The organism is Amycolatopsis antarctica (assembly GCF_002262875.1).
Lineage (GTDB): Bacteria > Actinomycetota > Actinomycetes > Mycobacteriales > Pseudonocardiaceae > Amycolatopsis > Amycolatopsis antarctica.
Map to the genome: position 1 here is coordinate 114900 of NZ_NKYE01000012.1, position 92075 is coordinate 206974.

Consider the following 92075-nt stretch of genomic DNA (forward strand, 5'->3'; position numbering starts at 1 on the left):
CGGACCCTGCCGTGTTCGAGCACGACGATCTGGTCCGCCTCGATCACCGTGGAGAGCCGGTGTGCGATGAGGATGACCGTGCAGTAGCGAGCGGTCCGGGCGACCACCTCGCTCAGCGCCTGCTCGTTGCGCGCGTCGAGCTGGGCCGTCGCCTCGTCCAGCAACAGCACCCGGGGCTTGCGCAACAATGCCCGCGCGATGGCCAGCCGCTGCCGCTCCCCACCGGACAGCGTCACCCCGCGCGCCCCGACCGGCGTGTCCAGGCCCTTCTCCAGGCGGGTCAGCAGGCTGTCCAGCCGGGTGACCCGCAGGACCTCGACGATGTCGCGTTCGGACGCCTCCGGCGCCGAGTAGAGCAGGTTGTCCCGGATCGTCCCGGCCATCGCGGGCGCGTCCTGTTCGACGTAGGCGATCCGGCGGCGCACCTCCGCCCTCGGCATGGTCGCGATGTCCTGCCCGCCGATCCGGATGACGCCGGACGAGGGGTCGTAGAACCTTTGCAGCAACGAGAAGAGCGTCGTCTTGCCGGCTCCGGACAGGCCGACCAGCGCGGTCTGCGTCCCACCCGGGATGCGGAACGACATGCCGCTCAGGGCCGGGGCCCTGCCGGGGTAGGAGAACTCGACCCGGTCGAGTTCGATGGCGGGTGCCGGGCCGCCAACGGCGCCGGGGACGGCGACCTCGATGTCCTCCTCGATCGGCATCTGCGACACCTCGTCGATGCGGCCGACCGCGCCGAGACCCTGCTGCAGCATGCTCGCGCCGGTGACCAGCGAGGCGATCGGGCTCGCCAGGAAGAAGACGTACAACAGGAACGCGATCAGCGCGGCCACCGGCATCGAGCCGTTGGCGACGAACACGCCGCCGACACCGAGCACCACCAGGAACGCGGTCTGGATGGACGCGCCGCCGACCATGCTGACGATGGCGCCGTAGCGGGCACCGACGAGTCCCGCGCCGTACGCGTCCTCCACCGCGCCCTGGGCCAGATCGGTCTCGCGGCCCTCGGCGCCGTTGGCCTTGACGGTGCGCGTCGCCCCGAGGGTCCGGTCGAGCATGGCACCGACGACGCCGACGGACTCCTGCGCCCGTGCCACGGCGAGCTTGATCCGCGGCAGCACGATGGTCATCACCACGGCGACCAGGACGAGAACGATCATCGTCACGCCGAGCAGTCCCCAGTGCAGGGTGCCCATCATGACGATCGCGCCGATGAAGGTCAGCACCCCGTTGACGCACATGATCAGGCCCTCGGTGGCGGCGCTCTTGAGCAGCGTGCTGTCCGAGGTGACACGGGCGATCAGGTCACCTGGTGCGCGGCGATCCAGTTCGGGCACGCGCAACCGGATCAGCCGGAACACGAGGTCGCGGCGCACCTGCCGGACGACCCGTTCCGAGGTGCGCTGTTGCAGCCAGGCGTTGAACCCGGTCAGCAGGGCGCCGGCGACGAGCAGCACCGACAGCACCAGGATCGGCTGGCCCACACTCTGACCGGTGCCGAGCCTGCCGAGGATCTCCTGCGCGAACTTGGGCTGGACCAGACCGGAGGCGCTGGCCAGCAGGGTGATCACCAGGGACATGGCGAGCACGCGCTTGTGCGGCCTGGCGTAGGCGATCAGTGCCGCCAGGGAACCCTTCTGCTCGGCGGGCTGCGGGTCCGGTTCGGCCGCTGGTGGCTTCCCCTCGGTTTCCTTCCGTGGCCGCCGTGCCGGCGCGGACTGCTGTCGCGTCCGCTCCGGGCGGTCCTCGGGAACCCGCCGCGGCGGCGCGGCCCGCGGCACGGCCTGCGATGGCCGTTGCGGACGGCGCTCCGGGTGTCGCTCCGCAGGCCGCCGAGGTGGCTGCCGCGGCGGTGACTGACGGGGTGCCGACGGTGGTTCCCGCTGCGGCCACTCCGGAGGCGGCCTGCGTGGCGGACCGGGTTGTGGTGGCTGCTGATGGCCGGGCCACTGCGGGGGTGGCCCCGGCGGGCGGCCCTGCGGTCGCGGTCCCGGCGGGGCTCCCGGTGGTGGCGGTCCGGGTGCCTGCGGTCCCGGTCGCGTCCCGGGTGGCGGACCCTGGCGGTACGGCGGGGGGTGAGGTGCGCGCCCGGGCCCGGGGCCGGGCGCCTGGTGCGTCGTCATCCGCGTGCCGCCCCGGCGTCGGCGGGCTGCCGTTCCAGCAGGCCTTCGAGATGACCGGCGGCCGCGGTGCCGCCGCCCGCGGCGCGGAACGACTCACCGATCCGGCAGGCGGCCTCCCGGTGGCCGCCGGCCGGGTCGAGCACGGCGTCGATCGCCGCGGCGATCCGCGCGGGGCCGGATCGGCCGAACCGCAGCCGCACACCGGCACCCGCGTCCACGACCTGCCCGGCGACGATGGGCTGGTCGTCGCGGATCGGCGCCACGACGAGCGGAACGCCGTGCCAGAGGGATTCGCAGACGGTGTTGTGGCCCGAGTGGCAGACGACCGCGTCGAGACGTTCGAGCAGCAGGAGTTGCGGTGCGTGAGCACGGACGAGGACGTTGTCGCCGACCTCGCCCAGCACTCCGGCGGGATCGAGGATCACGGCGCGCACTCGTCCGTCCATCGTGGACAGCGCTTCGGCCGCGGCGTTGAGAAAGGCCGCGCCGGCGTCGAGGTTGGTGGTGCCGAGCGTGACGAGCACGGTCGGCAGCGGGGAGTCCAGCCACTCCCACGGGAAGTCCGATGTGGACGGACGATCGGTGATGGAGGGGCCGACCAGCCAGGTCCGCTCACCCAGTTCCACCTGGCCGAGCAGTTCCCGGGTGGTGAAGCCGAGCACACCGTGCGGCGACATGCGCGGGTCGGCGGTGCCCGCGCCGTCCGCGATCCGGCCGCGCAGGTCCTCGATCAGCCCGTCCAGCCAGGCGGCGACCTTGGGCAGCCCGTCCAGCGGATCGATCAGCTCGGCGGGGGTGGTGGCCGAGGTCACCCAGGTCAGGCCCAGGGATTCGGCGATCAGCCCGCCCGCGACCGCCTGCTGGTCCGCGACCACGACGTCCGGTGCGAACGTCTCGATGGCCGAACGGACGCCGGGGGCCATGGCGTCGGCGAGCGGGATCAGGAACTCCTCCCAGAGGAACTGCAGGGCAGCCGGCCCCTTGAGGTCCGCCGTGCGGGCTAGTCCACCCTCCGGGACGACGCAGTCGAAGACTTTCGCGTCCGCGCCCGCGAGGTGGCGCACGAGTTCCTCGTGCCCGGCCCAGGCGACCTCGTGTCCGCGCGCCGCCAGCGCCCCGGCCGTGCCCACGGCGGGGTTGACGTGGCCGACGAGCGGCGGCACGACGAACAGGAAGCGACCCACCCCTACTCCGCCTCCACCAGTGCGTCGGAGGTGTCCCGGACCCACTGCCGGATCAGCCGCGAGGTGTCCTCGGTGCGTTCCACCAGCACGGAGTGCCCCTGTTCCGGCAACACCACGGTGCGGCAGCGGGCCAGCTTCGACTCCAGTTCGTCGACCTGTCCCGCGAGTCCCGACTCGTCGCCGAAGAGCGCGAACACCGGGCAGTGGACCTCGTGCAGGTCGTCCTCGATGGTCCGGCTGAGCGGGATGTCCTCGGCGATCGTGGTGGCCTGCATGATCTTCAGCGCCGATTTGGACAGCCGCGCGGTGTGCGCGCCGAAGTTGTCCGAGATCCAGTCGATGGCCTCGGCAAGGGCGAGCTGGGTCTTGGCGTCGTGCAGACCGTCGGCCATGTGACCGATCCAGGCGCGGACGGGCGGCTCGGCCTCGATCGCGGTGACGCTGGCGACGCGGTCCGGGCGCTCGGCGGCCAGGCCGTACGCGATCGACCCGCCGAAGGAGTTGCCGACCAGGTGCACGGGGCGGTTCACGTCCAGTGCGCTCAGCAGCGCGTCCAGGTCGGCGACGAAGTTCTCCAGCCGGTAACCGGTGGCCGGTTTGCTCGTACGGCCGTGCCCGCGCAGGTCGTACATGATCACGTCCATGCCGTGCTGCGCGAACTCCGGCCCGAGCGTGAAGTAGTAGCTGGCGAGACTGTCGGTGAGCAGGCCGTGGATGAACACCACGACGGGGGCTTCCTCACCGTCACGCGGTGGGACCACCGGGGTGAGCCGCTGGACGTGCACATCCAGTTCGCCGGCACGGATCTTCGCCATCTGTCAGTTCTCCTCGGCTGCGCGCAGGGACGTCACGACATGACGGACGAGCTCGCCGACGGTGAGCGCGATGATCTCGTCCAGTTCGCGTTCGGCGATGAACGCCGCGAAATTGACCTTCTCGCCGTACAGCTCACGGAGCTGTCCGGACAGTCCGACGAGGTCGATGCTCTCGAGTTCGAGATCGTCGTGGAACGTGGTGTCCATAGTGATCTCGGCGTCGTCGAGCCCGTACTCCTCGAGCACCACCTGCAGCATCGCGGTGATCTCGGCAAGGACCACGGTCTCGTCGGCGACCGCTGTCGTCTCGGTGTTCATTTATCGCTCCCTTGACTGTTCGGAGTCCGTCCACGCAACGACGTACTGCTTCGCGGGCCCGCCCGGCTGGTTCGCCACGGTCCGGCACCGCACCGGGTACTCCCGGCCGTCGACGCGCACGATCGACGTCTCCCGGTCGGCTTCGACGACCTCGAACTTCCTCGGCTCGCCCTGCAATCCGGTGCCCAGCAACTTCGACACGGCCTCCTTGGCGGTCCAGAACCGGGCGAACCACAGTTGTTCCGGCTCACCCTCGGCGGCACGGGCGGTCAGCAACTCCCGTTCGCCCTCGCCCAGCGCGGCCGCGACGGTCGTCTCCGGCCGCGGCACGACCTCCTCGACGTCGATGCCGCACGGACCGTCCCGCACGATCGACACACCGACCTCGCCGCTGTGCGCGATCGACACGGTCAGCTCCGGCACCGTCCGGCCGTAGGCGCCGCTGACGTAGGGCCTGCCCGCGGGATCGTTGCCCACCCGCAGTTCGGCGGGAAAGATCCCGCCCTCCCCCTCGTCCCAGAGGTGCTGACGGACGGCGTCCTTCGCGGCGATCCGGCCGAGCAGCCACTGCCGCTTTCCCCGCGGCGGGTGCGCCGTGTACTGCTCGCGTTCGGCACCGGCCAGGAGGTTGCGCATGATCAGGTCCCTGGTGGCGAGGTCGGGCCACTGCTCGTGCACCAGCGCCCAGCCGTCCGGGTCCATCGTGGACAGGGTGTTGTGCTCCGGGAACCGGTCCATCGCCCGGATCGTGGGGTTGCTGTCGAAACGGCGGTCACGCCAGCCGCGGAAGTCGGCCCACACCCGTCCATTGTGGACGAGCTGCATGTCGGCCTCGAGCGTCGAGTCGGTGACGCCGGTGATCCGCACCAGGCATTCGAGCTTCTCGCCGGGGGCGGGATGGTCGCCGTAGAAGCGGATCCGTTCCATCCCGACCGGGAACACCGTGGTCCGCGAGGTCAGCTCCGACATGATCCAGTAACCGAGCACCTGGCCCACGTTGTCCAGCAGGGCACCGGGTGCGGCCGGGGTGGTGATCTCGCCGCGGACGTGCGCGTCACCGATCGCGATCAGCTCGGTGACCCCCTGGAACCGGGGGCCGTGGAACATCCAGCGCTCGGTGTAGAGGGCCTCGGCGGACAGCGACGGAACCCGTTCCGTCGCCGGGTCGAAAGTCCACGGCGCGGGCGGGTCGGTGGCGGCCGAGCCCGCGAGTTCGAGTTCGGCCCGCGAGTACCCGCCGAGCGAGGCGGCGACGCGGCCGGGCCCGCGCGGAGCGATGTGCACCTCCACGTCGACCGGCGGGGTGGCGGTGACCCACTGGTTGAACCGCAGGTCGTGCACGGCCACCACCCGGCTGCCCGGCGCGGCCTGCTCGGCGAAGTCGATCAGGTGGCCGATCACCGTCGTGGCCGGCACCACCGGCCAGGAGTCGGCGGGCTCCGCGTCCGGCGGCTGCTTGAAGAAGCAGTGGTCGAGCAGGTAGGGCATCTCGTCGACGGAAACGTGCAGCGTGGCGTGCAACTCGCCGGTGCCCTGCGGCGACTGCGGCTGCGGCACCGGCTGGGGCGCCGGGGGCAGCGGCGGGGCGGGGCGTGGCGGACGGGCGGGCGGGCGGGAGCCGCTCGCGCTGATCACGTCTGCGGTGAGCGCGGCCGTGTCCTTCAGGAACGCGGAGAACTCGGCCGCCAGCGGGTACCGCTCACCGAGGGTGTCCAATGTGGACGCCTCGGTGGTGCCCGCCGGGGCGGTCGCCCTGACCGGCGCGGGACGCATCCCGGCTCCGATCCGGTCGCGGGTCTCCCGGTCCAGCGACACCAGCGCGCCGCCGAGGTCGAGCCGCACCGGAGCCCGCGGTACCCGGCGCGCGGGTGCGCGGCGCGGCGCGGCGCCGAGCAGCGGGGTGAGGTCCGGTTCCGCGCCGTGCGCCCATAGCCCGGTGGCGAGGCGGTGGAGCTGCGCGAGCCCGGACCGGTTGGCCGAGTGCGCGGACACCACCAGGTGCTCCCGTCCGTGCAGGGTGTCCGAGACGAGCGAACCGAGCTGGCCCGCGCCGAGCTGGACGAACGCGCGGAAGCCCGCATCGTGCATCGCCTCGATGGTCGGACGGAACCGCACCGGCTCCAGCAGGTGCCGGACGAACAGCGCACGCACCGCATTCGGGTCGGACGGGTAGTGCGAGCTGGTGGTGGCCGACCACACGGGCAGCGTCGCCGGGTTGATGGAATAGCGCTCGGCCGCCTCCCGGATCGGGTCCAGGTACGGCCGCAGCATCGGTGTGTGGAAGCCGGAGCGGAACGGCAGCACCTGGGCGATCACGGCCTCGGCGCGGAACCGGGCGACCAGTTCCCCGACGGCCGCGGCGGGGCCGCAGACCATCGACTGGTTCGGTGCGTTGTCGTGCGAAAGCACGACCTCGTCCTGGCTGTCGAGCGCCTCGGCCACGCGGTCCGCGCCGGCACCGATGACGGCGAAGGCCAGCCCCGGCACCTGCAGCGAGTCCGGATCGAACCCGGCGAGGAAGGCGTCCACCTCGCGCTCGTCGTGGATACCGCCCGCGGCCATGGCCGTCCACTCGCCGAGGCTGTGCCCGGCCAGCGCGTCCGGGACGATGCCCATCCGGCGCAGGGCGGTGTCGAGCAGCCTGCCGAGTTCGAAGACGCCGGTGCCCTGCCTGCCGACGTCGCCGACGGTCGTGTCGGCTCCGGCAAGCGACCAGCGGAGCCCGAACCGGGCGGCGATGTCCTCCGCGTTCGGCTCGAACTCCGACTCCAGACCGGGGAATACGAACGCGAGCTTGCCGATTCCCTTGCCCAGCAAGGGTTCCGGCGAGAACCACACGTCGTTACGGCCGCGCCAGCCGGTGCCCTTGGCCACGGCCCGGCGGGCCAGGGCCAGCCGCTTGGCCGTCGGGTCGACGATGCCGATCCGGCTGGGGCCCGCGGCCGGGTCGCGTTCGTCGAGCCCGGCGGCGAGAACCGCCTCGTCCTCGGCGTCGAGCAGGGCGGCGAGATCCGCCGGTGACGCGGCGGCCAGTCGCAGCACCCGCTCCGGTTCGGCGACCCGCACGACCGGTGCGGCGACGTCCTGTTCGAGCACGACGTGCGCGTTGATCCCGCCGAAACCGAAGGCGTTGACGGCGGCGCGGCGGACCGGCTGCTGCTCGGAGGTCGCCCATGGGCGGGCGGTGTCGACGGTGGCGAAGCGGGTGCGCGCCAGCGCGGGATGCGGGTCGTCGCAGTGCAGGGTGGGCGGCAGCACGCCGTGGTGCACGGCAAGGGCGGCCTTGACCAGTCCGGCGACCCCGGCCGCGGGCATGGTGTGCCCGATCATGGACTTCACCGAGCCGATCACAGCCCTCGGCGCCTCGCCCGCGGGCCCGAAGACCTCGGCGAGGGTCTCCAGTTCGGCCGAGTCGCCCGCGGGAGTGGCGGTGCCGTGGGCTTCCAGCAGACCGATGGAACGATCTTCGGCGGGGTCGAGTCCGGCCGCCTCCCAGGCCTGCCGGACCGCACGGACCTGGCCGCCGCTGTCCGGATTGAACAGGCTGGAGGTCTTGCCGTCGCTGGCGACCCCGGTGCCGGTGATGACGGCGTAGACACGGTCACCGTCCCGCCGGGCGTCGTCGAGACGCTTGAGCACGACCACCCCGGTACCCTCGCCGATCAGCACACCGTCGGCGTCGCGGTGGAACGGCCGGATGCGTTCGCTGGTGGAGAGCGCACCGAGCTGGTTGAACACGCTCCAGAACGTGATGTCGTGACAGTGGTGGACGCCGCCGGCGAGCACGGTGTCGCAGCGGCCGCTCTCCAGTTCCCTTGCGGCGTGGTCGACCGCGATCAACGAGGACGCGCAGGCCGCGTCGACGGTGTACGCGGGACCCCGCAGGTCGAGCCGGTTCGCCAGCCGGGAGGCGGCGAGGTTGGGCACCAGGCCGATCGCCGACTCGGGCGATTCCGGGCCGAGCTGGTCGGTGAACGCCGCGCGGACCTCCTCCAGCCGCTCGGCGCCGAGTTCGGGCATCAGCTCGCCGAGGGTGCGCACCAGCTGGCTGGCGGTCCGCACCCGCTGGTCGAGCCGCACCAGTCCGGGCGTCAGGTAGCCACCCCGGCCGAGTACGACGCCGACCCGCTGGCGGTCGGCGGGCAGCCGGTCCGCGCCGCCCGCGTCGGCGATCGCCTGGGCGGCCACCCGCATCGCGATGAGCTGGTCCGGTTCGGTGCCGGGCACGGAATTGGGCATCACGCCGAACTCCGTCACGTCCACGTCCGCGAAGTCGTCCACGAAACCGCCGCGCTTGCAGTACACCCGGTCGGCCCGGCGCTGCTCGTCCGGCGCGTAGAAGTCACCGTCCCAGCGGCCGGCCGGGACGTCGGTGATGGCGTCGACGCCCTCGACGAGGTTCCGCCAGTAGGCGTCGAGGTCCGGCGCACCGGGGAACAGTACGGACATTCCCACGATGGCGATCGGACAGGACTTCGACATGGGCAGCGATCACCAGCCCGATGCCGTGTAGACGACGGAGGTGGTGTCCTCGGAGCCCCAGGCCAGCTCCCGGAGCAGGCTCATGGTGCCCTCTTCCGGGTCGATGAGCTGGATCCCGCGCTTGGCGTAGTTGCGCATCAGCTCGGGGGTGACCATGCCGTTGTTGGTCCCGGTCGGCGCCCACGGTCCCCAGTGGACGGTCAGCCCGCGCATTCCGTCCACTTCGGACCAGCGGCGGCCGAGGGTCTCCAGTGCGTCGTTCGCCGCGGCGTAGTCGGACTGCCCCCGATTGCCGAGGGTGGCGGCGATACTGCCGAACAGCACCGCGAACCGGGGCCCGCCGGGCAGTTCACCGACCGCGTCGAGCAGCGCCTGTGCCCCGTCGACCTTGGTGCTGAACACCCGGTTGAACGACTCCGGCGACTTCTCCGCCACCAGCTTGTCCTCGATGACGCCCGCCGCGTAGACGATGCCGTCGATCCGGCCGTGTTCGGCGTGGATCTCCTTCACCGCACCGTGCACGGCTTCCGCGTTGAGCATGTCCAGCGAGTGGTACCGCACCTCGCTGCCGAGTTCGGTCAGCCGCCGGATGGTGTCGCGGACCTCGCGCTCGGCCTGAATGCGCCCGACCGCCCGCTCGATCTCGGCGGGTGAGCGGAGTCCGGTGGCGATCAGCGCGGACCGCAGCTCGGCTGCCGTACCCGCGGCGGCGACGGCGGGATCCTGCTCGTCGGTGGACAACGCCGTCCGGCCGAACAGTTCCAGCCGGCAGCGACTCGCCGCGGCGAGCGTGGTGGCGAACCGGGCGGTGATGCCCTTGGCTCCGCCGACCAGGACGACGACGGAGTCGCGGACCAGGCCCATCGCCTCGGCCTCCGCGGCACCCTCGCCCGCGGGTCCGGCTCCGGTGCTGCCGAGCAACCCGAGGCCCTGTTCCTCCATCCGCAGTCCGCGGCGTCCCCCGCCGGAGCGGAGTACGACCGGTTCCCGGTCCACTCCGGACAGTTCGGCGACGAGTCCCTCGGCGATGCCGTCCGCGTCCGCGCCGGGCTCCTGCTCGACGACCCTGGCGATGGTGTCCGGGTACTCCCGCGACACGGAGCGGAAGAAGCCGCGCAGGCCGTCCGCCGGGCCCGCGGCGATCAGCCATCGCGGGTCGGTGCCCAGCAGTGCCTTGTACGTGGGGAAGGTGTCCGGCAGCACCGGGTCCTCCGGCGAGCGGTTCTCCGCGGAGGCCAGGTGGATCACGCCGTCGAACGGCCCGTCCGGGGCCTGCGCGGCGACCGTCACCGTGGCCCCGAGTCCGGCCAGGCGGTCACGGGTGGCCTCGGCGAGGGGACCCGCACCGAGCACCAGGAAGGCCTTGCCCGCCACGGCATCGGCGTTCACCGTCGCGCCCGCGAGTTCGAACTCGGTCATCACCAGGCGCTTCGGCGCCACGATGATCGGCGATCCGTCCACCTCGGACTCCACCGGCGCCGCGGGGGGTGCGGGTTCGTCCTGAGCACCGCCACCGCCGAGGAGGCCGGCGAGTTCGGCCGCGGTGCGCGCCTTCGACAACTCCTCCACATCACCGTCCGCGGCCGTCAACCCCAGCCGCGAAGCCAACTCACCCGCGATCTCCGCACGCTTGATCGAATCCACACTCAGATCCGCTTCCAGATCCAGGTCCGGCTCGATCATGTCCACCGGATACCCGGTTCGCTCACCGATCACCTCCAGCACCACCGTCAGCACCGAAACGCCGTCGGCCGGAGCGGGCGCAGCGGCCGGGACGGGCCCGGGAGCCGTGGCGCCGGGGGCGGGAGCGTTGCCGAGGAGGCCGGAGAGCTCGGCTGCGGTGCGCGCCTTCGACAACTCCTCCACATCACCGTCCGCGGCCGTCAACCCCAGCCGCGAAGCCAACTCACCCGCGATCTCCGCACGCTTGATCGAATCCACACTCAGATCCGCTTCCAGATCCAGGTCCGGCTCGATCATGTCCACCGGATACCCGGTCCGCTCACCGATCACCTCCAGCACCACCGTCAGCACCGAAACGCCGTCGGCCGGAGCGGGCGCAGCGGCCGGGACGGGCCCGGCGGGGGCGACCGCTGCCTGCGCGGCGGGAGTGGCGGGCCGTGGGGCCGCGACCTGTCGCACCGCCGGCTGCGAGGCGTAACCGAGGGGTTCGGGCGCGGCGGCCGAGGGATCGGCGCCGAGATAGCCGAGCATGACATCGCGCTGAGCGGCGATGAGTTCCCTGCTGGTGCGCAGGAAGTCCGCGACGATGGCTTCCGAGCCGGTCGCCGGGGCGGTGGTTCCGGTGCCGTTGACGTATCCACCGGAGTGGTGGCCGGTCGTCACAAGTTCCTCCGAGATGCGCTGTGCCGGGTGCAGTGCGGCGGCCGGGATCTGGCCGTCCGCGGTGCGGACCAGATGACCGTCGACGGTCCAGCCGGCCCGTTTGCGGCGGGTGGCGCGCGCGGCGTCGACGGCGTCGCGGCCCTGGAACAGCCAGCCGGTACGGACGTCCACTCCGGCCACGGCGAGCTGGGCGATCGCGGCCAGGAACCCTGGTACGCCGGTGCGTCCGCGTTCCTCCACCGCGACCGTCCGATGTGGACGGTCACCGAGGATCTTGCCGACCAGCCTGGTCAGGACCGAACCCGGTCCGGCCTCGACGAACACGCGGGCGCCCGCCTGGTACATGGCCTCGATCTGCTCGACGAAGCCGACCGGCGCGCCGATCTGTGCGGCCAGCTCGTCGCGCACACCGCCGGCGGAGACCGGGTAGGTGCTCGCGGTGCGATTGGACCATACCGGGATCTCCGGTTCGGCGACCGGCTCGGCGGCGAGCGAGTCGGCGAAGTTCGCGCCCGCGGTGGCCACCACGGGACTGTGGAACGCGCACGCCACCGGGATCCGCTTCGCGCCGAGGCCACCGTCGCGCAGCGCGGCGACGGCCGTCTCGACGGCCTCGGTGGGTCCGGAGATCACCGTCTGGTCGGGTGCGTTGCGGTTGGCGAGCACGATCGTGTCCGCCAGTCCGGCGGTGCCGAGTGCCGCGGTGACCTCGGGCGCGCCCGCCGACACGGCGGCCATGGTCCCGGGGTCGCCGCCACCGGTCGCGGCGAGGATCGCCTCGGCCCTGGCCCCGCTGACCCTGGGCAGCACCTCCGGGCTCAGTGCGCCGGCCGCGGCCAGCGCGGTCAGTTCGCCGTAGCTGTGCCCGGCGACCATCGCGGGCCGCACACCCACCCGGCCGAGAAGCTGGTGCGCCGCGAGCCCGGCGATGCCGAGCGCCGGCTGGGCGACCCGGGTGTCGGTGATCCGCGCGACCTGCGCCTTGCGCGACTCCTCGTCGAACGCGGCGGGCGGGCAGAGCACCTTCGCGGTCTCCGGGTCCAGCCGGAGGAGGCGCTGCAGCTCGGGGAAAGCGACGAACAGTTCGGCGAGCATGCCGGGACGCTGGCTTCCCTGGCCGGGGAACAGGAACGCGATCTCGCCGGTCTCCTGCCCGTCGGCGAGGAACACCCCGGCGGGCGGGGCGTGCTCGCCGGCCACCGCGCGGCGCAGCAGCCCGGCAAGTTCGTCCACAGTGGACGCGACGACGGCGATGCCGATCCGCGCCCCACGCGTGGTGGCGAGCTCGGTACGGCGGGCGGCGCTGCACGCGAAGTCGCGCAACCGCCACGGTTCGTGCTTGCCGGGGTCGGCCTCGACCAGTGTGAGCAGGTCCTGCGCCGCCTTGGCCGCCGCGGCCGTGTCCGCTCCGGCGAAGGTGAACAGCTCGCACGGCCACTCGTCGACCGCGTGCACCGGCGGCGGGCCGCTGTCGTGCGCGCGCATGACGACGTGGAAGTTGGTCCCGCCGAAGCCGAACGCGCTCACCCCGGCGATCCGGTCCGCGGGAGCGGCGGCCCAGGGCCGCGCCTCGGTGTGGAAGGCGAACGGGCTCGTCTCGGCCTCCCAGGCCGCGTTCGGCCGCTCCAGGTGCAGGGTGGGCGGCTTGACCCCGGTGTGGAGCGCGAGCGCGGTCTTGATCAGTCCGGCGAGGCCCGCGGCGCACTTCGTGTGGCCGATCTGCGATTTCACCGAGCTGATGGCGCAGCCGCCCGCCTCGGCACCCGCGTCGGTGAACACCTGGGTGAGCGTGCCCAGTTCGGTGCGGTCGCCGACCACGGTGCCGGTGCCGTGCGCCTCGATGACGCCGACCTCGCCCGGCGAGACCCCCGCGTTGCGGTAGGCCCGGGTGAGTGCCCTGCGCTGCCCGTCGGGACGGGGTGCGGTCAGCCCGAGCGCCCTGCCGTCGCTGGCGCTGCCGACACCGGAGATGACGGCGTAAACCCGGTCACCGTCCCGTTTGGCGTCGGCGAGCCGCTTGAGCGCGACGCAGGCCACGCCCTCGCCGAGGGCGATGCCGTCGGCGGAGCTGTCGAAGGTGGCCGAACGGCCGGTCGGGGACAGCGCGTGCACGGAGGCGAAGAGCAGGTAGTCGTTGATGCCGTTGTGCAGGTCCGCCCCGCCGCACAGCACCATGTCGCTGGTGCCGCTGCTCAGTTCCTTGCACGCCACGTCCACCGCGGTGAGCGAGGACGCGCAGGCCGCGTCGACGGTGTAGTTCGCGCCGCCCAGATCGAGCCGGTTGGCCACCCGTCCGGCGATCACGTTGGCGAGCACGCCGGGGAAGGAGTCCTCGGTCAGGCGCGGGAGCTGGGCGTCGAGGGCGGGCGGGATCTGCCCGACGTAGGACGGGAGCACCGTGCGCAGCGACATCGCGTTCGACAGGTCGCTGCCCGCCTCCGCGCCGAACACCACGGAGGTGCGGTCGCGGTCGAAGGAACGTTCGGCGTACCCGGCGTCGGCGAGCGCGCGCCGGGCCGCTTCCAGTGCCAGGAGCTGGACCGGTTCGATGCTGGCCAGCGAGGTCGGCGGGATGCCGTAGCTGAGCGGGTCGAACGGGATGCGGGGCAGGAAACCGCCCCACCTCGACGGCGTGTGGTCGCCCTGACCGTCCGCCGAGTAGTACAGCGACTGGTCCCAGCGCGAGTCCGGGACCTCGGTGACGGAGTCGACGCCGCCGAGCACGTTCGCCCAGAACGTGCCCAGGTCCGGTGCCCCGGGGAACATGCAGGACATGCCGACGACGGCGATCTCCAGCGGCTCGGGTGCGGGTTCCTCGGTCCGGTCCGCGACGCCGAGCGCGTCGGCGCGTCCGTCGAGGAATTCCCTGGCGCCGGTACTGACCGACTCGTGCAGGGCCGCGATGGTGGTCACCTCGGAACGCAGCACCGCGACCTCGCCCGCCATGAACATGCCCTCGGTGAGCTGGCGATCCTCCGCGACGTCGAGCAGGTCGTCCCCGATGCGCTCGATTCCCTTGCTGGCGAGGCGAAGCCTGCCGACGTTGAGCTTCTCCAGTTGCTCCCACGCCTCGCGGCTGGGCACCTCGTCCTCGCCGAGCCTGCGCTTGATCGTCGCGTACTCGTCGGTGAACGGGCTGCGCACGCACCGGGTCGCGTGCCCGGGCGCGGTCTCCAGCAGGTCGGTGTGCTCGGCGTCGATCACCTGCTGCTGGAACAGCGGCAGGATCGCGCCGGCGTCGACGGCCTCGGTGGTGAACAGGTAGGCGGTGCCCATCAGCACGCCGATGGCGGCGCCCCGTCCGGACAGCGGTGCCGCCATCGCGGCGACCATCGCGGCGGAACGTTCGTCGTGCACGCCACCGGCGAAGAAGATCTGCAACTCGCCGGCGACGGCCTCGCCCGCTGTGTCGAGGAAGTCGGTGAGGACGCCGAGCTGCGCCTCCCAGAGCGGGAAGCTGTTGCGCGGGCCGACGTGGCCACCGCACTCGGATCCCTCGAAGATGAACTTGCGGGCACCCGCCTCGAGGAACTGCTTCAGCAGCCCCGGTGAGGGCACGTGCAGGAAGGTGGAGATGCCCACCTCCTCCAGCGCGGCGGCCTGCGCGGGCCGTCCGCCGGCGATGATGGCGTGCGAGGGACGTATCTCACGGATGATCTCGAGCTGGGCGGCCTTGACCTCCTCGGCGGCGAAGCCGAGCACGCCGACGCCCCAGGGCGCCTCGCCGAGCGAGTCCCTGGTCTGTTCGAGCACGGCGCGGGTCTGCGCCGCACCGGAGAGTGCGAGCGCGATGAACGGCAGCCCGCCGCCACCCGCCACGGCCGCGGCGAAGGCGGCCTGGTCGCTGACCCTGGTCATCGGTCCCTGTGCGATGGGCAGCCGGGTGCCGAAGGCGCGACTTCCCGGCGAGTCCGGGTCCAGCGCGAGCTCGGTGCTGCGCAGGCTCTCGACCACGGTCTCCCGCACGCCGCGGACTGCGGCGGCGACGGAGCCCCAGCGTTGCTGGAAGCGCACCGGCAGGAAGGCGTCCTGGCCGATCTCGATGGGAGTGCCGTCCGGTCCCGGCGCGTGCCTGCGCAGGATCCGGACGCCGTCGACGATGGCGGTCTCCGAGCCGTCGAGGCCGGCGAGCGCGGTGGTGATTTCGGCGGGCAGTTCCGCCTCGGCGAGCAGCGCGAGCTGGGAGTCGAGGACGACGCCCGAGGCCCCGCCCGCGACCGCGGCCGCCGCCGTGTGCGGGCCCATGCCACCGCAGGCCCAGACGGGCAGGCCGGCGGTGTCGTCGGTGAGGAGCTGCTGCAGGAGCACGAAGGTGCTCAGTTCGCCGATCCGGCCGCCCGCCTCGTGTCCGCGGGCGATCAGGCCGTGCACGCCGCGCGCGGCCGCGTCCCGGGCCTGCGCCCGCCCGGTGACCTCGGCGAGCACCCGGCGGCCGGGAAAGTCGGACGCGGACAGTGACGAACCGGCCACCAAGAGGATGGTGTGCACCCTGTCCGGGAGATCGTCCGCCGCGAAGGTCGCGGTGTTGGCAAGCCGCACACCGAACCCGTCCGGTGACCACTCCCCAGCCAGCCCGAGTTCCGTGCGAGCTGCCCGGCCGCCGGCCGTCAGGTCCAGAACACCGAGGCCACCGGCCTGCTCGGCGGCGATGGTCAGGCGTGCGGATGGCACGCCGAACGGGTTCACGGCGACGACGATGTCGGAACTGTCCGCAGCGAAAGCGCCGCGGCCATCGACACTCGAGACGCGCATGGGAACCCCTAGGAAACACGAAAGTGTGAAACAGTACCGGAGTACTAAAGCGTGGACAGGCCCACTAGTCAATAAGCGATGCCGCTATGTGGACAAGAATCCGCAAAAGTACTGGTAATCAGTCGATTATTGAAGATTCGGCCAAGCGTCCCATTGCTGGACAACGCCTGTGGCACAAGATTTAGCGCCGGTGAAACATCGTTGACACAAGCGTGGAATCGCCTTGCGGCCGAGCCAGGGGCAATCGTGTCAGAGCCCACACTGGATCGATTACGCAAAGTTATTTCGCAAGGCTAATAAAGATATCCCGCCATATGAAAGTAATTCGAACGACGGTTGAACTTTGAGGGCATATCGGCAACTCGAATGTAATTGGCCTCCATGGTAATAACCTCACCGACGGTCCGCGAATCGGCCCCCCGGTGAGCGCACCCCGCCGCCGGTGGAGCCGATGACGACGAGAACCGGCCACGCTTGCGCTGGTCACGACCGTGAACCCGGCCGGATCGCGCACGCCGGGCGCGTCCTGGATGCCCCAAGCGCATTGACCCGGCACCCCGCTCCGACGCCGGAGGGTAACCGTTCCGCTATTGCGAGTTCGCACGTTCGTGCGGAATTCACCAACCGGGAACAATCGCACGCCCAGGTGGACCGAATATCCGCCGCCCCGAAAGCCGCGCCCGTCCGGCTTGCACGGTCGGTGATGTGCGTGATCTTGGTCACGTACGGGTGCGTACCGGCGCAGTTTGCGCAACACGACCCAGTCGGGTGACCGTCGACACATCCGGTCGTCGTCGGCCGAACGCTCAGGACACCTCGGCCGGACCGCACCCGTCCGGTCGAACACCTTGCGCTTCCGGGCACGCGGACTGCATGCTCGCGTTCATGATCGTACGGAAGGACGACCGCACCCCCCTCCGGTGAGCCCGTCACACGAGCCCCCGGTGCTGCGGCCGGGCACCCCGGCCGATTCCGGACCCGGTGGTCACGGCACACCCGGCGAGCGGATCGCCACCGAACTCGTCGGCCACCTGGACCCGCTGCCGTTCTCCCGGCGGGGCCGCGCACTGAGCGTCCGCGCGAGAGAGCTCCCCGAGGGCACCTACGCGGCGACGCACGCGGCGCTCCGCCGCGGCGACCCGCCACGGCGCGTACTTGCGCTCCAGTTCGCCGTGGCCCGCCGCGATCTGGACGCCGTGGCCGCAGCGCTGGCGGACCCAGCGGTGCGCCGACGAGCCCTCGCCGCGACGATCAGACTGCCCGTCCCGGACTCGGTCCTGCGGGAGTTCGTCCTGGACGCCGCCCCCGCCGACCGCCGGGCCGTCTACGGGGTGCTGCGCCGGTCCCGCCGCAGCGCGCTCGCCGACGAGTTGCTCGCCGAGATGCACCGGCGCCACGGCCGGGCCGACACCGCGGCTCTGCTGCCCGCCTGCTCCGCCGCGGTGGCCGAACGCTGGGTGCGGGTCCGCGGGCAGGACACCGCGACCCTGCTCCGCCTGGTCCGCACGGCAGCCGACGCCGTCGTCACCGCGGTGCCCGGCATGCTGGCCGCCCGGCTACCGGGCCGTCCCCTGCCCGCCGAGCACAGGACGCTGCTCGCCCTGCTGGCGCCGCGGCGTCCGGCCGCCGTGCTCGCCGCCCTGGCCGCGGACCAGGCACACAACGACGTGCTGCACATACCCGGCGTCCTCCCCGCGCTGCTCACCGAACCCGAGGCGTTACTGCGAGAATTCGGCGGCAGACGAATGCTGAACGGTCACTGCCCGGTCACGCTGCCGCCACGCGCCCGGCGCGCCATCGCCACACTCGCGGCGCCCGAGGTGGCACGGCTCGGCCTGCTGTTCGACCAGGGCTCGATCCGCGCGGCCCTGCTCGCGGCGAGGCCGGACGGCGAACGGCGGCGGATCGTCGAACTGGCCTACGGCGAGACGCTGACCGCCGACCTGTCCGCGGCGGAACTCCGCACCCTGCCGAGGGCCGACCGGACGGAGCTCGCCGGCCGGATCCTGGCACGGCCCGATGTTCACGAGCAGAGCTGGCGCCGTCTCGCGATCACCGCCACGCTGCCGTTCGCCGAAGCGGAGGAGTTCCTGCGCGAGGCGACCTCCAGCCACCGCTACCGGCAGCGCACGGTCGCCTGGGAAGAGATGCTGCGGTGCGCCGCGCTGGATGGCGCCCCGGAGACCTTTCCGCGCGCGGTGGCAGGTGCCGGGCGGGCGTGGCACGACCAGGACATGGTCCGCGGGGCCGCGCTGCGCGCGATCTCCGAGGCACCCCGGGCACTGCTCGCGACGCTGCCGCCGGAGTCGCTCGGCGAGATCGTCGCGGCGTGCACGACTGCCCGGGACACCCGACGGACAACGCTTCGCACGCTCGCGGACCTGCTCGCGACGGTCCTGCGTGTACGCGCCGCGCGCGGCGTCGTCGAACAGACCGACCGGTTACGGTCCCTGCTCGCCCGGGTGTGGAGCGACCGCCGGACCGCCGCGAGCGGGCCACCGGCGGTCCACCCGCCCGCGGGGTGGACCGCCGGTGAGATCTGGCGGCTACGCCGGGCGCGGGTGCTGCGTGAGGCCGCCGGAGGACGGTACGCCGAGGCGCTGCGACTCGGCGGCCTGCTCGGGCGCACGCTAGGTGACGTCCCGGAACTCGACGATCTGGTCGGCCGGATCGCTTGCGCCGCAACCACTTCGACCGAAGATCGGGTGGAGGCCGCGGCCGCCTGGATCGCCCCGCCGGGTACCAGGGAGAGCAGGGCAGCCGAGCTGGTCGCCGCGGATCCGTCGCTCGGTGCCCTCGACGCCGTCTGGCCGGTGGTCGCGACCCGGCGTACCGATCTGCTCGACAGCGTGCTCGACGCGCGGACGGCGCTCCCGCCGATCGCGGAGGGGCGGCGTGGCCGCTGGACCGAGACGCAGCGCTCCCGAGCCGCGGAGCAGGCACGATCCGTGGCCGGCGACCCCGATGCGGAACTGCCGGAACGTGCGGCCGCGGCCGCGCTGGTCCGCGACCCCGCCGTGCTGAGTGACCTTGCCCGCTCGGCTCCGCAGCCGGTCGCGGCGGCGGCGCTGGGCGCGCTGGCCCGGCGGGCACCGTCGGACATGTCCCTGCCGATCCTGCTCGCCCACGCGGACGCCCCCTCGGGCGCGACGGCGCGAGCGGCGGTCCGCTCGCTCGGCACCGTGCTCGCGAACCTGCCCGGAACCGAGGCCACGGAACGCCTGCGCGCGGTGCTGAACTCGCCCCGCGCCGGGGTGGGAGCGGCCAAGGAGGCCGCGCGCCTCATCGCCGCGCTCCGCCCACCCGGCGCGATGGAGGTACTGACCGAGGCCTTCCGGTCCGTATCCCATCGAGACGTCCGGGCCGCGGTCGCCGCCGCCGCGACGGCGTTCGCGGGCGACGACGATCGCGTTCCCGCACTGCTCGACGAGGCGCTACGCGGACCTGCCGCCGTCCGGGCGGCAGTGCTCGCCGTGCGGCCCGCCGCGTACCAGCGACCGGTACTGGCCCGCGCCGTCGCCGCGGCGATGGACGATCAGGACGCCGAGGTAGCGGGCGACGCGGTCATCGCGTACCGGGACCGGTGGCCGGACGCGCCCGGCGCGGCTGCCGGACTGGTCCGGCACATCCTGGGTAACTCGGATTCGCACCGGTCGCGGACCGCCGCGGCGACCTACGTCCAGATCGCACGCGGCACCGGCGATCCCGGACCGGTGGTCGCGGTCGCCGCCGAACTGGGCCGGACGGCGAGCACCGGCGAATCCGGCCCGGCGCGACGGCTACGGGAACTGACGTCGGTGATCTCGACCGACCACGGCGTACCGGACGACGTGGTCGCCGAGACGACCATGCTGCGCGCCGTGGCGGACGCCTGCCGCTCGTGCGGGCTGAACGCGGCAGCGGTGCCGCCGCTGTGGCGGATCGCGACGCTCTCGCTGTCCGGCTTACCGGCCGATCCCGTGGAGACCGGCGCCTGGGACGAACTCGTCGCCGCCATCGACGAGCGCCCCTACCGGTTCGCGGCCACGCATCCGGTAGCGCCGCGAGGAGTGGAGTCCTCGACGCTGCTGAGCGTCGCCGACCACCTGCTCGCCCTGCCGGGTTCGGTGCCGGGCCTGCTGGCCTCCCGGCTGCTCGGCGTGTTCGCGGGCCCGGCGAACAGAGACGGATGGAGCGCGGATCTGCGGGCACGCCTCGTCCTGGTCCGTGCACATCACGATCCGGACGTCCGGGAATCCGCGAATGAGGTCCGCTTCTCCGGGGCCGCCTACCGGCCGTTGCCCTGAGCCTCCATCCATCCGTCCACAGTGGACTCGGTGCTTCTCAGGTCCGTCGCGTGCCGCGATCGTCCACAGCCAGCCGACGGCGCTGCCGTCCACCGCCTTGCCCGCGACCCGTCCGCCGCCCGCCACACCGCCAGGTAGGTCCCCTGCAGCACCTCGGCCACCACCTGCTCGTCCGCGCAGCGGCGGCGCAGGCGCACGGTCAGCCAGGGCGAGGTGCGGCGGTACAACTCCTCGAACGCCGATCGGTCACCCGTGGCGATCAGGCGCACGAGGGCCGCCTCGTCCGCCTCCCCGATCGTCACACCGGTTCGTTTCACACCCGGCAAGACGCCGTGCCCTCCTGATCGGTTCTCCGGCCATGCTGACCTGCGCCACATATCGTGCGCCGGCCCGCCCTTCGCGCGCACATCTACTGTGGACGGTCACCCGGCCGGTTTCCCGCCCCGGTGGCCGGGTAGCCGTACCGGAGAGCGCACCGGCCACGGCGAAGGAGAACCCTGATGCACGCCGAACCAGGACGACGAGGAACTGCGCAACCAGCAACCCGAGATCGCCCGCCCGGGTCCCCAGGCCGGGCGCGAGGACGTGGCCTACGACGGTTCCGCCGCGGACGAGGACGTCTACGAGCCGGGCGACGGGCAACCGCCGCGGGGCGTCGAACGCGGGGCCAACGCGGGCAGCCAGGTCATCGGTGAGATGCGCGAACGCGGCGAGGACACCGACTGACCGGGGCCGGCGGCGGGCTCAGCCGAGTCCGTCGAGCTTGCGCCGCGCCACGTCCTCGGCGAGTTCGGCACGGTCGGCCCGGCGCCGAGCCTCGGTGACCCCGCGCCCGGCGTCCGTGGCGGCACGTTCCGCCTCCTCGACGCGCAACCGTGCCTGGGTGAGCGCCTCGGCCGCGTCCTCCCGCCTGCGGTGCGCCTCGGCCAGCAGCTCGTCCGCCTCGGCCCGTTCGATCTCGGCGCTGTCCAGTGCGGAACGCGAACGCTCCACCGCTTTCCGGTGCTCGGCTTCCCGCCGCCGCTCAGCGGCCCGCTCCTTCTCCGCCCTGGCCCGTGCCGAGGGCGACTCCTCGCCCCCGGCGGGCTTCGGTGCCCGTGCCGCGGGCGGAGGCGACGAGGCCCCGAAGGGCGCCGTGGTGCCGGGGTCCGCGCTCAGCCACATGGCCGACAGGTCCGCGGTCAGCCCGGTGCTCAACCGCCCGGCGCGCACCTGGTCGGCCACCCCGGCATCGGTCACCGCCGCGTCGAGGGTGTCGTGTGCCTCCCGGGCGGCCGCCTCCCCCACGCCGGTGCCCGCGAGTTCCCGGACGCGACCGCCGAGTTCGCGCAGCAGTGCGCCGCGTTCCCTGGCCAGCGTCCGCAGCCGGTCGCCCGCCAGCTCGGCCTGAGCGGCGCGCAGCCGGTCACCGAGCCGGCGCAGTTCGGCGACATCCTCCGGGTGCTCCCTGGCGAGCCGGTTCACCAGCCATGCGGCCACAGTGGGCTTGCGCAGCGCACGCAGGCGCTCGGCCAGCTCGCGGTCGCCCTCGTCCCTGGCGCGGCGCACCGCTTCGTCGCGGGCGGTGACGAACTCCGAGCGGTCCACGGCGTAGATCTCGTCCGCGGCCGAGTCGAAGTCCACCGCGGCGCTCAGCTCGTGCGGGAGGCCGCGTACGCGAGGATCGCCGCGACGTCGGCCCTGCCCTCGGCGACCGCGCGCGCCAGTTCGGTGAGCCGGAGGTTGCCCGCACGCGCATAGCCGCGCAGGGCGGCGAACGCCTGCTCCATGTCGAGCTGCTCACTGTGCGCGGCGATGACACCCTTGGCCTGCTCGATGATCACCCGGGTGTTCAGCGCCGTCCGCAACTGCTCGACGACGGTCTCGCTGCGGCCGATCGCACGCTGCTGCAGGATCCCGATGGTCGCGATGTCGGCCATCGCCTGGCCGAGCTGGGCGGTTCGCGGGCCGATCCCGTCGGACCGGTCACCGAGCAGCGTCAGTACCCCGATGACCTGTTTGCGCAACCGCATCGGCAACGCCTGTGCGGAGGTGAACCCGGCTTCGAGCGCCGCCGGGACGAAACTCGGCCACCGCTGCGCGTCCGCGGCCAGATCCGTGCTGGAGACCGGGCGTCCGGTGTGCACACAGTCGATGCAGGGCCCATCGGATGCCTGCACGGCGAGCAGTTCGAGCACCTGCACACGTTCGGAGGACGCCGCGGCCACCCGCAGGCCCTCACCGGGATCGGCCAGCACGACGCCTGCCTCGCTCACGTCGAGCAGGTAGACAGACCTCTCCACGAGCGACCACAGGAAGTCGAGCAGATCGAACTCGTCGACCAGGGTGTCCGCCAGGCCGACGAAGGTCTGCGTGAGGCGTTCGTCCCACGCCTGGTCTGCCGTTGCTGCGGCGGGTTCGGACGGGCTGGCGGCCATGTCGTTCATTGTTCCATCTCCAGACGGAGTTCGCGGGCCACGATCTGCCTGGCCACTTCGTCGAGGGTCTGCTGGTTGGCGAACGCGTGGCCGCGGATGCGCAGCAGCGCCTCGTCCATGCCGACACCGAGCTGCACGGTGACGATGCCGGAGGCCTGGTGCACGGCGGCGTGGATGTCGGCCAGCCACGGCAGCGTCATGTCGCCGGGACCGTCGATGTCGTCGAGCACCGCGACGGTGGCCACCTCGGCCAGGAACAGGGCGTCGGCCAGTTGTTCGCGGTCCAGCGGCCCCGGCAGATCCCGGTGCAGGTCCAGAACTCCGAGCCGGATCGAGCCCACCTGCAGCGGGAAGGAGAAGACGGCCGCGACCCCGGCGATCGCGGCGCCCGCGGCGAAACCTGGCCACCGGTCCGCCTCGACGGCCATGTCCGGGACGAGGACCGGCCCGCCGGTCCGGTACGCCTCGTGGCACGGGCCCTCGCCGACCGTGCGGTGCAGGTCTGCCACCCGGGCGATCTCGGGGCCGGTGGCGTGGACCAGTCCGTGCCCGCTGCCGAGCGGGCGGCCGCCCATGATGGTGAGCGCGGCGCCGGTCACCGGGATCTCGGTCACGCACAGGGCGCAGACGCGGGCCGGGAGCGCGGCCGCCCCGCCGATTCCGGCGTCGAGCAGCACGGAGAGCCGCTCCCGCCGTGCTGCGGACACGACCCACCTCCACCGCCACCGCACCCGGGGCCATGACGTATGCCCGCCACGACCACCGCCGGCCACGGAGGTGGGACCCACCCTACGAGATCGGACCGCACGCGGCGCACGAGCGCGTGGCCGTGTCCCGGTGACGTCCGCGGCGCCGTGCGGGGCAGTACTGTCGGCCGGGCCGCACGCCCGCCACCGCACGAAGGAGCGTCAGTCCTGTACACGCCGACAATCCCCCGCAGCTCCGGACGACCCGGCCTCCCGGCACCCGGGGGGCGCCGGTGAACGGGCACGCGGCCGAAGGGCCGATCGTCGTCGCCGGTGCCGGACAGGCCGGTTTCCAGGTCGCGCTTTCTTTGCGGGACAAGGGTTTCACCGGACCACTGACACTGGTGGGCGAGGAACACGGACTGCCGTACCAGCGCCCGCCGCTGTCCAAGGCGTACCTCGCCGGGGCCGCCGAGCGCGGTGCGGTGACCCTGCGCGCCCAGGAGTTCTTCGACGATCGCGGCATCGAGCTGCGCCACGGGCATCCGGCCGTCGCCATCGACACCGGTGCCCGCGCGCTGCGGCTGGCCTCCGGTGCCGCGTTGGAGTACGCGCATCTCGTGCTGGCCACCGGTTCCCGGGCGCGGGTACTCGACCTTCCCGGCACCGGGCTGGACGGTGTCCTGCTGCTGCGCACGCTCGCCGACGCCGACACCCTGCGCACCCGCCTCCGGGAGCCCGCGCGGGTGGTGATCGTGGGCGGCGGGTTCATCGGACTGGAGACCGCCGCCTTCGCCGCGGCGGCAGGGCACTCCGTCACGGTCGTCGAGGGGCTGGACCGGGTGCTGGCCAGGGCCGTGGCACCGGAACTGTCCGAGCACGTGGCCGCGGTACACCGGCACCACGGCTGCGCCGTGCTGCTGGGGCGCGGGGTGACCGCGATGCACGGCGACGGCGAGGGCCGGGTGAGCGCGGTGGAGCTGACCGGGGGCGAACGGATCGAGGCCGACGTGGTGCTGGTCGGCGCCGGGGTACTTCCCAACGTCGAACTGGCCGCCACGGCGGGACTTCCGGTGGACGACGGCATCGTCGTCGACGAGCGGTTGCGGACGGCGGACCCGCGGATCAGCGCCATCGGTGACTGCGCCAGCTATCCCAGTCCGTACGCCGGGTGCCGGACGCGGCTGGAGTCGGTGCAGAACGCCGTCGACCAGGCCCGGTTCCTCGCCGGCTCGCTCACCGGCGAGGAGCACGGCCCCTACCGCGCGGTGCCCTGGTTCTGGACCCACCAGTTCGACATGAAGATCCAGATGGCCGGGATCGGCGGTCCCGGTGACGAGCGGGTGGTCCGGGGCGACCCCGCACAGGGCCGGTTCTCCGTCTTCCGCTTCGACGGCGACAGGCTGGTTCGCGTCGAATCGGTGAACCGGATGCCCGACCACATGGCTGCCCGCCGGCTCCTGGCCGGGGAACGCCGCCCCGGCCAGGAGCAGGTCGCCGATCCGGACTTCGACCTCAAGGCGTTCGCGGCGGGCTGAGCAAGGCCGCTGGGTAGGGTCGGGTGGGTGAGCGAACCCGTGGACCGCCCCGGCCGCCGAGCCACGGCGCGTCTCTACATCGACCGGCCGATCCGGGTGAAGGCCCGGATCTTCCTGCTGGTCTTCGCGGTGGCGCTGGTGATCGCGATCGTGGACGCGGTGCGCCTCGGCGGACCGGCCTGGCTGTTCGTCCTGGCCGGGCTGGTGGCGGGTGGCGCGGTCGGGATGTTCGCGAGCCGGATGACGCACCTGCGCTGGGACGGTTTCGCCCGCAAGGTCGTCGGCAGGATCGACGCGATCGGCGCGGTGGTGCTGGTGCTCTACCTGCTGTTCTCGGTGTTCCGCTCGCGGATCGTCGATCTGTGGGTACACGGGCCGGTGGGCGGGGCGACGAGCGTGGCCGTGCTCGCCGGGGTCATGGCGGGCCAGGTGCTCGGCATCCGGTACGGCCTCAAGCGCATGTACCAGGCCTGGAAGGGTGCCCAGCCGCCGGAGTGAGCGGCCGGGAGTTCTTTCGGTTCTCGGTGAAGACGTTGCCAGCGCGGCCGCTCTGCGGAATCGTGTCGGTGGTACGGGCGCCGAGGTGCGCCGACGACTCTGGGAGGACACGACGTGAGCAATCCGTTCGACGACGAGGACGGCACGTTCAAGGTGCTGGTCAACGACGAGGGGCAGCACTCGCTGTGGCCCGCGTTCGCGGAGGTGCCCGCGGGCTGGACCGTCGTCTTCGGCGAGGACTCCAGGCAGGCCTGCCTGGAGTACGTCGAGACGAACTGGACCGACATGCGGCCGAACAGCCTGATCCGGCAGATGGAGGCCGACGCGGGCTGATCAGCGCCTGCCGCGGAACCCGGCGAACCGCGGCAGCAGGGGTGCGGCGGTGCGGCCGCGGATCGCGCCCCACCACACCCCGGCCCCGTAGGCGAGATCGTCGAGCCGGTGCAGCACCAGGTAACGCGCCGGGTCCAGTGCGCCGCGGTGCCGGTACCAGTCGGCCAGGCCCTCGGCCAGTGCGGCGGCCAGCACTGCTCGCCGCGTCCGCCGGGACACGCAGGCGGTGAGCAGTGCGAGCGGCCACCAGTGCCGGGTGAGCACCGCGGCGGACTGCCAGACGGCACCGCCGAGCGCCATCGCGTTCAGGCGTGCGGCGGTGCTCAGCGGCCGTGGCCGGGCGTGCAGTGAGCGGCCGAGCCGCCAGGTCGCCACGGCGCCGACGGCCGCTGCGGCCAGAACCCCCCGGCGCCGCTGGGTGCCGAGCAGCACGCAGGCGGCGGCCGCCCACAACGGCAGGTTGACCGGCGGCACCGTGCCCGGGTGGCGCACGGCCAGCGGTGCCGCGCCGGTGCCGTAGAACGCTTTGCGGGCCAGCCACGGCAGGAAATGGTCGCGGTGCTCGTGGGCGACCAGCGCGGACGGGTCGTAACGCAGCCGCCAGCCCGCCGCGTGCAGCCTGCAGACCAGCTCGACGTCCTCGGCGACCGTCATGTCCTCGGCGAATCCGCCCGGTGCGGCGGCGACCCGCACGGCGAGGGCCGCGCTGGGCACGTAGGCGACCCGGGTCCGGGGCACCACGGGTGCCTCGTGCGGCCCGAGATCCAGTGAGGACCGCACCCGTTCGTAGGCGGCCAGCGCACCGCGCTCGGCACCGAGGCCGACGATCCGCGGCGCGGCGAGGCCGACCGCGGGGTCGTCGAAGTGGGCGAGCAGCGGCGGCAGCCAGCCGGGCAGCGGTACCACATCGGAGTCCAGGAACACGGCGATGTCGTTGCGTGCCAAGGAGAAACCGGTGTTCCGGGCGGCCGCCGGACCGCGGCTGGCGTCGTGCCGGACGACCCGCGACCCGGCGGCGGCCCTGCGGACGGCGAGAGCGTCGGCCGAGCCGTCGTCGACCACCAGGATCTCCGAACCGGGCGGGAGCGTGCCGTGCAGCGCGCCGAGCAGCCGAGCGAGCCCGGCGGGGCGGTCGCGGACCGGGACGATCACCGACACCGGGCGCAGCACGCCGGACAGCCGGGGATGCGCCACACCGGCGTCCAGCAGGCTGCGGGCGAGCCGCCCGCTGACCGGACCGGCGACCGTGCAGTCCTGGCCGGTCAGCAGCGCCCGCGCCGCCGGCGAGAGCCGCAGAATCCTCGGCGGGGCGCCACCGAGGAGGGTGTCGGCGGACAGCCACTCGACGCGGGCGTCCAGGCCGACCGTGAACCCGCCGGGCAGTTCCTCGTTCATCGGCTTCCCGTTCATCCGGTGAAGCCGCCGTCGGCGTGGACGACGCTGCCGGTGATCGCCCCGGACTCGGCCCGGCAGAGCCAGGCGACCACGGCGGCCACCTCGGCCGGGTCGAGCAGTCGCTCGACGAGCTGGTGACCGGCGAACCCGTCCACCTCGCCGAGCCCGTAGAGCGCGGCCGTCGCGGCGAGCATCGGGGTGTCGGTGGAGCCCGGGGACACCGCGACCGAGGAGACGCCGGTGCCGCGCAGGTCCGCGGCAAGGCCGCGCACCAGGCCGAGGACCGCGTGTTTGGCGGCGTTGTAGGCGGCCAGGTGCCACAGTCCCCGGTGCGCGGCGGCGGAGGCGAGCGCGACGAACCTGCCGGTTCGCGGCTCCGGTGCGGCGAGCATGACCGGCACGGTCGCGCGGGCGAGGTTGAGCACGCCGCGCACCCCGGTCTCGAACAGTGCGTCCCACTGGGTGTCGGTGGTCTCCCACAGTGGGACTCCCCCGGCGATGACGGCGGCCGCGGCGACGGCGGCGTCCACCCCGCCGAACTCCTGCCGGGCGACCGCGACGGCACCACGGAGCGCATCGGCGTCCCGGACGTCGGCCACGACCTCACGCACCCGGCCCGGCCAGGCCCCGGCGAGCGAGGCGAGCTCGGCGCGGGAGGCGAGCGGATAGCCGAGCCCGGCGTCGTCGGAGCAGACGTCCACGGCGACGACCTGCCAGCCGTCCGCGGCCAGGCGCTCCACGACGGCGCGGCCGATGCCGCGGGCCGCGCCGGTGACCACCGCGACCCGGCTCATCGCAGCCGCCCGTCCGGGCCCGGCTCCCAGCGCCGCAGTGCCGCCGCGAGCGCGGCGCGCATCGCGGCCAGCAGCCGGGCACCGTCCTGCGCGGTGGCGGCGGTGGGATCGCCGAGCACCCCGGTCGGGCTCACCGTGCGCAGGGCACCCTGCCGCAGCCGGGGCAGCAGCTCGGGCAGCGGCTCGGTGTTGCCGGGGCGCAACCGGGAGGAGCGCACCGCCGAGGGCTCGATCGCGAGCAGCAGCGCGGTCTCGGACGCGCCGGCGTGCGGGTCGGAACCGCTGACCGCGCAGGGGAACCAGGCCGTGTCCCGGCCCTCGTAGCGCAGCAGCCGGACCGCGGCGGTGAGCGCGGCGAGGTTGCCGCCGTGCCCGTTGACGAACACCAGCCGCCGAGTCCAGGTGCAGGCCGAGCGGCCCAGTTCGACCAGCAGCTCGCGCATCGCGTTCTCGCCGACTGACACCGTGCCGGGGAACGCCTGGTGCTCACCGGATGAGCCGTAGGCGATCGGCGGGCACAGCAGATGCCGGCCGCCGGCACCCTCGGCCACGGCGGTCGCGATCCGGGTGTCGGTGTCCAGCGGCAGGTGCGGCCCGTGCTGCTCGCAGGAACCGACCGGCACCAGCAGCACCGGCGGCCGCGTCTCGTCGAGCTCGGTCCAGGTGTGTTCGGCGAGTGCGGACGCCGGGCCGGGCCACGGCGTCATGTCAGGTAGCCGTGCTGGCGCAGGAACGCGAGCAGTTCGTCAGCGGCGGCGTTCGCGTCGGCCGGGTAGGTCAGCCGGGGCGGCTCGCGTTCGACCAGTGCCCCGGTGAGCGCGAGCAGCCGGGCGTTCGGGTTCTCGCCCACGGGAGCCGGGACGCGACGGGTCCGCGGCCGGAAGGCGTGGGTGCCGACGGTGCGCACCCGGTCCGGTGTGGACGGTTCGCTGCCGGTGAGGCCGAGTTCCGCGTGCCGGGCGGCCAGTACGGCGGGCAGCGGGGCCCGGCGGAGCCGGACGTTGGCGGGCTCCACGGAGCAGACGGCGGGCGGGGCGAGGGCGAGCCGTTCGCGCCGTCCGCCGTCGAGTCGCCGCTGGGCCACCACCCTGCCCTGGTCCCAGTCCAGGTGCAGTACACCGAGGGCCTGCGGCAGCCCCAGCATCGCCGCCAGGAATCCCGGTGTCGCACCGGTTCCCCGGTCGGCCGAGTGGTCGCCGCACAGTACGTAGGACGGTTCGCCGCAGTGCGCGCGGACGAGGCCGGCGAGTGCGGTGGCGGCGCGGCGACCGTCGTCGAGCGCGGACTCGGCCAGCGGCGCCCGCCATGCGCTGCTCGCACCGGCGGCCAGCGCGCGGCGCAGCACGGTGTCCGCGGCCTCCGGTCCCGCGGTCACCGCGACGCAGTCGCCGTCCATCGCCTCGGCCAGCCGCAGCGCGTGTTCCAGCGCGCACTCGTCGGCGGCGGTGAGGCCACTGGTCGGCGTGCCGGTGTGCACGGCACCGGTCAGCGGGTCCACCCTGGGGCTCAGGTCCACCCAGCGCAGCGCGGCCACGATCACCGGAGGGCTCATCGCGTCATCCCTTCCGGAAGGTGACGCCCTCGCCACCGTCGGGATAGGTCCAGGTGATGGCGCCCTCCTTGTTGCAGAGCAGGTAGCAGGTTCCGCATTCGAAGCACTGCTCGTAGTTGAACAGGATGACGCCGTCGTCGGTGGGCACGAACAGGTTCGCCGGGCAGGCGTGCACGCACTCGCGGGTGGTGCACGACCGGCAGACGTCCGAGTCCACCTCGATGTGCGCGCGGTCCGACACCCGGAAGTCCACAGTGGACATCCGATCCTCGAACGAGACCTCGGGATAGTCGCTCATCGTCTCCACCTCATCCGTACGCCCGTAGTCCGGCGACGGCGTCCTTGGCCAGGTCGCGCATCCGCACGCCGTGTTTCTTCGCACTGCGCCGCAGCAGTGCGCGCATACCCGGTTTCGGTTCCGGGTTGGTCACCTGGAACACCCCCTCGAGAAGGTCGCAGATCATCGCCGGATAGCGGTTCTGCACCCGGTCACCGAGCAGCAGTTCGGGTGCCCTGGCGAGCTTCTTGTGGTCGGCCAGCACGAAGGTGTCGCGCAGCGAGCGTTCGTAACCCGCCAGCCCGGCGGCCGATGTGTCCCCTGTGGACAGTGCGGCGGCGGCGGCGCGCCCGGCGTACATGCCGGATCCGATCGCGAAGTTGACGCCCTCCAGCCAGATCCCGGCGGCCAGGCACATGGCGGCGGCGTCGCCGGTGACCAGGATGCCGTCGTCGGTCAGTTTCGGCATCGTGTGGTAACCGCCCTCGGGGATGAGGTGTGCGGAGAACTCGGTGATCTCGCCGCCGCGCACCAGTGGCGCGATGGCCGGGTGCCGTTTCAGGTCGGCGATGATCTCCTCGGGACGGATGCCCGCTTTGCCGAGTTCGGTCAGGCCGAGCACCACGCCGATGCTCACGGAGTCCAGGTTCGTGTAGAGGAACCCGCCACCGGGGATGCCCCGGGTGCAGCCGACCATCTCGATATCGACGCCCTCCCGGCCGCGTACCGCGAACCGTTCGTCGATCGTCTCCCTCGGCAGTGCCAGCGTTTCCTTGACCCCGAGGGTGGTGTGCTCGACCTGCCCGTCCGGGTACATGCCCGCCTCCTTGGCCAGGAAGGAGTTCACGCCGTCGCAGGCGATGACGACCGGTGCGGTGAGGTCGCCGTCGGGGCGGTCCGTGCGCACGCCGACGATCTCGCCGCGCACACCGCGCAACAGGCCGGTGACCACTGTGGACGTCAGCAGTTCGGCACCGGCCTGCTCCGCCTTCCCGGCGAGCCAGGCGTCGAACTCGCCGCGATGCGCGGTGGCGCCGTTGTACGGCGGCCTGCCCCAGGCTTCGGTGCGGAAGTCCACGGTCATCGACTGGGTCGGCGTCATCATCATGGTCTGCCGCCGGGTCACCCAGCGCTGCACGGGCGCCTGCTCCCACCATTCCGGGACGAGTTCGTCGAGCACGCGACCGTAGACCACGCCGCCGTAGACGTTCTTCGCTCCGGGGAAGGAACCGCGTTCCACCAGTGCGACCCGGTGGCCGGCGCGGGCCAGTTCCAGCGCGGCCGCCGAGCCGGCGGGTCCGGCGCCGACGACGACCGCGTCGAAGGTGGTGATACCGCCGCGCTCGCCCACGGTGGCCATGCTGGTGTGCTGGGCCGGTCCGGCGTGCTCAGCCATGCGCCGCCTCCTCCGCTCGCGCGGTCTCCTCGTCCGTCTCGGCCGGGGTGTCGCCGAGGCGGGCGGCGAGTTCCCGTAGTAGTTCGGTGGCGTCGGTGACGATGCCGAGGTCGGCCATGGCCGTCATCGGGCAGCTCGGGTCGAGGTTGACGCTGACCACGTGTGTGGGTGCGCCGAGACCGCCGATGTGCTGTGCGGCACCGGAAACGCCGAATGCGACGTAGAGTTCCGGGTCGACGACGACGCCGGTGGTGCCGATCTGCCGTTCGTAGGTGGCGTGTCCGGCGTCGGTCACCACCCGGGTCGCGCCCACGGACGCGGCGAGCGCGCTCGCGACCTGTTCCAGGAGTGCGAGGGCTTCGGTCCCGGCGGGTTCGGCGCCGCGGGTGAGTCCGGCTCCGGCGCCGAGGATCCGGGGAGCTTCGGCGAGGTCGGCGGTGCGGGGGTCGGGGGGCAGGACCTCGATCACCTCGGCGTCGCGTTCGGCGCCCGGTGTCCAGTCCAGCTCGGTGGTCTCGGCGGCACGGGCCGAATCTCCTTCGGGGGTGCGGGATCCCGGCAGCAGTGTGGCGACGAACGGCCCGGTGGCGTCGATCTCGGTGACCACGCGGGAACCCCAGCGGGCCAGCTCGGCACCGGAGGCGGTCACCTCGATGGCCCCGGCGAGCAGGGGCAGGTCGAGCACGTGGGCAAGCCGTGGCGCCAGGTCGCGTCCGTCCGGGGAGGCGGGCAGTAGCCAGGGGCCTTCCTCCTCGGCGAGCGGGCCCGCGGCGAGGGTGGCGATGCCGGACGCCCAGCGGCCGGGCGCGTAGTCGCCGGCCTCGGCCAGCCAGATCCGGGTGGCCGAGGCGAGTTCGGCGGCGGCCGTTGCGGTGCCGGAGCCGATGACGAGGGCGCGGCCTCCCGCTTCGGTCGCCGTCTCCTCTGCGCCGTGCGGCAGTACGCCCGAGCGGACGGGAACGACGGCGATCATACGGCGGCCCCGGCGCGGTGGCCTTCGATCACGGCGGCGTGCGCGCGCCGGGGGGTCAGGCAGTCTCCGGCACGGTGGGTCTCGTAGTCCGTTGTGGACAGTTCGGCCCAGAGCGCGTCGGCGGGCCGGGCGTGGGTGGCGCACACGACCCAGTCGGCGGTCATCTCCAGGTTCTCCCCGGTGGTGTGGCGCAGCACCTGGAGCCGTACGCCCTCGTCTTCGGGTTCGGCGCCGAGGACTACCAGGTCGGTCTGCTGGGCGATGTTCTTCGCGTCGGCGCGCACGTTCCAGGTCTCCATGTCGAGGGTGATGCCGAGGTCCTGGCCGACGACCATGCCGGAGGTGATGATGCGCACCGAGCAGCCCCGGTCGGCGAGAAGTTCGGCGACCGAGGTGGACTGGTGGAACCCGAGGTCGTCGAGCACGATGACCGTTCCCTGGGGTGCGGCGCTGCCGTCGAGTATCTGGCGGACGTCGACGATGCGGTCGAGTTCCCCAGCCCACCACGGCCGGTCCGGTTCGGCACCGGTGGCGAGTACGACGGCGTCCGGGTGTTCGGCGCGGATCAGGTCGGCGTCGGCGCGGACGCCGGTGCGCACGTCGACGCCGTAGCGCAGGCATTCGGCGAGCAGGTTGCGCACCACGTCGAGGAACTCGGCGCGGCTGGGGACGGTCGCGGCGAGTGCGACCTGGCCTCCGGTGCGCGGGCCGGCCTCCAGCAGGGTGACCTGGTGTCCGCGCTGGGCGGCGGTGGAGGCTGCCTGGAGTCCGGCCGGTCCGCCGCCGACGACGAGGACCCGCCGGGAGCGCAGGGTCGGCATCGGCAGCGGCGACCGGGTGCCGTTGCTGCCTGGTGCTTGCTTCGCGGAGGCGGCGTCGAACCCCGCCGACGCACGTTCTTTCGCGGAGGCGGCGTCGAACTCCGCCGACGCACTCTTCCCCGCGGAGGCGGCGTCGAACTGGGCTTCCCTTCCGGTGCGGGGGTTCTCGATGCAGCCGAGCCAGCGGTTGAGTCCCATCCGGCCGACGCATTCCTGGTTGCAGGACAGGCAGGTGCGGATGTCGTTGGGATGCCCGGCTTTCGCTTTGCGGGCGAAGTCGGCGTCGGCGATCTGCCCGCGGACGACGCCGACCAGGTCGCAGTGCCCGTCGGCGAGTGCCCGGTCGGCTTGGACGGGGTCCTTGAACCGGCCGACGCCGACGACGGGCAGGCTGACCTTTTCCCGGATCGCACTGGGGATGAACATCGCGTAGCCGGGCGGGATGTGCATCGAGGCTTCGATCATGTACAGGGTGGCGGTGGCGACGCCGATGGAGGTGTTGATGTAGTCGGCTTTCCCGGTGGCCTCGACCATGCGGGCGATCTCGACGGCCTCGTCGATGGTGGTGCCGCCCTCGATGAGTTCGTCGCCGCAGATGCGTACGCCGAGGGCGCGTGCGGGGCCGATTGCCTCGCGGACGACGTCGATGATCTCCAGCAGGATGCGGGCGCGGCCGTCGAGGGTGCCGCCGTAGGCGTCGGTGCGGATGTTGGTCGCCGGGGACAGGAAGCCGCGCACGATCGAGGAGTGTGAGCACTGGAGTTCGACGCCGTCGAAGCCGCCGGTGGCGCAGTGTTCGGCGACGAGGCCGTATCCGGCGACGATCTCCGCGATCTCGGCGAGGTTCACCGCTTTGGGCACTTCACGGAACATGGGGTCGGCGACGGGGCTGGGTGCCCAGACGGGGAGCCGGGAGTACATGCTCGACGCTTGGCCGCCGTTGTGGTTGAGCTGCGCGAGGATCGGCACGTCGTGGGCGTGCACGGCCTCGGTGATCCGCCGGTAGCCGGGGATGACCGTTTCGTGGAAGCCGTGGATGAGTTTCTCGTACGGCCAGTCGGTGGGGTGGGTGGAGTGTTCCTCGGTGATGATCAGCCCGGCTCCGCCCGCGGCGCGGGCGGCGTAGTAGCCGGCGTGCTGTTCGGTGGGCAGCCCGTTCTCGGCGTAGTTGGTCAGGTGCGCGGAGAACACGATCCGGTTGCGCAGGGTCAGTGGCCCGATCCGCATCGGTGTGAACAGGTACTTGTACCGGCTTCCGCTCATACGACACCCGCCGTTGCGGGCCGGGTGCCCGCGGGTTCGGCGGCACCCCTGCGCGGGGTGCGGGCGCCGACCGCCAGGGCTGCGCGCCTGCCTTCGAGGATCGCCTCGTACATGGTCCGGGGGGCGACGCAGTCGCCGGCGAGCGTGACGGCGTCGTGGTGCAGGGTCTCGTCGGGCAGCCGGTGCCCGCAGTCGATCAGCAGACCGCACGGGATCTCCCTGCGGGCTCCGGTGAAACGGTCCTCCAGCACGGCCGCCCCGGCACGGACCTCGCGCAGCAGTGACGACTTGTGCAGGGTGACGCCGGCGCGCTGGACGCGGCCGTTGGCGTCGGCGAGGTCGCCGGTGATGGCGAGCTGGGAGCCGATCACCTGGTCCTGGCTGACCAGTGCGGTGTCGTGGCCCTGCCCGGCGAGGAGTTCGGCGGTGCCGACACCGGCGGGCCCGCCGACTGGGTCGAACACGACGACGGGGCCGTCCGGCGGTGGTGCTCCGTCGCGGACGCCGGTGTAGAACTCGTGGTAGCCGAGCACGTCGGCGCCGGGTGCGAGGGTGTAGCCGCGTCTGCCGGCGACGCTGCCGGTGGCGACGACGATGCCGGTGCCGAGGGCGTTTTCCCGGGCGAGTTCGTCCCGGCTCACCTCGGTGTCCAGGCTGACGTCCACGCCGAGTTCGCCGAGTTGCGCGGTCAGCCAGTCCACCTGGCCGCCGAGCCGGGCCCGGCCGCCGACCAGAGCGGCGAGGCGCAGTGCCCCGCCGAGCGCGGTGCCGCGTTCGTGCAGCCGGACGTGGTGCCCGCGCAGGGCGAGTACGCGCGCGGCCTCCATGCCGGCGGGGCCGCCGCCGATCACCAGCACGTCCCTCGCCCGCTGGTCGGTGCCTTCCACCGGGGGGTCCTCGGTCTCGTGCCCGCTGCGGGGTTCCACGGACGAGCTGACGATGGGGTTGCGGTTGTCCCGCACCATGCAGCGCGCGTTGTCGAGTGGGCAGGGCCGCGGTGTCACGCCGTCGCGGGTCTTGCGTACGAGGTCGGGGTCGGCGATCTGTGCTCTGGTCATCTCGACGAGGTCGGCGACGCCCTCGTCGATCGCCCACTGTGCCTGTCCGGCATCGACGATGCTTCCCTGCAGTACGACGGGGACCGCGCCGCCGACGGCCTCGCGGACGGCGCGGCAGAGGCCTGCGTTGAAGCCGGGTTCGGTGTGCAGGTCGGGGCGGGTGGCGGACGCCCCCATCGCCGAGCCGCGGACGACGGCCAGGTAGTCGACGGAGGCGGCGAGGGCGGTCGCGTGTTCCACGGCGTGCTCGGGGGTGATCCCGGCCCAGGGGGCGAGTTCGTCGCAGGAGAGCCGCAGTCCGAGTAGGCGGTCGCCGAGTTCGCCGCGCACGGCGGCGATGACCGAGCGCAGCAGGGCGGCCCGGTCCTCGCCCCAGGAGTCGCCCCGCTGGTTGGTCAGTCCGGACAGGAACTGGCGGAGCAGGCTGAACTGGCCGGCGTTCAGCTCCACACCATCCACATCGGACTGTACGGCGAGACGGGCGGACGAGCGGAAGCCGTCGATCAGCGCCTCGATCTCGGCGTCCTCCATGGCGTAGGGCAGTTCCCTGCTGGCGACGTCCGGTACCCGGGACGGTGCCCACAGCACGTTCTGCGAGTACGCCGACGACCCCTGCGAGCCCGAATGTCCCAGTCCGGCCAGCACGAGTGTCCCGTGTGGACGGCAAGCGGCGACGACCTCGGCCCAGCCGGGGGCGCAGTCGGTGGCCAGCGGTGCGCGTTCGTACGGCCAGTCGGAGGTGTGCACGCTGGCCGTCTCGGTGACGATGACCCCGGCCCCGCCCTCGGCACGCCGCGTGTAGTACGCGACGTGCCGGTCGGAGATCTCCCTGCGGCGGGCCAGGTTCGTCTCGTGCGGCCCGAACACCACCCGGCTCGCGGCCCTCCGGCGGCCGATCGTGGACGGTTCGGTCAGGTCTCCCACGGTTCAGGCCAGGTCCGCGATCGGGCTGGTGTCGCAGGCCCGGTCCGGCACGCGGATCGCCGGGATACCGAGGGAGACCTGGGTCTTCTTCCGGCCGGTGCGGGAGTGGTCCTGGCTCGCTTTCGGCAGCGCGTTCGCCCCGCGTCCGGCCAGTGCCCGCTCACCGTGTCCCTGGACGCATTCCGGGTCCGGCCCTTCCAGTGGCAGGCCGGTGAAGAACTTGGCCGCCATGCAGCCGCCCTGGCAACTGTCGTAGGCCGGGCAGGAGTTGCAGATTCCTCCGGTCTGCGGTTTGCGAAGGTCGTTGAACAGCGCGGAATCGCGCCAGACGGTGCCGAAGCCGGAGGGGCGCACGTTGCCTGCCTTGAACACGTCGTGGATGGCGAAGGGGCAGGCGTAGACGTCGCCGACCGGGTCGATCAGGCACACCACGCGGCCGGCGCCGCAGAGGTTCAGTCCGGGCAGCGGTTCCGAGCCCAGTGCGTTGAGGTGGAAGAACGAGTCCCCGGTGAGAATGCCGTCCCCGTGGGCGACCAGCCATTCGTACAGTTCGATCTGCTGGGTCGGTGTCGGGTGCAGTTCGTCCCAGACATCGGCGCCCCGGCCGGAGGGCCGCAGCCGGGTGATGCGGAGCTGGGCGCCGAAGTCGTCGGCGATGCGTTTGAACTCGTCGAGCTGGGCGATGTTGTGCCGGGTCATCACCACCGAGATCTTGAAGTCCTTCATGCCCGCGTCGGCGAGGTTGCGCAGCGCGGTCATCGCCATGTCGTAGGACCCCGGCCCGCGGACGGCGTCGTTGACCTCGCGGGTGGCGCCGTCGAGGGAGATCTGTACGTCGACGTAGTCGGTGGCGGCGAGCCGCCGGGCCCGCTCGGGGGTGATCTTCACGCCGTTGGTGGAGAACTTGATGCCCACGTCGTGTGCGACGGCGTAGTCGAGAAGTTCCCAGAAGTCGGGGCGGACGGTGGGTTCCCCGCCGCCGACGTTGACGTAGAACACCTGCATCCGCTGCAGTTCGTCGATGACGGCCTTGATCTCGCCGGTGGACAGTTCGTCCGGATCCCGTCGCCCGGAGGACGAGAGGCAGTGCTCGCAGGCCAGGTTGCAGGCGTAGGTCCATTCCCAGGTCAGGCAGATCGGCGCTTCGAGGCCGAACTTGAACTGCTCGACGAGGGAGGGCACCCGTTCGGCTGTGGTCATGGTCCCTCCACGATCATGTCGGTGGCGGCCAGTGAGTCGAGGGCCTTGAGGAATCCGGCCTGGCGCTGCTCGGACAGTTCACTGGACCGCAGCGCCGCCCCGAGGCTGGGATGCTCGCCGAGACCGCGGACGAAATCGACCAGCTCGGGTGCCTTCAGGAACGAGAGCCTGCGATTGCCGAAGTGGTAGGCGAGCGCCCCGAACGGTTCGGGCCGCAGGGCGACGCTGGGGTTGAGGCGGTACCTCTTGTCCGGATCGAGGCTCATCGCGCGGCCTAGTAGACGCCGCACATGCCGTCGATGGAGACTTCCTCGACCAGGACCTCCTCGGTGACCGGAGCCTCGTCCACTTCCTGCTTCTCCTGCGGCATCGCGTCCTCCTCGTTCGTGCGTGGTCGGCCGAGAACGACGCTAGTGCCGCGAGGGCCCCGGCTCACCGTGCGTCCGGACCGGTGCCACCTGACCGGTCGGGTAGCTGTGTAACCTCCGTCACCAAGGTAATGGCACTCGGTGCCGTTTTGAAGGGAGTGACCGGCCGATGCCCCGAACGGACAACTCCGAGCCCCGGCGGGCGGGCAGGCGGCCGAGCACCTCGCGTGGCGAACTCGAGCACATCGCGTTCGAGTTGTTCGACCGGAACGGTTTCGCCCGGACGACGGTCGACGACATCGCGCTGGCCGCCGGAATAGGCAGGCGCACCTTCTTCCGGTATTTCCCATCGAAGAACGACGTCGTATGGGGAAGTTTCGACCACCAGTTGTCGATCATGCGGACGGGATTCCGGGACTGCCCGGAATCGATGCCGCTGATGGAGGCGTTGCGGACGGTGGTGGTGGATTTCAACCGCGTCCCGGATGCCGAGGCGCGCTGGCATCGGCGTCGCCTCGAACTGATCCTGACCGTCCCCGCGCTACAGGCGCACTCGACCCTGCGCTACGCCGACTGGCGGCGCGTGGTCGCCGAGTTCGCCGGAACCCGCCTGGCGGTGTCCTCGGATTCCCTTGCTCCCCAAGCGATCGCGCACGCCGCACTGGGGGTGGCCGTCGCCGCCTACGAGCAGTGGCTGGCGGACGCGCGCAGCGATCTGGGCGAACTGCTCGACGCGGCGCTGCGCGAGCTCGCCGCCGGCTTCGGTCGCTGAGTCCCAGCCCTGTCCGATCGGGCAGGTACCCCACGCTCCCTCTGGCCGGTTTTGCCTTTCCAGACGGATGGTTACCCGGTCGCGCCCTGTTCTCGCTGTGACGGCGGCCATATCGTCGCACCGCACTGGCCCAATTTCGAAAGGGACGCTCATGCAGGTCGACGAACTGATCAAACCGTTTCCGCTGAAGGAATTCCACCCGATGCCGCGTGCCCTTCTCGGCCCGGGCGCGCACGAGATGATCGGGCCGGAGGCCCTGAAGATCGGCATGAAGCGGCCGCTGGTGATGACCTCGGGCCTGCGCGGCACGGACATCGTGCACAAGATCGTCGAATCGCTGAAGTACCACGGACTCGAACCCACCCTGTACGACAAGGTGGAGTCGAATCCCAAGGACTACAACGTGATGGACTCCGTCGCGCTGTACCAGGAGAACAAGTGCGACGGGTTCGTCTCCATCGGTGGCGGCTCCTCGCACGACGCCTGCAAGGGCGCGCGTATCTCGGTGGCGCACGACGGGCGCAACATCAACGAGTTCGAGGGCTTCAACAAGAGCGAGAACGCGAAGAACCCGCCGCACATCGCGGTGTCGACCACGGCGGGCACCGGCTCGGAGACCTCGTGGGCTTACGTCATCACCGACACCACCACCGACCCGGACAACCCGCACAAGTACGTGGCGTTCGACGACGCCTCGGTGGTGACGGTCGCGATCGACGACCCGGTGCTCTACTACGACTGTCCCTCGCACTTCACCGCGCAGTGCGGTTTCGATGTGCTGGCGCACGCCTCCGAGCCGTACGTGTCCCGGCTGGACTTCATCCCCTCGCTGGGCAACGCGCTGTTCTCCGCCGAGCTGGTCGGCGAGCACCTGCGCACGGCGACGTGGCACGGCGACAACCTCGCCGCCCGCGAAGGAATGATGTACGCGCAGTACACCGCCGCGCAGGCGTTCAACTCCGGTGGCCTCGGCGTGATCCACTCGGTCTCGCACGCGGTCAGCGCGTTCTACGACACGCACCACGGCCTGAACAACGCGATCGCGCTGCCGAGGGTGTGGGCGTGGAACCTGCCGGTGGCGTACAAGCGCTACGCGAAGCTGGCCGGCGCGCTCGGCGTGGACACCAGCCGGATGACCGAGGTGCAGGCGGCGGACGCGGCCGTGGCCGCGGCGATCCGGTTGCTGCGCGATGTCGGCATCCCGGAGAAGTTCACCGACGTGACGCAGGATTCGCACCCGAAGAACCGGCTCGGCACCGGCCCCTCGAAGTACTACGAGAAGGCCAAGGTCATCAAGGGCGACGACAACGACGTCGATCGCGTGTCGAACCACATCCTCGGTGACTCCTGCACGCCGGGCAATCCGAAGGAGACGACGTTCTCCACGGTCCGCCCGGTGGTGGATCACTGCTTCAACGGCGACCTGGACGACTTCCTGTCCTGATCGCCCTCGCCGTCCCGGTCGTGCCCGGCCATCCGTACCGGCCTCGTGCACGGCCGGGCGGCACCGTATCCAGCAGCCCGCGGCGGAAGGTCAAACGTGAGCGATCTCGACGGGAAGTCCCCGGCGACGGATTTCGACTCGGTCGACGATGTGACGGCGAAGCTGGCCGAGGTGGGGTACATGGCCGATTCCCGGCTGGCCACCACGGTTTTCCTGCTGTCCCGTTTGGACAAGCCTGTTCTGTTGGAGGGCCCGGCCGGGGTCGGCAAGACGGAGCTGGCGAAGTCGCTGGCTCTGGCGACCGGCCGGAAGTTGTTGCGGCTGCAGTGTTACGAGGGTCAGGACGAGACGAAGGCCCTCTACGACTGGGATTACGGCAAGCAGATGCTGTACACCCAGATCCTGCGGGAGAAGATCGGCCAGGTGGTCGCCGACGCGGCGGACCTGGAAGAGGCGGTGACGCGAATCAGTGCGCAGGACAGCGTGTTCTTCTCCGAGCGCTTTCTCGCCGAGCGCCCGCTGCTGGAGGCCATCCGTTCGGAACAGCCGGTGGTGCTGCTGATCGACGAGGTCGACCGCGCGGACGAGGCACTGGAGGCGGTGCTGCTGGAGATGCTGGCCGAGCAGCAGGTCTCCATCCCGGAGATCGGCACCTTCACCGCCAAGCACGCTCCGTACGTGGTGCTGACCTCGAACAACACCCGTGATCTCTCGGCCGCGCTGAAACGCCGCTGCCTGCACCTGTTCCTGGACTATCCCTCGGCACACCGCGAGATGGCCATCATCCGCAGCAAGGACACCGGCCTGCCGGAGACGGTCTCCCGGCACCTGGTGGAGGTGGTGCGCGGCCTGCGCGAACTCGGCCTTCGCAAGCCGCCGAGCATCTCCGAGGCGATCGACTGGGCGCGGACACTGGCCGTACTCGGCTCGCCGGAACTCACCGAGCGGCAGCTCTCGGACACCATCTCGGTGGTCGCCAAGTACGACAAGGACGTGGATCGCGCGCTGCGCGCCCTGCCGAAACTGCTCGACCCCTCCTTCGCCGCGGGCGGCGGGGGCGGCGAGGCCGAGACCGACGACGACGCGGGGAAGTCGCGGACCTCGTCGGCGGTCCACGACGAGGATCCCGACGAGCAGGAGTCCGGGCAGGCGGTGCGCGCGGCGCGGGACCAGCCGGGCAGGCACGGGCGGGGCTACTACGGGGAGAAGACACCCGCGGACGACCGGCCGGGCCCGGTCCGCCAGGTGAGTTCCAGTCAGGGTGAACGCTCCTTCACCGCCAAACTCGGCCGCAAGCGTCCGGTCTGAGGCGGCATGGAAGCCAGCATCCACCGGTTCGCCCGGCTGCTGCGCACCGCCGGGATGCGCGTGTCCGTCTCCGAGGTACTCGACGCCCTCGGTTGCGCCGCCGTGCCGGGCGTCCTGGCCGAGCGGGAGACCTTCCGGCAGGCACTGCGTACCGCACTGGTGAAGGATCACCGGGACAGCGACCGGTTCGACGAGTTGTTCGACGCCTTCTTCGCGTTGATCCGGTTCGGTTCAGGTGCACGTCCCGGTGGCGCGATCGGCGCGGGTTCTGGCTCCGGTGGTGAACTGGACGACTTCACCATCGCCGACGAGCTGGGGCAGCGCCCGCCGAAGGCGGACATGGAGAGCCCGGACGCCGACCTGCGCGACATCTTCGACAACGAGCGGATGGCCGAGCGCTACAGCCCGCACCCCGAACTCAACCCGATCATACTGGACAACCAGACACAGGACGAGATCGTGTTCTCCCAGCAGGACGTGGCCTCGATGGACAACTCGAACCAGGTCCAGCTCGAGATGGACCGTATGCACGGGGCCGCGCCCGGACAGCTCAGCACCTCCAGGGGCACCCCGATGGACGCCGATCTGAGCCTTGCCGAGCAGGACGCGCTGCTGGGCTGGCTGGACTCCGCCGAGGACTCCATCGAGCAGGCTGGTGACGAGCAGGACGCGGCGGAGTTGCGCGACCGGATGTCCGGGGTGCTGGCCGCGCTGCCGGAGGCGTTGAAGCGGCACATCGAGGCGCTCATGGCGCTGGAGCGTGCGACGGCCGACGGTGAGCAGCGGGCGGCGATGGTCGACGTGGTGAGTCAGGAGGAACAGGACCAGCTCGAGGAATCCCTGCGACGGCTGGCGTTCAGCCTGCGCGGTGCGCCGACGCACCGCAAGCGGGAGGCCGCGCGCGGCCGGATCGACTCGGCCCGCACGATGCGCCGCAACATGCGTTACGACGGGGTGCCGTTCCGGCCGATCACCGTGGCCAAGGCGGAGGACAAGCCGCGGCTGGTGGTGCTGGCCGACGTCAGCCTGTCGGTACGGGCGACCGCGCGGTTCACCCTGCACCTGGTGCACGGCCTGCAGGACCGCTTCCGGCAGGTACGCGCGTTCGCGTTCGTCGCCGGGGTCGCCGAGGTGACCGAGCTGTTCGCCCAGCACCACGTCGAGTACGCGCTCGGGCTGGTGTTCGGCGGTGACGTGCTGGACGTGGACGCGAACTCCGACTACGGGTCGGTGTTCGGCGATTTCCTGGAGGAGTACGGTTCCGCGGTCACCCGCCGCACGACGGTGCTCGTCCTCGGCGATGGCCGGGGCAACGGCAACGACCCGAACCTGGCCGCGTTCGAGGAGATCTCCCGGCGGGCCAAGGAGACCATCTGGCTGACCCCGGAGCCGCGCTACTCCTGGGGGTTGGGGCCGTGCGATCTCCCCTCCTACGCCGAGCACTGCGACCGGGTGCGTGTCGTCCGCGATCTGTCCGGGTTGGACAGTGCCGCGCACGAGCTGGCGGCCGAGACCACGGGGCGGTGAGCCGGTGACCGCGATGCCGCGCCCGCTGGACCCGCTCGGGCCGGGGCACCGGGGATGGTGGCAGGCCGAGGATCTGGTGGTGTGCCACGAGCAACGGCGCGCGTTGCCGAACCGGCTGTGCGCGCGGCTGGCACCGCACACGGTGACCGAGCACTTCCAGGTCTTCGACACCGGAAGGCGTATCGTGGTGTCGCACCGATTGCGGCCGGACGAACTGGACGACGACCTGGCCGGGCTGCTGGTCGACGAGCTCGGCCCGTCCGGCTGGCTGGACGCCGACTCGCACTTCGAGCGCATCTTCACCGGGGTGATCCGCTCCACCATCAACGATCCGCTGCTGGCCTGGACGGTGTTCTACGCGAACACCCTCGCCGCCCTGCGCACCGCCGATCCCGGTGGCGGGCCGGGTGCGATCGCCGGATTCGCACCGGTGCACACGCGCGCGCTCGAACTGCTCGACGGTGGAAGTGTACTGGATCTGGGTTCCTGCTTCGGTTTCCTGCCGATGCGGATGGCCGAACGCGGTCGCCGGGTGATCGCCAGTGATGTCGTTCCGGGAACCGTCCGGCTGCTCGGCCGGATGGCCGCCGCGCTGACCACTCCGCTGCACGCGCTGGTCTGCGACGCGGCACGTATCCCGCTGGCCTCCGGTGCTACCGACACGGTGACGGCGATCCATCTGCTGGAGCACCTCTCCCCCGCGCACGGGGCGGCGGTGCTGGCGGAGATGGTGCGGGTGGCGCGCAGGCGGGTGGTCGTGGCCGTTCCGTTCGAGGAGGTCCCGGAACCGGCGTACGGGCACGTGCGGACCTTCGACCTGGCCACGCTCGTCCACTTGGGACGGTCGGCGGGGATGCCGTTCGAGGTGGCGGAACACCACGGCGGCTGGCTGGTCGTGGATGTCACGACCTGAACCGGATGCTCTCCGGGCCGTCCGGCGAGGTGCCGCTCAGATGAGTCCGCGTTTGCTCGCCGCGTACACGGCCTCGGCCCGCCTGCTCACCTCCAGCTTGCGCATGATGTTGCCGACGTGGAACTTCGCCGTGGTCTGCGAGATGAACAGTTCCTGCCCGATCGCCTGGTTCGACAGGCCCTGGGCGAGCAGCCGCAGCACGGTCAGTTCCCGGTCGGTGAGCTTGCCGGTCTCCGGCTGCTTGCGGCCGGAGAGGGTGCGCACGACGGAGTTGACGCTGCGGGAGTCGAAGGCGTTCTCGCCGCGCGCCACGGCCTTGATGGCGTCGGTCAGCGCGGTGGTGTCCACGTCCTTGACGACGTAGCCCATCGCACCGGCCTGCACGGCCTCCATCACCAGGTTGTCGTCGAGGAAGGTGGTGAGTACGAGCACCGAGATGTCCGGGTACTCGTCGGTGAGGCGACGGCAGAGCACAAGGCCCTCGGAGTCGGAACCGGTGGAGAGCTTGAGGTCGAGCAGCACGACGGTCGGTCGCTGCGCCGGGACGACGGCCAGCGCCTCCGCCGCCGTGGACGCCTCGCCGACGATACGAAAGGCGGGATCGCGTTCCAGCACCGAACGCAGGCCCTGCCGGAGGATCGCGTGGTCGTCGACCAGGACGATGCTCACCGACGCCGGTTCAGGCATGTGCCGCTCCTGGGGTCGTCCCGGCGGGGCCGGCCCCGATGGGCAGGGTGGCCTGGATCTTGACGCCGCCGATGCGTGAGCGCCGCACGCCGAGTGTCCCGCCGAGTTCGCGCGCACGGGCCTGCATGTTGGCCAGCCCGCGATGCGCACCGTCGAGGTCCTGGCCACCGGCGACCCGCAGCACGCGGCGCAGCACCTCGGGTTCTCCGGAACCGTCGTCGGAGACCGAGAGGGTCACGCGGTCTGCGCGGTAGGACAGCGCGATCATGGCGCGGCGGGCGTGTCCGTGCACGGCGCTGTTGAACAGCGCCTCGCCGCAGATCCGGAACAGTGCGTGCTCGGCCGTGGCGGGCAGTCCCACCGGCTGGCCGCCGATGCGCAGTTCGACGGCGAGGTCGGCGGGCAGGTGCACGCTGGTGAGCTGTTCGAGAAGTTCCGGCAGGCTGCTGTGCTCGCCCCCGGCCTCGTGGTTGAGTGCGTGGATGACCGACCGGAGTTGGTCGACCGCGCCGCGGGTCAGGTTCTTGGCGATACCGAGACGTTCGGCCAACTCGGGGGATTCGGCGTCGGTGCGGCAGAGTTCGATCTGCATGCCCGCGGACAGCACCGACTGCGTGACGCTGTCGTGGAGTTCGCGGGCGATGCGGTGGCGTTCGCCGTCGATGACCTCGCGCTGGCGGGCGACGAGCAGCGCCTGCTGGACACGTTCGCCGCGCCGGTGCAGGGAGGTGTTGTGCAGTGCGACGACGCTCTGGCTGGCCAGGATGCGCAGCACGGCCTCGTCGGTGGCGTCGATGGTGCGTTTACGGTCGGTCCAGACGAGCAGCCCGCCGACGATCTCCGAGTCCAGTCGCACCGGCACGCGCAGATGGTGGCCGGGCTGCTCGGTCTCGACCACGTCGAACCGCAGCGTCCCGTCCGTCATCTCCTTCAGGCAGGAACGCAGGAATCCCGGCAACGGGTCCTCTGTGGACAGAAGGCGGCCACCGGGACCGACGACCGTGTAGCGCGGCTCGGCCTCGGGCAGCGCGTGGTCGGCGACGGCGAAGAGCACGTACTCCGCGGTGAGGTGGTCGGCCGCGGCGCGGACGGTGGAACGGACCAGGCTTTCCTGCCCCTCCACCGTGCGCACCAGCGCGCGGGAGATGCGGTCGAGCGCGTGGATGACCCGTTCCAGCCGTTCGATCGAGGTGACGTAGGCCGGGTAGAACGATCGTTTGCCCGCACGTACGCCGGTCAGCTCCTCCAGGTACCCGGGCCCGCCCGACTGCCAGTTCTGGTGGGGCGCTTCGTGTTCCGGATCCGGTTGTGCCCTGGCCACTACAGCGCCGCCCGGAACAACGCCTCGACCTCACGCGCGGTGGCCGGGCGCGGGTTGGTCGCCAGGCACGCGTCGTGCAGGGTGTTGGCCGCCAGCACCGGCAGGTGCTCCGCGGTGACGCCGAGCTCGCCGAGTCCGCGGGGCACCCCGACGTCGTCGGCCAGCGCCCGCACCTTGTCGGCGACGGCGAGGGCGACCTCCTCGTCGGTGGCGCCTTCGGCCGGTATACCCATCGCCTTGCCGATCACGACGTACCGGCGCGGGTCGGCGAGCGCGTTGAAGCGCACGACGTGTGGCAGGAGCACACCGTTGATGACGCCGTGCGGCAGGTCGAGCAGCCCGCCGACCTGGTGGCTCATCGCGTGCGCGGCGCCGAGGATGGCGTTGGTGAAGGCGAGTCCGGCTTCCAGGCTGGCCTGCGCCATCAGCAGTCGCGATGCGGATTCGCCCGGGCTGTCGATGGTGCGGACGAGGTTGCCGTTGACCAGGGCGATGGAGTTCAGCGCGTGGTGGTCGGTGAGCGGGTTGTGCGCCTTAGAGACGAAGGCCTCGATGCCGTGGGTGAGCGCGTCCAGGCCGGTGGCGGCGGCCAGCCATTCCGGCATGGTGGTGAGCAGCCGAGGGTCGATCACCGAAACGTCCGGCACGAGGGTGCGGCCGACGATGGTGATCTTGGTGTTGTGGGTGGTGTCGGTGACGATGCAGAACTGCGAGACGTCGGCGCCGGTACCGGCGGTGGAGGGCATCATCACCAGCGGCGGGATGGGTTGCCTGCTGCGGTCCACCCCGGCGAAGTCGAGGATGCTGCCACCGTTGGCGGCCAGCAGCGCGACGCCCTTGCCCGCGTCGATCACCGAACCGCCGCCGATGCCCATGATGACGTCGCAGCCCGCCTCCAGGTACTTCTCGTACCCGGCGGCGACCTCGTGGTCCTTGGGGTTGGGCGTGACTCCGCTCCACACCACGGGGTGCAGGTCGGCGTCGCGCAGGTGGCGGAGCAGTTCGCCCACCCACGGGGTCGCGAGCAGGCCCGGGTCGGTGACCAGCAGCGGCCTGCGGGCACCAAGCCTGCCCGCCGCGTGGCCGGCCTCGGCCAGCGCGCCGTCACCGAAGACGATCTCCGGGGCGTGGAACTTCGCGATGGTCAACGGGGCCTCGGCGGTCGACTCGGCAGGCGAGGGCCTGCTGTAGATGTCGTCCAGCAGCGCGAGAGAGGTCGCGCTCCATCCCGGATCCGGCGCCGGTGCACCCGGCGACGTCTTGCGGGCGAGAACCACGAAACCCTCCCGGAGTCGAGTCGGCGGTGACTGCTCTGGGGCCAGGTTACCGCCCGAAAGGCCGCCATGACCTGCCCGAACGGGCAGGGGTGGGCTCCCGGTGGCGGCATTCGCACGCGGGCATCCGGCCTACTCATCGGTACGCCGGACGATGCGCTGGTCAGCACCCCGGCTACCGCACGGTCACCGGCGAGGACGTCCGCGGGATCACCCGTATGCCTACGCCCGGCGCGCGGGAACCATCCGCGTCGCGGCGCCGCTACTCGGTCCCGACGTACCCGCGGGCTTCGTCCTGTCGGATCACCTCACGACGCAGGCGCTCGTACTCGTCCGGCCCGATCACCGTGAGCCAGCGGTAGTCGTACACCCCCACGGACACCCGGTGACCTCGCCTCTGCGCCCACCAGACCTCGATGTCCCGCCACTCGGGGTCAGTGATCATCCCGGGATGATTCTCGTATAGATCGACGCGGTCGCCAATCCCCGGCCACGGATCCCATCTGACGAGGATCCCGTACCGCACGTCCTCTTTCCGCATCACTGCACGGTACGTCCGGGGCGAGAGCGGCGAGCGGTCAAGACTTCCCTGGCGAGCACTCGTGTCGACCGGTACCGGGGCCGCCGGCTCACATGTTGATCATGTGGCCGGCGAGGCCGTGTACGGCTTCCTTGACGGCCTCGCCGAGGGTGGGGTGGGCGTGGACGTTGCGGGCGAGTTCGTGCACGGTGAGGTCCCACTGCCGCGCCAGGGTGAGTTCCGGGAGCAGTTCGGTGACGTCGGGACCGATGAGGTGGGCGCCCAGCAACTCGCCGTGCTCGCCGTCGCCGATGATCTTCACGAACCCGACGGTGTCACCGAGTCCGTGCGCCTTTCCGTTGGCGCTGAACGGAAACTTCGCCACCCGCACGTCGAATCCCCGGTCCCGGGCCTGGCTCTCGGTCCAGCCGAAGCTGGCGATCTGCGGCTGGCAGTAGGTGGCCCGCGGGATCATCGGGAAGTCGAGTTCCACGGTCTCCACACCGGCGATGGTCTCGGCGGCGACGATGCCCATCGCCTCGGCGGCGTGCGCGAGCATCAGCTTCGCGGTGACGTCCCCGATCGCGAAGATGTTCGGCACGCTGGTGCGACCACGGCCGTCCACCTCGATCGCCCCACGCTCGCCGAGCAACACGCCCGCCTCGGCCAGCCCGTAGCCCTCGACACGCGGCCGGAAACCCATGGAGGCGAAGGCACTACTCGGTCCCGACGTACCCGCGGGCCTCGTCCTGCCGGATCACCTCACGACGCAGGCGCTCGTACTCGTCCGGCCCGATCACCGTGAGCCAGCGGTAGTCGTAAACCACCACAGACACTCGATGCCCCAGCCGCCGCGCCCACCGGACCCCGACGTCCCGCCACTCGGGGTCGGTGATCATCCCGGGATGGTTCTCGTACAGATCGATACTGTCGCCAATCCCCGGCCACGGATCCCACCTGACCAAGATCCCGTACCGCAATTCTTCTTTAAGCATGAAACTATTTTACCGCAGCATCCTTAAGCTTTCAAACTAGATTACCAGAAGCTAGAACATTCAATCCAGGTTTCCTGACTACCGTCGCTTGGATATGAAGTGATTACATCACCGTAATCATCGCCCACTATCAATATCGCAGCCTTCGCGAGATAGACTAGTTGCATGGGCGTTTTCCCAGGCTCACTAGGTATACTCGTGCCTCGATCAGCGATCTTACCCATGCATTTAAGCGCCTCTGCCCAGGTAGGAACATTGTGTTTAACTTCAATGTGTACCGCGCCGTAAGATGACCCGTCGCCGCATACAATCGGGATCGGATCTTCCTGAGTAAATACACTTGCATAGTAAGACTGCTGTTTCTCGAAGGGAACGGATGCTGTTCCGTTGCCATTGTTAGTGGCACCGCACGCGCGCGTCGCGTCGTTCGCTTGAGGCATTACCTCGGACGCAGTACCCACGCCGTTTCCCATCGTCAGAATAATTGCGCTCGCCATCACTAAGGCCGGAACTCTTCTTGTAATCATTAGAGATTAACTTCTTTCCTAGGCGATAGTTAACAGGACTCTAGGCCGTCAAACTTGCCCACCAGAGGCCACTCGTACTCAGCAAAACCATCAGGCGCAATCGAGAAACACTCACTATCGAAATAGAAGGCTACAATTACTTTTACTCTCTGCTCGATCGGACAGTAATTGCTCACACTCGCAACTTCACCATCGGTTCCGCTTCCCGGAAAAACGTTCACGTACACGCAACTGGGCGGCGCCTCCGCAGGATTAGCTCTATCACTGTCGGGTCCCGAAACATCGGGCGGGATAGCAACAACAGCAGTCGTCAAAGAACTGGCGAATGCAACCGATGGAAATACCAGCAAGCTCGCGGCACAAAAAGACACCATTAAGAGTAATTTTTTTATTTCTCCCCCAGCAAATTTTCCACACGCGCACGAAATGATTGCATTCGGTCGACTTGGCACACGCAAGGAGGCCCACGCTTGCCAATTAATTATCTACCTGCCTGATCGATTCCGGTTCGCGATTCCAGTGCTTTTTTGAATCCGCACGACCCTCAAATAGGCTAAACCCATGGTCATCGAATTTGATATCCGCCGAATAGGTGATTTAGAAGCCAGAATGATCTGGTCAGACATACTACTTCTGCAAAATGCACTTCACAAACCCGCGAACATACAGGCTCCGGCGCAGCAGCTTGCAAGTACGATCACACTGTTTACGCGGAGATACGAGCATCGTCACTTCCCTGGCGAGCACTCGTTCCGACCGGTACCGGGCCGCCGGCTCACATGTTGATCATGTGGCCGGCGAGGCCGTGTACGGCTTCCTTGACGGCCTCGCCGAGGGTGGGGTGGGCGTGGACGTTGCGGGCGAGTTCGTGCACGGTGAGGTCCCACTGCCGCGCCAGGGTGAGTTCCGGGAGCAGTTCGGTGACGTCGGGACCGATGAGGTGGGCGCCCAGCAACTCGCCGTGCTCGCCGTCGCCGATGATCTTCACGAACCCGACGGTGTCACCGAGTCCGTGCGCCTTTCCGTTGGCGCTGAACGGAAACTTCGCCACCCGCACGTCGAATCCCCGGTCCCGGGCCTGGCTCTCGGTCCAGCCGAAGCTGGCGATCTGCGGCTGGCAGTAGGTGGCCCGCGGGATCATCGGGAAGTCGAGTTCCACGGTCTCCACACCGGCGATGGTCTCGGCGGCGACGATGCCCATCGCCTCGGCGGCGTGCGCGAGCATCAGCTTCGCGGTGACGTCCCCGATCGCGAAGATGTTCGGCACGCTGGTGCGGCCGCGGCCGTCCACCTCGATCGCTCCGCGCTCGCTGAGCAGCACGCCAGCCCCGGCCAGCCCGAAGCCCTCGACACGCGGCCGGAAACCCATGGCCTGCAAGACTTTGTCGGCTTCCAGCGTCCACTGCTCCTCGCCGGAGGAGACGGTGACGCGCACCCCGGCGTCGTCCTCGGTGACCGTGTCGACGCGGGTGGAGGTGAGCACCTCGATGCCCAGGCGACGGTAGCGGCGGGCCAGCTCCGCCGACACCTCCTCGTCCTCCAGCGGCACCAGCCGGTCCAGGTACTCGACGATCGTCACCCGCACGCCGTAGTTGCGCAGCACGTAGGCGAACTCGACGCCGATCGCGCCTGCCCCGGCGATGACGATGCTGCCGGGCAGTTCGGCGTCGAGGATCTGCTGCTCGTAGGTGACCACCCGTTCGGTCACCGAGGTGCCGGGCAGCAGCGTCGGTCGCGCACCGGTGGCGATGACGCAGTGATCGAAGGTGACGGTCTCGCTCGTCCCGTCCGCACAGGCCACCTCGATGGTGTTCGCGTCGAGGAAGGTGCCACGACCGTCGAACTCGGTGATGGCGTTCTTCTTCATCAGGAACCGGACACCCTTGACCCGGCCGTCGGCGACCTTGCGGCTGCGCTGGTGCGCGACGCCGTAGTCGAAGCGCACCTCACCGTCGATCTCGATGCCGTAGGTGCGGGCCTCGTGCTGGAACAGGTGGGCGAGTTCGGCGTTGCGCAGCAGCGCTTTCGACGGGATGCATCCGACGTTGAGGCACACGCCGCCCCAGAACCGCTCCTCGATGACGGCGGTGTCCAGACCGAGTTGCGCGGCGCGGACCGCTGCCGTGTAGCCGCCGGGGCCGGCGCCGAGCACGACGACGTCGAAGTGTTCGCTCATCCGGTGATTATCGCGGAGCGCGCCCGTCACGGTGCGGGCGGCGGTTCCTCCCCGCGGACCTCACCGAGCAGCTCGGTGACCGCGGCCATGATGCGGTCGGTGGCGACGCGCAGGTCGCGCGCGCCCGGTTTCGGCCCGGCCAGGTCGGACAGGTCCACCGGCGGCCCGGCGACCAGGTCGATACGCCGCTTCGGCAGGAACCGGGGCAGCTTGCCCTTCGGCGGCAGCACGTGGTGGGTGCCCCAGTTGGCGACGGGCACCACCGGCATCCCGGTGGCCAGCGCGATCCTGGCGATGCCGCTCTTGCCCTGCACGGGCCAGCCGCCGGGATGGTCGGAGAACGTCGACTCGGGGAACACGACCACGCACTCCCCCGCGTTCACCGAGGCCACCGCGTCACGGTAGGCGTCGCGGGCGTTGGCGCGGCCGCGGTGCACCGGGATGTGCTTGCCGGAGGCCATCACCGAGCGGATCACCGGCGCCTGCCACAGGTCGGCCTTCGCCAGGTACCTGGGCACCCGTCCGGAGGCGAGGCAGAACGCGGTGACGGTCACCGGGTCGGCGAAGGACAGGTGGTTGGACGCCACCAGGACGCCGCCGGTGCGCGGGATGTGCTCGCGCCCGCGCATCCGCATCCGGGTGCCGAGCACGAGCATCGGCCAGATCACGTCGATGGCGAGGGCGAAGGCGAAGCCACGGTCGCGGCGGGGGAACCGGAGTCCGAGGCGCGCGGCCTCGGAGACGGTCATGGTGCGCTGATCAGGACTCAGCGGGGTCCAGCGGGGAGACGTTCGACGACGGAGCACGACTGGTATTCGTACCACCTCACGCGCCGGATCGGCGCTCAACCGTGCGATCACACCCCGTCCGGGTCCGTGAGTTCGCGCACGACAGCGCCCCGGGCGGCCGCTTACGCCCGCGCACGTGGCCCCCGGACCGCAATATGTCGACGTATTGCGGTCCGGGGCAGCGCAATATGTCGACGTATTGCGGTCCGGGGCCGTGCGATCGGTGGCGTTCGTGTGCTTCTCGGGCGGTAGGTCAGACGCGGTCGAGGACGACGACGGGGATCAGCCGGTCCGTCTTCTTCTGGTACTCGTCGTACTGCGGCCACACGGTCGCCATCTTCGGCCAGAGGACGGCCTTCTCCTGCTCGCTCGCGGTACGGGCGCGCGCGGTGAACTTGTCGTCCTTGACCTGCACGCCCACCTCGGGGTTGTCGACGAGGTTGAGGTACCAGCCGGGGTGGCTGTCGGCGCCGCCCTTGGACGCGACGATCACGTACGCGCCCTCGTGCTCCTGGTAGATGAGCGCGAACTTGCGGTCCTGACCGGTCTTGCGGCCCTTCGTGGTGAGCACCAGGGTCGGTACGCCGTCCTGCCATTCGTGGCCGACCTCGCCGTCGGTCTCCTCGTAGCGCTGGACGTGCTCGTCACCGAAAAGCATCTGTGTTCCTTCCGTCGGCTCAGGTCGGTTCCAACGCTACTGCGATCCGGCCGATTCCCGCTCGCCGAGCACCCCGGCGAGCAGCGCCGGATCGACGTTGCCGCCGGAGACCAGCGCGACGGTGCGGCCGGCCGGGAAGGCGTCGGCGTGGTGCAGATAGGCGGCGACGGGGACGGCCCCGCTGGGTTCGGCGACCAGTCGTGCGCGGGTGGCGAGCACGCGCATGGCGTCGCGGATCTCGTCCTCGCTCACCGCGATCACTCCGTCGAGGACGCCGCGCAGGTGCGCGAAGGTCAGCTCGGACGGCTGGGAGCGCAGACCGTCGGCGATGGTGCGCACCCGTCGTTCGATGGACCAGTCCACCCGTTGCCCGGCCGCCAGGCTCTCCTGGGTGTCGGCGGCCAGTGCCGGTTCGACGCCGATCACCGTGGCCCCGGGGCGCAGCGCCTTCACCGCCGTGCCGACGCCGGAGGCCAGCCCACCGCCGCTGACCGGCACCAGCACCACGTCGACCTCGGGCAGATCGGCGACGATCTCCAGTCCCGCGGTTCCCTGCCCGGCGATGATGTCCGGGTGGTCGAAGGGCGGCACCAGCGTGGCGCCCAGTTCGTCGGCGAGGGCGTGCGCGGCGGACTCGCGCTCGGCGATCGGAACGAGCACCACCTCGGCGCCGAACGCCCGGGTGTTGTCGATCTTCACGGCCGGCGTCACGTCCGGCATCACGATGTGCGCGGGGACGCCCGCCTGCCGTGCCGCGTAGGCGAGTGCCTGCGCGTGGTTCCCACTGGAGTACGCGACCACGCCACGCCGCCGCACCTGTTCACTCAGCCGGGCGATCGCGTTGTGCGCGCCGCGGATCTTGAACGCGCCGGTCGGCTGCAGGCTCTCCGGCTTGATCCACAGTGGACGGTCAGTACCCGCCCAGGGGCAGGGCATCAGGGGCGTACGCACGGCCGTGCCGTGGATGCGGTCGGCGGCGGCGCGGATGTCGTCGATGGTCACCAGGTCCATGTCGGCCATCCTGCCCTATCGGCAGACCCGGCCGATGTCGCGCGACCGGCGCCGGGGCGGCTACCCAGGCCGTCAGTCGGCTGTCGTCGGACACAGGACCTCGCCGCTGTGATCCCGGTGCTCCGACGGGCGACGGAAACCAATCGGGTCAAGGCGCACGGCATGCCAGAGCGCGCGACACGGGGTGCTGGGGCGCGCGACACGGGGTGCCGAAGCGCGCGACACGGGGTGTTGGGGCTGGGGGTGGGGGCGCGGGTCAGGTCAGGGTGCGGAGGAGGGCTTGCCAGGCGGGGGCGCTGAGGTCGAGGGTGCCGCCGTCGCGGTCCTTGGTGTCGCGCACGGACCAGGCGGCGGGGGTGGGGGCCACCTCGACGCAGTTGCCGTTGCCACCGCTGTGGCTGGAGGTGCGCCAGCCGATTTCGACGCAATCGCCGTTGCTTCCGCTGTGGCTGGAGGTGCGCCAGGCGACCTCGACACAGTTGCCGTTCTCGCCGCTGTAGCTGGACGTGCGCCACCGCGCGGCCGGAATGGTCAGGTGTCCCATGAGTCCAGTGCCTCCTCGATCCTCTGTCGTGCCTGCTCGTCGGTCAGCGCGAGACCGCGCAAATTGTCCACCAGGGCGCGGTAGTCCTCGACGTCACCCCGGTCGTCCAGGAACACCCCGGAGCGGTGGTGTTCCAGGTGCACGATCGACGGGTGCGGGCGCGGAAAATCGTAGAGCACGAAGGGTCCCATCAGCCCCTGGTGCCAGTCCTGGTCCACCGGCACCAGCTTGATGGTGGCCGTGCCCTGGCCGATCACCCGGAGCAGATAGCGCAGTTGCTCGGTCATCGCCGCGCGGCCACCGACCCGGGCGGTGATCGCGGGCAGGCCGATCAGCGCGGTGAACCGGATCGGATCATCGCGCAGGATCGCGTTCTGCCGTCCGAGGCGCAGGGTCACCCGGTGCTCGATCTCCGCCTCCGGCAGGCCCGGATTCGGCGCGCTCACCACGGCCCGCGCGTAGCCGCGGGTCTGCACCATGCCGGGAATCGACAGCGGCAGCCAGTCCGTCATCGCGGTGGCGGTGCGCTCCAGTTCCATCACCCCGGCGAGTTGCTGGGACACTCCGGCCAGGCCGGTGGTCACCAGGTTCGGCCCCGGATTGCGGGCCAGCTCCAGCAGCGACTCCTTCTCCTCGCCGGACATGCCGAGCGCGGTCGCCAGCGCGACCACGTCCTCGAAGGTCGGCATCCCCCGCCCGGAGAACCACCGGTGCAGCGTCGAATGCGAGGTGTCCACCTGCTTGGCCAGCGTCCGCATGGACAGCCCGTTCTCCGCCTTGCGGCGCTCCCAGGCGGCGCGGAGCACGGCCGAGAGCGTACGGTCCCGCGAACTCGACGCCGGGCCGTCCGGATTGGTTCGGGCCATGAACCACACCGTACCGCGTCGCCGATTCGGCCATCCGGGCTCCCGCCGTCCACCGTTTGCCTCATTGGTTCGCATGGTTCACTATGACATGAGACATAGCGATACGGCGGTGCGGGAGCATCCGGCTCCGTACGCCCGGACGAAAGGCCAAGCCGATGAACCACTCCGGTGGCGTCACCACGAACACCTGCGTCACGATCGAAGGACACAGCAACTTCAGCCTGCTGGTCACCGGCGGTCAGGCCGAACTGGAGGTCTCCGGGATCAGCAACGAATACCTGTTCCTGCTCAACGAGAACGCGATCGACGAATTGCTGGCCATGCTGAGCACCGCCCGCAGCACGCTGCGCACCGCCTCCGACGAGGACCTCGACCACGGTATCCGGGTCACCACCACCCGGGCGTGACCCACGCGGCCCGGCCGGCCACACCATCGGCCGAACATTGGAGTGGCCGCGGGGTGGTCCGGCCGAGTGGTCCGGCCGAGTGGTTCAGCGAAATGGTTCAGCGTGCGAACCGGTCGGTGGCGGCCAGCAGCGCGTCCCGGATGCCCGGCTCCTCGTAGGCGTGCCCGGCGTCGCCGACCATCACCGGTTCGGCGTCCGGCCAGGCCCGGGACAGCCGCCACGCGCTGACCGGCGGGGTCACCACCTCGTGCCGCCCCCGCACGATCACGCCGGGTATCCCGGCGATACGGTCCGCCTCGCGCAGGAGCTGGTCGGCTACGAGTCAGGCGAGGCGACGAAGTAGTGGTTCTCGATCCGCGCGATCGCCGCCGGTTCGTGTACCTCGGGATCGGGATCGTGCAGGAGATGGTGGTACGCCTCGACCAGGTCACCCTCGCGCCGCTGCGGGGGCACCGGCGCGAGACAACGTTCCCAGCCCTCCGGGCACAGATGCGCAGAACCGCCGCGGTAGGCCCAGTCCAGCTCGGACTGCCCACACGCCGAAGATGCCGCACAGAATCAGCCCGGTCACCCGCTCCGGATGACGTTGCGCGCAGGCCAGCGCCACCGTGCTGCCCCGGGAACCGCCGAACACCACCCACCGGTGCACACCGAGGTGCTCGCGCAGCCGTTCGATGTCGGTGACGAGATGCCAGGTCGTGTTCGCGGACAGATCCGCGCCGGGCGTCGCCACATGCGGCACCCTGCGACCGCGGCCTCGCTGGTCGAACAGGATGATCCGGTAGCGGGACGGATCGAACAGCCTGCGCTGTTCGGGTGACGTCGCGCCTCCGGGGCCGCCGTGCAGGAAGACGACGGGCGTGCCGTCCGGATCGCCCGGCACCTCCCGGTACAACCCGTGGCCGTCGCCGACCGGGAGCATTCCCTGCTGGTGAGGCTCGATTTCCGGGTACGGATTCGTCATGACCCCCTTATGCCGGGATCGCGCCGGAAAGAGGCCTCCGGTTCGCCCGCACGAGGCCTCCACGCTGTGAGAAGGTGATCCGCATGAGCACGGATTCGGCACCGAAATGGCGAAGACTGGAACCCGACGAACGCAAGGAACAGATTTTTTCCTGCGCCGCCGGGCTGTTCGCCGAACGGCCCTATTCCGAGGTGTCCACTTCGGACATCGCGGCGGCGGCGGGCGTCGCACGAGGATTGATCAACCACTACTTCGGGACGAAGCGGGAGTTGTACCTCGTCGTGATCCGGCGAGCACTGACCGTCCCGCACTTCGCCGTCGACAAGCTGCCCACGGGCTCGACCGACGTCCGCATCCGGGCGGCCGTCGAATGGTTCCTCGGCATGCTCGACCGACAGGGCAAGATCTGGCTGACCGCCGTCGCACCACAGGGAATCGGGCGTGACCCCGAGGTGGAACAGATCCAGCACGATGCCGACCGGGAATCGTCGGACCGGGTACTGGAAGCCGTCGGAATCGATCCGGCGGACGAGCACTGGGCCGAGTACAACGCCCTGATCTGTGCCTACGCCGGCATGGTGAAGGCGGCCGGGAGGGAATGGCTGATGCGCGGCTCCCTGGACCGCGACCGGGTGCGCGCGCTGCTCACCCGCACCCTGTTGATGGTCGTCAACGAGATGTTCCCCGCCGTGCGCGCCGGAACGGCGGCGGAAACGGTCTCAGCGCGAGGCTGACCCCGGCACGGCCGTCACCGCGATGGCGCTCTCCTCCAGGCTGCCGAAGTACAGCCGTCCATCGCGCTCCCGTACCCCGGTGAGCATGTGGAAGCCGTCGATCTCACCGGACAGCTCGTGCACCACCGTGCCGTCCGCTGCCACACCGAGGACGCCCACGGTGCGGGCCGGCGAGGGCTGCGCCCACAGCGGGGCGCGGCGGACGGCGGCCCGCAACGGCCCCGGCAACCTGCGCACCACGTCGAGCGCGGCGACCTTCGGACTGGCCTGGGTGATCCAGATCAGCCCGTCGCTGCCGGTCGAGGTGTTGTCCGGGTAGCCGGACAACTCGTCCACGAAGGTCTCGGCGCGGCCGGCCCCCTCGCCGCCGAGCCGGACGCGGCGCACCCGGCAGGCCCCGGTCTCGGCGACCGTCACGAAGGACTCGTCCGGCGCCAGCGCCACCCCGTTGGCGAACTGCAGCCCGGAGGCGAGCAGATCGACCGTGCCGTCCGGCAGCCGCCGGAACAGGCGTCCGGTGCCGGTCTGCTCGATCAGGTCGGACCGCCACTGGGTCACCGGGTAGCGGGTGGAGGAGTCGCTGAAGTACACGGTTCCGTCCCGGCCGACGGCGGCGTTGTTGCACACCAGCAGGCGGCGGCCGTCGACCGTGTCGGTCAGCGTGCGCACCTCGCCACCCAGCGACACCGCCAGCAGGCCCCGGTCGGCGTCGCACACCAGCAGCTCGTCCTCAGTCAGGAACTCCAGCCCGAGCGGGCGGCCACCGGTGTCGGCCACGTGGTCGATCCGGCGCCCGTCCGGTGCTATCCGCACGATGCGCCCGTCGGCCAGTCCGGTGTAGACGAAGCCTCCGGCGTCGACGAGCACGTCCTCCGCGCCCTGGCCGTTGACCGGGATCACCGTCACCGCACCGAAATTCGCAGGCATGCTGGTCTCCACTCCGTCGTCGATGCGCCACTCGGCGTCCGATACGCCGCTCGGCGTCGCCGCGTTCCCGGCGAACACCGACGTTACCGCCGTCACCCCGCCAGCCCCTTCCCGACGAGGCGCCATCCCAGCGCAATACGTCGACATATTGCGATACCTTGTGCACGATGGATCGCAATACGTCGACGAATTGCGGTGGCGGCGAGCGCAATATGTCGACGTATTGCGGTGTGGGCGGGGGCCCGGCGAGAGGTTTAGGGTGCGGCGTGGTGGGCGGTCAGCGGTAGGTCAGGGGTGCGGGGCCGCCGTCGAAGTGGGCGTGCTCGTTGAACGAGAGCAGGTGCACCCCACCACGGCCGGAGACCAGCTTCGTGATGCCACCGTTCACCGTGACCCGTTGCAGCGCAAGGAAAGTGTGCCCGGACGCGGCCGACCCCAGCAGCCCGGCACACAGCACGCCGATCACACCGCCGGAGGTGAATACGACCCCCTGCTCCCCCTTGCCCAGCGAGGCGATCACCTCGTCCAGCGCGGCACGGGTGCGCGCGGCGAACGCCGGGAAGGTCTCGGCACAGGGCCCGTCCTCCCCCGCCGCCACCCAGTCGGCCAGCGCCGCGTCCAGCCCGGCCTGGAACGCCCGCGGCTCGGTCTCCTCCCGGCGAACGGGCGAATGATGGGTGAGCACGTCGATGTGGTCGTACTCGTTCCACCGGAAATCCTCGACCAGCTCGTACGCCACCCCGGACGGTGCCACCGCCGGAGTTCCCGCCGCACCGAGCGCCAGCGTGGCCGTGTCCCGCTGCCGGGCGAGGGAACCGCAGCGCACCGAGGCGAACGGGCCGGTACGCCTGGCCAGCTCCGCACCGACCGCCACGGCCTGCTCCCGTCCCGGCTCGGAGAGCCGGTCGTAGTCGGCCTCGCCGAAGGAGGCCTGCCCGTGCCGGACCAGGAACACGGCGCCCATCAGGCAGTTCCCAGCAGAGAAAGCCCAGCGGACAGCGCCATCAGAAGACGTTCATCAGGAAGCGGCATCAGACGAGCCCCATCAGACAGCGCCATCAGGCAAGACCCAGCAGACGTTCGCAACGGGCCTCTAGGTAGCAGACGAACTGCCAGTAGTCCGCGAAGCGCTCGTTGGTGGTCTGGCCGTGGTGGTAGCGGTAGTAGAGCTGCTGGATGATCCCGGCGTAGCGGAACAGGCCGAACACCTCGTAGAAGATCCAGTCGTCCACCGGGGTACCGGTGCGCCGCGCGTAGTGCTCGACCACCTCGGTCCTGGTCAGCATCCCGGGAAGGTGAGTGGGCTGCCGCCGCGTCGCGGTGAAGATCTCGTCGTCGTCGGCCTGTACCCAGTAGGACAGGGTGCTGCCGAGCTCCATCAGCGGATCGCCGAGTGTGGCCATCTCCCAGTCGAGCACGCCGGCCACCCGCAGGTCGTCCGCCCCGCGCAGCACCACGTTGTCGAAGCGGAAGTCGTTGTGGATCAGGCAGATCGCCACGTCCGGCGGGGTGTGCGCGCGGATCCACTCGATCACCCTGGTGAACTCCGGGACGTTCTCGGTGCGCGCCCGGCCGTAACGGTCGATCCAGCCGTCCACCTGACGGCGCACGTAGCCCGCGCCCTTGCCCAGGTCGTCCAGCCCCGCCGCGGACACGTCCACCTGGTGCAGCTCCACCAGCCGGTCGATCAGGCCGGTGGACAGCTCGCGGGCCCGCGACTCGCCGAGTTCCAGACCGGGTGGGAGATCGCGGCGCAGGATGAGCCCGTCGAGCTGCTCCATCACGTAGAAGTCGCCGCCCAGCACGGCGTGGTCCTCGCAGAACGCGAGCATCGTGGGTACGTAAGGGAAAACCGGCCGCAACCCGGCCTGCACGCGGTACTCGCGGCGCATGTCGTGCGCGGAGGCCGCCTTGTGCCCCGCCGGCGGCCTGCGCAGGATCAGGTCCCGGCCGGGGTACCGCAGCAGGTAGGTCAGGTTCGACGCGCCGCCGGGGAACTGCCGGACCTCCGGCGGATCCGCGGGCAGGCCGTCGACGCGGGCGGCCAGCCACTCGTGCGCAGCCGCGACGTCGAAGGCGTCCTCCTCGCGTACCGCGACGGTCTTGTCCGCGGTCCCGTCCGACTCACTCACACGAACCTCCCGATGATCGAGTCGGGCGCGTACCTCATCACCAGGCTCAGCGGCGCCCACGGCCAGGTCGGAACGTACGCCTTTGCCCGCTCCCGCTCGATGGCCCGCACCAGCGCCCGCGCCCCGGTGTCGGCCTTGGCCAGCATCGGGTTCCGGCCGGACCGGGCGGTCATCTCCGACTCGATGTAGCCGGGCAGCAGGGTGGTGACCGTGATCGGCGTACCGCGGACGTCGGCGCGGATACCGTCGGCGAGCGCGGCCGAGCCTGCCTTCGAGGCGGCGTAGGCGGTGACGTTGCGCGGCAGTCCGCGCAGCGCGCTGAACGAGGACACCACGACCAGGTGGCCCGCGCGCTGCTCGCGGAAGATGCCCATCGCCGCCTCGGCCTGTGCCAGCGCCGCGACCAGGTTGGTCTCCACCGTCTGCTTGTTCGCGGCGAAGTAACCGGTGCCGATCGGCTTGCCCTTGCCGATGCCGGCGTTGACGATCACGCGGTCCAGCGAGCCCAGTTCCGCACGGAAGCCGTCGAACACCTCGAACACGCGGTCGTGCTCGTTGACGTCGAGTTCGTGCGTGACGACGGTGATGCCGGAGTGCTGCTTGCGGAGTTCGCGGGCCAGTTCCTCGATCCGCTCCGTGCGCCTCGCGCACAGCGCGAGATTGCGTCCCATGGCGGCGAACTGCCTGGCCATGCCCTCGCCGAGCCCCGAACTGGCTCCGGTGATGACGATGTTGCGGCGATTGGTCATGGCTAATACTGGCAGGTAACCCCGCTTCGGGCATACCGGCCGACGCTGTGCGGAACAGCACCCGGGACAGCCCGGCCGACACAGCTCGGCCGAACGCCGCGGGCCCGGCGCTCAAGGGAGCGCCGGGCCCGCGGTGTCTGGCAGAACGGCCGCGATCAGCCGATCACGAAGTGCGTCACTCCGTGCCGGTGAACAGCAGCTTGTTCGGGGTGCCCGGGCTGGCGTTGGTGATCTTGTCCGGGCTGGCGGCCTCGGTCAGGGCCGTGGCGACCTGCTCCGGAGTGGCCTCCGGGTTGTCGGCCAGGTACAGCGCGGCGGCACCGGCGACGTGCGGCGAAGCCATCGAGGTACCGCTGATGGTGTCGGTCGCGCCGTCGTTCCAGGCCGAGGTGATGTCCACGCCGGGGGCGTAGATGTCGACGACCTCACCGAAGTTGGAGAAGCTGGCCTGGGCGTCGGCGTTGTCGCTGGCCGCGACGGTCAGCGCCTCGGGAACACGGGCCGGGGAGGCGTTGTCCGCGTCCTGGCTCTCGTTACCGGCCGCGACCGCGAAGGTCACACCCTTGGAGATGGCGCCCTGCACCGCGGAGTCCAGCGCCTCGTCCACCGAGCCACCGAGGCTCATGTTGGCGACCGAGGGACCGGAGGCGTTCTCGGCGACGTAGTCGATACCGCCGACGACCTGCTCGGTGGTGCCGGAACCGGCGTCGTCGAGCACCCGCACGCCGACGATCTTGGCGCCCTTGGCGAGACCGTAGGTCTCACCCGCGACGGTGCCCGCCACGTGGGTGCCGTGGCCGTTGCCGTCGGCCGGGTCGGTGTCACCGTCGATGAGGTCCTTGCCGGGCTGGATGCGGCCGGCGAACTCGGGGTGGTCGGCGGTGATGCCGGTGTCGACGATGTAGGCGGTCACGTTCTCCGCCGTGGTGCTGTAGTTGTACTTCTCGTCCAGCGGCAGGTCGCGCTGGTCGACGCGGTCGAGGCCCCAGGTGGCGCCGTCCTGCACGTCGTTGGTCTTGAAGGTGTGGTTCTGCGTGACGAACTTGACGGCGGGGTCGGCGGCCAGCTTCTTGGCCTCCGCCTCGGACGCCTTGACCGAGAAGCCCTCCAGCGCGGAGCCGTAGGTCTGGGTGACCTCGCCACCGGTGGCCTCGACCATCGACTGCGCCTTGCTCGCGACAACGGCCTTGATCTGCTTCTTCGCGTCGACGCTCAGCGCGCTCTTCGCTTCCGCGGAGTCCTTCAGGACCACCGTGTAGCTGTCGGCCACGGAGTTCGGGGTGTTCGCGGCCAGGATCTGGCCTTCCTGCGCCTGGACCGGTCCTGCGAACGCAACGGCGGCAGCGGCGACACCAGCGGTCGCAACACTTGCCACAATTCCGCGACGGAGCTTGCGTGAGTTACCCATCGGGTTCCTTCCTCGTCCTGTCCTTTGCCGTAACCGCGACTCCGTGCCCCCCGGGGTCGTCGCCGGTGTCCCGGCGCTGCCCCGACCCCGGCGGCACGTGCCGAGTCGTTGTTACCTGTGAGTCATCAAGCCAGTAGGCGCAGATGTGGGCAACGATTCACAGTTACCAGTACTGGTCCGTACGGCCCAACTTCGTGCCGACCGTATGGACCATCCACAGCCTCGGCCGGGAGGGACTTGGATGGCCGCCGCACTGCTAATGTCGGTTGACGTCTCCAACCACGAAGTCGACATCTCGGGCGGTCCACGAACCCATGACAGCGGGGAACAGCGCAGATTCGAATACGACCGAAGAACCGGTGCGCGACGCATTCGCCGCTGCATTGCGGTCCGCCATTTCCGACAGTGGACTGAGCCTCGACCGCATTCAGGCGCGACTGCAGTCCCGCGGAATTGCGGTGAGCGTGACCGCGCTGAGCTATTGGCAGTCGGGGAAACGGCAACCCGAACGGCAGAGTTCCATCACCGCCGTCCGTGATCTGGAGCTGATCCTGGACCTGTCGCCGGGGTCGCTGCTCGGCCTGCTCCCCCCGCCGCGTCCCCGGGGCACCTCCTCCCGCCGCAAGCGCGCCACCGGCGGGCAGACGCTCACCTTCCCCCAGGAGGTGCTGCGCGAGCTGCTGGAACGGATCGGCGCCCCCGACGCGCTGGAGCAGCAACAGCAGCTCACCCTGGTGGGCCTGCACGATCGCTGCCACATCGCGGCCGACGGCGGCCAGCGGGCGGTTACCGCGCGGGCGGTCTTCCAGGCAGGCGCCGACGGGCAGGACCGGTGGTTGCTCGTCTACAACCAGGACGACCCGGACGCCGGACCCCCGCAGCTCGAAGCCGCCCGCAACTGCTCGGTAGGCCGGGTGGTGGTCGACGAGGAGCACGGGCTCACGGTGGCCGAGCTCATCTTCGACCGGCCGGTCAACCGTGGCGAGACGCACCTGATCGAATACACGCTGACCAATTCCGGTCCGCCGTACCCGGAGTGCCAGAACACCCACTATCGCGAATTCCGGCGACCCATTCGCGAATATCTCCTGGAAGTACAGTTCGATTCCAGCACGCTGCCGCAGAAATGCTGGGAATTCTCCCGCAAGAGCCCGAACCGACCGGCCGACCGACGCGAACTCACGATAGACAACACCAACGGTGTACACGCCGTCGCCATCGACTTCGGACCGGGTGTGTTCGGTATCGATTGGACGTGAACAACGCCGTGCGGATATCGGAACTTTAGTAGGGACTCGAAATCGGCCGGTTTCACATGCTGGACGCCTGGCCAAGCTCTGAGCGCAGTACCTTGCCCGTCGCGTTGCGCGGCAGCTCGTCCAGGAAGGCCACATCGCGGGGCACCTTGAAGCGGGCCAGGTGCGTGCGCACGTGCTCCCGGACGGCGTCGGCGTCCAGCGAGGAACCCGCCACCAGCACGACGTAGGCCTTCAGCCGCTGGCCGAACTCATCGTCCGGCACGCCCAGCACGGCCGCCTCGACGACCTGCTCGTGTTCCACCAGCAGGTTCTCCACCTCGACCGGGAAGACGTTCTCGCCGCCGGAGACGATCATCTCGTCGTCGCGGCCGTCGATGAACAGCAGCCCCTCGGCGTCGAAGTGGCCGACATCGCCGCTGGAGAGCAGGCCGTCGATCATCTCCTTGTTGCGCCCGTCGGTGTACCCGCCGAAGCTCAGCCCGCTGCCGACGAACACGCGGCCGGTGACTCCGGGCTCGCGGATCGGCCGGTCCTTCTCGTCGTAGAGCACGACGGTGCAGCCCACCGGTGGCCTGCCGACGGTGCCGGGAGCACGTCGCCAGTCCTGCGGGGTCGCCACCGTGGCAACCGCGACCTCGGTGGAGCCGTACAGGTTGTGCACCACGTCGCCGAACACCTCGGTGGCACGGTTGCCCAGGTCGGGGGACAAGGCCGAACCCGCGACGAACACGATGCGCAAGGAGGACGTGTCGTACCGGCCCAGCACCTCCGGCCCCAGGTCGACGATCCGCTGCAGCATGGTGGGCACCAGCACCAGTGCCGTACAGCCGTGCTCGGCGACGCCGCGAACGGTGGCCTCCGGGTCGAACCTGCGGTGCATGACGACGGTGCAGCCGAGCGCGAACGACAGGATGCACTGCGACAGGCCGGTGGCGTGGAAGATCGGCGCGCCCATGAACGTGCATTCACCGGCCCGCAGCGGGATGCGATCGAGGAACTGCGCGGAGTCCAGCACCGAGGTCCTTGGGCGCGGGGCGCCCTTCGGCGTGCCGGTGGTGCCGCTGGTGAGCAGCACGAAACCGCCGGAGCTCGCGGGCGTGGGCACGGGGCGGTCGTCGGTGCTGGCGATCAGTTCCTCCAGCGCCGGGTGCTCCCGGCCGGTCCGCTCACCCTCGGTCCAGGCCAGGTAGCGCTCGACCTCGCCGGGCACGGCCCCGAGCAGGTCGGTGAACTCCTCGTCGAACACGAGTGCGCGGACGCCTTCCCGCTTGGCGACGTCGGCGAGCTGCGGCTTGGCGAAGCCGGTGTTCATCAGCAGCATCCGGGCGCCGAGCTTGCCCGCGGCGAGCATGGCCAGCACCAGGCCGCGGTGGTCCCGGCAGAGCACGGCGATCACCGAGGTGTCGTCGAGGCCACGGGCGGACCAGGCGCGGGCGAGCGCGTTGGAACGGTCGTCGAGCTGCTTGAACGTCAGCGGTCCGAGGTCGTCGACGATGGCCACCGCGCGTCCGTCCCGGCGGGCGGCGGCCTGCACGGCTCCGGTGAACGGGCCGAAGCGGCGCACCGCCCGCACGGAGCGGAGACCGTCGTCCAGCCGGGGAAACGGCACCAGTCCGGCCTGCCACATGATCTCGATGCTGCGGGCGGTCTCGCCCACCTTCCTCGCCAACCCGGACACGATGGGCAGGGACCTCATGGGGCACCTTTCGTCGCTGCGGCGGCCGTCGACGCGCACCCGGCGGCATACCTACCGACGAGTAAACACTGCGCCGACAGTACCGAGGGCGCTGCCGGACCGCACCCCTGCCGTCACCCCTGCCGTCGTCCGGAAGTCTGTCGGAGGTACCCGCCAGAATCAGCGGTGTGCACATCATCGCGGCGCGGGAGTCCGACGGCGGGTACTCGCTGGCCGAGCCCGGTTCGCCGGCCGCCGCGCTGTCCGCGGACGAGTTCGTGGGGCGCGTGCGGGACCTGGAGGCCGCCCACCGTCCGCGCTGGGTGTTCCCGGCCGTCGATTCGCTCTACCCGGAACTGCTGGCGGCAGGGGTGCGCGTCGAGCGCTGTCACGACCTGGCGCTGGCCGAGGGACTGCTGCGGGCCGCCGGGGGCGAGACCGGGCCGAAGGACCTGGCGACGGCGTACGCCAGGGTGCGCGGTCTCGACCCGCCACCGGTGCCCGGCGGGTCGCGGCCCGAGCCCGGCGAGCAGCCCGCGCTGTTCGAGACGGCGGGCTCAGGGCTGCCCGACGGGGTCGGCGTCGCCGAGGCCGCGGCCGCCGTGCTCGCCGCGCAGACCGAGGCGCTGCGCAGCGGCCCGCACCCGGAACGGATGCGGCTGCTCCTCGCCGCCGAGTCGGCCAGCGCGCTCGCCGCCGGCGAGATGTCACACGACGGCCTGCCGTGGCGGGCCGGAGAACACCGCGCACTGCTGACCGGCTTGCTCGGGCCGAGGGTCGCCGCGGGCCAGCGGCCACGCGCACTGGCCGCACTGGCGGGGCGGATCAGCACCGCGTTCGGCGGCAGGCAGGTCAACCCGGACGCTCCGGGGAGCGTGCTCAAGGCGTTCGCCCGTGACGGCGTCGAGTTGGCGTCCACCCGGGCATGGGTGCTGCGCGAGGTCGACCACCCGGCCGTGCGACCGTTGCTGGAGTACAAGGAACTCGCCCGGCTGCACTCGGCGCACGGCTGGGCGTGGCTGGACGAGTGGGTCCACGGCGACCGGTTCCGTCCGGTGTACGTCGTGGGCGGTGTGGTGTCCGGCCGCTGGGCGAGCCGCGGCGGCGCGGCGCTGCAGATCCCGAGAACGCTGCGGGTGTGCGTGCGCGCGGATCCCGGCTGGCGGCTCGTGGTCGCCGACGCCGCACAGTTGGAGCCGCGAGTGCTGGCCGCGCTCTCCGGCGACCGCCGGCTGGCCGAGGTGTCCGGTTCGGCCGACCTCTACGACAGTCTCGCGGAAGCGATGTTCGGCACCGCGGCGCCGCCGCCGGGCGACGGCCGCAGCAACCGCGACCGCGCCAAGATCGGCATGCTCTCGGCCATGTACGGCGGCACGGCCGGGGAGGCGGCGTCCCTGCTCGCCTTGCTGCGCCGTCGTTTCCCGGATGCGGTGTCCTATGTGGAGCATGCGGCGCAGGCGGGGGAACGCGGCGAGCGGGTGGTCTCGCGGCTGGGGCGCACCTCGCCGGATCCGTCCGCGGACTGGCGTGCGCTCACCGGTGGCGCGGACGAGGACGCGGCCGTACAGGGGCGCGCCCGGCAGGCCGCACGCGGCTGGGGCCGGTTCACCCGCAACTTCGTCGTGCAGGCGACCGCGGCGGACTGGACGGCGGTTCTGCTGGCCACCTTGCGGCCACGGCTGCCCTCCCCCGCGCACCTCGTCTTCTTCCAGCACGACGAGGTGATCGTGCACGCACCCGCGGAACTCGCCGAACAGGTCGCCGGACTGATCGAGGCCGCGGTGGCCGAGGTGGCGGCTCTGGTGTTCGGCCCGGCCTGCCCGGTACGGTTCCCGATGCACATCGCGTCCGTCGACCGGTACGCCGACGCGAAGTAGCGATACGCGATTCCCGGCAAGATCGCAAGGAATTGTTTCGGGCAGAAAAGATCGATTTTTCATGACGTGATGACGACGAATACGATATCGATCGCACGAACCGGACCGCATAGCACACCGACCCCGGCCGTCGAGGCGGAACCTCACCGATCGCCCTCGCACCAACGGGATCGAGAGCGATCCGTTACGCGGCGAAGTCAGAATCGAGAAAGAAGCCACGGGTCCATTCGGATCAACGTGTTCGCCCGGAGAGTCGGCGATCATTTGCCGGAAGAACAGGCGAGCGGGAACGCCCTCCGGACAACACCGTCACGGATTCCGGGTGTCGCGACTTCTCGTTGACACCGGGGGGCCCTTGGGAAACAATCTGCGACGGGTCGGCAATTCTCACCGACCCCGTACGCCCATTCGGACTATTCCTGTCCTCGAATGGCGCTGCCTGCGTTCGGTACCCGTTCTCGAAAGGTGGCTGAAGTTGCCTCCGTCCATTGACGCTGCTCCGACCGAGTTGCCTCCGTCGATCGACGCCGCTCCCACGGCCGTACTCGCGTCCCCAGGGGACTCACGGACCGCCGAGTGGGAAAGCCGGGCCGTCCGGTTGTTCGAGCAGCGAATGCTCGACAAGAATGCTCCGTTCCCGTGCATTTTCGGCGTGGACGCCGTCAAGCGCCGCACACTGCGCTACTGTTTCGCGCCCGCCGGGCCGAAGCGGGTGGCCGCACTCGCGGAGGCGCTACGGGAGTTCGCGGGCCAGTGCGTCGAACTGGGCCGCCGGACCTCGCTGGTGGCGTTCTTCGAAACGGACCCGGAGCACCGGGATCTGGCCACCCAGGAACGCGAGTTCTGGGCGCTGCTGGCGGCGCTGGCCGAGGACGACGAGGAGCCGTGGCCCACCGGGATCTCCACCGACACCGAGAGCGCCACCTGGGAATTCTCCTTCGCCGGGGTGCCGTTCTTCGTCGTCGCGAACACCGAGTTCCACCAGGCACGGCGCAGCCGCTACTTCGAGTACTTCACCGTGACCTTCCAGCCCCGCTTCGTCTTCGACGACCTCGCCGAGGAGAGCGTCGCGGGCCGCAACGCCCGCAAGGTGATCCGCGAACGGTTGCGCGCCTACGACGACGTCGCCCCGCACGCCTCGCTCGGCAGCTTCGGCGGCGAGAGCAACCGCGAGTGGGTGCAGTACTTCCTGCCGGACGACGAGAGCGTCGTCCCCCAGCTCACCCGCTGCCCCATCAACCACACGAAGCCCGAGAGGAACGCCATGAGCGGCCCGCGGATCAGCACCAACTCCCCCATCCAGGTCGCCCCGGCGCTGCGTGAGCTGATGCCCGAACAGGGCAGCGTCGAACTCCAGCACGACCAGCCGGGCAAGACCTTCACCTGGCACCGGCACAGCCTCGACGAGCAGCTCCACGTGCTGGAGGGCGGCATGACGCTGTTCTGGGTCGACGCCGACAACGGCTACCACGAGCAGCGGGTCACCGAGGGTGCCCGGATCGACCTGCCCGCCGGCACCGTGCACGGCTCCACCGCGGGAGCCGCCGGATGCCACTACGTCATCAAGCCGGAGGGTGGCCGCACGGCCGTGACAGAGTTCCTCCAGGAAGCGCAGTGGCCGCACCCGCCGGTCTCGGCCGAGGCCGCCAGGTAATCCCGAACGCGACGAATCCGCCGCTGCCCACGGCCCGGCCGTGGGCAGCGGCCTCATGACGGAAGGCCCCACCGCATGTCCGACGCCCCCGCCCCCCAGGTGCAGGATCTCGACCGGCACCTCACGCTCGTGCCCGCGGCCGCGCTGGCCGTGACGACCGTGATCGGCGGCGGAGCGCTGGTGCTGCCCGGCGCGGCGCTGCGCCAGGCCGGATCCAACGCACTGCTGGGCTGGATCCTCGCCGCCCTGATCACCATTCCGCTGATCGCCGTTTTCGCCAGGCTCGGCTCCCGGTACCCGTCGGCTGGCGGGGTCGCCGGTTTCGTGCAGGCCGCGTTCGGCAGGCACAGCGCCGCCGGGGTCGAGGTCGTGCTGATCGGCACCTTCGGCCTCGGCATGCCCGCCATCGCGCTGAGCGGCGGCGGGTACCTGGTTGCCGTGTTCGGCTGGTCCCCTTCGTACGCCTGGATCGGGGCGCTGATCCTGCTCGCACTGGCCACCACGATGCTGCTCAGCGGCGGCCGGGTCTCGTCGAAGGTGCAGACGGTGCTCGCCGCCGCGCTCACCATCGGCCTCGCGGTCGCCGGGATCGTCGGCCTGAGCGGACCGACGGCGGACTTCACCCTCCCCGCGCTGACCGGAGGCACCTGGGAGCAGGCGCTGAGCGTCGTCGGCATCGTGTTCTTCGCGTTCACCGGCTGGGAGATCATCGCCTTCACGACCGCGGAGTACCGCAACCCGCAACGGGACTTCCCCCGCGCGGTCGCGATCAGCTACGTGGTCGTGGTGGGCGTGTACGTGCTGATCGCCGCCGGGGTGCAGGCGACGCTCGATCCGAACGACCCGGCGGCGGAGTCCTCACCGGTGGCGGCCGTCATCCGGGCCGCCGTCTCCCCCACGGCGGCCTCGCTGGTCGCGGTGCTGGGCGTGGTCATCCTCGCCGCGAACCTGATCGGTGCCATGTGGGGCGCGTCCCGGCTGATCTACTCCAGCGCCTCGCACCGGTTGCTGCCCCGGCAGTTGTCCGTGCTGTCCGGGGCGCAGCGGACGCCGTCCGCCGCGATCATCGCCACCTCGGCGCTGTTCCTGGTCGTCATCGGGGTGGCGGCGGCGGGGGTGATGAGCCCGCCCACGATGTTCATGGTGGCCGGGCAGAACTTCTTCCTGCTGTACCTGCTCTCGGCCGTGGTGTTCGTGAAGGTCGCGCAGACCACGGCCGCCCGCGTCGTCGGCGCGGTGGTCGCCGTCGGCCTCACCGCGGTCGTCGTGGCCGGCTTCCAGCCGCTGACGATCCTCTACGCGGTCGCCCTGTTCGCCGTCGGTTTCCTGCTGTCGGTGCGCGGCGCCAGGCGACTGGCGGCGCGTTCGGCCTAGGACACGTCCGGCAGCACGACGCGGGGAAGGGGCGCTCCGGCACACGGCGGAGCGCCCCTTCCCGCGCCCGGATCAGCCGGGTATGCCGGCCCCGCCGCGTGTAGTGGGCGTATAGCGGCGGTGGGCAGGATTTCCCCCACAACAGACGTGAATGGGTACCGATCGACATCGGGACCCGAGACGCGAGGGAGATCCACACGATGCGCACGAAGAACATCGCCAGGGCCGGAACGGTCGCGCTGGCCGTCCTGCTGGCCGGTTCCGCGGGCTCCACCATCGCGACCGCCGAGATCGCCCCGGCCGCGCCCGCCGTCGAGCAGGCGGGCGACCTCTACAGCGAGGTCACCGCCGCGGACGTCGCCGACCCGGCGCTGGCCGACGAGGGAACGAACGCCGCGGGCGACGTCGACGCCATGGGCACCGCCGCCGGCGCGATCAAGTGGTTCTCCTCGCGCAAGGGCAGCACCGAGTACCAGGGCTACTGCGAGCGGGCGGCGCGACTGTCCTGGGACCGCAAGACCCACCACGCCAGCGCCATCGCGCACTGGAACTCCTCCGACGGCGCGAAGCACACCACCGGGACCCCGCCCAAGGGTGCCTTCGTGTTCTGGAACATCAGCGAGTACGGCCACGTCGGTGTCGCGGACGGCAACGGCGGCTTCTGGGCCACCAGCGTCGGTGGCGCGATCGGCCACGCCTCCTCGGTGAACTACTTCAACGCCTACCTCGGCTGGAAGCCCGGCAACAGCAACTGATCCATCCGGCCAGTCACGCCGGTGGTGCCGTCCGGGGCGCGGGGGCGGCCACCGGCGTGACCTCGCCGGCCTGTTCCAGCAGGGCCAGTCCGCTCTCCGCGCCACGACGGTTTCCCGTGCGGCGGAACACTTCCAGTGCCCGCCGCGCGGGACCGCTCGCGTACGACGGCTCCCCGGCGGCGATCATCACCCGGCCGATGCCGAGCAGGGCGTACGCCGTGCAGCGCTCGTCCCGCAGGTCCTGCAGGATCGCCACCGCCTGGCCCAGACAGTCCAGCGCCTCTCCCACCCGGCCGGCCACGCCGTGCAGGCCGCCGAGTTCGGTGAGTACCTTCGCCTCCCGGTGCGGATCGGCGAGCTCCCTGGCCAGTGCCAGCGCCCGGCCGAGCCAGTCGGCGGCCGCCGCCGAGTCGCCGAGCTGCGCGTGCGCCATACCGATCGAACTGCGCAACTGCGCCTCACCACCACGATCGCCGACGTCCACCAGCGCCGCGAACGACGCCTGGTAGTGGCGCAGCGCCTGGGCGGGTTGGTCGCGGACCCGGGCGACGGTGCCCAGTCCGGCGAGGGCGTATCCCTCGCCGCGGCGCTCGCCCAGCCCGGCGTACCCGGCACGGGCGGCAGCCATCCGGCTCCGCGCCTCGGCGTACTCGTCGCGGTACAGGTGCACCTGCCCCAGCCCGCGCAGCAGGGTCGCCTCGCCGAGACCGTTGCCCGTCTCCCGCACGGCGCCGAGCGCGCGCTCGTGACCGACCTGCCAGTCCTCGTAGTGGCTGCGCAGGTCGAAGAACGGCACGCACACCGCGGTGAGCTGCCAGGCGAGCTCGTCGAATCCGGCGTCCACGGCCAGGTCCACCGCCGTCGTCAGGCTGCGCCGTTCGGCGGCGAACCAGCGCAGCGGGGACGCGAGCAGCCGGGCCGCGACCGGTTCCGGAAGCCGCCAGGACGACGGGCAGGTACCGGCGAACGCGCCGAACGCCATCGGCAGGCCCTCGGCCGCCATCCCGGCGAGGTGCCGCCACCCGGACAGCGCACGCCCCAGCGCCGCCCGCCGCCGCGCGGCGGGCAACTCCCCGTCCAGCACCTCGGCGGCGTAGTCGCGCAGCAGTTCGTGCACGCGGTACCGCGGCTGACCGTTGACGTCGGTTCCGCGCAGTGCCACCAGGTTCGCGTCCACCAGCGCGTCCAGTGCCTCGTCCGCGTCCGGCGTGTCCAGCAGCGCCTGCACCACCCAGCCGGGGAACTCCTGGGCACCGAGGAGCGCGAACAGGCCGAAAGCGCGCACCGCGGGCGGCGGGAGCTGGCGCAGGCTCAGCTCGAAACTCGACCGGACGCCCAGCTCGCCGATCCGCAGTTCGTTCAGCCTGCGGGAGCCGTCGGCCAGACGGTCGTGCAGCACGCGCAGTGTCCACGCCTTGCGCCCGGCCAGCCGCGCCCCGGCGATCCGGATGGCCAGCGGCACGTACCCGCAGGACCGGACGATCGCCGCCGCCTCCTCGGGCTCGGCGGCCACCCGTTCGGCGCCGGCGATCCGGGCGAGCAGCTCCCCCGCCTCCCGGGCACCGAACGCGGGCAGTTCGAGTTGGTGCGCCCCCGGCAGTTCCGGCAGGAAGCGGCGGCTGGTGACCAGGACCGCGCAGCGTCCGCTCGCCGGGAGCAACGCCTGCACCTGCGAGCCGGAGGCGGCGTCGTCGAGCACGACCAGCATCCGGCGATCGGCCAGCCGGGACCGGAACAGCGCCGTGCGGGCCGCGACCCCGGCCGGCAGGGCGGCACCGGTGACGCCGAGCGCGTGCAGGAAGTCCCCGAGCACCGCGGCCGGGTCCCTCGGCGTATCCGTGGTGCCGGTGAGGTCGACGTAGAGCTGGCCGTCGTCGAACTCGCCGCGCAGCAAATGGGCCACGTGCACGGCGAGGGTCGTCTTGCCGGTGCCGGGGGAACCCACCACGACCGTCACCGCCGGCGCGCTCGCGGCGTCCCGTCCGCGCAGCACGGTCCGCAACTCCGCGATCTGTTCGGTCCGCCCGGTGAAATCCGGTGCGCCCGGTGGCAACTGGCACAACGGGAACGCCGGCTCGGCCCACACCCCGGCGTCCACCACCGGCTCGGCGGGCGGGGGGTCACCGCCGAGGATCGCGAGCTGCGCCGCCCGCAGCCCCTCGCCCGGCTCCACGCCCAGCTCGGTGACCAGCCGCTCGCGCGCGTCGGCGTACACGGCGAGGGCGTCGGCCCGCCTGCCACCGCGTTCCAGCGCCAGCATGAGCAGCTCCCACAGGCGTTCCCGGTAGGGCGTCTCGGCCAGCAGCACCCGCAGTTCGGCCACGGCGGCGTCGTGCTCGCCGAGACGTACCTGCAGCGCGAGGCGTTCCTCGACGGCGGCCAGCCTGCCCTCGGTGATCCGGGCGAGATCCGGCCCCCAGGCGGGCACGGCGGGCAGGTCCTCCAGCGGGTCGCCGCGCCACCAGGCCTCCGCGCGGCCGAGTGTCGCCAGTGCCGCGGCGGGGTCGGCGTCCTCCCTGGCCCCCGCCACCAGCAGGCCGACAACGCCGAGGTCGCTCTCGTGCGGTCGCACGCGGAGGGTGTAGCCGGTGCCGTGCGTGGCCAGCCGCGGCTCGGCACCCGAGGCGGGAGGCAGCGCCTTGCGCAGCTTCCACACGTAGGTCTGCAGGTTCGCCGCCGCCGAGGGGGGCGGTCCGGCGGGCCACAGCACCGCGGCGAGCTGCTCGGCCGGGACCAGCCGGTTGGCGTGCAGCAACAGGTGCGCCAGCAGCAGGCGGGCCTTGGTGCCGCCGATCGCGACCGCCCGGCCACCCGAGCGGACGTCGAGCGGGCCGAGCAGCCGGAAGATCACCTCGTCCTCGGCGTCCTCGGCGTCCTCGGCATCGTCGGGGGCTGGCGGCACGCGGAGAGGCTACCCGGGCAGGCGGGCGGCCGAGCCCGTTTCCGTCAACTGGCGGCCCCGCCTCGCCAGGGAACCGGCCCGGCGGCGTTCAGCGATCTCAGAGGGTCGCGGCGGCGTCCATCGCTCGCAGGATGCGCTTGACCGAGACCGGGTACGCGGTGCCGAGCGTCTGGGCGAAGTAGCTGACGCGCAGCTCCTCGATCATCCACCGCACCTCGGCGAGTTCGGGGCTCACCGGCGTGCGCGGACCGAGCGAGCCGAGCACCGCGCGGTACTCCTCGCGCACCCACTCCACCTCACCCAGCTTCTCCAGATCGCGGGTCGGGTCCGCGGGTAGCTTCTCCAGCCTGCGCTCGATTCCGCGCAGGTACCGGACGACCTCGGGCAGCCGCCGCGCGCCGGTCTCGGTGACGAAACCCGGTCGTACCAGGGCGGCGAGCTGCGCACGGGCGTCGGCGAGCGATTCCCCGTAGGCGGTGGGCGAGTCGTCGAGCCGCGACTGGACGTCGTGTGCGGCGCGCAGGATCCGCTCCACGTCCCCCAGCACGTCCAGTACCCCGCCGTTGACCCGGACGCGCACCTTCTCCTGCAAGGTGGCGAAGGCGTCCTGTTCCCACACCGGCCCGCCGAACTCACCGATCAGCGCGTCGATCGCGCAGTCGACGCAGTCGTCCAGCAGGGCCGCGACGCTGCCGTGCGGGTTCCGGTTGAGCACCAGCTTCGACTGGTTGCCCAGGCCGCGATTGATGTGCTTCATCGGCGAGGAGATGTTGAGGCGCAACAACTTCCGCGTGCCCGCCCACATCTCGTGCCGCTGCTGGGCCGGGGTGTCGAGCATCCGCACGGCCACCGACTCGCCCTCGTCGACCAGCGCGGGATACGCCTTGACCTCGTGCCCGCGCTGCGTGGTGGCGAAGACCTTCGGCAGTGCGCCGAAAGTAGCCGTCCGCAGCCCGGAGCGTTCCAGTTCGTCTGCGGCGGCGGAGATCGTCTCACGCAGCTTCGGTGTCAATTTCTCCTTCAGGGCAGGCAGATCCTTGCCCTCGGCCAGTGTCCGGTTCTTCTCCCCCAGCACGCGGAAAGTGATCCGCAGATGCTCGGGCACCGACTCCGGCACCCACGCCTCGTACGGGACGAGGACGCCGCGCAGGCGTTCCAGCTCACCCGCAAGCACGTCGAGGATCGGCCCGTCGGCCGGGCCCACCCGGGAGAGCACGAGTCTCGCGTGGTCGGGGGCCGGCACGAAGTTGCGCCGCACCGGCTTCGGCAACGACTTGATCAGCGCGGTGACCAGCTCCTCGCGCAGGCCGGGAACCTGCCACTCGAAACCGTCCGGCTCGACCTGGTTGAGCACCGGCAGCGGGATGTGCACGGTCACGCCGTCCGCGTCGGTGCCCGGTTCGAACTGGTAGGTCAGGTCGAAGCGCAGCGAGCCATGCACCCAGACGTCCGGGTAGTCGGCCTCGGTGACCGGCCCGGCGGTCTCGTTGATCAGCATCGTCTTCTCGAAGGCGAGCAGATCCGGCTGGTCGCGCCGGGTCTTCTTCCACCAGGAGTCGAAATGCCGTCCGGACACCACGTCCGCGCCGACGCGCTGGTCGTAGAACTCGAACAGGGTCTCGTCGTCGACCAGGATGTCCCGTCGCCGCGCGCGGTTCTCCAGGTCCTCGACCTCGTCGAGCAGCGCCCGGTTCTCGGCGAAGAACTTGTGCCCGGTCTGCCAGTCGCCCTCGACGAGGGCGTGCCGAATGAACAGTTCCCGGGACAGTTCCGGATCGATGCGGCCGTAGTTGACCTTGCGGTCGGCGATCAGCGGCACACCGTAGAGCGTCACCTTCTCGCTGGCCATCACCGCGCCCTGCTTGCGTTCCCAGTGCGGCTCGGAGTAGCTGCGCTTGACCAGGTGCGCGGCCAGCGGCTCCACCCACTCCGGCTCGATCCGCGCCGCGACCCGGCCCCACAGCCGGGAGGTCTCCACCAGTTCCGCGGCCATCACCCAGCGCGGCTGCTTCTTGAACAGCGCCGAACCGGGGAACACCGAGAAGCGGGCGCCGCGCGCACCGAGGTAGTCGCCCTTGGCCGGGTCCTTGAGGCCGATGTGCGAGAGCAGCCCGGCGATCAGCGCGGTGTGCACGGCCTGCCCGTCGGCCTGCTGATCGTCGGCGCCGGGCGGGTTCACCGCGATGCCGAGGGGTTTCGCGAGCTGACGGAGCTGGCTGAACACGTCCTGCCACTCCCGCACCCGCAGGTAGTTCAGGAACTCCGACTTGCACAGCTTGCGGAACTGGTTGCCGGACAACGTCTTCTGCTGTTCACGGACGTAGTTCCACAGGTTCAGGTAGGCGAGGAAGTCGGAGGTCTTGTCGGCGAAACGGGCGTGCTTCTCCGACGCCGCCTGCTGGTGTTCGGCCGGACGCTCTCTCGGGTCCTGAATGGACAGTGCCGCCGCGATGATCATCACCTCGCGCACGCAGTCCGTCCGCGCGGCCTCCAGCACCATCCGGCCCATCCGCGGGTCCACCGGCAACTGTGCGAGCTTGCGTCCGACGTCGGTGAGCCGCTTGCGCGGATCCGTCGCCGTGGCGTCGATCGCGCCGAGTTCGGCCAGCAACTGGACGCCGTCGGTGACCTGACGGCGGTCGGGCGGCTCGACGAACGGGAACGCTGCGAGGTCACCGAGCCCGAGCGAGGTCATCTGCAGAATGACCGAGGCGAGGTTGGTGCGCAGGATCTCCGGGTCGGTGAACTCCGGCCGCGCGTCGAAGTCGTCCTCGGAGTAGAGCCGGATGCACACGCCGTCCGAGGTCCGGCCGCAGCGGCCCTTGCGCTGGTTCGCCGAGGCCTGCGAGACGGGCTCGATCGGCAGCCGCTGCACCTTCGTCCGATGGCTGTAGCGGGAGATCCGCGCCGTGCCGGGGTCGATGACGTACTTGATGCCGGGCACCGTCAGCGAGGTCTCCGCGACGTTGGTGGCGAGCACGATCCGCCTGCGAATCGACGAGGCCCCGCCCGGTCGCTGGAACACCCGGTGCTGCTCGGCCGAGGACAGCCTGGCGTACAGCGGCAACACCTCGGTGTGCGGCAGGGACATCGCGACCAGCGCCTCGTTGGCGTCGCGGATCTCCCGCTCACCGGAGAGGAACACCAGGATGTCGCCCGGCCCCTCGCGCTGCAGCTCGGTGGCGGCGTCGCAGATGGCCTGAACCTGGTCGCGGTCCTGGTCGGCGTCCGGGTCGTCCGGGTCGACCACGGGCCGGTAGCGGACCTCCACCGGGTAGGTACGGCCGGAGACCTCGACGATCGGCGCCGGCGTGCCGTCCTGACCGAAGTGCTCGGCGAACCGTTCCGGGTCGATCGTCGCCGAGGTGATGATCACCTTGAGATCGGGGCGCTTCGGCAGGAGCTGCTTGAGGTAGCCGAGGATGAAGTCGATGTTGAGGCTGCGTTCGTGCGCCTCGTCGATGATCAGCGTGTCGTACTGGCGCAGCAGGCGGTCGTGCTGGATCTCGGCGAGCAGGATGCCGTCCGTCATCACCTTGACGAGCGTGTCGTCACCGGAGTTGTCGGTGAACCGGACCTTGTATCCCACCGCCGTGCCGGGTTCGGTCTTCAGCTCGCTCGCGATCCGCTCGGCGACCGTGCGGGCGGCGATCCGGCGCGGCTGGGTGTGCCCGATCTGGCCGAGCACGCCACGGCCCAGTTCCAGGCAGATCTTCGGCAACTGGGTCGTCTTGCCGGAGCCGGTCTCTCCGGCGACGATCACCACCTGGTGCTCGCGGATCACGTTCGCGATGTCCTCCGCGCGCATGCTGACCGGCAGCTCGGCGGGGAAGGTCACCGCCGGCACGGACTCCCGCCGGGACGTCACCCGCAGTTCGGCGGCGTCGATGTCGGCGGCGATCCGGTCGGCCACCGCCTGCTGGTCGCGGGACTTGCGGGCGCCGTCGATACGGCGGCGCAACCGGTGCGTGTCGCGCGGCATCAGGCCGGGAAGCCGGGGCCGGAGCGCGTCGAGGGGGGATCGTGTGGACATACCGCCCGCCACAATAGTCGTGCCTCCGCCCGGGGTCTCGGCGAATATGCCCTGGTGCACGGTCACGCTCGTACGGCGTCCGGAATCCGCCCGCCGGGTACCACCGGCTTGCGGGTGTCGCCCGGCGTCCGGCACGCTCCACCGTGCCGGAACCCCGGCCCGTGCCAGAGCGATCACAGGGAGCGGGAACAGGTGACGCGCTACGGCCTGCTCGGCCCACTGACGGTGGACGGCTCCTCGGTGTCTCCCGGACAGCAGCGCACCGTGCTCGCCGCACTGCTCGTCCAGGCGAACCAGCCGGTCACCACGAGTTCCCTCGTCGACGAGCTGTGGCCGGAGGGCGCGCCGGACTCGGCGAACGTGATCGTGCAGATGTGCGTGTCCGGCCTGCGCAAGCTGCTCGCCCCCGGAGTACCGGCCCGGGACGCCCGCCAGGTGCTGCGGACCAGCGGTGGCAGCTACACGCTCGGCGTCGCCGAGGACGAGCTCGATCAGGCGATCTTCCTCCGGCACGCGGACGAGGGCGTCCGGCTCGCCGAGGCCGGCAGGGCCGAGGCGGCGGCCGAGGCGCTGCGGGCGGCACTGTCCGGCTGGCGGGGCCCGGCGCTGGCGGACGTCACCGGCGGCCGGATCGTGTCCGCGCACGCCGCGTGGCTGGACGAGCGCAGGGCGGCCACGCTGGAACGGCGGATCCAGGCCGAACTGGAACTCGGCAGGCACACCGAGGTGGTCACCGAACTGCGCGGCAGGGTCGAGGCCGAGCCGACGCAGGAGGTGTTCGCCGCCCAGCTCGTCACCGCACTGGCCGCGGCGGGCAGGCGTGGTGAGGCCGCCGAGGTGTTCGAGACGGCGCGGCGCGCGCTCGCCGAGGAACTGGGGGTGCGCCCCGGCGGCAGGCTGCTCGACGCCGTCCGTCGGATCGACGCGCCCGAACGGGCGGCCGCGACCGTTCCGGTCGCCCAGCTTCCACCGCACATCGCCGACTTCACCGGACGCCAGGAGGTCCTCGACCGGATCGCCGTGACGCTCGGCTCCGGCGAGGGCTCCGGCGCCCCCCGGGTGCTGGCGCTGTGCGGCCCGGGCGGGATCGGCAAGAGCGCGCTGGCCGTCCGCGCGGCGCACGACCTGCGGGAAAGCTTCCCCGACGCGCAGGTCGCCGCCGACCTGCGCGGCGGTTCCGGACGCCCGGCCGATGTGCTCGGGCACTTCCTGCGCGCGCTGGGCGTCTCCGGCGCGGAGCTGCCGTCCGGGCTGACCGAGCGGCAGAACCTGTGGCGGGGGCGCACGGCGGGGGCCCGCGTGCTCGTACTGCTCGACGACGCCCGCGACGAACAACAGGTACGGGCCCTGTTGCCGGGCGGTGACGGCTGTGCGGTGCTGGTGACCACCCGGCGCCGGCTGCTCGGGCTGGAGGGCGCGTCCACGATCACCGTGCCGGAGCTGACCGAACGGGACGCCCTCGATCTGCTCGGGGCGCTCGCCGGGACCGGCCGGGTGGCGGCCGAGCCGGAGCAGGCGCGGCGGCTGCTGCGGCTGTGCGGCGGGCTGCCGCTGGCGGTGCGGATCGTCGGCGCGAAGCTCGCCGCCCGCGAACACGAGCCGATCGGCGAACTGGCGGACCGGGTCGCCGACCGGCACGGCACGCTGGGCGAACTGCGGGCCGGGGACCTGGACGTGCGGGCCACCGTGGAGGTGAGCTACGCCGAGTGCACCGCGGCCCAGCAACGGGCGCTGCGCCTGATGGGCGCCCTCCCGCTGCCCACCTTCACCCGCTGGACCATGGCAACGTTGCTGGACCAGGATCGCCGCGGTGCCGCCGAGACCGTGGAGGAACTGGTCGAGGCGCAGCTCGTGCAGGTCGTCGGGCGCGACCCGATCGGCGGGCTCCGGTACCGGCTGCACGATCTGATCTCCGCCTTCGCGGCGGAGAAGGGCCTGTCCGATCCGGTCGCCGCCGACGAGGCGGCCGACCGGGTGGTGCGCGGTTACCTGGCACTCGCCCTGCGCGCCCACGACGCGTTGCGGGCGGGCCGGTTCCCGCCATCCGCGCCACCGGAGCCCGCCCGGTCCGACACCGCAAGGGCGGTCCGCGACGACCCGGGGCCGTGGCGCACCGAGGAGACACCGAACCTGGTCGCGGCGACGCGGTGGGCCTACGACCGCGGCTGGTGGGGCCGGGTCGCCGAGCTGGCGGGCGCGTTCGCCGGGCTGGCCGAGCGCAGGCCCGCCGACACCGGGGCCCGCGATGTCGCGGTGCTCGGCCTGCTGGCCGCCCGCCGGGCGGGCGACGCGCGAGCCGAGGCGGTGAGCCTCTGTTCCCTGGGCGACCTGCGCTGGGAGTCGGGACTGGCCGGCAGTGCACACCGGTACTACTCGCTGGCGGTCGCGGTCTTCGACGCGCTCGGCGACGACTGCGGGCTGGCCAGGGTGCTCACCGCGCAGGCCGATGTGGACATCGAGGGCGGCCGGGTCGACCAGGCGCGGGCCGGGCTGCAGCGGGCGCTGCTGCTGGCGAAGGTGGTCGGCGACGAGCAGTGCCAGGCCGACGCGCTGGACCAGCTCGGCTCCCTGCTGTTCGACCTCGGCGACTACCCGGCCGCCGAGGAGTGCTTCGTGTCCTGCCGCGCGATCGCGGAGAGCCTCGGCCTGTGGCGCAGTGTCGCCCACGCCGACAAGCGGCTGGCCGACGTCCTGCGCTGGACCGGCGAGTGCGAGCGCGCCGGTGCGCTGCTCGCCTCCTCGTTGCGGATCGCCCGGGAGCACGCCGACCGGCACTGGGAGGGACACGTCCTGCGCTCGCTGGGACAGCTCCAGCGGGTCACCGGTGAGCTGGACGCCGCCGAGGAATCCCTGGGGACCGCTCTGGAACTGTTCACCGGGCTGCGGCACCGGCACGCCCGTTGCTACGTGCTGCACTCGCTGGGCGAGCTCTACGCCACCCGTGGCGACACCGCCCGGGCGGAACTCGGTTTCGCCGCCTGCCGGGAGATGTTCGGCGAGCTGAACGACTGGCGCGGCCAGGGCTACACCCTGCTCAGCCTCGGCACGCTCTGGGCCGCGCGCGGCGACCACGACGCCGCGACCGGCCTGCTGCACGGTGCGCTGGGCATCTTCGAACGGCTCGGCTACCGGCGACTGCAGGAGGTCACCGTCGCCGCCCTGCACGACATCGCCTCCGCCGGCAACGCCAGTTGACCTGCGGCGACACCGGTCCCGATCCGGTTTAGCGTTCGTTTAGCGCCGCACGGTTCCCTGATCGGTGTCCGGTTTCCCGCCACCCGGCGGTGTACCGGGAACGAGAGGAGCGGATCGTGCGAAAGAGGACGACTCTCGCCGCGGCGGTGCTCGCGGCGGCGACCGTGCCGGTGGCGGCCGGGATCTCGACGGCGGCGGACGGCCCCGCCGGACCGGCGGCCGCCTCGGCCCAGGAATCGGCGAAGGAGGTACTCGCCGACGGTGGCACGACCTTGCTCGACAGCCACGTCAGCGGGAACGAGGACCCCGGCTCGACCGCCAAGCAGAACGTGCTCGACACCTCCCGCGGCGAGGGTGCGCGGACCAGCCCGTGGAGCGACGTGGGCGTCACCAGGGTCGGCCTGTCCGCGAAGATGATGGCCGGACTGGTGTCCATCGGCAAGGACCACCCGATCCGGGTGACCACGATCGCCGGCGGGGACCACAGCTCGAACTCGTACCACTACGCGGGCACCGCCGTGGACATCGACCGGATCGACGGGTCCGCGGTGGACGCGAACCACCCCAAGGTGGGCGCCGTGAAGGCCGCCTGCGAACGCCTCGGCGCGGTGGAGATCCTCGGGCCGGGCGATCCCGCCCACGACGGCCACGTGCACTGCGCCTGGTCTTCCTGACCATCACCGGCGCCGGGCCCCGGTGCCACAACGCGGAGGTAGGACATGAAGCGCAGCAGGAAAGTGACGGTGCTGACCGCCTCACTGGTCTCCACCGCGGCGGTGGCGGTGGGGGTCGTCACCGCCGGGGGCGCCTCGGCGGCTCCGGCGGCCCGGGCCGGTGACGCGCTCGGCATCGACGTGTCGAACCACAACGGCACGGTGGACTTCGGCTCGGTCAAGAAGGACGGCAGGGACTTCGCGTTCGTGCTCGCCTCGGACGGGAACTCCTTCAGCAGCCCCGAGTTCTCGAAGCAGTACAAGGGCGCGGGCGAGGCGGGCCTGATCCGCGGCGCCTACCACTTCGCGCGTCCCGGCGGTTCCGCCGCCAAGCAGGCCGACCACTTCCTGTCGGTGGCCGACTACTCCAACGACGGGAAGTCGCTGCCGCCGGTGGTGGACATGGAGGCGAACCCCGACGGCGCCGCCTGCTACGGGCTCGGTGCCGCCGAGATGAAGGACTGGATCAAGGGTTTCCTCGCTCGGGTCAAGGAAAAGACCGAGCGGGACGCCATCATCTACACCAGTCCCGGGTTCTGGAAGGACTGCACCGGCAACAGCGAGATGTTCACCGAGAACCCGCTGTGGGTCGCCGCGTGGAAGGTCGACAAGCCCGAGGTGCCCGGCGGCTGGAAGAACTACACCTTCTGGCAGTACAGCGATTCCGGCTCGGTTCCCGGCGTCAGCGGGCCGGTCGACGTGAACCGCTTCAACGGCACCGTCACCGAGCTGAAGGCGCTGGCCGACGGCTGAGCATCGAAATCCCATATGGACAGTCCGAACAGGACTGACGGAACGAGGAGGACATCGTGTCAGCACGTGATTCCGGCATCCGCCGGATCTCCCGGGGCGCCGCCGTGGTCGCCGCGGCCGGACTCGCCCTCACCGGTGCCGCGGCCGTGTCCGCCGCCGACCAGGCGCCCGCACGAGGACAGGAAGCCGCCGCGCACCAGGCCGGGACCACGGCCGGCTCCGTCTCCCGCGGCCGGGTGATCGACCGGGCGAAGGCCTGGGCGGAGGCCAAGGTGCCGTACAGCATGAGCGACTACCGCAACGACTACCGCACGGACTGCTCCGGGTACGTGTCGATGGCGTGGATGCTCGGTGACAGCCTCACCACGGTCACCCTGCCCGAGGTCACCACCGCGATCGGCAAGGAGGACCTGCGGGCCGGGGACATCATGGGCAAGCTGGGTCCCGGCACCGGCGGCTCGGCGGGCCACGTGTTCCTCTTCGACCGCTGGGAGGACAAGTCCGCGGGCAAGTTCCTCGCCTACGAACAGACCCCGCCGCACACCGTGCACAGCCACAAGACGTACTCCTCGCTGATCGACGAGGGCTACAAGGCCTACCGCTACGACAAGATCACCGACTGACTCTCCGGCCGGCGCGGCCGGTGTGCCGGTGGTCCCACTCCCCCTCGACCACCGGCACACCGCCGCGCGTCGACGATCGCGGGTGAGCCGCCGCGGTCAGCGGCGGCGGATCGCGTCCGGGCCCAGATCCCGCACACGCCGGTGACCGGACAGCCCCAGCGTCAGGTCCAGGTCGGCGAGCAGGCCGCGCAGCACGTGGCGCACCCCGTCGGCACCGGCGTGGGCCAGCCCGTACACGTACGGCCTGCCGAGCAGCACCGCGCGGGCACCGAGGGCGAGCGCGATCAGCACGTCAGAGCCGGTCCGCACGCCGGAGTCGAACAGCACCTCGACGCGGTCGCCGACGGCCGCCACGACCTCCGGCAGCGCGTCCAGCGCGGCGATGGCGCCGTCGACCTGCCTGCCCCCGTGGTTGGACACCACGATGCCGTCCATCCCGGCGTCCACCGCCCGCCGGGCGTCGTCGGGATGCTGGATTCCCTTCAGCACGATCGGCCCGTCCCAGTGGTCGCGCAGGAACGCCAGCGAGGCCCAGTCGTAGTCGGTGCCGGTGATCATGAACAGCCAGCGCAGGATCGCGGTGGCCGGATCGTCCTCCGGTGTCTTCTCCAGCAGCCCGCGGAACACCGGGTCGGAGAAGCCGACCGCCATCCCCTCGCCCTTGAGGAACGGCAGGTACGCCTGGTCGAGATCGGTGGGTCGCCAGGCGAGCGTCCAGGTGTCGAGGGTGACGACCAGCGTCGTGTACCCCGCGGACGCGGCGCGCCGGAGCAGGCTCGCGCAGACGTCCGGATCGGAAGGGCGGTAGAGCTGGAACCACCGATCACCGGCGCCGTTCGCGGCGGCGACGTCCTCGATGCCGGTCGAGGACGCGGTGGACAGGATCATCGGCAGGCCGACGTCCGCCGCGGCGCGGGCGGTGGCCGCCTCCGCGTCCGGGTGCACGATGGACTGGACGCCGACCGGCGCGAGCAGCACCGGCGCGGACACCTCCCGGCCCAGGACGGTGGTGGTGAGGTCACGTTCGGTCGAGCCGGTCAGCATCCGCGGGACCAGGCCCCAGCGGCCGAACGCCTCCCGGTTCGCGCGCACCGTCGACGCGGAGCCCGCTCCCCCGGCGACGTAGGAGAAGGGGCCGGATTCCAGCACCTCGCGGGCGGCGGACTCCAGGGTGGTGGGGTCGGTGGAGAACGGCGGCAGCACACCGCCGAGTCCCTGCAGGTAGATCTCGTTCTGGTAGTTGGCCCACTGTCCCGGCACTGTCCCGCCTCTCACCGTTCCCGGCGCCCGTCGCCGTGGAGGAAGTCGGCGTCATCCTTCCCGACCGGGCACCCGGCTGTCACGCCCCGGCGGGGCGCGGGGACGGGCCGAGCGTCGATAGTCCATTGAGGACGGTGGCTTCCCCCTGCGGCGCAGGGGGAAGCCACCACGAAAACGCCTCAGGATCCGGCGGGAGCCAGTTTCGCCGCGACCTCGGTCACCCGGCGGCCGGCGAACTGGGCCGACTTCTTCGTCTCCTCGCTCACCGGGATCGTGCCCTGCCCGTCGGTGTGCGAGGGGCCGTACGGGGTGCCCACCTCGTACTGGATGGGGTCGGTGTAGCCGGGCGTCACCAGGATCCCGCCGAAGTGGTGCACGGTGTTGTAGAGCGCCAGCAGCGTGGACTCGCGGCCGCCGTGCGCCGTGCCGGTGGAGACGAATCCCGAGTAGACCTTGTCCTGCAACTGGCCCTTCGCCCATTCGCCACCGAGCGAGTCGATGAACTGCTTGAGCTGGGCGGCCACGTTGCCGTACCGGGTCGGCGTCCCGAAGATCACCGCGTCGGCCCAGCGGATGTCCTCCGGGGTCGCCTCGGGTACGTCGGCGGTCGCGTCCAGATGCGCCCGCCAGGCCGGGTTCGAATCGATCGCGGCGTCCGGCGCCAGTTCACGCACCCGGCGGATCCGGACCCGCGCACCGGCGGCCTCCGCCCCCTCTGCCACGGATTCGGCCAGGGTGTGCACGTTGCCGGTGGAGCTGTAGTAGATGACCGCGACCTTGGGCTGTGTCACGTGGAATCCTCCTCGTTCACGAATCGGACTGGCTGCCCTTGTGCTCTTCCCCGGCCAACGTGTGCCCGGACGCCGCGCATTCCCGGCGACGCCGATCGCCCCCATCCGCGTGAGATCGCTCTCCGCGGCCCGGGAACCGGACCGGTCACCGCACGGAGTGGGGCGCGCCCCACCACCGATTCTGGTGCGGACGCCAGTGTCCGGCGGGACGAACGCCGCCAGGCTGACAGCCATGACCTCTCTCGCGAGTACGCTCGCGCACCGGGCCGCCCGCCTGCACCGCCCACTTCTGATCGTCACCGCCGCACTGCTGGTGATCGGTGTGGTGGGCCTGGGCGGACTGCTGCTGGACGACCGGGAACTACTCGGCCTGCCGATCTGGGCGAAAACGGTGAAGTTCGGCTTCTCCTTCGGTCTCTACGCGGCCACGCTGGCGTGGATGATCGGGCTGCTCACCAGGGCCCGCCGCTGGGGGTGGTGGCTGGGCAGTGTGGTCGCCGCCGGGCTGGCCTGCGACATCGTGCTGATGGTGGTGCAGATGATCATCCGCGGCAGACGGCTGCACTTCAACCACGCCGACGAGACCGACCGGATGATCCACAACCTGCTGGCCACCGGTACCTACGCGGCGTTCGTCGCCACCGCGATCGTCGCGCTCCTGCTGTCGTTCCAGCGCCTGCCCGACGTCTCGCAGGCCGCGGCCGTGCGCGCGGGTCTGCTCGTGACGCTGGCCGGCCTGGGGATGGGCACGCTCATGTTCAGCCCTACCCCCGAGCAGCAGGCCGCGCTCGACACCGGAACACGCCCCGGGGTGGTGGGATCACACGGCGTCGGCGTACCGGACGACGGCGCCGGGCTGCCGATCCTCGGCTGGAGCACCGAGGGCGGCGACCTGCGGGTCGCGCACTTCGCCGGGCTGCACGCGCTCCAGTTGCTGCCGCTGCTGGCCGTCGCGCTGCTCCTGCTGTCCCGGCGGTACGCGGGGCTGCGTTCGCCCTACGTCCGGCGCGACCTCGTCCGGGTGGCCGCGTCCGCCCAGCTCGCCCTCGTGGCCCTGCTGACCTGGCAGGCCCTGCGCGGCCAGTCGGTGATCCACCCGGACCTGTGGACCCTGCTGACGGCGGGCGCGATCGCCGGCTCGGCCGCGACCGGATGCGTTCTCGCGCTGCGCCGCCGCCGGGCGGCGACCGAGCCGGAGCCGGTGACCGTCACCACGTCCGGGAATATTTAGTACGTCTATGCAAGTTCTTCTCCTCGGCACCGACGAGCGGCAGGAGAACGATGAGCACGGGCACCGCGACAGTCCCGGACCGGGTATCCGAGACCACCACCCCGGCGCCCCGCAGGCTCAGGTACGCGCTGATCCTCGGCGGGCTCTCCGCGTTCGGCCCGCTCTCGATCGACATGTACCTGCCCGCGTTCCCCGGGATGACCGGCGACCTCGGCACCGCCGAGTCCACGCTGCAGCTCACCCTCACCGCGTTCGTCATGGGCCTCGCCGTGGGCCAGCTCGTCATCGGGCCGCTGTCCGACGCGCTCGGCAGGCGCAGGCCGCTGATCGCCGGAATCGCCGTCTACGCGGTCGCCTCGGTGCTCTGCGCGCTCGCGCCGTCCGCGGAACTGCTCATCGCCGCCAGGGTGCTCCAGGCACTCGGCGCCGCGGCCGGGATCGTGGTGGCCCGCGCGACGGTGCGGGACCTGTTCTCCGGCACGGCGATGACGAAGTTCTTCTCGATGCTGATGCTGGTCAACGGCCTCGCCCCGATCCTCGCACCGGTGATCGGCGGCCAGGTCCTGCAGTGGACCTCGTGGCGGGGCGTGTTCGTCGTGCTCACCGTGTTCGGCGTGCTGTTGCTGGCCGTCGTCGCGATCGCCATGCCGGAACCGCTGCCGCCGCACCGGCGCAGGCCCGCCCGGATCCGCACCATCGCGGCCACCTATCGGGGCCTGCTCGGCGACCGCGCGTTCGTCGGCTACGCGCTCACCTCCGGGCTGACCTTCGCCGGGGTGTTCGCCTACATCTCCGGTTCGTCGTTCGTGCTCCAGGAGGTCTACGCACTGAGCCCGCAGCAGTACAGCCTGGCGTTCGGGCTGAACGGCATCGGCATCGTGATCGCCGGGCAGATCAACGGCCGCATCGTCGGGCGCTTCCCGGAACGGGTGCTGCTGCGGGCCGGACTGCTCGGCTCCACGACGGGCGCGGTGGCGATGGTGGTGGCGGCGGCGACCGCGGCACCGTTGCCTTACCTGATGGTGCCGCTGTTCCTGGTCGTCTCCGGGATCGGGCTGATCATGCCGAACACGATGTCGCTGGCCCTGGCCGATCACCCGCACACGGCAGGCGCCGCCTCCGCGCTGCTCGGGGTCGTGCAGTTCGTCGTCGCGGGCCTGGCCTCGCCGTTGGTCGGCCTGTTCGGCGAGGGCTCGGCGGTTCCGATGGCCTCGATCATGGCCGGGTTCGGCCTGCTGGCCCTGCTGACGTTCAGCACGCTCACCCGCGCCGGGATCGCGGCCCCGCCCGCGGTGCGGGAAGCGGCCTGACCGGGGGCGGCTACTTGCAGGCCCCGCAGCAGCCGCAACCGGGTCCGGAACACGAGGAACATCCGCAACAAGACATGCACAGCACGCTATACGTCACGGACGGGCCTGCTGCACCGCTGCGCGAGTGATCCGGCGGTGACGGTGGGTGTCAGCCGAGGCTGCCGAGATCGCCACGGACGAGCTCGTCCTCGGTCACCCGCACGTCCTCCTCCACCAGTCGCTGCAGCGCGTCGCCGTCGTCCCACAGGTTGACGTTCAACGCGGCGCGCACCGTGCCCGCGCGGGTCCAGAAGGCGATGAACTCACGGCCGGTCAGGTCGCCGCGGACGACGAGCCGGTCCGTGCCCGGATCCGCGAGACCGCGGTACTCGCAGCCGATCCCGCCCGTCTCGGGGTCGTACTGGTCGGAGAAGAAGTACGGCGCAGCGGTGTAGGGATCGTGCGCGCCGAGCAGGTTCCCGGCCACGTGCTCGCCCTGCCCCTGGGCGTTCGCCCAGTGCTCCACGCGCACCCGCCTGCCGTAACGGGGGTGATAGTGCGCGGCCACGTCTCCGGCCGCGTACACGTCCGGGGCGGCGGTACGCAGGCCCGCGTCGGTGCACAGCCCACCGTCGTCGGCGATCTCCAGCCCGGCCAGGTGCCCGAGATCGGCCCTGGGCGCCGCGCCGACGGCGACCACCACGACGTCGGCAGGCAGCTCCGTGCCGTCGTCGAGCCGCACCCCGGTCACCGCGTCGGGCGTCCCGGTGAACTCCACGACACCGGTCCCGAGCCGCCAGCTCACGCCCTTCTCCGCATGCAGGTCGCGGAACACCCCGGCCACCCGCTCGCCGAGAACGTCGCGCAACGGCAGGGAGACGTTGTCCACGACCGTCACCTCGGCCCCGTGCCCGCGGGCGGCGGCCGCGGCCTCGGTGCCGATCCAGCCCGCCCCGGCGATCACCACCCGCCCGGCTCCGCGCAGCGCCGCCCGCAGGGACAGCGAATCGTCCACGGTGCGCAGCGTGCGCAGTCCCGGCAGGTCACCGCCGGGCACCGGAAGCGACCTCGGCCGGGAGCCGGTGGCGAGCAGTAGCCGGTCGTAGCCGTGCCGCTCGCCCGTCCCGTCGTGCACCACGCGGGCGCCGAGTTCGATCCGTGTGACCGGGACGCCGAGGCGCAGGTCGATGTCGTGCCGCGCGTAGAAGCCGGCCTCGTGCACCCGATCGGGTTCGTCGGCCTCCCCCGTGAGCACGCCCTTCGACAGGGCGGGCAGCTCGTACGGGTCGTGGCCCTCCTCGCCGAGGACGACCACCTCCCCGGTGTAGCCGCGCTCGCGCAGCGCCCCCGCCGCGGTGGCTCCCGCCAGTCCGCTTCCGACGATCACGACGCGCTGCGGTTCCGGCATGCCCGGCTCCTCTTCGACGAGTAGATGGCGAGTGGACGGCGCGTGGACGGCCCCGCACCGGCGACGCTACGCCCGTCACCGGGTGGCGGGCAGCGCGAGAAAGTCCGGAATCTTTTCGCCGATCCGCGTCACGAGGTCCACGCCGCAGCGTCACCACCCCGGCACGCAATGAGATCGACGGGCATCGACGATGAAGGGCGGGGGCCGTGTCGGAACTGGCGGAACGCAACGAATGGGCGATCAACTGCAGGGATCTGTCCGGCAGACGGCGCCAGCTCACGGTGTACGCCAGCCGGGACCGGGTGGTTCTGGTGCCGCCACCCGGTGAAGCGGCCGTGCTCGAGCCCCTCGAGGTCGGCAGGCTCCGTGCCGCGTTGCGCGACGCGGTGGTCCTGGTCGGGCAGACCCCGGCGCAGGAGCTCCTCGCCCGCTACGAGGCGGCGGCCAGGGTCCCGCGGCACCGCTCGGACGACCACTGACCGCGATGCTCCCACCACGGCCCGCCGCCGGTCGCTAGGCTCGTCCGCGGGAGGCGACATGAGCGATGAGCAGGATTCCGCGCAGCAGACCTGGACCGCGGTGGACAGGTACTTCACCGACTGGCTGATCGGCAACGACCCGGAGCTGGACGCCGCGATGGAGGCGAGTGACGCGGCAGGGCTGCCGCCGATCGCCGTCACCCCCAGCCAGGGCAAGCTGCTGCACCTGCTCGCCCGTTCCTGTCACGCGCGGCGGATCCTGGAGATCGGCACCCTCGGCGGGTACAGCACGATCTGGCTGGCCAGGGCGCTGCCCTCGGACGGTCGCCTGGTGACGCTCGAGTCGGAGCCGGCGCACGCCAGGGTGGCCCGCGCCAACCTGGAGCGGGCGGGCGTGGCACACCTGGTGGACGTGCGGGTGGGCAAGGCGCTGGAGACGCTGCCCACGCTGGCCGGTGAGGGGCCGTTCGACCTGATCTTCATCGACGCCGACAAGGTCGGCAACGCGGACTACTTCTCCTGGGGTGTACAGCTTTCCCGGCCCGGCAGCATGATCGTCGTGGACAACGTGGTGCGTGGTGGCGCCGTCGTCAACGCGAACAGCAACGACCCGTCCGTGCAGGGCGTGCGCAGGCTGCACGAGGTGATCGCCGCCGACCACCGGGTCAGCGCGACCAGCCTGCAGACCGTCGGCGAAAAGGGCTACGACGGGCTGACCCTCGCGCTGGTCACCGGCTGACCCGCACCGCGATACGCCGACGTGTCGCGGTGCGGCGGGCGCGGTGCGGCGGAGTGCGGTGCCGAGGATCGGGGTGCGGGGTCAGCACTCGATGACGTTGACGGCGAGCCCGCCGCGCGAGGTCTCCTTGTACTTGACCTTCATGTCCGCCCCGGTCTCGCGCATCGTCTTGATCGCCTTGTCGAGGGTGACGATGTGGCTGCCGTCGCCGCGCATCGCCATCCGAGCGGCGTGGATCGCCTTCGACGCGCCGACGGCGTTGCGCTCGATGCACGGGATCTGCACCAGACCGCCGACCGGGTCGCAGGTCAGCCCCAGGTGGTGCTCGACGCCGATCTCGGCGGCGTTCTCCACCTGCGCGGGCGATCCGCCCAGCACCTCGGTGAGTCCCGCGGCGGCCATCGCGCACGCCGAGCCGACCTCGCCCTGACAGCCCACCTCCGCGCCGGAGATGGAGCCGGTCTCCTTCAGGATCACGCCGAGCGCCCCCGCGGTGAGCATGAAGGTGATCACGCCGTCGTCGTCGGCGTCGCGAATGAAGCGCTGGTAGTAGTGCAGCACGGCCGGGATGATCCCGGCGGCGCCGTTGGTGGGGGCGGTGACCACCCGCCCGCCGGAGGCGTTCTCCTCGTTGACGGCCAGCGCGTAGAGGCTCACCCAGTCCATCGCGTACAGCGCATCACCCGCACCGTCCTCGTCGAGAAGCTTGTGGTGCAGGGACTTCGCCCGCCTCGGCACCTTCAGTCCGCCCGGCAGCACCCCGCCGTTCGCGCAGCCGTTGTGCACGCACTCGACCATCACCTGCCAGATCTCCAGCAGGCCCGCGCGCACCTCCTCCTCGCTGCGCCAGGAGAGTTCGTTGCTCAGCATGATCCGGCTGACCGGCAGGCCGGTGGCCGCACAGTGCGCCAGCAGTTCGGCGCCGGTGCGGAACGGGTACGGCACCGGTGTCGCGTCCTCGACGATCGGGGCCGCCGCCCGGTCGGCCGAGTCGACCTCCTCGGCGTAGGACTCGTCGCGGACGAAGCCGCCGCCGACCGAGTAGTACGTACGTTCCCGCAGCAGCGTGCCCTCGGCGTCGAAGGCGCGGAAGGTCATGCCGTTCGGGTGGGCGGGCAGCGACCGTCGCCGGTGCATCACCAGGTCGCCGTCCTCGGCGAACCGGATCTCGTGCTGTCCCAGCAGGTTCAGTCGCTTCTCGGCGCGCATCCGCTCGACCCGCCCGGCCACGGACGCGGTGTCCACCGACTCCGGCCGTTCACCGGAGAGCCCGAGCAGCACGGCCTTGTCGCTGCCGTGGCCGAATCCGGTCGCGCCGAGCGAACCGAACAGCTCCGCCTTCACCCGCGCGGTGTTCGGGAGCAGGTCCTCGGCGGCGAGGCCCTCAGCGAAGGTGTGCGCGGCCCGCATCGGCCCGACGGTGTGTGAACTCGACGGGCCGATGCCGATCGAGAAGAGGTCGAAAACGCTGATCGCCATTGATCATTCCCTAGCGTTGGAGCCGGGTGAGGAGGCTGCTGGCCTCCTGCGCGGCCGGGGCGTGGTTGTCCAGATGCCGCAACTGCTCCGGCAACGACTCCCCACGATGCTTCTTCGTCTGCGCGTACAACCGAC

General features: G+C 71.3%; 74 protein-coding genes and 2 pseudogenes (1 of these 76 only partly in view). 26 read left to right on the plus strand and 50 right to left on the minus strand.

Translation table 11 applies throughout. The annotated features are described in order from the left end of the window. The 6 genes from CFN78_RS19200 to CFN78_RS19225 all read right to left on the minus strand — a co-directional run. On the minus strand, positions 1-1781 hold the 5' portion of the coding sequence (locus CFN78_RS19200; protein ID WP_240519546.1) for an ABC transporter ATP-binding protein. 85 nt of this gene lie to the left of the window's left edge; 1781 of the gene's 1866 nt are visible here — the first part of the coding sequence; the start codon lies at positions 1779-1781; the stop codon falls past the left edge of the window. Positions 1782-2119: 338 nt separating this feature from the next. Continuing rightward, positions 2120-3307: a glycosyltransferase gene (locus CFN78_RS19205; RefSeq protein WP_094864228.1), complete on the minus strand. Its 1188-nt coding sequence runs from the start codon at positions 3305-3307 to the stop codon at positions 2120-2122. Between the two features lie 2 nt (positions 3308-3309). After that, positions 3310-4122: an alpha/beta fold hydrolase gene (locus CFN78_RS19210; protein WP_094864229.1), complete on the minus strand. Its 813-nt coding sequence runs from the start codon at positions 4120-4122 to the stop codon at positions 3310-3312. A 3-nt stretch (positions 4123-4125) separates the two neighbouring features. Beyond that, positions 4126-4440 (minus strand): acyl carrier protein, encoded by a 315-nt coding sequence (locus CFN78_RS19215; protein ID WP_094864230.1) that lies wholly within the window; start codon positions 4438-4440, stop codon positions 4126-4128. Beyond that, positions 4441-8889: a beta-ketoacyl synthase N-terminal-like domain-containing protein gene (locus tag CFN78_RS19220; RefSeq protein ID WP_240519557.1), complete on the minus strand. Its 4449-nt coding sequence runs from the start codon at positions 8887-8889 to the stop codon at positions 4441-4443. A gap of 42 nt (positions 8890-8931) precedes the next feature. Further along, the gene (locus CFN78_RS19225) at positions 8932-16020 is read right to left on the minus strand and encodes a type I polyketide synthase (protein WP_094864232.1); all 7089 of its coding nucleotides are present in this window, start codon (positions 16018-16020) and stop codon (positions 8932-8934) included. A 920-nt stretch (positions 16021-16940) separates the two neighbouring features. Here CFN78_RS19225 and CFN78_RS19230 point away from each other — a divergent pair. Next, positions 16941-20306, plus strand: coding sequence for a hypothetical protein (locus CFN78_RS19230; protein WP_133116387.1), 3366 nt, complete (start codon positions 16941-16943; stop codon positions 20304-20306). Here CFN78_RS19230 and CFN78_RS19235 read toward each other — a convergent pair. Beyond that, positions 20288-20608, minus strand: a complete 321-nt coding sequence (locus CFN78_RS19235) for an RNA polymerase sigma factor (protein ID WP_240519547.1) — start codon at positions 20606-20608, stop codon at positions 20288-20290. The two genes, CFN78_RS19230 and CFN78_RS19235, sit on opposite strands and share 19 nt — an antisense overlap. Before the next feature lie 283 nt (positions 20609-20891). Between CFN78_RS19235 and CFN78_RS29240 the strand changes: the two genes are divergently transcribed. Further along, complete coding sequence (locus CFN78_RS29240; protein WP_165777621.1) at positions 20892-21032, plus strand: hypothetical protein; 141 nt, start codon at positions 20892-20894, stop codon at positions 21030-21032. Between the two features lie 18 nt (positions 21033-21050). On the opposite strand, the gene CFN78_RS19240 is transcribed toward CFN78_RS29240, so the two are convergent. Genes CFN78_RS19240 through CFN78_RS19250 form a run of 3 tightly spaced genes read right to left on the minus strand, consistent with a single transcriptional unit; the run spans position 21051 to position 23430 of the window. Then, complete coding sequence (locus tag CFN78_RS19240) at positions 21051-21929, minus strand: hypothetical protein (protein WP_094864234.1); 879 nt, start codon at positions 21927-21929, stop codon at positions 21051-21053. Between the two features lie 8 nt (positions 21930-21937). Further along, positions 21938-22723: a GAF and ANTAR domain-containing protein gene (locus CFN78_RS19245; RefSeq protein ID WP_094864297.1), complete on the minus strand. Its 786-nt coding sequence runs from the start codon at positions 22721-22723 to the stop codon at positions 21938-21940. A gap of 5 nt (positions 22724-22728) precedes the next feature. Continuing rightward, positions 22729-23430 carry a GAF and ANTAR domain-containing protein gene (locus CFN78_RS19250; RefSeq protein WP_094864235.1) on the minus strand — a complete coding sequence of 234 codons (702 nt, stop codon included), beginning with the start codon at positions 23428-23430 and terminating at the stop codon, positions 22729-22731. Positions 23431-23702: 272 nt separating this feature from the next. Between CFN78_RS19250 and CFN78_RS19255 the strand changes: the two genes are divergently transcribed. From CFN78_RS19255 to CFN78_RS19265, 3 genes are all read left to right on the plus strand, one after another. Continuing rightward, positions 23703-24947 carry an NAD(P)/FAD-dependent oxidoreductase gene (locus CFN78_RS19255; RefSeq protein ID WP_240519548.1) on the plus strand — a complete coding sequence of 415 codons (1245 nt, stop codon included), beginning with the start codon at positions 23703-23705 and terminating at the stop codon, positions 24945-24947. Positions 24948-24974: 27 nt separating this feature from the next. Then, entirely contained in the window at positions 24975-25445 is a 471-nt protein-coding gene (locus CFN78_RS19260; protein WP_133116388.1) for a hypothetical protein, read from the plus strand. A 114-nt stretch (positions 25446-25559) separates the two neighbouring features. Then, positions 25560-25778, plus strand: coding sequence for an MbtH family protein (locus tag CFN78_RS19265; protein WP_094864237.1), 219 nt, complete (start codon positions 25560-25562; stop codon positions 25776-25778). Here CFN78_RS19265 and mftF read toward each other — a convergent pair whose 3' ends face one another. From mftF to mftA, 12 genes are read right to left on the minus strand one after another with little or no spacing between them, the layout of a single operon-like run. Continuing rightward, entirely contained in the window at positions 25779-27173 is a 1395-nt protein-coding gene (gene mftF / locus CFN78_RS19270; RefSeq protein ID WP_165777622.1) for a mycofactocin biosynthesis glycosyltransferase MftF, read from the minus strand. An 11-nt stretch (positions 27174-27184) separates the two neighbouring features. Beyond that, on the minus strand, positions 27185-27967 hold the full coding sequence (locus CFN78_RS19275) for a mycofactocin-coupled SDR family oxidoreductase (RefSeq protein ID WP_094864239.1): 783 nt from the start codon (positions 27965-27967) through the stop codon (positions 27185-27187). Further along, a complete protein-coding gene (gene mftE / locus CFN78_RS19280; RefSeq protein ID WP_094864240.1) occupies positions 27964-28674 on the minus strand; it encodes a mycofactocin biosynthesis peptidyl-dipeptidase MftE in 711 nt (236 codons plus the stop codon). The genes CFN78_RS19275 and mftE overlap by 4 nt, the downstream gene beginning before the upstream one ends. After that, positions 28671-29519, minus strand: a complete 849-nt coding sequence (locus tag CFN78_RS19285; RefSeq protein WP_205660571.1) for a mycofactocin-associated electron transfer flavoprotein beta subunit — start codon at positions 29517-29519, stop codon at positions 28671-28673. Before CFN78_RS19285 ends, mftE begins: the two co-directional genes overlap by 4 nt. 4 nt (positions 29520-29523) lie before the next feature. After that, positions 29524-29817, minus strand: coding sequence for a ferredoxin family protein (locus tag CFN78_RS29555; protein ID WP_205660572.1), 294 nt, complete (start codon positions 29815-29817; stop codon positions 29524-29526). Positions 29818-29827: 10 nt separating this feature from the next. Next, positions 29828-31192, minus strand: coding sequence for an FAD-dependent oxidoreductase (locus tag CFN78_RS19290; RefSeq protein ID WP_094864242.1), 1365 nt, complete (start codon positions 31190-31192; stop codon positions 29828-29830). Further along, positions 31185-32165, minus strand: coding sequence for a mycofactocin-associated electron transfer flavoprotein alpha subunit (locus CFN78_RS19295; protein ID WP_094864243.1), 981 nt, complete (start codon positions 32163-32165; stop codon positions 31185-31187). Before CFN78_RS19295 ends, CFN78_RS19290 begins: the two co-directional genes overlap by 8 nt. Beyond that, positions 32162-34249, minus strand: a complete 2088-nt coding sequence (locus CFN78_RS29870) for an oxidoreductase (protein WP_094864244.1) — start codon at positions 34247-34249, stop codon at positions 32162-32164. Before CFN78_RS29870 ends, CFN78_RS19295 begins: the two co-directional genes overlap by 4 nt. Then, positions 34246-36231 carry a mycofactocin system FadH/OYE family oxidoreductase 1 gene (locus CFN78_RS19305; RefSeq protein WP_094864245.1) on the minus strand — a complete coding sequence of 662 codons (1986 nt, stop codon included), beginning with the start codon at positions 36229-36231 and terminating at the stop codon, positions 34246-34248. Before CFN78_RS19305 ends, CFN78_RS29870 begins: the two co-directional genes overlap by 4 nt. A 3-nt stretch (positions 36232-36234) precedes the next feature. Continuing rightward, on the minus strand, positions 36235-37431 hold the full coding sequence (gene mftC, locus CFN78_RS19310) for a mycofactocin radical SAM maturase (RefSeq protein ID WP_094864246.1): 1197 nt from the start codon (positions 37429-37431) through the stop codon (positions 36235-36237). Then, complete coding sequence (gene mftB / locus CFN78_RS19315) at positions 37428-37697, minus strand: mycofactocin biosynthesis chaperone MftB (protein ID WP_094864247.1); 270 nt, start codon at positions 37695-37697, stop codon at positions 37428-37430. Before mftB ends, mftC begins: the two co-directional genes overlap by 4 nt. Before the next feature lie 8 nt (positions 37698-37705). Further along, a complete protein-coding gene (gene mftA, locus CFN78_RS19320; protein ID WP_094864248.1) occupies positions 37706-37801 on the minus strand; it encodes a mycofactocin precursor MftA in 96 nt (31 codons plus the stop codon). A 167-nt stretch (positions 37802-37968) separates the two neighbouring features. Between mftA and mftR the strand changes: the two genes are divergently transcribed. The 5 genes from mftR to mftM all read left to right on the plus strand — a co-directional run bounded on the left by mftR (position 37969) and on the right by mftM (position 43763). Next, positions 37969-38571 (plus strand): mycofactocin system transcriptional regulator, encoded by a 603-nt coding sequence (gene mftR / locus CFN78_RS19325; protein WP_094864249.1) that lies wholly within the window; start codon positions 37969-37971, stop codon positions 38569-38571. A 151-nt stretch (positions 38572-38722) separates the two neighbouring features. Beyond that, a complete protein-coding gene (gene mdo / locus CFN78_RS19330; RefSeq protein ID WP_094864250.1) occupies positions 38723-40015 on the plus strand; it encodes an NDMA-dependent methanol dehydrogenase in 1293 nt (430 codons plus the stop codon). A 180-nt stretch (positions 40016-40195) separates the two neighbouring features. Next, positions 40196-41323 carry an AAA family ATPase gene (locus tag CFN78_RS19335; RefSeq protein ID WP_094864299.1) on the plus strand — a complete coding sequence of 376 codons (1128 nt, stop codon included), beginning with the start codon at positions 40196-40198 and terminating at the stop codon, positions 41321-41323. Between the two features lie 6 nt (positions 41324-41329). Further along, the gene (locus CFN78_RS30125) at positions 41330-42850 is read left to right on the plus strand and encodes a VWA domain-containing protein (protein ID WP_094864251.1); all 1521 of its coding nucleotides are present in this window, start codon (positions 41330-41332) and stop codon (positions 42848-42850) included. Between the two features lie 13 nt (positions 42851-42863). Beyond that, complete coding sequence (gene mftM, locus CFN78_RS19345) at positions 42864-43763, plus strand: mycofactocin oligosaccharide methyltransferase MftM (protein WP_094864300.1); 900 nt, start codon at positions 42864-42866, stop codon at positions 43761-43763. A 36-nt stretch (positions 43764-43799) separates the two neighbouring features. Here mftM and CFN78_RS19350 read toward each other — a convergent pair whose 3' ends face one another. The 6 genes and pseudogenes from CFN78_RS19350 to CFN78_RS19375 form a co-directional block, all read right to left on the minus strand. Continuing rightward, the gene (locus CFN78_RS19350; protein WP_094864252.1) at positions 43800-44450 is read right to left on the minus strand and encodes a MadR family response regulator transcription factor; all 651 of its coding nucleotides are present in this window, start codon (positions 44448-44450) and stop codon (positions 43800-43802) included. After that, on the minus strand, positions 44443-45771 hold the full coding sequence (locus CFN78_RS19355; protein ID WP_276307342.1) for a sensor histidine kinase: 1329 nt from the start codon (positions 45769-45771) through the stop codon (positions 44443-44445). Before CFN78_RS19355 ends, CFN78_RS19350 begins: the two co-directional genes overlap by 8 nt. Next, entirely contained in the window at positions 45771-47048 is a 1278-nt protein-coding gene (locus CFN78_RS19360) for an iron-containing alcohol dehydrogenase (RefSeq protein WP_205660573.1), read from the minus strand. Before CFN78_RS19360 ends, CFN78_RS19355 begins: the two co-directional genes overlap by 1 nt. A gap of 259 nt (positions 47049-47307) precedes the next feature. Beyond that, complete coding sequence (locus CFN78_RS28770; RefSeq protein ID WP_133116389.1) at positions 47308-47490, minus strand: hypothetical protein; 183 nt, start codon at positions 47488-47490, stop codon at positions 47308-47310. Positions 47491-47674: 184 nt separating this feature from the next. Then, positions 47675-48271 (minus strand): annotated as a pseudogene (locus CFN78_RS19370) (FAD-dependent oxidoreductase); the annotation flags it as partial. A gap of 10 nt (positions 48272-48281) precedes the next feature. Further along, a complete protein-coding gene (locus CFN78_RS19375) occupies positions 48282-48560 on the minus strand; it encodes a hypothetical protein (RefSeq protein ID WP_094864254.1) in 279 nt (92 codons plus the stop codon). A gap of 695 nt (positions 48561-49255) precedes the next feature. Here CFN78_RS19375 and CFN78_RS28775 point away from each other — a divergent pair. Beyond that, a complete protein-coding gene (locus tag CFN78_RS28775; RefSeq protein WP_133116390.1) occupies positions 49256-49618 on the plus strand; it encodes a hypothetical protein in 363 nt (120 codons plus the stop codon). A gap of 244 nt (positions 49619-49862) precedes the next feature. On the opposite strand, the gene lpdA is transcribed toward CFN78_RS28775, so the two are convergent. The 6 genes from lpdA to CFN78_RS19405 form a co-directional block, all read right to left on the minus strand. Further along, on the minus strand, positions 49863-51263 hold the full coding sequence (gene lpdA / locus CFN78_RS19380) for a dihydrolipoyl dehydrogenase (RefSeq protein ID WP_094864255.1): 1401 nt from the start codon (positions 51261-51263) through the stop codon (positions 49863-49865). A gap of 26 nt (positions 51264-51289) precedes the next feature. Then, on the minus strand, positions 51290-52012 hold the full coding sequence (locus CFN78_RS19385) for a lysophospholipid acyltransferase family protein (protein WP_094864256.1): 723 nt from the start codon (positions 52010-52012) through the stop codon (positions 51290-51292). A gap of 292 nt (positions 52013-52304) precedes the next feature. Continuing rightward, complete coding sequence (locus tag CFN78_RS19390; protein WP_094864257.1) at positions 52305-52709, minus strand: nitroreductase family deazaflavin-dependent oxidoreductase; 405 nt, start codon at positions 52707-52709, stop codon at positions 52305-52307. 36 nt (positions 52710-52745) lie between these two features. Further along, positions 52746-53720: a threonine ammonia-lyase gene (locus tag CFN78_RS19395; RefSeq protein ID WP_094864303.1), complete on the minus strand. Its 975-nt coding sequence runs from the start codon at positions 53718-53720 to the stop codon at positions 52746-52748. A 256-nt stretch (positions 53721-53976) separates the two neighbouring features. Continuing rightward, positions 53977-54264 (minus strand): DUF397 domain-containing protein, encoded by a 288-nt coding sequence (locus CFN78_RS19400; protein ID WP_094864258.1) that lies wholly within the window; start codon positions 54262-54264, stop codon positions 53977-53979. Continuing rightward, entirely contained in the window at positions 54252-55130 is an 879-nt protein-coding gene (locus CFN78_RS19405) for a helix-turn-helix domain-containing protein (protein WP_165777623.1), read from the minus strand. Before CFN78_RS19405 ends, CFN78_RS19400 begins: the two co-directional genes overlap by 13 nt. Before the next feature lie 155 nt (positions 55131-55285). Here CFN78_RS19405 and CFN78_RS19410 point away from each other — a divergent pair, with 155 nt between their 5' ends. After that, positions 55286-55537, plus strand: a complete 252-nt coding sequence (locus CFN78_RS19410) for a hypothetical protein (protein WP_094864260.1) — start codon at positions 55286-55288, stop codon at positions 55535-55537. 97 nt (positions 55538-55634) lie between these two features. On the opposite strand, the gene CFN78_RS30130 is transcribed toward CFN78_RS19410, so the two are convergent. From CFN78_RS30130 to CFN78_RS30140, 3 genes are read right to left on the minus strand one after another with little or no spacing between them, the layout of a single operon-like run. Continuing rightward, the gene (locus tag CFN78_RS30130; protein WP_276307343.1) at positions 55635-55805 is read right to left on the minus strand and encodes a hypothetical protein; all 171 of its coding nucleotides are present in this window, start codon (positions 55803-55805) and stop codon (positions 55635-55637) included. A 47-nt stretch (positions 55806-55852) separates the two neighbouring features. Then, on the minus strand, positions 55853-55990 hold the full coding sequence (locus CFN78_RS30135; protein ID WP_276307344.1) for a hypothetical protein: 138 nt from the start codon (positions 55988-55990) through the stop codon (positions 55853-55855). Next, the gene (locus tag CFN78_RS30140; protein WP_276307345.1) at positions 55965-56501 is read right to left on the minus strand and encodes an alpha/beta fold hydrolase; all 537 of its coding nucleotides are present in this window, start codon (positions 56499-56501) and stop codon (positions 55965-55967) included. Before CFN78_RS30140 ends, CFN78_RS30135 begins: the two co-directional genes overlap by 26 nt. Before the next feature lie 83 nt (positions 56502-56584). Between CFN78_RS30140 and CFN78_RS19420 the strand changes: the two genes are divergently transcribed. Continuing rightward, positions 56585-57235 carry a TetR/AcrR family transcriptional regulator gene (locus CFN78_RS19420; RefSeq protein ID WP_094864261.1) on the plus strand — a complete coding sequence of 217 codons (651 nt, stop codon included), beginning with the start codon at positions 56585-56587 and terminating at the stop codon, positions 57233-57235. On the opposite strand, the gene CFN78_RS19425 is transcribed toward CFN78_RS19420, so the two are convergent. The 5 genes from CFN78_RS19425 to CFN78_RS19445 form a co-directional block, all read right to left on the minus strand. Continuing rightward, positions 57221-58162: an SMP-30/gluconolactonase/LRE family protein gene (locus CFN78_RS19425; RefSeq protein ID WP_094864304.1), complete on the minus strand. Its 942-nt coding sequence runs from the start codon at positions 58160-58162 to the stop codon at positions 57221-57223. The two genes, CFN78_RS19420 and CFN78_RS19425, sit on opposite strands and share 15 nt — an antisense overlap. A 277-nt stretch (positions 58163-58439) precedes the next feature. After that, positions 58440-59126, minus strand: coding sequence for a histidine phosphatase family protein (locus CFN78_RS19430; RefSeq protein ID WP_094864262.1), 687 nt, complete (start codon positions 59124-59126; stop codon positions 58440-58442). 94 nt (positions 59127-59220) lie between these two features. After that, positions 59221-60294: a phosphotransferase family protein gene (locus CFN78_RS19435; protein ID WP_094864263.1), complete on the minus strand. Its 1074-nt coding sequence runs from the start codon at positions 60292-60294 to the stop codon at positions 59221-59223. Further along, on the minus strand, positions 60291-61043 hold the full coding sequence (locus CFN78_RS19440) for an SDR family oxidoreductase (protein ID WP_094864264.1): 753 nt from the start codon (positions 61041-61043) through the stop codon (positions 60291-60293). Before CFN78_RS19440 ends, CFN78_RS19435 begins: the two co-directional genes overlap by 4 nt. 175 nt (positions 61044-61218) lie before the next feature. Then, positions 61219-62451, minus strand: a complete 1233-nt coding sequence (locus CFN78_RS19445) for a S8 family peptidase (protein WP_094864265.1) — start codon at positions 62449-62451, stop codon at positions 61219-61221. A 314-nt stretch (positions 62452-62765) separates the two neighbouring features. Between CFN78_RS19445 and CFN78_RS19450 the strand changes: the two genes are divergently transcribed. Beyond that, entirely contained in the window at positions 62766-63710 is a 945-nt protein-coding gene (locus tag CFN78_RS19450; protein WP_094864266.1) for a hypothetical protein, read from the plus strand. A gap of 52 nt (positions 63711-63762) precedes the next feature. On the opposite strand, the gene CFN78_RS19455 is transcribed toward CFN78_RS19450, so the two are convergent. Continuing rightward, complete coding sequence (locus CFN78_RS19455) at positions 63763-65406, minus strand: acyl-CoA synthetase (protein WP_094864267.1); 1644 nt, start codon at positions 65404-65406, stop codon at positions 63763-63765. A gap of 167 nt (positions 65407-65573) precedes the next feature. Between CFN78_RS19455 and CFN78_RS19460 the strand changes: the two genes are divergently transcribed. The 4 genes from CFN78_RS19460 (at position 65574) to CFN78_RS19475 (ending at position 71045) form a co-directional block, all read left to right on the plus strand. Continuing rightward, a complete protein-coding gene (locus CFN78_RS19460; RefSeq protein ID WP_094864268.1) occupies positions 65574-67262 on the plus strand; it encodes a bifunctional 3'-5' exonuclease/DNA polymerase in 1689 nt (562 codons plus the stop codon). Positions 67263-67737: 475 nt separating this feature from the next. Then, on the plus strand, positions 67738-68916 hold the full coding sequence (locus tag CFN78_RS29565; protein ID WP_205660574.1) for a YqcI/YcgG family protein: 1179 nt from the start codon (positions 67738-67740) through the stop codon (positions 68914-68916). Positions 68917-68991: 75 nt separating this feature from the next. After that, positions 68992-70290: an APC family permease gene (locus tag CFN78_RS19470; protein ID WP_094864270.1), complete on the plus strand. Its 1299-nt coding sequence runs from the start codon at positions 68992-68994 to the stop codon at positions 70288-70290. 200 nt (positions 70291-70490) lie between these two features. Further along, positions 70491-71045: a hypothetical protein gene (locus CFN78_RS19475; RefSeq protein WP_240519550.1), complete on the plus strand. Its 555-nt coding sequence runs from the start codon at positions 70491-70493 to the stop codon at positions 71043-71045. Positions 71046-71058: 13 nt separating this feature from the next. Here CFN78_RS19475 and CFN78_RS19480 read toward each other — a convergent pair whose 3' ends face one another. Continuing rightward, on the minus strand, positions 71059-73947 hold the full coding sequence (locus tag CFN78_RS19480; RefSeq protein ID WP_240519551.1) for an AfsR/SARP family transcriptional regulator: 2889 nt from the start codon (positions 73945-73947) through the stop codon (positions 71059-71061). A gap of 97 nt (positions 73948-74044) precedes the next feature. Continuing rightward, entirely contained in the window at positions 74045-77980 is a 3936-nt protein-coding gene (gene hrpA / locus CFN78_RS19485) for an ATP-dependent RNA helicase HrpA (protein ID WP_094864271.1), read from the minus strand. Positions 77981-78172: 192 nt separating this feature from the next. On the opposite strand from hrpA, the gene CFN78_RS19490 reads away from it, so the two are divergent. The 4 genes from CFN78_RS19490 to CFN78_RS19505 all read left to right on the plus strand — a co-directional run bounded on the left by CFN78_RS19490 (position 78173) and on the right by CFN78_RS19505 (position 83264). Then, complete coding sequence (locus CFN78_RS19490; RefSeq protein ID WP_165777625.1) at positions 78173-81175, plus strand: AfsR/SARP family transcriptional regulator; 3003 nt, start codon at positions 78173-78175, stop codon at positions 81173-81175. Positions 81176-81291: 116 nt separating this feature from the next. Beyond that, positions 81292-81849 (plus strand): carboxypeptidase, encoded by a 558-nt coding sequence (locus CFN78_RS19495; protein WP_205660575.1) that lies wholly within the window; start codon positions 81292-81294, stop codon positions 81847-81849. Between the two features lie 45 nt (positions 81850-81894). Further along, a complete protein-coding gene (locus tag CFN78_RS19500; protein WP_094864274.1) occupies positions 81895-82641 on the plus strand; it encodes a GH25 family lysozyme in 747 nt (248 codons plus the stop codon). Positions 82642-82697: 56 nt separating this feature from the next. Then, a complete protein-coding gene (locus CFN78_RS19505) occupies positions 82698-83264 on the plus strand; it encodes an NlpC/P60 family protein (RefSeq protein ID WP_094864275.1) in 567 nt (188 codons plus the stop codon). A gap of 96 nt (positions 83265-83360) precedes the next feature. Here CFN78_RS19505 and CFN78_RS19510 read toward each other — a convergent pair whose 3' ends face one another. Together CFN78_RS19510 and wrbA are read right to left on the minus strand one after the other, a co-directional pair. Beyond that, positions 83361-84524, minus strand: coding sequence for a lactate 2-monooxygenase (locus CFN78_RS19510; protein ID WP_094864276.1), 1164 nt, complete (start codon positions 84522-84524; stop codon positions 83361-83363). A 179-nt stretch (positions 84525-84703) separates the two neighbouring features. Further along, positions 84704-85315: an NAD(P)H:quinone oxidoreductase gene (gene wrbA, locus CFN78_RS19515; RefSeq protein ID WP_240519552.1), complete on the minus strand. Its 612-nt coding sequence runs from the start codon at positions 85313-85315 to the stop codon at positions 84704-84706. Positions 85316-85547: 232 nt separating this feature from the next. Here wrbA and CFN78_RS19520 point away from each other — a divergent pair, with 232 nt between their 5' ends. Both CFN78_RS19520 and CFN78_RS19525 read left to right on the plus strand, forming a co-directional pair. Beyond that, positions 85548-86546 (plus strand): hypothetical protein, encoded by a 999-nt coding sequence (locus CFN78_RS19520; RefSeq protein WP_094864277.1) that lies wholly within the window; start codon positions 85548-85550, stop codon positions 86544-86546. A gap of 50 nt (positions 86547-86596) precedes the next feature. Continuing rightward, positions 86597-87856 carry a Bcr/CflA family multidrug efflux MFS transporter gene (locus tag CFN78_RS19525; protein WP_094864278.1) on the plus strand — a complete coding sequence of 420 codons (1260 nt, stop codon included), beginning with the start codon at positions 86597-86599 and terminating at the stop codon, positions 87854-87856. A 148-nt stretch (positions 87857-88004) separates the two neighbouring features. Here CFN78_RS19525 and CFN78_RS19530 read toward each other — a convergent pair whose 3' ends face one another. Beyond that, positions 88005-89243 (minus strand): NAD(P)/FAD-dependent oxidoreductase, encoded by a 1239-nt coding sequence (locus CFN78_RS19530; protein WP_094864279.1) that lies wholly within the window; start codon positions 89241-89243, stop codon positions 88005-88007. A gap of 215 nt (positions 89244-89458) precedes the next feature. On the opposite strand from CFN78_RS19530, the gene CFN78_RS19535 reads away from it, so the two are divergent. Next, positions 89459-89722, plus strand: a complete 264-nt coding sequence (locus tag CFN78_RS19535) for a hypothetical protein (RefSeq protein WP_094864308.1) — start codon at positions 89459-89461, stop codon at positions 89720-89722. Between the two features lie 58 nt (positions 89723-89780). Next, positions 89781-90461, plus strand: coding sequence for an O-methyltransferase (locus CFN78_RS19540; protein WP_094864280.1), 681 nt, complete (start codon positions 89781-89783; stop codon positions 90459-90461). 81 nt (positions 90462-90542) lie between these two features. Here the strand turns inward: CFN78_RS19540 and CFN78_RS19545 are convergent, their stop codons facing one another. Beyond that, on the minus strand, positions 90543-91940 hold the full coding sequence (locus CFN78_RS19545) for an L-serine ammonia-lyase (RefSeq protein ID WP_094864281.1): 1398 nt from the start codon (positions 91938-91940) through the stop codon (positions 90543-90545). A gap of 10 nt (positions 91941-91950) precedes the next feature. Further along, positions 91951-92075: pseudogene (locus tag CFN78_RS29885) on the minus strand (lipoyl synthase); the annotation flags it as partial.

Bases quoted from the DNA above. Each gene is read 5' to 3' on its own strand.
- CFN78_RS19210 (WP_094864229.1), bottom strand. From the start codon at position 4,122: ATGGCGAAGATCCGTGCCGGCGAACTGGATGTGCACGTCCAGCGGCTC.
- CFN78_RS19215 (WP_094864230.1), bottom strand. From the start codon at position 4,440: ATGAACACCGAGACGACAGCGGTCGCCGACGAGACCGTGGTCCTTGCC.
- CFN78_RS19220 (WP_240519557.1), bottom strand. From the start codon at position 8,889: ATGTCCGTACTGTTCCCCGGTGCGCCGGACCTCGACGCCTACTGGCGG.
- CFN78_RS19225 (WP_094864232.1), bottom strand. From the start codon at position 16,020: ATGCGCGTCTCGAGTGTCGATGGCCGCGGCGCTTTCGCTGCGGACAGT.
- CFN78_RS19245 (WP_094864297.1), bottom strand. From the start codon at position 22,723: ATGGCCGCCAGCCCGTCCGAACCCGCCGCAGCAACGGCAGACCAGGCG.
- mftF (WP_165777622.1), bottom strand. From the start codon at position 27,173: ATGAACGAGGAACTGCCCGGCGGGTTCACGGTCGGCCTGGACGCCCGC.
- CFN78_RS19275 (WP_094864239.1), bottom strand. From the start codon at position 27,967: ATGAGCCGGGTCGCGGTGGTCACCGGCGCGGCCCGCGGCATCGGCCGC.
- mftE (WP_094864240.1), bottom strand. From the start codon at position 28,674: ATGACGCCGTGGCCCGGCCCGGCGTCCGCACTCGCCGAACACACCTGG.
- CFN78_RS19285 (WP_205660571.1), bottom strand. From the start codon at position 29,519: ATGAGCCCTCCGGTGATCGTGGCCGCGCTGCGCTGGGTGGACCTGAGC.
- CFN78_RS29555 (WP_205660572.1), bottom strand. From the start codon at position 29,817: ATGAGCGACTATCCCGAGGTCTCGTTCGAGGATCGGATGTCCACTGTG.
- CFN78_RS19290 (WP_094864242.1), bottom strand. From the start codon at position 31,192: ATGGCTGAGCACGCCGGACCGGCCCAGCACACCAGCATGGCCACCGTG.
- CFN78_RS19295 (WP_094864243.1), bottom strand. From the start codon at position 32,165: ATGATCGCCGTCGTTCCCGTCCGCTCGGGCGTACTGCCGCACGGCGCA.
- CFN78_RS29870 (WP_094864244.1), bottom strand. From the start codon at position 34,249: ATGAGCGGAAGCCGGTACAAGTACCTGTTCACACCGATGCGGATCGGG.
- mftC (WP_094864246.1), bottom strand. From the start codon at position 37,431: ATGACCACAGCCGAACGGGTGCCCTCCCTCGTCGAGCAGTTCAAGTTC.
- mftB (WP_094864247.1), bottom strand. From the start codon at position 37,697: ATGAGCCTCGATCCGGACAAGAGGTACCGCCTCAACCCCAGCGTCGCC.
- mftA (WP_094864248.1), bottom strand. From the start codon at position 37,801: ATGCCGCAGGAGAAGCAGGAAGTGGACGAGGCTCCGGTCACCGAGGAG.
- mftR (WP_094864249.1), top strand. From the start codon at position 37,969: ATGCCCCGAACGGACAACTCCGAGCCCCGGCGGGCGGGCAGGCGGCCG.
- mdo (WP_094864250.1), top strand. From the start codon at position 38,723: ATGCAGGTCGACGAACTGATCAAACCGTTTCCGCTGAAGGAATTCCAC.
- CFN78_RS19335 (WP_094864299.1), top strand. From the start codon at position 40,196: ATGGCCGATTCCCGGCTGGCCACCACGGTTTTCCTGCTGTCCCGTTTG.
- CFN78_RS30125 (WP_094864251.1), top strand. From the start codon at position 41,330: ATGGAAGCCAGCATCCACCGGTTCGCCCGGCTGCTGCGCACCGCCGGG.
- mftM (WP_094864300.1), top strand. From the start codon at position 42,864: ATGCCGCGCCCGCTGGACCCGCTCGGGCCGGGGCACCGGGGATGGTGG.
- CFN78_RS19350 (WP_094864252.1), bottom strand. From the start codon at position 44,450: ATGCCTGAACCGGCGTCGGTGAGCATCGTCCTGGTCGACGACCACGCG.
- CFN78_RS28770 (WP_133116389.1), bottom strand. From the start codon at position 47,490: ATGATCACTGACCCCGAGTGGCGGGACATCGAGGTCTGGTGGGCGCAG.
- CFN78_RS19375 (WP_094864254.1), bottom strand. From the start codon at position 48,560: ATGCTTAAAGAAGAATTGCGGTACGGGATCTTGGTCAGGTGGGATCCG.
- lpdA (WP_094864255.1), bottom strand. From the start codon at position 51,263: ATGAGCGAACACTTCGACGTCGTCGTGCTCGGCGCCGGCCCCGGCGGC.
- CFN78_RS19385 (WP_094864256.1), bottom strand. From the start codon at position 52,012: ATGACCGTCTCCGAGGCCGCGCGCCTCGGACTCCGGTTCCCCCGCCGC.
- CFN78_RS19390 (WP_094864257.1), bottom strand. From the start codon at position 52,709: ATGCTTTTCGGTGACGAGCACGTCCAGCGCTACGAGGAGACCGACGGC.
- CFN78_RS19395 (WP_094864303.1), bottom strand. From the start codon at position 53,720: ATGGACCTGGTGACCATCGACGACATCCGCGCCGCCGCCGACCGCATC.
- CFN78_RS19400 (WP_094864258.1), bottom strand. From the start codon at position 54,264: ATGGGACACCTGACCATTCCGGCCGCGCGGTGGCGCACGTCCAGCTAC.
- CFN78_RS19405 (WP_165777623.1), bottom strand. From the start codon at position 55,130: ATGGCCCGAACCAATCCGGACGGCCCGGCGTCGAGTTCGCGGGACCGT.
- CFN78_RS19410 (WP_094864260.1), top strand. From the start codon at position 55,286: ATGAACCACTCCGGTGGCGTCACCACGAACACCTGCGTCACGATCGAA.
- CFN78_RS30140 (WP_276307345.1), bottom strand. From the start codon at position 56,501: ATGACGAATCCGTACCCGGAAATCGAGCCTCACCAGCAGGGAATGCTC.
- CFN78_RS19420 (WP_094864261.1), top strand. From the start codon at position 56,585: ATGAGCACGGATTCGGCACCGAAATGGCGAAGACTGGAACCCGACGAA.
- CFN78_RS19425 (WP_094864304.1), bottom strand. From the start codon at position 58,162: ATGCCTGCGAATTTCGGTGCGGTGACGGTGATCCCGGTCAACGGCCAG.
- CFN78_RS19430 (WP_094864262.1), bottom strand. From the start codon at position 59,126: ATGGGCGCCGTGTTCCTGGTCCGGCACGGGCAGGCCTCCTTCGGCGAG.
- CFN78_RS19440 (WP_094864264.1), bottom strand. From the start codon at position 61,043: ATGACCAATCGCCGCAACATCGTCATCACCGGAGCCAGTTCGGGGCTC.
- CFN78_RS19445 (WP_094864265.1), bottom strand. From the start codon at position 62,451: ATGGGTAACTCACGCAAGCTCCGTCGCGGAATTGTGGCAAGTGTTGCG.
- CFN78_RS19450 (WP_094864266.1), top strand. From the start codon at position 62,766: ATGACAGCGGGGAACAGCGCAGATTCGAATACGACCGAAGAACCGGTG.
- CFN78_RS19455 (WP_094864267.1), bottom strand. From the start codon at position 65,406: ATGAGGTCCCTGCCCATCGTGTCCGGGTTGGCGAGGAAGGTGGGCGAG.
- CFN78_RS19470 (WP_094864270.1), top strand. From the start codon at position 68,992: ATGTCCGACGCCCCCGCCCCCCAGGTGCAGGATCTCGACCGGCACCTC.
- CFN78_RS19475 (WP_240519550.1), top strand. From the start codon at position 70,491: ATGCGCACGAAGAACATCGCCAGGGCCGGAACGGTCGCGCTGGCCGTC.
- hrpA (WP_094864271.1), bottom strand. From the start codon at position 77,980: ATGTCCACACGATCCCCCCTCGACGCGCTCCGGCCCCGGCTTCCCGGC.
- CFN78_RS19500 (WP_094864274.1), top strand. From the start codon at position 81,895: ATGAAGCGCAGCAGGAAAGTGACGGTGCTGACCGCCTCACTGGTCTCC.
- CFN78_RS19520 (WP_094864277.1), top strand. From the start codon at position 85,548: ATGACCTCTCTCGCGAGTACGCTCGCGCACCGGGCCGCCCGCCTGCAC.
- CFN78_RS19525 (WP_094864278.1), top strand. From the start codon at position 86,597: ATGAGCACGGGCACCGCGACAGTCCCGGACCGGGTATCCGAGACCACC.
- CFN78_RS19530 (WP_094864279.1), bottom strand. From the start codon at position 89,243: ATGCCGGAACCGCAGCGCGTCGTGATCGTCGGAAGCGGACTGGCGGGA.
- CFN78_RS19540 (WP_094864280.1), top strand. From the start codon at position 89,781: ATGAGCGATGAGCAGGATTCCGCGCAGCAGACCTGGACCGCGGTGGAC.
- CFN78_RS19545 (WP_094864281.1), bottom strand. From the start codon at position 91,940: ATGGCGATCAGCGTTTTCGACCTCTTCTCGATCGGCATCGGCCCGTCG.